General features: G+C 52.2%; 124 protein-coding genes, 1 tRNA gene, 3 rRNA genes and 5 pseudogenes (2 of these 133 only partly in view). 79 read left to right on the plus strand and 54 right to left on the minus strand.

Annotation, left to right across the window (positions count from 1 at the left end; translation table 11 throughout):
• The 6 genes and pseudogenes from bigA to tsgA form a co-directional block, all read right to left on the minus strand.
• A pseudogene (bigA, locus tag ACFK9X_RS01815) lies at positions 1-3,304 on the minus strand (autotransporter adhesin BigA); it reaches 2,598 nt to the left of the window's first position.
• 328 nt (positions 3,305-3,632) lie between these two features.
• A complete protein-coding gene (gene cysG / locus ACFK9X_RS01820) occupies positions 3,633-5,006 on the minus strand; it encodes a siroheme synthase CysG (RefSeq protein WP_000349897.1) in 1,374 nt (457 codons plus the stop codon).
• Between the two features lie 11 nt (positions 5,007-5,017).
• A complete protein-coding gene (gene nirC / locus ACFK9X_RS01825; RefSeq protein WP_151115380.1) occupies positions 5,018-5,827 on the minus strand; it encodes a nitrite transporter NirC in 810 nt (269 codons plus the stop codon).
• Between the two features lie 195 nt (positions 5,828-6,022).
• Entirely contained in the window at positions 6,023-6,349 is a 327-nt protein-coding gene (nirD, locus tag ACFK9X_RS01830) for a nitrite reductase small subunit NirD (protein WP_000084814.1), read from the minus strand.
• Positions 6,346-8,889 carry an NADPH-nitrite reductase large subunit gene (nirB, locus tag ACFK9X_RS01835; RefSeq protein ID WP_151115382.1) on the minus strand — a complete coding sequence of 848 codons (2,544 nt, stop codon included), beginning with the start codon at positions 8,887-8,889 and terminating at the stop codon, positions 6,346-6,348. The genes nirD and nirB overlap by 4 nt, the downstream gene beginning before the upstream one ends.
• Before the next feature lie 316 nt (positions 8,890-9,205).
• Positions 9,206-10,387, minus strand: a complete 1,182-nt coding sequence (tsgA, locus tag ACFK9X_RS01840; RefSeq protein WP_000185219.1) for an MFS transporter TsgA — start codon at positions 10,385-10,387, stop codon at positions 9,206-9,208.
• 276 nt (positions 10,388-10,663) lie between these two features.
• Between tsgA and ppiA the strand changes: the two genes are divergently transcribed.
• The 5 genes from ppiA to ACFK9X_RS01865 all read left to right on the plus strand — a co-directional run bounded on the left by ppiA (position 10,664) and on the right by ACFK9X_RS01865 (position 14,002).
• Positions 10,664-11,236: a peptidylprolyl isomerase A gene (gene ppiA, locus ACFK9X_RS01845; protein WP_000920481.1), complete on the plus strand. Its 573-nt coding sequence runs from the start codon at positions 10,664-10,666 to the stop codon at positions 11,234-11,236.
• A 108-nt stretch (positions 11,237-11,344) separates the two neighbouring features.
• Positions 11,345-11,512: a YhfG family protein gene (locus ACFK9X_RS01850; RefSeq protein ID WP_001519136.1), complete on the plus strand. Its 168-nt coding sequence runs from the start codon at positions 11,345-11,347 to the stop codon at positions 11,510-11,512.
• Positions 11,502-12,104 carry a putative adenosine monophosphate-protein transferase Fic gene (locus ACFK9X_RS01855; RefSeq protein ID WP_001280665.1) on the plus strand — a complete coding sequence of 201 codons (603 nt, stop codon included), beginning with the start codon at positions 11,502-11,504 and terminating at the stop codon, positions 12,102-12,104. Before ACFK9X_RS01850 ends, ACFK9X_RS01855 begins: the two co-directional genes overlap by 11 nt.
• Positions 12,105-12,135: 31 nt before the next feature.
• A complete protein-coding gene (pabA, locus tag ACFK9X_RS01860; RefSeq protein ID WP_000601882.1) occupies positions 12,136-12,699 on the plus strand; it encodes an aminodeoxychorismate synthase component 2 in 564 nt (187 codons plus the stop codon).
• 85 nt (positions 12,700-12,784) lie between these two features.
• The gene (locus tag ACFK9X_RS01865; protein ID WP_024159147.1) at positions 12,785-14,002 is read left to right on the plus strand and encodes an aspartate aminotransferase family protein; all 1,218 of its coding nucleotides are present in this window, start codon (positions 12,785-12,787) and stop codon (positions 14,000-14,002) included.
• Between the two features lie 42 nt (positions 14,003-14,044).
• Here the strand turns inward: ACFK9X_RS01865 and ACFK9X_RS01870 are convergent, their stop codons facing one another.
• Positions 14,045-16,132 (minus strand): YccS/YhfK family putative transporter, encoded by a 2,088-nt coding sequence (locus ACFK9X_RS01870; RefSeq protein ID WP_151117884.1) that lies wholly within the window; start codon positions 16,130-16,132, stop codon positions 14,045-14,047.
• A 48-nt stretch (positions 16,133-16,180) separates the two neighbouring features.
• Positions 16,181-16,813, minus strand: a complete 633-nt coding sequence (crp, locus tag ACFK9X_RS01875) for a cAMP-activated global transcriptional regulator CRP (RefSeq protein ID WP_000242758.1) — start codon at positions 16,811-16,813, stop codon at positions 16,181-16,183.
• A gap of 307 nt (positions 16,814-17,120) precedes the next feature.
• Between crp and ACFK9X_RS01880 the strand changes: the two genes are divergently transcribed.
• Positions 17,121-17,525 (plus strand): OsmC family protein, encoded by a 405-nt coding sequence (locus ACFK9X_RS01880; protein WP_001148919.1) that lies wholly within the window; start codon positions 17,121-17,123, stop codon positions 17,523-17,525.
• Between the two features lie 95 nt (positions 17,526-17,620).
• On the opposite strand, the gene ACFK9X_RS01885 is transcribed toward ACFK9X_RS01880, so the two are convergent.
• Genes ACFK9X_RS01885 through ACFK9X_RS01895 form a run of 3 tightly spaced genes read right to left on the minus strand, consistent with a single transcriptional unit; the run spans position 17,621 to position 19,824 of the window.
• Positions 17,621-18,490 (minus strand): phosphoribulokinase, encoded by an 870-nt coding sequence (locus ACFK9X_RS01885; protein WP_080184227.1) that lies wholly within the window; start codon positions 18,488-18,490, stop codon positions 17,621-17,623.
• Between the two features lie 51 nt (positions 18,491-18,541).
• Positions 18,542-18,760 (minus strand): YheU family protein, encoded by a 219-nt coding sequence (locus tag ACFK9X_RS01890; protein ID WP_000586568.1) that lies wholly within the window; start codon positions 18,758-18,760, stop codon positions 18,542-18,544.
• On the minus strand, positions 18,757-19,824 hold the full coding sequence (locus tag ACFK9X_RS01895; protein ID WP_001214109.1) for a hydrolase: 1,068 nt from the start codon (positions 19,822-19,824) through the stop codon (positions 18,757-18,759). The genes ACFK9X_RS01890 and ACFK9X_RS01895 overlap by 4 nt, the downstream gene beginning before the upstream one ends.
• 197 nt (positions 19,825-20,021) lie before the next feature.
• Here ACFK9X_RS01895 and ACFK9X_RS01900 point away from each other — a divergent pair, with 197 nt between their 5' ends.
• On the plus strand, positions 20,022-20,333 hold the full coding sequence (locus ACFK9X_RS01900; RefSeq protein WP_000047689.1) for a monooxygenase: 312 nt from the start codon (positions 20,022-20,024) through the stop codon (positions 20,331-20,333).
• Position 20,334: 1 nt separating this feature from the next.
• On the opposite strand, the gene ACFK9X_RS01905 is transcribed toward ACFK9X_RS01900, so the two are convergent.
• On the minus strand, positions 20,335-20,556 hold the full coding sequence (locus tag ACFK9X_RS01905) for a LysR family transcriptional regulator (protein ID WP_001054032.1): 222 nt from the start codon (positions 20,554-20,556) through the stop codon (positions 20,335-20,337).
• A 162-nt stretch (positions 20,557-20,718) separates the two neighbouring features.
• Complete coding sequence (locus tag ACFK9X_RS01910; protein ID WP_000634758.1) at positions 20,719-22,626, minus strand: ABC transporter ATP-binding protein; 1,908 nt, start codon at positions 22,624-22,626, stop codon at positions 20,719-20,721.
• Between the two features lie 265 nt (positions 22,627-22,891).
• Between ACFK9X_RS01910 and kefG the strand changes: the two genes are divergently transcribed.
• The 4 genes from kefG to slyD all read left to right on the plus strand — a co-directional run bounded on the left by kefG (position 22,892) and on the right by slyD (position 26,144).
• On the plus strand, positions 22,892-23,443 hold the full coding sequence (gene kefG / locus ACFK9X_RS01915) for a glutathione-regulated potassium-efflux system ancillary protein KefG (RefSeq protein WP_000081820.1): 552 nt from the start codon (positions 22,892-22,894) through the stop codon (positions 23,441-23,443).
• Positions 23,443-25,248 carry a glutathione-regulated potassium-efflux system protein KefB gene (gene kefB / locus ACFK9X_RS01920; protein ID WP_151115385.1) on the plus strand — a complete coding sequence of 602 codons (1,806 nt, stop codon included), beginning with the start codon at positions 23,443-23,445 and terminating at the stop codon, positions 25,246-25,248. Before kefG ends, kefB begins: the two co-directional genes overlap by 1 nt.
• 10 nt (positions 25,249-25,258) lie before the next feature.
• Positions 25,259-25,459, plus strand: a complete 201-nt coding sequence (locus tag ACFK9X_RS01925) for a YheV family putative zinc ribbon protein (RefSeq protein WP_001007735.1) — start codon at positions 25,259-25,261, stop codon at positions 25,457-25,459.
• A 94-nt stretch (positions 25,460-25,553) separates the two neighbouring features.
• The gene (slyD, locus tag ACFK9X_RS01930; protein WP_151115388.1) at positions 25,554-26,144 is read left to right on the plus strand and encodes a peptidylprolyl isomerase; all 591 of its coding nucleotides are present in this window, start codon (positions 25,554-25,556) and stop codon (positions 26,142-26,144) included.
• Between the two features lie 188 nt (positions 26,145-26,332).
• On the opposite strand, the gene ACFK9X_RS01935 is transcribed toward slyD, so the two are convergent.
• On the minus strand, positions 26,333-26,551 hold the full coding sequence (locus tag ACFK9X_RS01935; protein WP_001152701.1) for a protein SlyX: 219 nt from the start codon (positions 26,549-26,551) through the stop codon (positions 26,333-26,335).
• Positions 26,552-26,770: 219 nt separating this feature from the next.
• On the opposite strand from ACFK9X_RS01935, the gene fkpA reads away from it, so the two are divergent.
• The 11 genes from fkpA (at position 26,771) to bfr (ending at position 35,086) form a co-directional block, all read left to right on the plus strand.
• On the plus strand, positions 26,771-27,589 hold the full coding sequence (gene fkpA, locus ACFK9X_RS01940; protein WP_151115390.1) for an FKBP-type peptidyl-prolyl cis-trans isomerase: 819 nt from the start codon (positions 26,771-26,773) through the stop codon (positions 27,587-27,589).
• A 276-nt stretch (positions 27,590-27,865) separates the two neighbouring features.
• Complete coding sequence (locus ACFK9X_RS01945; protein WP_000091471.1) at positions 27,866-28,588, plus strand: transcriptional regulator; 723 nt, start codon at positions 27,866-27,868, stop codon at positions 28,586-28,588.
• Entirely contained in the window at positions 28,588-28,974 is a 387-nt protein-coding gene (tusD, locus tag ACFK9X_RS01950; protein WP_023227839.1) for a sulfurtransferase complex subunit TusD, read from the plus strand. Before ACFK9X_RS01945 ends, tusD begins: the two co-directional genes overlap by 1 nt.
• Positions 28,974-29,330 (plus strand): sulfurtransferase complex subunit TusC, encoded by a 357-nt coding sequence (gene tusC, locus ACFK9X_RS01955; protein ID WP_000820704.1) that lies wholly within the window; start codon positions 28,974-28,976, stop codon positions 29,328-29,330. The genes tusD and tusC overlap by 1 nt, the downstream gene beginning before the upstream one ends.
• A 7-nt stretch (positions 29,331-29,337) precedes the next feature.
• Positions 29,338-29,625, plus strand: coding sequence for a sulfurtransferase complex subunit TusB (gene tusB, locus ACFK9X_RS01960; RefSeq protein ID WP_000903400.1), 288 nt, complete (start codon positions 29,338-29,340; stop codon positions 29,623-29,625).
• A gap of 125 nt (positions 29,626-29,750) precedes the next feature.
• Complete coding sequence (gene rpsL / locus ACFK9X_RS01965) at positions 29,751-30,125, plus strand: 30S ribosomal protein S12 (RefSeq protein WP_000246815.1); 375 nt, start codon at positions 29,751-29,753, stop codon at positions 30,123-30,125.
• Between the two features lie 95 nt (positions 30,126-30,220).
• Positions 30,221-30,691: a 30S ribosomal protein S7 gene (gene rpsG, locus ACFK9X_RS01970; protein ID WP_001138042.1), complete on the plus strand. Its 471-nt coding sequence runs from the start codon at positions 30,221-30,223 to the stop codon at positions 30,689-30,691.
• Between the two features lie 96 nt (positions 30,692-30,787).
• A complete protein-coding gene (gene fusA, locus ACFK9X_RS01975; protein WP_000124693.1) occupies positions 30,788-32,902 on the plus strand; it encodes an elongation factor G in 2,115 nt (704 codons plus the stop codon).
• A 71-nt stretch (positions 32,903-32,973) separates the two neighbouring features.
• On the plus strand, positions 32,974-34,158 hold the full coding sequence (gene tuf, locus ACFK9X_RS01980) for an elongation factor Tu (protein WP_000031748.1): 1,185 nt from the start codon (positions 32,974-32,976) through the stop codon (positions 34,156-34,158).
• A gap of 184 nt (positions 34,159-34,342) precedes the next feature.
• The gene (gene bfd / locus ACFK9X_RS01985) at positions 34,343-34,537 is read left to right on the plus strand and encodes a bacterioferritin-associated ferredoxin (protein ID WP_000289082.1); all 195 of its coding nucleotides are present in this window, start codon (positions 34,343-34,345) and stop codon (positions 34,535-34,537) included.
• Between the two features lie 72 nt (positions 34,538-34,609).
• Entirely contained in the window at positions 34,610-35,086 is a 477-nt protein-coding gene (gene bfr, locus ACFK9X_RS01990) for a bacterioferritin (RefSeq protein WP_151115392.1), read from the plus strand.
• On the opposite strand, the gene hopD is transcribed toward bfr, so the two are convergent.
• On the minus strand, positions 35,083-35,550 hold the full coding sequence (gene hopD, locus ACFK9X_RS01995) for an A24 family peptidase (RefSeq protein WP_000495848.1): 468 nt from the start codon (positions 35,548-35,550) through the stop codon (positions 35,083-35,085). The two genes, bfr and hopD, sit on opposite strands and share 4 nt — an antisense overlap.
• A 379-nt stretch (positions 35,551-35,929) precedes the next feature.
• Here hopD and rpsJ point away from each other — a divergent pair, with 379 nt between their 5' ends.
• From rpsJ to ACFK9X_RS02150, 31 genes and pseudogenes are all read left to right on the plus strand, one after another.
• Positions 35,930-36,241, plus strand: coding sequence for a 30S ribosomal protein S10 (rpsJ, locus tag ACFK9X_RS02000; protein WP_001181005.1), 312 nt, complete (start codon positions 35,930-35,932; stop codon positions 36,239-36,241).
• Positions 36,242-36,273: 32 nt separating this feature from the next.
• Positions 36,274-36,903: a 50S ribosomal protein L3 gene (gene rplC / locus ACFK9X_RS02005; protein ID WP_000579838.1), complete on the plus strand. Its 630-nt coding sequence runs from the start codon at positions 36,274-36,276 to the stop codon at positions 36,901-36,903.
• 10 nt (positions 36,904-36,913) lie between these two features.
• Entirely contained in the window at positions 36,914-37,519 is a 606-nt protein-coding gene (rplD, locus tag ACFK9X_RS02010; protein ID WP_000424395.1) for a 50S ribosomal protein L4, read from the plus strand.
• Positions 37,516-37,818 (plus strand): 50S ribosomal protein L23, encoded by a 303-nt coding sequence (rplW, locus tag ACFK9X_RS02015; RefSeq protein ID WP_000617546.1) that lies wholly within the window; start codon positions 37,516-37,518, stop codon positions 37,816-37,818. The genes rplD and rplW overlap by 4 nt, the downstream gene beginning before the upstream one ends.
• 17 nt (positions 37,819-37,835) lie before the next feature.
• Positions 37,836-38,657 (plus strand): 50S ribosomal protein L2, encoded by an 822-nt coding sequence (gene rplB, locus ACFK9X_RS02020; RefSeq protein ID WP_000301869.1) that lies wholly within the window; start codon positions 37,836-37,838, stop codon positions 38,655-38,657.
• Positions 38,658-38,673: 16 nt separating this feature from the next.
• Complete coding sequence (gene rpsS / locus ACFK9X_RS02025) at positions 38,674-38,952, plus strand: 30S ribosomal protein S19 (RefSeq protein ID WP_001138115.1); 279 nt, start codon at positions 38,674-38,676, stop codon at positions 38,950-38,952.
• A 14-nt stretch (positions 38,953-38,966) separates the two neighbouring features.
• Positions 38,967-39,299 carry a 50S ribosomal protein L22 gene (gene rplV / locus ACFK9X_RS02030; protein ID WP_000447529.1) on the plus strand — a complete coding sequence of 111 codons (333 nt, stop codon included), beginning with the start codon at positions 38,967-38,969 and terminating at the stop codon, positions 39,297-39,299.
• 17 nt (positions 39,300-39,316) lie between these two features.
• Positions 39,317-40,018: a 30S ribosomal protein S3 gene (gene rpsC, locus ACFK9X_RS02035; protein WP_000529945.1), complete on the plus strand. Its 702-nt coding sequence runs from the start codon at positions 39,317-39,319 to the stop codon at positions 40,016-40,018.
• 12 nt (positions 40,019-40,030) lie between these two features.
• Complete coding sequence (gene rplP / locus ACFK9X_RS02040; protein WP_000941208.1) at positions 40,031-40,441, plus strand: 50S ribosomal protein L16; 411 nt, start codon at positions 40,031-40,033, stop codon at positions 40,439-40,441.
• On the plus strand, positions 40,441-40,632 hold the full coding sequence (gene rpmC, locus ACFK9X_RS02045) for a 50S ribosomal protein L29 (protein WP_000644742.1): 192 nt from the start codon (positions 40,441-40,443) through the stop codon (positions 40,630-40,632). Before rplP ends, rpmC begins: the two co-directional genes overlap by 1 nt.
• Positions 40,632-40,886, plus strand: coding sequence for a 30S ribosomal protein S17 (rpsQ, locus tag ACFK9X_RS02050; RefSeq protein WP_000130101.1), 255 nt, complete (start codon positions 40,632-40,634; stop codon positions 40,884-40,886). The genes rpmC and rpsQ overlap by 1 nt, the downstream gene beginning before the upstream one ends.
• Positions 40,887-41,049: 163 nt before the next feature.
• Positions 41,050-41,421, plus strand: a complete 372-nt coding sequence (gene rplN / locus ACFK9X_RS02055) for a 50S ribosomal protein L14 (protein ID WP_000613954.1) — start codon at positions 41,050-41,052, stop codon at positions 41,419-41,421.
• A 10-nt stretch (positions 41,422-41,431) separates the two neighbouring features.
• Complete coding sequence (rplX, locus tag ACFK9X_RS02060) at positions 41,432-41,746, plus strand: 50S ribosomal protein L24 (protein WP_000729185.1); 315 nt, start codon at positions 41,432-41,434, stop codon at positions 41,744-41,746.
• Between the two features lie 14 nt (positions 41,747-41,760).
• Complete coding sequence (gene rplE / locus ACFK9X_RS02065) at positions 41,761-42,300, plus strand: 50S ribosomal protein L5 (protein ID WP_023891695.1); 540 nt, start codon at positions 41,761-41,763, stop codon at positions 42,298-42,300.
• A gap of 14 nt (positions 42,301-42,314) precedes the next feature.
• Complete coding sequence (gene rpsN, locus ACFK9X_RS02070) at positions 42,315-42,620, plus strand: 30S ribosomal protein S14 (RefSeq protein ID WP_001118932.1); 306 nt, start codon at positions 42,315-42,317, stop codon at positions 42,618-42,620.
• A gap of 33 nt (positions 42,621-42,653) precedes the next feature.
• On the plus strand, positions 42,654-43,046 hold the full coding sequence (gene rpsH / locus ACFK9X_RS02075) for a 30S ribosomal protein S8 (RefSeq protein WP_000062611.1): 393 nt from the start codon (positions 42,654-42,656) through the stop codon (positions 43,044-43,046).
• Positions 43,047-43,058: 12 nt separating this feature from the next.
• A complete protein-coding gene (gene rplF, locus ACFK9X_RS02080; RefSeq protein ID WP_000091939.1) occupies positions 43,059-43,592 on the plus strand; it encodes a 50S ribosomal protein L6 in 534 nt (177 codons plus the stop codon).
• Positions 43,593-43,601: 9 nt separating this feature from the next.
• Complete coding sequence (rplR, locus tag ACFK9X_RS02085) at positions 43,602-43,955, plus strand: 50S ribosomal protein L18 (protein ID WP_000358956.1); 354 nt, start codon at positions 43,602-43,604, stop codon at positions 43,953-43,955.
• 14 nt (positions 43,956-43,969) lie between these two features.
• Positions 43,970-44,473, plus strand: a complete 504-nt coding sequence (gene rpsE / locus ACFK9X_RS02090; RefSeq protein WP_000940121.1) for a 30S ribosomal protein S5 — start codon at positions 43,970-43,972, stop codon at positions 44,471-44,473.
• Positions 44,474-44,476: 3 nt separating this feature from the next.
• On the plus strand, positions 44,477-44,656 hold the full coding sequence (gene rpmD / locus ACFK9X_RS02095; protein ID WP_001140434.1) for a 50S ribosomal protein L30: 180 nt from the start codon (positions 44,477-44,479) through the stop codon (positions 44,654-44,656).
• Positions 44,657-44,659: 3 nt separating this feature from the next.
• Positions 44,660-45,094 carry a 50S ribosomal protein L15 gene (rplO, locus tag ACFK9X_RS02100; protein ID WP_001238917.1) on the plus strand — a complete coding sequence of 145 codons (435 nt, stop codon included), beginning with the start codon at positions 44,660-44,662 and terminating at the stop codon, positions 45,092-45,094.
• A gap of 7 nt (positions 45,095-45,101) precedes the next feature.
• On the plus strand, positions 45,102-46,433 hold the full coding sequence (gene secY, locus ACFK9X_RS02105; protein WP_001118864.1) for a preprotein translocase subunit SecY: 1,332 nt from the start codon (positions 45,102-45,104) through the stop codon (positions 46,431-46,433).
• A 31-nt stretch (positions 46,434-46,464) separates the two neighbouring features.
• Entirely contained in the window at positions 46,465-46,581 is a 117-nt protein-coding gene (gene rpmJ, locus ACFK9X_RS02110) for a 50S ribosomal protein L36 (RefSeq protein WP_000868187.1), read from the plus strand.
• A gap of 146 nt (positions 46,582-46,727) precedes the next feature.
• Entirely contained in the window at positions 46,728-47,084 is a 357-nt protein-coding gene (rpsM, locus tag ACFK9X_RS02115; RefSeq protein WP_000090780.1) for a 30S ribosomal protein S13, read from the plus strand.
• A gap of 16 nt (positions 47,085-47,100) precedes the next feature.
• Positions 47,101-47,490 carry a 30S ribosomal protein S11 gene (rpsK, locus tag ACFK9X_RS02120; RefSeq protein WP_001029758.1) on the plus strand — a complete coding sequence of 130 codons (390 nt, stop codon included), beginning with the start codon at positions 47,101-47,103 and terminating at the stop codon, positions 47,488-47,490.
• 33 nt (positions 47,491-47,523) lie between these two features.
• The gene (rpsD, locus tag ACFK9X_RS02125; RefSeq protein WP_151115394.1) at positions 47,524-48,144 is read left to right on the plus strand and encodes a 30S ribosomal protein S4; all 621 of its coding nucleotides are present in this window, start codon (positions 47,524-47,526) and stop codon (positions 48,142-48,144) included.
• 25 nt (positions 48,145-48,169) lie between these two features.
• Positions 48,170-49,159, plus strand: a complete 990-nt coding sequence (locus tag ACFK9X_RS02130) for a DNA-directed RNA polymerase subunit alpha (RefSeq protein WP_001162094.1) — start codon at positions 48,170-48,172, stop codon at positions 49,157-49,159.
• 40 nt (positions 49,160-49,199) lie between these two features.
• The gene (rplQ, locus tag ACFK9X_RS02135) at positions 49,200-49,583 is read left to right on the plus strand and encodes a 50S ribosomal protein L17 (RefSeq protein ID WP_001216370.1); all 384 of its coding nucleotides are present in this window, start codon (positions 49,200-49,202) and stop codon (positions 49,581-49,583) included.
• Between the two features lie 107 nt (positions 49,584-49,690).
• A complete protein-coding gene (locus tag ACFK9X_RS02140) occupies positions 49,691-50,059 on the plus strand; it encodes a DUF1992 domain-containing protein (RefSeq protein WP_000266515.1) in 369 nt (122 codons plus the stop codon).
• Positions 50,060-50,069: 10 nt separating this feature from the next.
• Entirely contained in the window at positions 50,070-50,495 is a 426-nt protein-coding gene (zntR, locus tag ACFK9X_RS02145) for a Zn(2+)-responsive transcriptional regulator (RefSeq protein ID WP_000285585.1), read from the plus strand.
• Positions 50,496-50,552: 57 nt separating this feature from the next.
• Positions 50,553-50,756 (plus strand): annotated as a pseudogene (locus tag ACFK9X_RS02150) (alternative ribosome-rescue factor A); the annotation flags it as partial.
• Position 50,757: 1 nt separating this feature from the next.
• Here ACFK9X_RS02150 and mscL read toward each other — a convergent pair.
• From mscL to def, 5 genes are all read right to left on the minus strand, one after another.
• The gene (mscL, locus tag ACFK9X_RS02155) at positions 50,758-51,171 is read right to left on the minus strand and encodes a large-conductance mechanosensitive channel protein MscL (protein ID WP_000008119.1); all 414 of its coding nucleotides are present in this window, start codon (positions 51,169-51,171) and stop codon (positions 50,758-50,760) included.
• Positions 51,172-51,312: 141 nt separating this feature from the next.
• The gene (gene trkA / locus ACFK9X_RS02160; protein ID WP_000691374.1) at positions 51,313-52,689 is read right to left on the minus strand and encodes a Trk system potassium transporter TrkA; all 1,377 of its coding nucleotides are present in this window, start codon (positions 52,687-52,689) and stop codon (positions 51,313-51,315) included.
• A 21-nt stretch (positions 52,690-52,710) separates the two neighbouring features.
• Positions 52,711-54,000, minus strand: coding sequence for a 16S rRNA (cytosine(967)-C(5))-methyltransferase RsmB (gene rsmB, locus ACFK9X_RS02165; protein WP_000744594.1), 1,290 nt, complete (start codon positions 53,998-54,000; stop codon positions 52,711-52,713).
• Between the two features lie 51 nt (positions 54,001-54,051).
• On the minus strand, positions 54,052-54,999 hold the full coding sequence (gene fmt / locus ACFK9X_RS02170; protein ID WP_151115396.1) for a methionyl-tRNA formyltransferase: 948 nt from the start codon (positions 54,997-54,999) through the stop codon (positions 54,052-54,054).
• 15 nt (positions 55,000-55,014) lie between these two features.
• Complete coding sequence (gene def / locus ACFK9X_RS02175) at positions 55,015-55,524, minus strand: peptide deformylase (RefSeq protein ID WP_000114987.1); 510 nt, start codon at positions 55,522-55,524, stop codon at positions 55,015-55,017.
• Positions 55,525-55,655: 131 nt separating this feature from the next.
• On the opposite strand from def, the gene dprA reads away from it, so the two are divergent.
• The 6 genes from dprA to ACFK9X_RS02205 are packed head-to-tail and all read left to right on the plus strand — an operon-like array spanning position 55,656 to position 59,457.
• Complete coding sequence (dprA, locus tag ACFK9X_RS02180; RefSeq protein ID WP_000124529.1) at positions 55,656-56,780, plus strand: DNA-protecting protein DprA; 1,125 nt, start codon at positions 55,656-55,658, stop codon at positions 56,778-56,780.
• A complete protein-coding gene (smg, locus tag ACFK9X_RS02185) occupies positions 56,752-57,225 on the plus strand; it encodes a DUF494 family protein Smg (RefSeq protein WP_000460663.1) in 474 nt (157 codons plus the stop codon). The genes dprA and smg overlap by 29 nt, the downstream gene beginning before the upstream one ends.
• A gap of 26 nt (positions 57,226-57,251) precedes the next feature.
• Complete coding sequence (locus ACFK9X_RS02190; protein WP_151115399.1) at positions 57,252-57,794, plus strand: type I DNA topoisomerase; 543 nt, start codon at positions 57,252-57,254, stop codon at positions 57,792-57,794.
• 4 nt (positions 57,795-57,798) lie between these two features.
• On the plus strand, positions 57,799-58,371 hold the full coding sequence (gene tsaC, locus ACFK9X_RS02195) for an L-threonylcarbamoyladenylate synthase type 1 TsaC (RefSeq protein ID WP_151115400.1): 573 nt from the start codon (positions 57,799-57,801) through the stop codon (positions 58,369-58,371).
• A gap of 4 nt (positions 58,372-58,375) precedes the next feature.
• The gene (gene aroE / locus ACFK9X_RS02200) at positions 58,376-59,194 is read left to right on the plus strand and encodes a shikimate dehydrogenase (protein WP_151117886.1); all 819 of its coding nucleotides are present in this window, start codon (positions 58,376-58,378) and stop codon (positions 59,192-59,194) included.
• Positions 59,191-59,457 carry a DUF1488 domain-containing protein gene (locus ACFK9X_RS02205; RefSeq protein WP_151115402.1) on the plus strand — a complete coding sequence of 89 codons (267 nt, stop codon included), beginning with the start codon at positions 59,191-59,193 and terminating at the stop codon, positions 59,455-59,457. Before aroE ends, ACFK9X_RS02205 begins: the two co-directional genes overlap by 4 nt.
• Here ACFK9X_RS02205 and ACFK9X_RS02210 read toward each other — a convergent pair.
• Positions 59,424-59,978: a gamma carbonic anhydrase family protein gene (locus ACFK9X_RS02210; RefSeq protein ID WP_001285628.1), complete on the minus strand. Its 555-nt coding sequence runs from the start codon at positions 59,976-59,978 to the stop codon at positions 59,424-59,426. The two genes, ACFK9X_RS02205 and ACFK9X_RS02210, sit on opposite strands and share 34 nt — an antisense overlap.
• Positions 59,979-60,091: 113 nt before the next feature.
• Here ACFK9X_RS02210 and ACFK9X_RS02215 point away from each other — a divergent pair, with 113 nt between their 5' ends.
• The 5 genes from ACFK9X_RS02215 (at position 60,092) to rrf (ending at position 65,746) form a co-directional block, all read left to right on the plus strand.
• Positions 60,092-60,244 carry a hypothetical protein gene (locus ACFK9X_RS02215; RefSeq protein WP_000795911.1) on the plus strand — a complete coding sequence of 51 codons (153 nt, stop codon included), beginning with the start codon at positions 60,092-60,094 and terminating at the stop codon, positions 60,242-60,244.
• A gap of 206 nt (positions 60,245-60,450) precedes the next feature.
• Positions 60,451-61,992, plus strand: a 16S ribosomal RNA gene (locus ACFK9X_RS02220).
• A gap of 85 nt (positions 61,993-62,077) precedes the next feature.
• Positions 62,078-62,153 (plus strand) — tRNA-Glu (locus tag ACFK9X_RS02225).
• 193 nt (positions 62,154-62,346) lie between these two features.
• A 23S ribosomal RNA gene (locus ACFK9X_RS02230) occupies positions 62,347-65,434 on the plus strand.
• Positions 65,435-65,630: 196 nt separating this feature from the next.
• Positions 65,631-65,746: ribosomal RNA gene (gene rrf / locus ACFK9X_RS02235) — 5S ribosomal RNA — on the plus strand.
• The 16S, 23S and 5S rRNA genes sit together here with 1 tRNA gene alongside, the layout of an rRNA operon.
• A 332-nt stretch (positions 65,747-66,078) precedes the next feature.
• Here rrf and ACFK9X_RS02240 read toward each other — a convergent pair.
• Positions 66,079-66,516, minus strand: coding sequence for an acetyltransferase (locus ACFK9X_RS02240; protein WP_151115404.1), 438 nt, complete (start codon positions 66,514-66,516; stop codon positions 66,079-66,081).
• 156 nt (positions 66,517-66,672) lie between these two features.
• On the opposite strand from ACFK9X_RS02240, the gene metA reads away from it, so the two are divergent.
• From metA to aceK, 4 genes are all read left to right on the plus strand, one after another.
• Positions 66,673-67,602, plus strand: a complete 930-nt coding sequence (gene metA, locus ACFK9X_RS02245; protein WP_001122767.1) for a homoserine O-succinyltransferase — start codon at positions 66,673-66,675, stop codon at positions 67,600-67,602.
• A gap of 268 nt (positions 67,603-67,870) precedes the next feature.
• Complete coding sequence (gene aceB / locus ACFK9X_RS02250) at positions 67,871-69,472, plus strand: malate synthase A (RefSeq protein ID WP_001069371.1); 1,602 nt, start codon at positions 67,871-67,873, stop codon at positions 69,470-69,472.
• A 31-nt stretch (positions 69,473-69,503) separates the two neighbouring features.
• Positions 69,504-70,808, plus strand: coding sequence for an isocitrate lyase (gene aceA / locus ACFK9X_RS02255; protein ID WP_000857874.1), 1,305 nt, complete (start codon positions 69,504-69,506; stop codon positions 70,806-70,808).
• Between the two features lie 101 nt (positions 70,809-70,909).
• Positions 70,910-72,661 carry a bifunctional isocitrate dehydrogenase kinase/phosphatase gene (gene aceK / locus ACFK9X_RS02260; RefSeq protein WP_001137278.1) on the plus strand — a complete coding sequence of 584 codons (1,752 nt, stop codon included), beginning with the start codon at positions 70,910-70,912 and terminating at the stop codon, positions 72,659-72,661.
• Here aceK and ACFK9X_RS02265 read toward each other — a convergent pair.
• Positions 72,625-73,032 carry an ASCH domain-containing protein gene (locus tag ACFK9X_RS02265; RefSeq protein ID WP_151117889.1) on the minus strand — a complete coding sequence of 136 codons (408 nt, stop codon included), beginning with the start codon at positions 73,030-73,032 and terminating at the stop codon, positions 72,625-72,627. The two genes, aceK and ACFK9X_RS02265, sit on opposite strands and share 37 nt — an antisense overlap.
• 10 nt (positions 73,033-73,042) lie before the next feature.
• Positions 73,043-73,867 carry a glyoxylate bypass operon transcriptional repressor IclR gene (iclR, locus tag ACFK9X_RS02270; protein WP_000226434.1) on the minus strand — a complete coding sequence of 275 codons (825 nt, stop codon included), beginning with the start codon at positions 73,865-73,867 and terminating at the stop codon, positions 73,043-73,045.
• 304 nt (positions 73,868-74,171) lie between these two features.
• Here iclR and metH point away from each other — a divergent pair, with 304 nt between their 5' ends.
• Together metH and ACFK9X_RS02280 are read left to right on the plus strand one after the other, a co-directional pair.
• The gene (metH, locus tag ACFK9X_RS02275; RefSeq protein WP_151115406.1) at positions 74,172-77,855 is read left to right on the plus strand and encodes a methionine synthase; all 3,684 of its coding nucleotides are present in this window, start codon (positions 74,172-74,174) and stop codon (positions 77,853-77,855) included.
• Positions 77,856-78,121: 266 nt separating this feature from the next.
• Positions 78,122-79,753 carry a Na/Pi cotransporter family protein gene (locus tag ACFK9X_RS02280; RefSeq protein WP_023237622.1) on the plus strand — a complete coding sequence of 544 codons (1,632 nt, stop codon included), beginning with the start codon at positions 78,122-78,124 and terminating at the stop codon, positions 79,751-79,753.
• Positions 79,754-79,842: 89 nt separating this feature from the next.
• Here ACFK9X_RS02280 and pepE read toward each other — a convergent pair whose 3' ends face one another.
• Positions 79,843-80,532, minus strand: a complete 690-nt coding sequence (gene pepE / locus ACFK9X_RS02285; RefSeq protein WP_000421783.1) for a dipeptidase PepE — start codon at positions 80,530-80,532, stop codon at positions 79,843-79,845.
• Positions 80,533-80,603: 71 nt separating this feature from the next.
• Between pepE and ACFK9X_RS02290 the strand changes: the two genes are divergently transcribed.
• The 3 genes from ACFK9X_RS02290 to rluF are packed head-to-tail and all read left to right on the plus strand — an operon-like array spanning position 80,604 to position 82,195.
• Complete coding sequence (locus ACFK9X_RS02290) at positions 80,604-80,705, plus strand: hypothetical protein (protein WP_151115408.1); 102 nt, start codon at positions 80,604-80,606, stop codon at positions 80,703-80,705.
• Positions 80,706-80,739: 34 nt separating this feature from the next.
• On the plus strand, positions 80,740-81,279 hold the full coding sequence (locus ACFK9X_RS02295; protein ID WP_001096724.1) for a DUF2058 domain-containing protein: 540 nt from the start codon (positions 80,740-80,742) through the stop codon (positions 81,277-81,279).
• Between the two features lie 46 nt (positions 81,280-81,325).
• Positions 81,326-82,195, plus strand: a complete 870-nt coding sequence (rluF, locus tag ACFK9X_RS02300) for a 23S rRNA pseudouridine(2604) synthase RluF (RefSeq protein WP_000954619.1) — start codon at positions 81,326-81,328, stop codon at positions 82,193-82,195.
• Here the strand turns inward: rluF and ACFK9X_RS02305 are convergent.
• The 28 genes and pseudogenes from ACFK9X_RS02305 to ACFK9X_RS02440 all read right to left on the minus strand — a co-directional run bounded on the left by ACFK9X_RS02305 (position 82,192) and on the right by ACFK9X_RS02440 (position 103,714).
• Positions 82,192-82,464: a DUF3811 domain-containing protein gene (locus ACFK9X_RS02305; protein WP_001207628.1), complete on the minus strand. Its 273-nt coding sequence runs from the start codon at positions 82,462-82,464 to the stop codon at positions 82,192-82,194. The genes rluF and ACFK9X_RS02305 overlap by 4 nt on opposite strands.
• Before the next feature lie 97 nt (positions 82,465-82,561).
• The gene (panS, locus tag ACFK9X_RS02310; protein ID WP_151115410.1) at positions 82,562-83,503 is read right to left on the minus strand and encodes a ketopantoate/pantoate/pantothenate transporter PanS; all 942 of its coding nucleotides are present in this window, start codon (positions 83,501-83,503) and stop codon (positions 82,562-82,564) included.
• Positions 83,504-83,764: 261 nt separating this feature from the next.
• Positions 83,765-84,492 (minus strand): annotated as a pseudogene (locus ACFK9X_RS02315) (hypothetical protein).
• Positions 84,493-85,102: 610 nt separating this feature from the next.
• Positions 85,103-85,357, minus strand: coding sequence for a DapH/DapD/GlmU-related protein (locus ACFK9X_RS02320; protein ID WP_001687571.1), 255 nt, complete (start codon positions 85,355-85,357; stop codon positions 85,103-85,105).
• A gap of 30 nt (positions 85,358-85,387) precedes the next feature.
• Positions 85,388-85,614: pseudogene (locus ACFK9X_RS02325) on the minus strand (hypothetical protein); the annotation flags it as partial.
• Positions 85,615-85,866: 252 nt separating this feature from the next.
• Positions 85,867-86,322: a hypothetical protein gene (locus ACFK9X_RS02330; RefSeq protein WP_000084337.1), complete on the minus strand. Its 456-nt coding sequence runs from the start codon at positions 86,320-86,322 to the stop codon at positions 85,867-85,869.
• Positions 86,319-87,020, minus strand: coding sequence for a DUF4376 domain-containing protein (locus ACFK9X_RS02335; RefSeq protein ID WP_151115412.1), 702 nt, complete (start codon positions 87,018-87,020; stop codon positions 86,319-86,321). The genes ACFK9X_RS02330 and ACFK9X_RS02335 overlap by 4 nt, the downstream gene beginning before the upstream one ends.
• Positions 87,021-87,022: 2 nt before the next feature.
• Positions 87,023-88,489 carry a phage tail protein gene (locus tag ACFK9X_RS02340; RefSeq protein ID WP_151115414.1) on the minus strand — a complete coding sequence of 489 codons (1,467 nt, stop codon included), beginning with the start codon at positions 88,487-88,489 and terminating at the stop codon, positions 87,023-87,025.
• A 2-nt stretch (positions 88,490-88,491) separates the two neighbouring features.
• Positions 88,492-89,124 carry a phage tail protein I gene (locus ACFK9X_RS02345; protein ID WP_023993553.1) on the minus strand — a complete coding sequence of 211 codons (633 nt, stop codon included), beginning with the start codon at positions 89,122-89,124 and terminating at the stop codon, positions 88,492-88,494.
• The gene (locus tag ACFK9X_RS02350; RefSeq protein WP_151115416.1) at positions 89,117-90,232 is read right to left on the minus strand and encodes a baseplate J/gp47 family protein; all 1,116 of its coding nucleotides are present in this window, start codon (positions 90,230-90,232) and stop codon (positions 89,117-89,119) included. The genes ACFK9X_RS02345 and ACFK9X_RS02350 overlap by 8 nt, the downstream gene beginning before the upstream one ends.
• Positions 90,223-90,582: a GPW/gp25 family protein gene (locus ACFK9X_RS02355; RefSeq protein ID WP_001093501.1), complete on the minus strand. Its 360-nt coding sequence runs from the start codon at positions 90,580-90,582 to the stop codon at positions 90,223-90,225. Before ACFK9X_RS02355 ends, ACFK9X_RS02350 begins: the two co-directional genes overlap by 10 nt.
• A gap of 163 nt (positions 90,583-90,745) precedes the next feature.
• Positions 90,746-92,293 carry a DUF6056 family protein gene (locus tag ACFK9X_RS02360; RefSeq protein WP_151115418.1) on the minus strand — a complete coding sequence of 516 codons (1,548 nt, stop codon included), beginning with the start codon at positions 92,291-92,293 and terminating at the stop codon, positions 90,746-90,748.
• Positions 92,293-93,222: a glycosyltransferase family 2 protein gene (locus tag ACFK9X_RS02365; protein WP_000703634.1), complete on the minus strand. Its 930-nt coding sequence runs from the start codon at positions 93,220-93,222 to the stop codon at positions 92,293-92,295. Before ACFK9X_RS02365 ends, ACFK9X_RS02360 begins: the two co-directional genes overlap by 1 nt.
• Positions 93,219-93,581 carry a GtrA family protein gene (locus ACFK9X_RS02370; RefSeq protein ID WP_000593184.1) on the minus strand — a complete coding sequence of 121 codons (363 nt, stop codon included), beginning with the start codon at positions 93,579-93,581 and terminating at the stop codon, positions 93,219-93,221. The genes ACFK9X_RS02365 and ACFK9X_RS02370 overlap by 4 nt, the downstream gene beginning before the upstream one ends.
• Positions 93,582-93,908: 327 nt before the next feature.
• On the minus strand, positions 93,909-94,631 hold the full coding sequence (locus ACFK9X_RS02375) for a phage baseplate assembly protein V (protein WP_000679393.1): 723 nt from the start codon (positions 94,629-94,631) through the stop codon (positions 93,909-93,911).
• Positions 94,632-94,640: 9 nt separating this feature from the next.
• Positions 94,641-95,684 carry a phage late control D family protein gene (locus tag ACFK9X_RS02380; protein WP_151115420.1) on the minus strand — a complete coding sequence of 348 codons (1,044 nt, stop codon included), beginning with the start codon at positions 95,682-95,684 and terminating at the stop codon, positions 94,641-94,643.
• Complete coding sequence (locus ACFK9X_RS02385) at positions 95,672-95,881, minus strand: tail protein X (protein ID WP_001269716.1); 210 nt, start codon at positions 95,879-95,881, stop codon at positions 95,672-95,674. The genes ACFK9X_RS02380 and ACFK9X_RS02385 overlap by 13 nt, the downstream gene beginning before the upstream one ends.
• The gene (locus ACFK9X_RS02390; RefSeq protein ID WP_017465891.1) at positions 95,881-96,834 is read right to left on the minus strand and encodes a phage tail protein; all 954 of its coding nucleotides are present in this window, start codon (positions 96,832-96,834) and stop codon (positions 95,881-95,883) included. Before ACFK9X_RS02390 ends, ACFK9X_RS02385 begins: the two co-directional genes overlap by 1 nt.
• Complete coding sequence (locus ACFK9X_RS02395; RefSeq protein ID WP_151115422.1) at positions 96,834-99,188, minus strand: phage tail tape measure protein; 2,355 nt, start codon at positions 99,186-99,188, stop codon at positions 96,834-96,836. Before ACFK9X_RS02395 ends, ACFK9X_RS02390 begins: the two co-directional genes overlap by 1 nt.
• Before the next feature lie 96 nt (positions 99,189-99,284).
• Positions 99,285-99,413, minus strand: coding sequence for a GpE family phage tail protein (locus tag ACFK9X_RS02400; RefSeq protein WP_001185655.1), 129 nt, complete (start codon positions 99,411-99,413; stop codon positions 99,285-99,287).
• Positions 99,373-99,690, minus strand: coding sequence for a phage tail assembly protein (locus ACFK9X_RS02405; RefSeq protein WP_001003640.1), 318 nt, complete (start codon positions 99,688-99,690; stop codon positions 99,373-99,375). Before ACFK9X_RS02405 ends, ACFK9X_RS02400 begins: the two co-directional genes overlap by 41 nt.
• A 51-nt stretch (positions 99,691-99,741) precedes the next feature.
• Positions 99,742-100,266 (minus strand): phage major tail tube protein, encoded by a 525-nt coding sequence (locus tag ACFK9X_RS02410; RefSeq protein WP_000907494.1) that lies wholly within the window; start codon positions 100,264-100,266, stop codon positions 99,742-99,744.
• Positions 100,266-101,693, minus strand: coding sequence for a phage tail sheath family protein (locus ACFK9X_RS02415; protein WP_151115424.1), 1,428 nt, complete (start codon positions 101,691-101,693; stop codon positions 100,266-100,268). The genes ACFK9X_RS02410 and ACFK9X_RS02415 overlap by 1 nt, the downstream gene beginning before the upstream one ends.
• Positions 101,683-101,880, minus strand: coding sequence for a hypothetical protein (locus tag ACFK9X_RS02420; RefSeq protein ID WP_000875314.1), 198 nt, complete (start codon positions 101,878-101,880; stop codon positions 101,683-101,685). Before ACFK9X_RS02420 ends, ACFK9X_RS02415 begins: the two co-directional genes overlap by 11 nt.
• Positions 101,877-102,332, minus strand: coding sequence for a Gp37 family protein (locus tag ACFK9X_RS02425; RefSeq protein ID WP_000449433.1), 456 nt, complete (start codon positions 102,330-102,332; stop codon positions 101,877-101,879). Before ACFK9X_RS02425 ends, ACFK9X_RS02420 begins: the two co-directional genes overlap by 4 nt.
• Before the next feature lie 159 nt (positions 102,333-102,491).
• The gene (locus ACFK9X_RS02430; protein WP_000777267.1) at positions 102,492-102,806 is read right to left on the minus strand and encodes a hypothetical protein; all 315 of its coding nucleotides are present in this window, start codon (positions 102,804-102,806) and stop codon (positions 102,492-102,494) included.
• Between the two features lie 12 nt (positions 102,807-102,818).
• The gene (locus ACFK9X_RS02435) at positions 102,819-103,424 is read right to left on the minus strand and encodes a lytic transglycosylase domain-containing protein (protein WP_079898325.1); all 606 of its coding nucleotides are present in this window, start codon (positions 103,422-103,424) and stop codon (positions 102,819-102,821) included.
• Positions 103,425-103,426: 2 nt separating this feature from the next.
• On the minus strand, positions 103,427-103,714 hold the full coding sequence (locus ACFK9X_RS02440; protein ID WP_001226439.1) for a putative holin: 288 nt from the start codon (positions 103,712-103,714) through the stop codon (positions 103,427-103,429).
• Positions 103,715-104,290: 576 nt separating this feature from the next.
• Between ACFK9X_RS02440 and ACFK9X_RS02445 the strand changes: the two genes are divergently transcribed.
• Positions 104,291-104,638 (plus strand): Mor transcription activator family protein, encoded by a 348-nt coding sequence (locus tag ACFK9X_RS02445; protein ID WP_000615248.1) that lies wholly within the window; start codon positions 104,291-104,293, stop codon positions 104,636-104,638.
• Positions 104,639-104,768: 130 nt separating this feature from the next.
• Here ACFK9X_RS02445 and lysC read toward each other — a convergent pair.
• Positions 104,769-106,118: pseudogene (lysC, locus tag ACFK9X_RS02450) on the minus strand (lysine-sensitive aspartokinase 3).
• 387 nt (positions 106,119-106,505) lie between these two features.
• Between lysC and pgi the strand changes: the two are divergent.
• The 5 genes from pgi to ACFK9X_RS02475 all read left to right on the plus strand — a co-directional run.
• Complete coding sequence (pgi, locus tag ACFK9X_RS02455; protein ID WP_000790027.1) at positions 106,506-108,155, plus strand: glucose-6-phosphate isomerase; 1,650 nt, start codon at positions 106,506-106,508, stop codon at positions 108,153-108,155.
• 443 nt (positions 108,156-108,598) lie between these two features.
• The gene (gene yjbE / locus ACFK9X_RS02460; RefSeq protein WP_001541297.1) at positions 108,599-108,841 is read left to right on the plus strand and encodes an exopolysaccharide production protein YjbE; all 243 of its coding nucleotides are present in this window, start codon (positions 108,599-108,601) and stop codon (positions 108,839-108,841) included.
• A gap of 63 nt (positions 108,842-108,904) precedes the next feature.
• Positions 108,905-109,543, plus strand: a complete 639-nt coding sequence (locus tag ACFK9X_RS02465) for a YjbF family lipoprotein (protein ID WP_000824807.1) — start codon at positions 108,905-108,907, stop codon at positions 109,541-109,543.
• A complete protein-coding gene (locus ACFK9X_RS02470) occupies positions 109,540-110,277 on the plus strand; it encodes a capsule biosynthesis GfcC family protein (RefSeq protein WP_151115426.1) in 738 nt (245 codons plus the stop codon). The genes ACFK9X_RS02465 and ACFK9X_RS02470 overlap by 4 nt, the downstream gene beginning before the upstream one ends.
• Positions 110,277-110,536, plus strand: partial view of a YjbH domain-containing protein gene (locus tag ACFK9X_RS02475; RefSeq protein WP_000750804.1) — the start only. The gene runs 1,837 nt beyond the window's last position; only the first 260 of its 2,097 coding nucleotides appear in the window; its start codon is at positions 110,277-110,279; its stop codon lies beyond the right edge, outside the window. The genes ACFK9X_RS02470 and ACFK9X_RS02475 overlap by 1 nt, the downstream gene beginning before the upstream one ends.

Consider the following 110,536-nt stretch of genomic DNA (forward strand, 5'->3'; position numbering starts at 1 on the left):
CACGCCGCTGGTGTCGTTGATGACGACGCCGCCGTTGAGCGCCGCCATCCCGACCAGCTCGTCTGCCTGACCGGTCACGCCGTCATCGGCGGTCAGGGTGATCACGCCCTGGTTAATGGCGGTGCCGCCATTAAGCGCCATCATGCCGAACCCGGCGTTGTTGACGGTAATGTTGCCGGTGTTGATGGCGGTGGCGTCGCCATCGGCATCGGTGGAACCCGCCACCATTCCTGAGCTGGTGAGATAGAGCGATGATGGCTGCCAGTAGCTGGTGCTGGTGATGTTATTTTCATCGTCCAGCGTCGGGACAAGGCCATCCAGATAGATATCGCCTTCGTTTAGTGCTTTACCTCGGCTGGCGGTAACGCCATATACACCTGCCCCCTGCAAATGGATCGTGGCGCCCTCATCGTTAACGACATCGCCATAATCCGAAGCCATCATGGCGTAAAAGGTGTGGGTGTACCATTTCAATGGGTATACTTCAATACCTCCACTGCCCTGCGGCGTCTGATCAGAAATCAGGGTGATATCGCCGCCGGCTTTGTTATGAACAGCCGATCCCTCGCCACTAGCCCTTGTGATGGCTGCACGATCCTCACTACTGTTGCTACTGGTCGCATAGACAAAAATATCTCCGCTGTTGCTGACTTCCGCGCCGTTATCTGCGCGAATGACGGAATACACGCCATGGCTTGTAATATCGCCTTTATTTTCAATTGATGTGCCTTCGCCATCAGCCATCAGCAACGCGTTGTAGGTGTAATAGCCTGTGGGTATATAACTGACATTAACGTCAACAACTGAGTCATCACCCAGAATCAGGGAGCCGCCGTTGTTGACCCGCGCCAGTACAACGTGACCCCCCACTACCGTGTTGGTATCAATGGTAGAATGACCGTTTAGCGTAACGGTACTGTTACCGCTGACGCTGATGCCGGTAATGTCTGCAGAGGTTCCATCAAGTGGATCCTCGCTGTGGGTGATATTAATACCGCCGTCAATCTCAACGTCGTTATCATCACCTGTTACGCTCAGGCCAACAACGTCCAGGTATTGTCCGCTGGTGGCGGACAGATCGTTGTCATCAATATTCAGCGCGCCATTAAGGGTAACGGTATTGCCGTTACCGCCGACAACAACGCCGGTTAACGGGGGAGCCCCGGCAGCCAGATCATCCTGCCCGTAGTCGGCGCTGATATTTACGTTGCCGGTGATATCAACGGCGTTGTTGTCGCCGCTCACGTTCACGCCTGTCGCTGAGCTAAATACGCCTTCGCTGTCCTGGACTGAGACAACGTTAATATCGCCATCCAGCGTAACCTGCGACATATCGCCGCTCACCAGCGCGCCAGTGCCGTTAAGGCTGACGTCAATATCCCCTTTGTTTTTGAAGGTGTTTTTTTCGCCTGCAACCACAAAACCCACCGAGTCCGCATCACGTACGGTGGCGTTGCCGGTATTTTTTGCTTCATTTCCGGTACCGTAGGTGATGATGCCCATCGCGCCGTCGGTGACCAGCAGATCGCCCGCCTGGGTCAGGCTGCCGTTGTCGCCGTTGATAATCACGGCGGCAGAGACCGCGCCATCCACCGCGATATCACCGGTATTGGTGGTATGGGCGTCGTCGCCGTCAATGCGCGTACCGACGGCGCCGCCAGAGATAGTTTGATTACCTTCGTTGATAACGAGCGCGTTGTCGCCTTCGATATACAGCGCCGTGGCGTCTGCGCCGCTGACGGTAGTGCTCCCGGCGTTATCGATAACCACGTTGTCGCCGGTAATGTGGCCGCCGGTGCCGCCGTCGGTGATGGTCATATCACCGTCATTGTTGACGCGGGCGTTATTGCCGTCAATGACGGTGCCGGTGGAGCCTGCGCCGCTGATGTTAGAGGTACCGGTATTCTTAATCGTGGCGTTGTCGCCGTCGATGATGATGGCGGTGCCGCCGCCGCTCACGGCAATGTCACCGGCGAAATTGGTGGTGGTGCCGTTGCCGGAAATCAGCGCGCCGGTGGCGTTGTCCACCGTGGAGTGGCCCGAAATGGTGTTGGTGGTGCCGTCACCGGAGATAACCATGCCGGTGGCACCGTCGGTCACACTGGAGTCCCCGGTGAGCGTGTTGACGGTTCTATCGCCGGAAATAATCACGCCGGTGCGATCCTGGCCGCTGATATCCATGCCGCGATCGGAATTATGCGCCTGGTCATCGCCGCTGATAACGGTGGTGTTATCGTCGGCAATAATCAGATAGCCCCGGCTGTCGTACTTCCAGTAGAGACCGTTTTCCTGGGGGCCTTCAATCACGGCGGCATTGGCGTCGGTCACGTCCCAGCCGGTGACGTTCAGCGTTTTACCGTCCGCGGTGGTGAGCTGCCACTGGTTGTCCTGTTCTGAATAATTCCACACGGCACCCTCAAGAACGCTGCCGTTATCCAGTTTGAAGCTGTCGAAGGTCAGGGTGTCTTTGCCTTTATCGATGGTGACGCCGTTGCTGAAGGTAATAACAGAGTCATCTGGGGGCGTGTCGTCGTCATCGCCGCTATCATCGGGCGGGGTTACATCGTCATCGCCGCTATCATCGGGCGGGGTCACATCGTCATCGCCGCTATCGTCGGGCGGGGTTACATCGTCATCGCCGCTATCGTCAGGCGGGGTCACATCGTCATCGCCGCTATCGTCGGGCGGGGTCACATCGTCATCGCCGCTATCGTCGGGCGGGGTTACATCGTCATCGCCGCTATCATCAGGCGGGGTTACATCGTCATCGCCGCTATCGTCGGGCGGGGTTACATCGTCATCGCCGCTATCGTCGGGTGGGGTTACATCGTCATCGCCGCTATCGTCGGGTGGGGTTACATCGTCATCGCCGCTATCGTCGGGCGGGGTTACATCGTCATCGCCGCTATCGTCGGGCGGGATCACATTGTCATCGCCGCCATCGTCAGGCGGGGTGACGTTGCCGCCATCGTCGGGTGGGGTAACGTCGCCGCCATTATCGGGCGTAGGGGGGGGTATAAGAATGATTAGAATCTCCGCCACCGTTATTTTCAACGCCAATAGCCACACCTGCGACCAGTGCAGCAACGCCGCCAGCAACCCAGCCCCAGTGATTATCATTTTCAGGTGTAGCAAGGCAGGTCGGTGAAAGTTTTGCGCGTTTTTCTTTAGGCAGGGAGGAGATATTACTGGGACATTCTTTTTCATCATCGTTATTTTCTGCGGCGATGGCCGGAATGTAATAACTTTGTAGCGTTAAAGCGATAGCGATAGAAATAAGTTTTTTCTTTTGCATAGGGTTCATCCTTAATTAATATTTTCCTTGCGTACTAAACATATGCAGAGAGCGGTACAGGCAATGATGAAATGGCCAGAAGAAAAATTATGCTTTAGTGTTTATTTTATCACCCGATAACCAGGTCAGGTCAAATTGAGTGCTTAACGGTGTTATTTATTGTATGAATGAATAAGAGGTGAATTTGACGAGTAAAAGGGTTTTTAGGCAGAATTATTATTATTTAAATTTGTCCGGTGTATTTAAAATTAGTTTCTTAATTCACTTTTAAGTAAAAATAATTTGAGATTACGAGTGGTTGTAAAATAAAGCCCTGTTATTCAGGGCTTTATTTTAATTAATAATTAGAGAACCAATTTAATTTATCGCGTAAGCCAACGACCCGGCCAACGATAATCAGCGCCGGGCTTTCAACCTGTTGCGCTAATTCACCAAGCTGCGTCAGCACACCGTGGACGACGCGTTGCTTCACGGAGGTACCGTTTTCTACCAGCGCAACCGGCATATCGGCCTGCATACCGAATGCGATCAGTTTTTCCTGGATAGTCGCTGCCTGATTCAGCCCCATGTAGAACACCAGCGTCTGTTTTTCTGCCGCCAGGTTTTCCCAGTCCAGCTCGCCGCCGGTTTTCAGGTGACCGGTGACCAGACGTACGCTCTGGGCGTAATCGCGATGGGTTAGCGGAATACCGGAGTAGGCGGAGCAGCCGGAAGCCGCGGTAATCCCCGGCACTACCGAGAAAGGAATACCGGCATGACACAGCGTTTCCAGCTCTTCGCCGCCGCGACCAAAGATAAAGGGATCGCCGCCTTTCAGGCGTACCACGCGTTTACCTTTTTGCGCTTCACGCAGCAGGATCTGGTTGATTTCCTCCTGTGGGACGCAGTGGTAACCTGCGCGTTTCCCCACAAAGACCCGATCGGCATCGCGGCGTACCAGGTTCATAATGTCGTCGGAGACGAGGCGATCGTAAACCACGATATCCGCCTGTTGGATTTGTTGTAACCCTTTCAGCGTCAGCAGTCCGGCATCGCCCGGCCCGGCGCCGACCAGCACGACTTCGCCACGGTGATCCAGCGGTTCGCTAAACAGGCGTTCGGTTGTCGCGTTAACCGCTTTCTCGTCGGCATTCGCCAGCGACTGCGCCAGCCGGTCATTGACGAAAAATTTTTCCCAGAAGCGACGACGCTCGCCCATCGTGGCAAACTGCTTTTTCACCCGGGCGCGGAGTTGCCCGGCATAGCGCGCGACCTGCCCCAGATGCTGCGGCAGCAGCGATTCCAGTTTCTCGCGCAGCAGACGCGCCAGCACCGGGGAAGTGCCGCCCGAGGAGACGGCGACCATCAGCGGCGAGCGGTCAATAATTGAGGGCATGATAAAGCTGGCGGCTTTCGGCGCATCCACCACGTTGCAGAAGATACGGCGTGACTCCGCCGCGTCGCTGACGCGCTGGTTGACGGTATCGTCGTCAGTGGCCGCGATCGCCAGCCAACACGAGTCGAGAAGCGTTTCGTCGAACGGTCCCTCAACCAGAGTCAACATGCCTTCATTTGCCCATACGGTGAACTGTGGAATAAAGGTTAGCGCATTGACCGTTAAACGTGCGCCTGCTTCCAGCAATAACCGTGCTTTGCGTTCTGCGACATCGCCACCGCCGACGATCAGACAGTCGCGGTCGCGTAATTGACAAAATATAGGCAAATGGTCCACGACATTACCCCTTAATGGTTGGCTGTAACCTTAATTTGGTTGGTTTTTTGCGGAACAGGACGCTCCGATTTCGGCGTAGCATACCAATAACCCAATCCCATGAACACGACGCCGGACAAAGTATTACCCAGAGTGACCCATAACAGGTTGTGTCCGATTCCGGACAGGGTATAGGCGTCGCTGTGATGACCAAACCAGGAGAGGGCGAACAGCGTCATATTCGCGACGGAGTGCTCGTAGCCGGAAGCGATAAACGCCAGCAGACACCACCAGATAGCAAGAAATTTTGCCGTGCCTTCGGTGCGGATTGCCATCCAGATTGCCAGACAAACCAGCCAGTTACACAGCGCGCCTTTGAAGAACAGTACCGTGGCGGGCGCGGTGGTTTTCGCCAGCGCGACTGAGTGAACGATGCTGGTATCGACCGGCAATAAACTGCCGCCGCCCCAGCTGTAAAGCAGGGCGACAAACACGGAACCGACCAGGTTGCCGAGCCAGGTTTGCGGCAGGATAGCCCACATTTGACCGTGGCTGATGGTGCCTGCTTTGACGCCCAGCGTCAGGAACATGGTGTGGCCGGTAAACAGTTCGGAACCGGCGATGATGACCAGCGTTAAGGCGATACCGAAGGTCGCTCCCATCACCAAAGGACGCACGGACGGGTCGAGCAGATTGCCGAGGGTGAAAATAAGAATGATGCCGAGACCGACATAAGCCCCGGCCATTGCCGACCTGACCCAGAAGCCGAGCGGATTATTCGCCGACAGGCGTGCGATGCGCGCAGCGTTAGCCGCACACTTATTGATAGTGTCTGTAAACATTTGATTATCCTTTTCTCACTTCATCCTTTGCACTACCTCTTTGTTGGCTGCCCTCGCTCACCCCAGTCACATAGTGAACTATGTTCCTGGGGATTTGCTCAGTTGCCGCCGCGATGCAGTACAAATGATTTTGTGATAACAATTAAAATGAAAAAAAATACAAAAAAGGGGAGGCGTTGCGCCTCCCAAAAATAATTAACCGCGCAACTGCACCACGCCGTCTTTCACCCGCGCGTCGTAATGTTTCACAGAAAACTGCTCATCTTCCATGCATAAACCATCGCTCAGGCGGAAGCGCTGCTTTTTCAACGGGCTGGCGACCCACAGTTCGCCCTGGTGTTCCGCAATCAGCCCACGAGACAGCACGCTGGCCTCAAAGAACGGGTCGATGTTGCTGATCGCGAACACCTGATCGCTATGGTAAGGACGGAAAATTGCCACCTGCTCGCCGCCTGACAGCGCGCAGACGCCGGTTCCCGGCAGGATGTCATCGATTTTGCAGATGTTTTGCCACTGGCTCATGCGTTTTCCTCCACCAGAGTGACCGGGATGCGTTCATACGGCGTGGCCGGACGATGCTGTTCGCGTTCAGGCACAACCTGGACATTTGGGTCGCGTTTGTCGCTGTTGATGAAGTGTTTGAAACGAACCTGCGCCGCTGGCGTGTTGACGGTCTCCGTCCACTCGCAGACCACCGCTTCACGCAGACGGGCCATCTCTTCTTCCAGATGTTCGTTCAGGCCCAGCTTGTCGTCGATGATGACCGATTTCAGATACTCAATGCCGCCTTCCAGGTTATCCAGCCACGGCGCGGTACGGGTCAGTTTGTCGGCAGTACGGATGTAGAACATCATAAAGCGGTCGAGGTACTTGATCAGCGTGTCGCGATCGAGATCGGCTGCCAGCAGATCCGCATGACGCGGTTTCATGCCGCCGTTACCGCAGACGTACAGGTTCCAGCCTTTTTCTGTCGCGATAATGCCGACATCTTTGCCCTGCGCTTCCGCACATTCACGGGTACAGCCGGAGACGCCGAACTTCATTTTGTGCGGGGTACGAATGCCTTTGTAGCGGTTTTCCAGCTCCACGCCGAAACCGACGCTGTCGCCCACGCCGTAGCGGCACCAGGTGCTGCCGACGCAGGTTTTCGCCATCCGCAGCGCTTTGGCGTACGCGTGACCGGTTTCGAAACCGGCTTCAATCAGTTGACGCCAGATTTCCGGCAGATCGTCTTTTTGCGCGCCAAACAGACCGATACGCTGAGAACCGGTGATTTTGGTATAGAGGTTAAACTCGCGGGCGATACGCCCCACGGCCACCAGACCTTCCGGGGTGATTTCACCGCCCGCCGAGCGCGGGATCACCGAGTAAGTACCGTCTTTCTGGATATTCGCCAGGAAGTTGTCGTTAGTATCCTGTAGCGGCGTGTGCTGCGGCTTGAGGATGTATTCGTTCCAGCACGACGCCAGCAGCGAACCGACGGTCGGCTTACACACTTCGCAGCCGTAGCCTTTACCGTGTTTCGCCAGCAGTTCTTCAAAGGTTTTGATACCTTCCACGCGGATTAAGTGGAACAGTTCCTGACGAGAATAAGCAAAGTGCTCGCACAGGTTGTTGTTGACTTCAATACCCTGTTTCGCCAGTTCGGCGTTCAGTACCTGCGTCACCAGCGGGATGCAGCCGCCGCAGCCGGTTCCGGCTTTGGTTTCCGCTTTCAGCGCCGCCACGGTATGGCAGCCTTTATTGATAGCGGCGATCAGATCGCCTTTAGTCACATCGAAGCAGGAGCAGATCTGCGCGCTGTCCGGCAGTTTATCCACGCCGATAGCGGGTTTACCACTGCCCGCGTGCGACGGCAGGATCAGCGAATCCGGGTTTTCCGGCAGTTCGATGGCGTTCAGTACCAGTTGCAGCAAATTGCCGTAATCGCTGGTGTCGCCGACCAGTACTGCGCCGAGCAGCGTTTTGTTATCTTCGCTGACAATTAGACGTTTGTAGACTTCTTTGCTTTCATCGAGGTAAACGTAACTACGCGCGCCCGGCGTGCGGCCATGCGCGTCGCCGATGCCGCCGACGTCCACGCCCAGCAGCTTCAGCTTGGCGCTGAGATCCGCGCCTTCAAAGGCGTTTGCACTGCCGAGGATATGGTCAACGGCGACCTGGGCCATTTTATAGCCTGGTGCGACCAGACCGTAAACGCGGTTGTTCCAACTGGCGCACTCGCCGATAGCGTAGATATCCGGGTCGGACGTCTGGCAGGTGTCGTTAATCACGATACCGCCGCGCTGCGCGACGGCCAGACCGCACTGGGTAGCCAGCTTGTCGCGGGGGCGAATACCGGTAGAGAAGACGATAAAATCGACTTCCAGCTCGCTGCCGTCGGCAAAACGCATAGTCTTACGCGCTTCGTTACCCTGCTGAACAATCTCTTGCGTGTTTTTACTGGTGTGTACACGCACGCCCATGCTTTCGATCTTGCGACGTAGCTGCTCGCCGCCCATCTGATCGAGCTGTTCCGCCATCAGCATTGGCGCAAATTCAATGACGTGCGTTTCCACGCCGAGGTTTTTCAGCGCGCCAGCGGCTTCCAGCCCCAGCAGACCGCCGCCGACCACCGCCCCGCGCTTGCTGCGACGGGCGCAGGCTTCGATAGCGTTGAGGTCTTCAATGGTACGGTAAACGAAGCAATCCTGGGTTTCGGAGCCTTTAATCGGCGGAATCCACGGATATGAACCGGTCGCCATGATCAGCTTGTCATAATAAACGGTACGACCCGCGCTGGAGTGAATCACTTTCTCCTGACGGTTAATGGTAATTGCGCGTTCGCCAACCAGTACCTTTACGCCGTGCTTCTCGTAAAATCCTTCACGCACCAGAGAGAGCTCTTCCGCGGTGTGGTGAGAGAAGTAGGATGACAGGTGGACACGGTCATAGGCTTTACGGGGTTCTTCACAGAACACGGTAATGTCGAACAGGCTAGCGTCGGATTTATCAAGGAGATCCTCAATAAAGCGGTGGCCGACCATACCATTACCGATAATAGCGAGTCTGACTTTGCTCATTTTTGCCTCGATTTCTTTTCTATTACCGCCTACCTTAACGATTCAGCAACCCCGCTTATTGATGTAAATCAAATTCACCTTTATATACCTCTTAATGGGTATATGGCTGATTTGTCTGGATTTTTATAAGTGGCGGAATTGTCAGGCTTTTCAGGTTTGTACAAATAACATACAAAATGAGGGTTTTTAGACCAACAGGTCTACCTCGTCAGGAGGGGGATAGAGTGCCGGAGGGCGACGTCGCCTTATCCGGCCTACCAACAGCTTACGCTGTAGGCCGGATAAGACGCATCGCGTCGCCATCCGGCAATCATTATTAATGCGCCGCTGGCGAACTATGCTGGCGATGACGGGAGACAAAGCCGAGCGCAAAGCACATCACAAAGACCACCGCATACAGACCATTCGCGGTGAGTAACGCCGCCTGTGGGCCGCTGTGCGCTACAATCGGGCCGGTGACGACGAAGGTCAGCATTGTTCCGATGGTGCCGCAGGTCAGAATAAAGTTAACCAGCTTAGGCGAGGCCACTTTCGTTTGCTGCGATCCCAGCGTAATGATGGAGGTATAAATGGCGCTGGAGAAGAAGCCTAGCGTCAGAATAAACCACGGCATATGCGCCTGCGTGCCGGTAATAAACAGATACATCAGTACCGCCGCCATACCCGCCAGTACGGTCAGGATGCGTTGCAGATCGAAAAAGCGCAGGATAAAGCTGAACGCCCACATGCCGAACATATAGGACATCCAGAAATCACTCACCAGCGCCCCGGCGTCATTCAGGCTCATGCCGAGGCCTTTGGCGTATTCCGGCACCCAGGAGATAAAGCCTAATTGACCGAGGATATAGCACAGCGCGGCGACGGCCAGAAACAGTACGCCAATGCCCCATTTTTCTTTGACGACAGGCGCCTGAGAGTGCTGCGCATGTTTACCCAGCGCCGGAAATTCACAGCCGAAGGTCAGGATGAAAATCGCCAGGTAGACCAGGCCGATGCAGGCGTAGACCCAGTACCACTCAATACTACGCGCCAGCAGGAAGGCGGCGACCATAGGAAAAATCATCCCCGCCATGCTGAAGAAGGAGTCGGTAAACAGCAGTCGGGAACCGCGCTGACGCCCTTCATACAGTTGCGTAATCAGGAAGGTGCCAATCGACATGGTGATCCCGCTGACCAGCCCCAGCACAAACATCGCCGCTGAGAACAACGCCAGGCTATGGCTGAACATCAGCCCGGCCACCGCCAGCACCATCAGGATAAAACCAAAGCGTAGCTGTGTTTTCAGCGGGACGATTTCCATCAGCCACGCGTTGAGGAAGATCGAGATCAAAATCCCGGCGTTCAGAAAAGTAAAGGTGTTACTCATACTGGAAACGGGCAGATGAAAATAGTCTGCGATATTTCCCATCACCATCCCGGTGACAATCACCAGCGCCCCGGTCAGGGCGTAGGAAAGAAAGCTGATCCATGTGAGCTTGATGCGGTTGCTGTTAGTCATGTCTGGCCTTGAAGAGAAGTGAAGCGCGTGGAGGGCGCGTTAAGCGGGCAGATTTTAGGCGTTTTTGTGATGTATTTAAATAATTATTAGTGATGGTAATGTTCATTACATTTTTTAATGTGATGTTTGTCACATCATATTGCAAGGACAAGGCGTTGCGTCGTAACGTTACATTTGTTTCATGTACGTAAAATTAGGTAAAGGGCTGGCCTGGCCCAGGAAGGCTCTTTAGAATCATTCCACTTGCTTTATTTCTGCTCTCTTTAAGGAAATCTCATGCTCAAATCGACTCTGGCGGCTGTCGCAGCTGTTTTCGCTCTTTCTGCTCTTTCTCCCGTAGCGTTGGCAGCAAAAGGTGATCCTCATGTGCTGTTAACCACCTCCGCCGGGAATATTGAGCTGGAGCTGAACAGCCAGAAAGCGCCGATTTCTGTGAAAAACTTTGTCGATTACGTCAACAGTGGTTTCTATAACAACACTACGTTTCACCGAGTTATTCCTGGCTTTATGATTCAGGGCGGTGGTTTTAACGAGCAGATGCAGCAGAAGAAACCGAATCCGCCGATTAAGAATGAAGCCGACAACGGTCTGCGTAATACTCGCGGCACGATCGCGATGGCGCGCACCGCAGATAAAGACAGCGCCACCAGCCAGTTCTTTATTAACGTCGCGGATAACGCTTTTCTCGACCACGGCCAGCGCGACTTTGGCTATGCGGTATTTGGTAAAGTGGTAAAAGGTATGGATGTCGCCGATAAAATCTCACAGGTACCGACGCACGATGTCGGGCCTTATCAGAATGTGCCGACAAAACCAGTCGTTATCCTTTCCGCGAAAGTCCTGCCATAAAACATGCCTGCGCGGGCGCGAGCCGCCCGCGTTTTCTCCCTGTCTCAGCGTAACCTGAAATTGCTGCTTATACTTGTGGTCAAGCACAGACATATTCAGGGAGGCCCGGTGAAGAAACTTACCGATAAACAAAAGTCACGCTTTTGGGAACAGCGGCGCAACGTTAACTTCCAGCAAAGCCGCCGTCTCGAAGGTATTGAGATCCCCTTAGTAACCCTGACCGCCGATGAAGCGCTGGCACGTCTTGACGAGCTTCGGAGGCACTATGAGCGATAAATTTGGCGAAGGGCGCGATCCGTACCTCTATCCGGGGCTGAACGTGATGCGTAATCGGCTGGGGATTCATCAGGCCCAGCGACTGGCGCAAGCGGCATACGAAATGACCGCGCTCCGCGCCGCCACGATTGAACTGGGGCCGCTGATACGCGGCTTGCCTCATCTGTGCGCGATTCATCGCCAGCTCTATCAGGATATTTTCGACTGGGCAGGGCAACTGCGGGAGGTCGATATTTACCAGGGCGATACCCGTTTCTGCCACTTTGCCTATATCGAAAAAGAGGGCAATGCTCTGATGCAGGATCTGGAAGAAGAGGGCTATCTGGTCGGTCTGGCGCACGAGAAGTTTGTCGAGCGGCTGGCGCATTACTACTGTGAAATTAACGTGCTTCATCCGTTTCGTTTGGGGAGCGGGCTGGCGCAGCGCATCTTCTTTGAACAGCTGGCGTTACATGCAGGCTATGCGCTGAGTTGGCAAGGTATTGCGGTTGAAACATGGAAGCAGGCGAACCAGAGCGGCGCGATGGGCGATCTCTCCGCTTTGCAGGCGATTTTTCAGAAAGCGATAAGCGAAGCTCGCGAAACTGAGTAAAATAGTGCGGTTCTACTCACCCGGAGCCGCCATGATCCTGCTTATCGATAACTATGATTCCTTTACCTGGAACCTCTACCAGTATTTTTGTGAACTGGGCGCGGAAGTGCAGGTTCGGCGCAATGATGCGCTGACGCTGGCGCACATTGACGCTTTGAACCCGCAAAAAATCGTTATCTCTCCTGGCCCCTGTACGCCAAATGACGCTGGCATTTCACTGGCGGTCATCCGCCATTATGCCGGACGTATTCCGATGCTGGGCGTTTGCCTTGGGCACCAGGCGATGGCGCAGGCCTTTGGCGCGTCGGTGGTGCGGGCAGCGAAAGTGATGCACGGTAAAACGTCATCTGTTACGCATAATGGACAGGGCGTGTTTCGGGGATTGCCCAGCCCGTTAACCGTGACACGTTACCACTCGCTGATTGTCGACCCTGCCACGTTGCCAGAGTGTTTTGAGATCACCGCCTGGAGCGAAACGCAGGAGATTATGGGCATTCGCCACCGCGAGTGGGATCTGGAAGGCGTGCAGTTCCACCCGGAAAGTATTCTTAGTGAACAGGGACACGCGCTACTGGAAAATTTTCTTCAACGTTGATTAATGGTTGTCATTGAGTGATTTTTTATTCATATTTTGTGAGTATAATTTCACTGAATTTTCTGCTTAACCGGGTGGTAATGATATGGCAACTGAACAAACGGCTATTACGCGCGCAACTTTTGATGAGGTGATTCTGCCTGTTTATGCACCGGCGGACTTTATTCCGGTCAAAGGTAAAGGCAGTCGCGTATGGGATCAGCAAGGCAAAGAGTATATCGATTTCGCCGGCGGGATTGCAGTGACTGCGCTGGGCCATTGCCATCCGGCGCTGGTCGAGGTGCTGAAATCCCAGGGGGAAACCTTGTGGCATACCAGTAACGTTTTTACCAATGAACCGGCGTTGCGTCTGGGACGTAAACTGATCGACGCCACGTTTGCCGAGCGCGTGCTGTTTATGAATTCTGGCACCGAAGCGAACGAAACCGCTTTTAAACTGGCGCGTCATTATGCCTGCGTGCGCCATAGCCCGTTCAAAACGAAAATCATTGCCTTCCATAACGCTTTTCATGGCCGTTCCTTGTTTACCGTCTCTGTAGGCGGGCAGCCGAAATATTCCGACGGCTTTGGGCCGAAACCCGCCGATATTGTTCACGTTCCCTTCAACGATCTTCATGCGGTGAAAGCGGTAATGGATGACCACACCTGCGCGGTGGTGGTCGAGCCGATTCAGGGTGAAGGCGGCGTGCAGGCGGCTACACCGGAATTCCTCAAAGGGTTACGCGACCTGTGTGACGAGCATCAGGCGTTGCTGGTGTTTGATGAAGTGCAGTGCGGGATGGGGCGCACCGGAGACCTGTTTGCCTATATGCACTACGGCGTCACGCCGGATATCCTCACCAGCGCCAAAGCGTTAGGCGGCGGTTTTCCGGTGAGCGCCATGCTGACCACGCAGGAAATAGCCTCGGCCTTCCATGTTGGTTCGCATGGTTCAACCTATGGCGGCAATCCGCTGGCCTGTGCGGTGGCTGGCGCGGCATTCGATATTATTAATACGCCAGAGGTACTACAAGGCATTCACACTAAGCGGCAACAGTTTGTGCAACATTTGCAGGCGATTGACGAGCAATTTGACATTTTCAGCGATATTCGCGGCATGGGGCTGCTGATTGGCGCGGAACTGAAGCCGAAGTATAAAGGTCGGGCGCGCGATTTTCTGTACGCAGGCGCGGAGGCCGGTGTGATGGTGCTCAATGCCGGAGCAGACGTGATGCGTTTTGCCCCGTCGCTGGTGGTGGAAGAGGCGGATATCAATGAAGGAATGCAGCGCTTTGCGCAGGCGGTAGGAAAGGTGGTTGCCTGATGGCGGATTGCCGGATAAGCGTAGCGCATCCGGCAGTCGGTCTTAACCTTTTGTATCCCGTAGCCGCTTACTCAGCCAGATACCGTGATGCGGACGCTGACGCCAGGCCATCGACGAAATGGTGTGCATGGTGTTCAGATGGCCAATGATGCGCTGTAAATGTTGTTCCAGAGTGCTCAATAAGCCATGTGACGGCATGTCCGGCGACTCCAGAATATTGACATCGCCGGAGCCGCCTGGCCTGTCGTACTCCAGGCGCTGCTGGCAGCGCTGAATCGCAATCTCGCAAGATTCCAGATAGCGCTGCGCCAGATCCGGCGTCAGCATGGTGTGTTCCCGCGCCAGCGTCGTCATAGCGTTGATATGCTCGACAATAAACTGGCTGTGCGTGACCCATAGTTTCATATCCGACAGATAGTGGGTATTGAATCCGGGTTCCTGCATTGCCTGATTTAACGAGTTGAATAACGTGTTATGCGCCTGGTTGACCCGCATTCTTTGATAAGCGAGCGGGGTGGCCTGCGGATCGTTACTGAGGATCAGTCGGATAGCTTCTTGATCGGCTTCCAGCGCATCATGGGCGTTTTTACGTAATAGCCCGCTTTGCCATTGCGGCCACAGCCAGACCATGCCGCCAAAGGCAATTAAACAGCCAATCAGCGTATCGATCAGCCGCGGCACAATAAACTGCTCTCCGTTTAGCGTCAGTAACTGGATGGTGTATACCGCCGTCACCGTAAAGCCGACCGTCGCCCAGCCGTAGTTTTTACGAATAATCAGATAACTTGCCAGCGTGAGTACCAGCATGACCGCCAGCGTAATGCTTTCGGGAATATGTAAGTGCAGCGTGACGCCGGCAATCACCAGGCCGACCAGCGTTCCGACCGAACGGTGCAGAATACGCACGCGTGTCGCGCCATAGCCGTTTTGGGTGACAAACAGCACCGTCATGAGGATCCAGTACGGTTTGGGCAGGTGCAACGCGCTGCCCATCAGACTGGCGATGCTCATCATCACGCTGATGCGTCCGGCGTTGCGTAGCGCCGGCGATTTAAGAGACATATAATTTTTCAGCGCCGGAAGTAACGGCAGGCGACGCTGTTTATCGGCCATCAGGTCGCGGGCGTACAGCGGTCGCTGAGTACGCAGCACACGGGCGATTCGACTGAAGTGCCAATAGCAGAACTGGCCTACCGGATTTTCAGGATGCTGATTGGCGATCTTCTCCAGAGCGCCAATCTGTTTTTCCATGGAGAAGCGCGTCGGCAGACGATGATACAGAATGTCATCCGCCAGCACGCGCAGACGGGCGGCGACCGTTTGCGCATTCCAGCGAATCACCTCTTCCGCATGGCTGCGTTCTACCAGTTTCTGTACCTCTTCCGGCTGATGCAAGCTGACGGAGATGTGCTCCTGCAAATCCATCGCTTCCTGAAAAGCCCGCAACAGGCGCTTGTAATCATTATTGTTGTGCGCCGAAAGCATATGCATCTGTTGGTAACACTGGGTAATGAGATCGACCGCTTTTTGCTGGCGTATCAGCAGGGGAGGCAGCGCTTTTTCCGGATCGATATGTTGGGTGAGCAGGCTGTATTTCGCTTCACAATAATCGGCCAGTTCACGGTATAACAAACTCAATGACTCGCGCAGCGGCTGTTCGCGCCATAGCCAGAACCAAAACCAGTTAAACACGCCGTACCATAGCGTGCCCAGCGCATAAATGAGCAGCGGCTCCCAGACGGGCATGTATCCCGCAAGGCTCAGGGTAAAGATGGCGGCAATCAGCGACGCTGGCAGTAGCCGCGCGTGAAGCGGGTTAATTTCCGCCGTCACGCCAAGCACCAGCGTGAGCCCGGTCAGGATCAACGGCAGGGGGATGGATTCCGCCAGCAGAAGTTGCGTTACCAGACTGCATCCGGCGAACAGCGACGCGCCGATGATCAGGCGTTTAAAAAAACGTTTGTGCGGGGTATCCAGACCTGCAATGTTGCAGCAGGCGGGAACGAGAGAGAAAAGCAAGCCCAGGTGTAGCTGGCCTATCAATAAACCGACAGCCACAGGCAGGCACAGCACCAGCGTTTGCCGTAGTGCGTAATTAATCTCTGGGTGATAAATCAGTCTTCGCCACATCGATGCAAACAAAAATGGCGCATGATAAAACGCGCCATTCTGACGGAATTAACGGGTGCCGTAGACGACGATGGTCTTGCCATGCGCGGAGATCAGGTTTTGATCTTCCAGCATTTTCAAAATACGACCAACGGTTTCGCGGGAGCAGCCGACGATCTGGCCAATTTCCTGACGGGTGATTTTGATCTGCATCCCATCCGGGTGCGTCATGGCATCGGGCTGTTTCGCCAGATTCAGCAGCGTCTGAGCGATACGCCCGGTGACGTCAAGGAAGGCGAGGTTACCTACTTTTTCAGAGGTGACTTGTAAGCGACGAGCCATCTGGGAAGAGAGGCGCATCAGAATATCCGGGTTGACCTGGATTAATTGGCGAAATTTTTTGTAGGAAATTTCAGCGACCTCACATGCGGTTTTCGCACGTACCCAGGCGCTGCGTTCCTGGCCTTCTTCAAACAGGCCCAGTTCACCAATAAAATCACCCTGATTCAGATAAGAAAGGATCATTTCTTTCCCTTCTTCATCTTTGATCAGCACTGCCACGGAGCCTTTAACGATGTAGTACAGCGTTTCTGCTTTTTCACCCTGGTGAATCAGCGTGCTCTTTGACGGGTACTTATGAATGTGGCAATGAGACAAGAACCATTCAAGAGTCGGGTCTGTTTGCGGTTTGCCAAGCACCATGCGCGGTTATCCTCTGTTATAAGCTGTCTCCAGAGCCAGAAAACGGCACTGTCTCTGGGGTTGCAAAAATATACTTCCCGCTACCTAGGAAGGGGGCTACGAAAATAGATTGTAGCCTGTAATGTGATGTCCTCTGCATACATGCAGTACGTCAATGTATTACTGTAGCATCTTGTCTGTTTTAGCATAGCTTTCGCCGTGTGTCTCCTGGTGTCTCGCTTCAGCATGACCCAGGTCGCCTTCCATTGCGAGTTTTGTTGTATGCGCGTAATCTTTCAGGAAAATTGAAACATTGGAGTTACGAAATATGCAAGCGCGTGTAAAGTGGGTTGAAGGGCTCACGTTCCTCGGAGAGTCCTCCTCCGGCCACCAGATTTTAATGGATGGCAACTCCGGTGACAAAGCGCCGAGTCCGATGGAGATGGTATTAATGGCGGCTGGTGGATGTAGCGCTATTGATGTGGTATCAATCCTGCAAAAGGGCCGTCAGAATGTCACCAACTGCGAAGTGAAGCTGACATCCGAGCGCCGGGAAGACGCGCCGCGCCTGTTTACGCACATTAATCTGCATTTTATCGTTACCGGCAGCGATCTGAAAGAGGCTGCCGTCGCGCGCGCTGTCGATCTCTCCGCGGAAAAATATTGCTCGGTGGCGCTAATGCTGGAAAAAGCGGTCAATATTACCCATTCGTATGAAGTGATTGCGGCGTAACATGTGATGCCGGATGGCGGCGTGGCTTTATCCGGCCTACCCGTTTTTATCTCGTAGGCCCGATAAGCGTAGCGCCATCGGGCATTTCACCGCGGTTATTCGATTTTTTTGCCTTCCATTAATCGCTGCACCAGCGGCAACATAATCAGCTCCATCGCCAGCCCCATTTTGCCGCCCGGCACCACTAATGTATTAATGTGAGAAATGAACGAGCCCTGGAGCATCGCCAGAAGCCAGGGAAAATCGATCCCTTCCAGATTGCGGAAATGGATCACCACAAAACTCTCATCCAGCGAGGGAATACCTTTTGCGGCGAACGGATTGGACGTGTCGACGGTCGGTACGCGCTGGAAGTTAATATGGGTACGCGAGAACTGCGGCGTAATGTAATTGATGTAGTCGTCCATGGAACGCACCACGGAATCCATCACCGCTTCACGGGAGTGTCCGCGCTCGCTGGTGTCGCGAATCAGTTTCTGAATCCACTCGAGGTTGACGATAGGCACCACGCCAACCAACAGATCAACATGACGCGCGACATCATGTTGCGGGGTGACGACGCCGCCGTGCAGTCCTTCATAAAACAGCACATCGGTCGGTTCGGGTAGCGGCTGCCAGGGCGTAAACGTGCCGGGAACCTGATTCCACGGTACGGCTTCATCATAGGTATGCAGATATTTACGCGACTGGCCTTTACCCGTCTGCCCGTACTCAATAAAGGTATGTTCCAGTAGGCTGAAGTCATTGGCTTCAGGCCCGAAATAGCTGATATGCCGCCCGGAGTCACGCGCTTTGCGGATCGCCATGTCCATTTCCGGGCGGGTGTAACGATGAAAACTGTCGCCTTCCACCTCGGCGGCGTGCAGATTTAACTGCGCGAAAATTTTACGAAACGCGAGGCTGGTGGTGGTGGTCCCCGCGCCGCTTGACCCTGTTACTGCTATCACCGGATGTTTGGCTGACATGGCAACTCCATGATTGAGCTTTAATAATAATGTATTGTCGGCAAAGGCGTTTTATTCGCGAAACTGCTTTTTCGGCATAATATTGACCGTTTCATGTAATTCAGACCATACCAGCACGGCCTCGCCGGATTGCAGTTGGCGTTTTACGTCAGCGACTTTTTGTTCAAGCGAACGTTCATGTTCACCATAATCGGTGCCTTCGCGCAACACAAAGCTTTCGATCAGGTTGTCCAGCGTGTCGGGGGCGAGCCCCTGCCAGGGAATGATCATGATGACGCCTCCAGGTACGTTGTCAGCCAGTCAGGAATTCGGCGTTCCAGCCACATTTCAGGGCGCAGCGGCGTACCGCCGATAAATCCTACGTGTCCGCCATGCTCAGTCAGCTGATACTCCACCTGCGGGGGCAGATCTTCCGCTTTAGGGATCACGTGATGATCCATAAACGGATCGTCTTTAGCGTGAATAATCAGCGTCGGTTTAGCAATCTGGTTAAGCAACGGCATGGCGCTACACTGACGATAGTAGTCGATGGCGTCGGCAAAGCCGTGAATTTTCGCGGTGATCAGGTCGTCAAACTCGCGAATACGGCGCATTGATTTCAGTTGCGCCAGATTCACCGGCAGCGACCCGGGGTACGCCGCCAGCTTGCGTGACGCATTCGCTTTTAACAGATTAAGCAAATAACGCTGATAGACGCGGGAAAACCCTTTGTCCATGTGGTAGCTACAGGCTTCGAGAACGAAAGGTGCAGAAACAATTACCGCCGCCTCGATGGGAATATCGCGGCCTTCTTTCGCCAGCAGGCACGCCAGCATATTACCGCCGAGCGAATAGCCCACGGCGGCTGTCGGAACGGCGCCGAACTCCCGCTGTAGCCAGCGTAAAAACCAGGCTCCATCCTCCGTTTCACCGGAGTGGTAAATACGATTCAAACGGTTGGGCTCGCCGCTACAGCCGCGAAAGTGCATCACCACGCCCAGCCAGCCGCGCTTTTGCGCCGCCTCAATCAGCCCGTGGGCATAGGGGCTGTTCAGGCTGCCTTCCAGACCGTGAAAGACCACCAGCCGCGGTTTATGCTTTGCCTGTTGCGGATCTTCGCTCCATGCCAGATCGACAAAATCGCCGTCCGGTAGCTCCAGCCGCTGCCAGTGGGCGTTGAACTTCACTTTGCGGCGGATTAAACGCGGCAGCATAGTTTGTAAATGGCGATTACGAATGCCACGCATGGGAATAAATTCATGCGAGTCATTGACAGGCGGGGTCATTTCTGTGGACGTGATCTCAACCATAGCACCAGAACAATTGATAATTGGAAACAATACTATACCGCGCATAAGGTTCACAGATTAGTCAATATGTGATTTTACGTTCAATTGGTCGTCTGGCGAAATAAAATTGCGCCTCATTTCACCAGAGGGGGCGGTATGCAAGGCGCGCGCAATACCCCACAGAAATCGCGTGAACCCCTGCATCAGCCGAATTAATCGTGGTAGTGTGGCAACACGATAGTTATGTGACTCAAGGAGAAGGCATGTCGAAGACACTTTTACAGATCCATTTTAACTTTAGCGGCCCTTTTGGCGAGGAGATGACTCAGCAACTGGTCGGGCTGGCGGAGTCTATCAATGAGGAGCCGGGCTTCATCTGGAAAATCTGGACAGAAAGCGAGAAAAACCAGCAAGCTGGCGGCATTTACTTGTTTGAATCCGAAGAAACGGCGCAGGCTTATATTAAAAAACACACTGCGCGTCTGAAAAATCTTGGCGTTGATGAGGTGACGTTTAAATTATTTGGCGTGAACGACGCGCTGACGAAAATAAATCACGGCAACCTTTGCCGCTAAATCACATAACGCAGGCTTCTGTTCCGGTGCTGCCGACCGCAACGGTAACCTTTATATCGGGACGGGTACCGAAGAGGCCTTTATGGACGAACAGCGGACCACGAACGTTCTCTTCCAGCGTGTGCAGCGCCTCGGCGGTGCGGGCGATGTTACCCTTCTCCACAAGCATCATGAAGATGGTGAGCTTGCGGAAGGTAATGTCATCGGTGATAGACAGGTTCATCGTCCGCCCCGTGCGTTAGAGCCTATCCCAGTAGGCGTAATTGTTGAAGCCAGTTTGGGGCCGGACAGCGCGCAGAAACCGGAGCGTACACATAGTACGTGAGGATTTCGAGCACTGCCCGGCCCTAAAATGGCGAATAAAATAGCCTAATGGGATAGGTTCTTAGTCGTTCTGCATCATCTGCTCAAGCTGCTCCTGCGCCTCAAGCCATGCCATTTCACATTCTTCCAGCCCGGATTTGGCGCTGGCCTGCAGTTGCAGGCACTCGGTCATCTCCGCTTTACGGCTTGGGTCATACAGGCTGCTGTCGCCGAGCTTCTCTTCCGCCTGCGCTAACTGGGCGTTGAGCTTTTCCATCTCTTTTTCCAGACGGGTAATCTCTTTACGCAGCGGTTGCGTCAGAGTGCGTAGCTCGGCTTCGCGACGCTTCTGATCTTTGCGTGACTGAGCGCTGTTGGCGTTGTTTTCCTTCGGCGCGTTGTCGGCCTGGTTTTCCTGTTTCTGCACGTCGCTCAGCCATTGCTGATAATCCTCCAGGTCGCCGTCGAACGGTTCGACCTTTTTGTCGTGAACCAGATAGAGGTCGTCAGTGGTGGAGCGAATCAGGTGGCGGTCGTGCGACACGACGACCAATGCGCCTTCGAAATCAATCAGCGCTTCGGTGAGCGCCTGACGCATGTCGAGATCCAGGTGGTTGGTCGGTTCATCGAGCAGTAGCAGATTTGGACGCTGCCAGACGATCAGCGCCAGTACCAGGCGCGCTTTCTCGCCGCCGGAGAAACGTTGCGTCTCTTCCGTTACTTTGTCGCCCTGGAAACCGAAGCCGCCGAGATAGTCGCGCAGCTTCTGCTCCAGTTCCTGCGGCGCCAGACGCGCCATATGTTGCAGCGGGGATTCATCGGCGCGCAGGAACTCCAGTTGGTGCTGGGCGAAGTAGCCGAGCTTAATGCCTTTGGCGAGGCCGATTTCACCGTGCAACGGTTCCAGTTCGCCCGCCAGCAGCTTGATCAGCGTCGATTTCCCCGCGCCGTTGCGACCCAGCAGGCCGATACGCGAGCCGGGCACCAGGTTCAGCTTGATGGATTCCAGAATGATGCGATCGCCATAACCTGCGCTGACTTTTTCCATCTTCAGCAGCGGGTTCGGCAGGCTTTCCGGCGCGCGGAAGCTGAAATGGAACGGGTTGTCGACATGAGCCGGCGCAATCAGCTCCATACGCTCCAGCATCTTGATACGGCTTTGCGCCTGCTTGGCCTTGGTCGCTTTAGCGCGGAAACGGTCGATGTAGCTTTGCAGATGCGCCACACGCTCCTGCTGACTCTCATACATCGCCTGCTGTTGCGCCAGGCGCGTGGCGCGCTGAACTTCAAACGCGCTGTAGTTGCCGGTGTACTCGAACAGAGTCTGTTGTTCGATATGGATAATTTTATCCACTATCGGGTCAAGAAAGTCGCGATCGTGGGAGATCAGAATCAGGGTGCCCGGATAGCTCTTCAGCCATTTTTCCAGCCAGATAACGGCATCCAGATCGAGGTGGTTGGTCGGTTCGTCGAGCAGCAGTAAATCGGAGCGGCAAATCAGCGCCTGAGCCAGGTTAAGGCGCATCCGCCAGCCGCCGGAAAAGTCGCTGACCGGACGTTCCAGCTGATCGTTAGAGAAGCCGAGACCGTGTAGCAGGCTGGCGGCGCGCGAGCGAACGGTCCATGCGTCGATGGCGTCCAGCTTGCCATGTATGGAGGCGATAGCATGTCCGTCGTTACGTTCGTTGGCGTCGTTAAGCTGTGCCTCCAGATGCCGGTATTCACGGTCGCCGTCAATGACATACTCAATCGCTGGCTGAGGCAACGCAGGTGTTTCCTGATTCACCCACGCTAATTGCCAGGTTCCGGGCAGGGTAAAACTCCCGGCATCGGCGCTGATTTCATTTTTTAGCAATGCCAGCAGGGTAGATTTACCGCAGCCGTTTTTACCCACCAGGCCGACTTTCTGGCCTGGATTAATGGTAGCCGAGGCATTGTCCAGTAGGACGCGCACGCCGCGACGAATTTGTAACGAGGAGAAAACAATCATAAGGCGCCGTATGTTCAGACTATGTTAATTTATCATTATGATAATGTAATATTCGGGCGTACCGCCGCGCTGGAGCGCAATGGTAGCTCAAAACAACAACGATACACAAAATCATTCAGGCCGCCTTTGGTGAGGGACAAGAATATCTCTCATTAATCCCCTGCGGCGGACATGGAGTACGTTTCTGAGTTGAACAAACGCTGTCAACGTAGAAGCGGCCTGAAGAATGGCATGTATCGACCCAAAACAACCGGGAGGGGGATTGATGTCTCAGCCAGCGAAAGTCTTGCTGTTGTATGCCCATCCGGAATCTCAGGACTCGGTTGCTAACCGGGTACTGCTTAAACCGGCCATACAGCACAATAACGTAACCGTGCACGATCTTTATGCGCGCTATCCTGATTTTTTTATCGACACGCCCTATGAACAAGCCCTGTTACGTGAGCACGACGTCATTGTTTTTCAGCATCCCCTTTACACCTATAGCTGTCCGGCTTTACTGAAAGAATGGCTTGATCGCGTTTTGAGTCGGGGGTTCGCCAGCGGACCAGGGGGAAACCAACTGGTGGGAAAGTACTGGCGTAGCGTGATTACGACCGGCGAGCCGGAGAGCGCTTACCGGTATGACGCGCTAAACCGCTATCCAATGAGCGATGTACTCCGCCCTTTTGAACTGACCGCGGCCATGTGCCGGATGCACTGGATGCCGCCCATTATTGTGTACTGGGCGCGCCGCCAGTCGCCGCAGACGCTGGCCAGTCATGCGAAAGCCTATGGCGAGTGGCTGGCGAATCCTGTGAGCGCGGGAGGCTATTGATGGAAAGTGCTGATTTATTGACCGCGGGAGTGTTGTTCCTCTTCGCAGCGGTAGCGGCGGTGCCGTTAGCCGCCAGGCTGGGCATCGGCGCGGTGCTAGGGTATTTGCTGGCGGGAATCGCCATCGGTCCGTGGGGGCTGGGATTTATCAGCGACGTTGACGAGATCCTGCACTTTTCCGAACTGGGCGTCGTGTTTCTGATGTTTATCATTGGTCTCGAACTCAATCCGTCCCGGCTTTGGCAACTGCGGCGCTCTATCTTCGGCGTCGGCGCTGCTCAGGTGCTGTTAAGCGCGGCGGTGCTGGCGGGATTATTGATGCTTGCTGATTTCTTATGGCAGGCGGCGGTCGTCGGCGGGATTGGCCTGGCGATGTCTTCGACGGCGATGGCGCTACAACTGATGCGCGAGAAAGGCATGAATCGTAGCGAGTCCGGGCAGTTAGGGTTTTCCGTCTTACTGTTTCAGGATTTAGCGGTGATCCCCGCACTGGCGTTGGTGCCTTTATTGGCGGGATCGGCCGACGAGCATTTCGACTGGTTTAAAGTGGCAATGAAGGTACTGGCTTTCGCGGTAATGCTGATTGGCGGTCGTTACCTGCTGCGCCCGGTATTTCGTTTTATTGCTGCGTCTGGCGTGCGGGAGGTCTTCACTGCCGCGACGCTGTTGCTGGTGTTGAGCGCCGCCTTATTTATGGATGCGCTGGGACTGTCGATGGCCCTGGGAACCTTCATTGCCGGCGTTTTACTGGCAGAGAGCGAATACCGGCATGAGCTGGAAAATGCTATCGATCCCTTTAAAGGTTTACTGCTTGGGCTGTTCTTTATCTCCGTCGGTATGTCGCTAAATCTCGGCGTACTTTATACCCATTTACTGTGGGTGGCGGCGAGCGTTGTTATTCTGGTCGTCATAAAAATGTTGACGCTGTATCTGCTGGCGCGGCTATATGGAATAAGAAGTTCTGAACGGATGCAGTTTGCCAGCGTGCTGAGTCAGGGGGGCGAGTTCGCTTTTGTGCTCTTTTCTACCGCCTCTTCTCAGCGCCTGTTTCAGGGCGATCAGATGGCGTTATTATTGGTGACTGTCACATTATCAATGATGACCACGCCGCTACTGATGAAAGGGATTGATAAGTGGTTATCGCGCCGTCTTAATGGCCCGGAAGAGAATGATGAAAAGCCGTGGGTTGAGGATGATAAGCCCCAGGTGATTGTCGTCGGCTTTGGCCGTTTTGGTCAGGTGATCGCTCGCTTATTGATGGCGAATAAGATGCGTATCACCGTGCTGGAACGCGATATCGGCGCCGTTAATCTGATGCGCAAATATGGTTATAAAGTGTATTACGGCGACGCTACACAAGTCGAGCTGCTGCGTTCTGCGGGCGCGGAGGCGGCGGAGTCGATAGTCATCACGTGTAATGAACCGGAAGACACGATGAAGCTGGTGGCGCTGTGTCAGCAGCATTTTCCTCATCTGCATATTCTTGCGCGAGCGCGTGGACGTGTGGAGGCCCATGAGTTATTACAGGCTGGCGTCACGCAGTTTTCCCGTGAAACGTTTTCCAGCGCGCTGGAATTGGGACGTAAAACTCTGGTGTCGTTAGGTATGCATCCGCATCAGGCGCAACGCGCGCAGTTGCATTTTCGTCGGCTGGATATGCGAATGTTGCGGGAACTGATCCCGGAGCATAGCGACATGGTACAGATTTCGCGCGCCAGAGAGGCCCGACGCGAACTGGAGGAGATTTTTCAGCGCGAAATGCAACAGGAACGGCGCCAGTTGGATGGCTGGGATGAATTTGAGTAGGGGTAAAACAATGGCAATCCGTAAACGTTTTATTGCAGGCGCGAAATGTCCGGCCTGTCAGGCGCAGGACACAATGGCGATGTGGCGTGAAAATAATGTCGATATTGTTGAATGCGTTAAGTGCGGGCATCAAATGCGGGAGGCGGATAAAGACGTTCGCGAGCATGTTCGCAAAGAAGAGCAAGTGATTGGGATTTTTCATCCGGACTAGCGATATGCCGCAGGTTTTTTTAAGCTAAGGGGTACACGGCTGCAGAATTCCGCTACAATCTGCGCCACTATTCTTCCCATGCTCAGGAGATATCATGAAAGTAGCAAAAGACCTGGTGGTCAGCCTGGCCTATCAGGTACGTACAGAAGACGGTGTGTTGGTTGATGAGTCTCCGGTGAGTGCGCCGCTGGATTACCTGCACGGCCACGGCTCTCTGATCTCTGGCCTGGAAACGGCGCTGGAAGGCCATGAAGTTGGCGACAAATTTGATGTCGCTGTTGGCGCGAACGACGCTTACGGCCAGTATGACGAAAATCTGGTGCAGCGTGTGCCTAAAGACGTCTTTATGGGCGTTGATGAACTGCAGGTAGGGATGCGTCTCCTGGCGGAAACCGACCAGGGCCCGGTACCGGTAGAAATTACCGAAGTGGAAGACGATCACGTTGTGGTTGATGGTAACCACATGCTGGCTGGCCAGAATCTGAAATTTAACGTAGAAGTTGTTGCGATTCGTGAAGCGACTGAAGAAGAGCTGGCTCACGGTCATGTTCACGGCGCGCACGATCACCACCACGATCACGGTGAAGACGGCTGCTGTGGCGGTCATGGTCATGACCATGGTCACGAGCACGGCGGCGAAGGCTGCTGCGGCGGTGGTGGTAAAGGCGGCTGCGGTTGCCATTAATCCCCGTCGTCTTTCAAGCCACCGCGGTGTTGGCTACGCTTTCAAACCCCGGTCACATAGTTATCTATGTTCCCGGGGAATTTTCAAGCTTGCCGCCTTGCTGTGACTCGAAATCCTTAGGGTATTATCATTGGTTCGATAAATCATCGGGCACAAAAAAAGCGGGTGAACCCCGCTTTTTTTTCGTCTCAGTAATGCGGCGGCGGCGTTTCTTCTGCCTGAGAGGCGATATTTGACGGCTGACTGGCTTTTAACTTTTCCGTGAGCAAACGCAGATGATCGCGCAGCTTCGCCATCTCCATTTCATGTGCGGTTACCGTCAGGTTTAGTTCTTCTATGGTAATCTCCTGGAACGCCAGGCGGCTTTCCAGTTCAGCCAGACGAGCTTCCATCGTGATATCCTGCATGATGTACCTCTTTATGTTGTCTCCGTCGGCGGATTCTACTTAACTTTACCGGCTTTCACAGCAACCATTACACGCCCCACGAAACTAATTTAAACAAAAAGAGTCTGAAAAGAAGTGATAATAGGGCGTGTTCGTATGTTGATTTGTTCTGCAACGATTTATAGTACGCTTCTTACGTAAGTTAACATGGGGCGAGATGCCCCGGCCCTGGAGATATGGATGAAATCACTGTTTAAAGCCACGCTGCTGGCAACTACAATGGCCGTTGCTATGCACGCACCGATCACTTTTGCTGCTGATGCGGCGAAACCGGCAGCTACCGCTGATAGCAAAGCAGCATTTAAAAACGACGATCAAAAAGCGGCTTATGCGCTGGGCGCCTCGCTGGGTCGTTACATGGAAAATTCGCTTAAAGAGCAGGAAAAGTTGGGCATTAAACTGGATAAAGATCAGTTGATTGCCGGCGTTCAGGATGCCTTTGCCGATAAGAGCAAACTGTCCGATCAGGAAATTGAGCAAACGCTGCAGACGTTTGAAGCACGCGTGAAGAGCGCTGCTCAGGCGAAGATGGAAAAAGACGCTGCCGATAACGAAGCAAAAGGTAAAACGTTCCGCGACGCTTTTGCTAAAGAGAAAGGCGTGAAAACCTCCTCTACCGGCCTGCTTTACAAAGTAGAGAAAGAAGGCACAGGCGAGGCGCCGAAAGATAGCGATACCGTTGTGGTGAACTACAAAGGTACGCTGATCGACGGTAAAGAGTTTGATAACTCTTACACGCGCGGCGAACCGCTCTCCTTCCGTCTGGACGGCGTTATCCCTGGCTGGACTGAAGGCCTGAAAAATATTAAGAAAGGCGGCAAGATCAAGCTGGTTATCCCACCGGCGCTGGCCTATGGTAAAACGGGCGTCCCGGGTATCCCGGCGAACTCCACCCTGGTATTCGACGTAGAGCTGCTGGATATCAAACCAGCGCCGAAAGCGGATGCTAAACCTGCCGATGCGGCTGACGCTAAAGCCGCAGATGTTGCTAAAAAATAAAAACTGAGAGCCGCCGCTTGTAATAGCGGCGGTTTTTTTTATTCAGGCCGGATATATTACTCACCATAATTTGATTTGCGGATAACGGCGCTTGCGCTGGTCGTTAAGGGCGAGACCGTAGGCTGAATGACCGCCAACGCACACGTAGTCTGAAATAGACGAGCAAATTAGTACTGGAAAGATGAACCCTCACTGTATTAATTTAATCATCCGCGTAAATAATGAGCCTGCCCTGAAAACATAACGACAGGCTCCTGAAAAGGAGTGTTTTTTTTCATGTCCAGGTCGCTTTTAACCAACGAAACCAGTGAACTTGATTTGCTGGATCAGCGTCCCTTCGAGCAAACCGACTTCGATATTCTGAAATCCTACGAAGCGGTAGTGGACGGGTTAGCGATGCTTATAGGTTCCCATTGTGAAATCGTATTGCACTCTTTGCAGGATCTAAAATGTTCAGCCATTCGTATTGCCAATGGCGAACATACGGGCCGTAAAATTGGCTCGCCGATTACCGACCTGGCGTTGCGCATGTTGCACGACATGACAGGGGCGGACAGTAGCGTGTCGAAATGCTATTTCACGCGCGCGAAAAGCGGTGTCTTGATGAAGTCGTTGACGATTGCCATTCGCAACCGCGAGCAGCGCGTCATTGGTCTACTGTGCATCAACATGAATCTTGATGTGCCATTTTCACAGATTATGAATACCTTTATTCCGCCGGAAACGCCGGAAGTCGGCTCAGCGGTTAATTTTGCCTCCTCAGTCGAAGATTTAGTCACCCAGACGCTGGAGTTCACGATCGAAGAAGTGAATGCCGATCGTAATGTCTCTAACAATGCGAAAAATCGTCAGATCGTCCTTAACCTGTACGAAAAAGGCATTTTCGATATTAAAGACGCCATTAACCAGGTAGCCGATCGTCTGAATATATCAAAACACACGGTTTACCTCTATATTCGCCAGTTCAAAAGCGGCGATTTTCAGGGGCAGGATAAATAATGCGTTATGCCATTATGGTCACCGGGGCGGCATATGGCACCCAGCAGGCCAGCAGCGCATTGCAGTTCGCCCACGCGCTGCTCAATGAGGGGCATGAGTTAGCCAGCGTCTTTTTCTATCGGGAAGGTGTCTATAACGCCAATCTCCTGACCTCGCCGGCGAGCGATGAATATGATCTGGTACGCGCCTGGCAGAAATTGAATACGCAGCATGGCGTAGCGCTGAACATCTGTGTCGCGGCGGCGCTTCGTCGCGGTATTATTGATGAAACTGAAGCCGGCAGACTGGCGTTGCCGTCCGCCAATCTTCAGCCGGGCTTTACGCTAAGCGGCCTGGGCGCGCTGGCGGAGGCATCTCTCACCTGCGATCGGGTGGTGCAGTTTTAATGAAACGTATTGCATTTGTCTTTTCCACCGCGCCGCACGGCAGCGCCTCAGGCCGTGAAGGGCTGGATGCGCTGCTGGCGACGTCAGCGCTAACGGAAGCGCTGGGCGTCTTTTTTATCAGCGACGGCGTCTTTCAGTTATTACCCGGACAAAAACCAGACGCTGTACTGGCGCGTGACTATATTGCTACTTTCAAGCTCTTTGATTTGTACGATATTGATCAATGCTGGATCTGCGCGGCATCGCTGCGCGAGCGTGGTCTGGAGAACATTAATTTTGTGGTAGACGCCACGCCGCTGGAACCCGTGGCGTTACGCCGCGAGCTTGGCAACTATGATGTCATCCTGAGATTCTGAGGCGTTTATGCTGCATACCTTACCTCATTGCGCTTCGAGCGTTGATTTTCCCGCTTTGCTGCGCCTGCTAAAAGAGGGCGATGCGCTTTTGCTGCTCCAGGATGGCGTTACCGTCGCGATTGAAGGTAACCGCTTCCTTGAAAGTCTGCGCGATGCCCCCATAACGGTCTATGCCTTGAAAGAAGACATTGACGCCCGCGGCCTGGGTGGTCAAATTTCAGACAGTGTCGTCAGGGTTGACTATACTGAGTTTGTCAGACTCACGGTTAAGTATGCCAACCAGATGGCCTGGTGATGGCGGGATCGTTGTATATTTCTTGACACCTTTTCGACACCGCCCTAAAATTCGGCGTCCTCATATTGTGTGAGGGCGTTTTATTACGTGTTTACGAAGCAAAAGCTAAAACCAGGAGCTATTTAATGGCAACAGTTAACCAGCTGGTACGCAAACCACGTGCTCGCAAAGTTGCGAAAAGCAACGTGCCTGCGCTGGAAGCATGCCCGCAAAAACGTGGCGTATGTACTCGTGTATATACTACCACTCCTAAAAAACCGAACTCCGCACTGCGTAAAGTTTGCCGTGTTCGTCTGACTAACGGTTTTGAAGTGACTTCCTACATCGGTGGTGAAGGTCACAACCTGCAGGAGCACTCCGTGATCCTGATCCGTGGCGGTCGTGTTAAAGACCTCCCGGGTGTTCGTTACCACACCGTTCGTGGCGCGCTTGACTGCTCCGGCGTTAAAGACCGTAAGCAAGCTCGTTCTAAGTACGGCGTGAAGCGTCCTAAGGCTTAATGGTTCTCCGTTAAGTAAGGCCAAACGTTTTAAATTAATGTCAAACTAAACTCGTAGAGTTTTGGACAATCCTGAATTAACAACGGAGTATTTCCATGCCACGTCGTCGCGTCATTGGTCAGCGTAAAATTCTGCCGGATCCGAAGTTCGGATCAGAACTGCTGGCTAAATTTGTCAATATCCTGATGGTAGATGGTAAAAAATCTACTGCAGAATCAATCGTATACAGCGCGCTGGAGACCCTGGCTCAGCGTTCTGGTAAATCTGAACTGGAAGCTTTCGAAGTCGCTCTCGAAAACGTTCGCCCGACTGTAGAAGTTAAATCCCGCCGTGTAGGTGGTTCTACTTATCAGGTACCAGTTGAAGTCCGTCCGGTCCGTCGTAATGCTCTGGCAATGCGTTGGATCGTAGAAGCTGCTCGTAAACGCGGTGATAAATCCATGGCTCTGCGCCTGGCGAACGAACTTTCTGATGCTGCAGACAACAAAGGTACTGCAGTTAAGAAACGTGAAGACGTTCACCGTATGGCAGAAGCCAACAAGGCGTTCGCACACTACCGTTGGTAATCCCTTCGGAGTCATAGTCACCAGGCGGGCGCTTCAGGTAAGTCGCCCGTTTTGGATAACTTAACTGAACGCCTAAAGATATCAACGAGGAATCAAATGGCTCGTACAACACCCATCGCACGCTACCGTAATATCGGTATCAGTGCGCACATCGACGCCGGTAAAACCACTACTACCGAACGTATTCTGTTCTACACCGGTGTAAACCACAAAATCGGTGAAGTTCATGACGGCGCAGCTACCATGGACTGGATGGAGCAGGAGCAGGAGCGTGGTATTACTATCACCTCCGCAGCGACTACTGCATTCTGGTCTGGTATGGCTAAGCAGTATGAACCGCATCGCATCAACATCATCGACACCCCGGGGCACGTTGACTTCACTATCGAAGTAGAACGTTCCATGCGTGTTCTCGATGGTGCGGTAATGGTTTACTGCGCAGTTGGTGGTGTTCAGCCGCAGTCTGAAACCGTATGGCGTCAGGCAAACAAATACAAAGTTCCGCGTATTGCGTTCGTTAACAAAATGGACCGCATGGGCGCGAACTTCCTGAAAGTTGTTGGTCAGATCAAAACCCGTCTGGGCGCGAACCCGGTTCCGCTGCAGCTGGCAATTGGTGCTGAAGAAGGTTTCACCGGCGTTGTTGACCTGGTGAAAATGAAAGCCATCAACTGGAACGATGCCGACCAGGGCGTTACCTTCGAATACGAAGATATCCCGGCTGACATGCAGGACCTGGCTAACGAATGGCACCAGAACCTGATCGAGTCCGCCGCAGAAGCTTCTGAAGAGCTGATGGAAAAATACCTGGGTGGTGAAGAACTGACTGAAGAAGAGATCAAACAAGCTCTGCGTCAGCGCGTTCTGAACAACGAAATCATCCTGGTAACCTGTGGTTCTGCATTCAAGAACAAAGGTGTTCAGGCGATGCTGGATGCGGTAATTGATTACCTGCCATCCCCGGTAGACGTACCTGCGATCAACGGTATTCTGGACGACGGTAAAGATACTCCGGCTGAGCGTCACGCAAGCGACGACGAGCCGTTCTCTGCGCTGGCGTTCAAAATCGCTACCGACCCGTTTGTGGGTAACCTGACCTTCTTCCGTGTGTACTCCGGTGTGGTTAACTCTGGTGATACCGTACTGAACTCCGTGAAAACCGCACGTGAGCGTTTCGGTCGTATCGTTCAGATGCACGCCAACAAACGTGAAGAGATCAAAGAAGTTCGCGCGGGCGACATCGCGGCTGCTATCGGCCTGAAAGACGTGACTACCGGTGACACCCTGTGTGATCCGGAAAACCCGATCATTCTGGAACGTATGGAATTCCCTGAGCCGGTAATCTCCATCGCGGTAGAACCGAAAACCAAAGCTGACCAGGAAAAAATGGGTCTGGCTCTGGGCCGTCTGGCGAAAGAAGACCCGTCATTCCGCGTATGGACTGATGAAGAATCTAACCAGACCATCATCGCTGGTATGGGTGAACTTCACCTGGATATCATCGTTGACCGTATGAAGCGTGAATTCAACGTTGAAGCTAACGTGGGTAAACCTCAGGTTGCTTACCGCGAAGCGATTCGCGCGAAAGTTACCGACATCGAAGGTAAACACGCGAAACAGTCTGGTGGTCGCGGTCAGTATGGTCATGTTGTTATCGACATGTACCCGCTGGAGCCGGGCTCTAACCCGAAAGGTTACGAGTTCATCAACGACATCAAAGGTGGTGTAATTCCTGGCGAATACATCCCGGCCGTTGATAAAGGCATCCAGGAGCAGCTGAAATCTGGCCCGCTGGCTGGTTATCCGGTAGTTGATCTCGGTGTGCGTCTGCACTTCGGTTCTTACCATGACGTTGACTCCTCTGAGCTGGCGTTTAAACTGGCTGCGTCTATCGCCTTTAAAGAAGGCTTTAAGAAAGCAAAACCAGTTCTGCTTGAGCCGATCATGAAGGTTGAAGTAGAAACACCTGAAGAGAATACCGGTGACGTTATCGGCGACCTTAGCCGCCGTCGTGGTATGCTCAAAGGTCAGGAATCTGAAGTTACAGGCGTTAAGATCCACGCTGAAGTACCGCTGTCTGAAATGTTCGGATATGCAACTCAGCTGCGTTCTCTGACCAAAGGTCGCGCATCGTACACTATGGAATTCCTGAAGTATGATGATGCGCCGAACAACGTTGCTCAGGCCGTAATCGAAGCCCGTGGTAAATAAGCCGCAGGGTTAAAAACCAAAATCCCGTGCTCTCTCCTGAAGGGGAGAGCGCTATAGTAAGGAATATAGCCGTGTCTAAAGAAAAATTTGAACGTACAAAACCGCACGTTAACGTCGGCACCATCGGCCACGTTGACCACGGTAAAACTACCCTGACCGCTGCAATCACCACCGTACTGGCTAAAACCTACGGCGGTGCTGCTCGTGCATTCGACCAGATCGATAACGCGCCGGAAGAAAAAGCGCGTGGTATCACCATCAACACTTCTCACGTTGAATACGATACCCCGACCCGCCACTACGCACACGTAGACTGCCCGGGGCACGCCGACTATGTTAAAAACATGATCACCGGTGCTGCTCAGATGGACGGCGCGATCCTGGTTGTTGCTGCGACTGACGGCCCGATGCCGCAGACCCGTGAGCACATCCTGCTGGGTCGTCAGGTAGGCGTTCCGTACATCATCGTGTTCCTGAACAAATGCGACATGGTTGATGACGAAGAGCTGCTGGAACTGGTTGAGATGGAAGTTCGCGAACTGCTATCTCAGTACGACTTCCCGGGCGACGACACTCCGATCGTTCGTGGTTCTGCTCTGAAAGCGCTGGAAGGCGACGCAGAGTGGGAAGCGAAAATCATCGAACTGGCTGGCTTCCTGGATTCTTATATTCCGGAACCAGAGCGTGCGATTGACAAGCCGTTCCTGCTGCCGATCGAAGACGTATTCTCCATCTCCGGTCGTGGTACCGTTGTTACCGGTCGTGTAGAGCGCGGTATCATCAAAGTGGGCGAAGAAGTTGAAATCGTTGGTATCAAAGAGACTCAGAAGTCTACCTGTACTGGCGTTGAAATGTTCCGCAAACTGCTGGACGAAGGCCGTGCCGGTGAGAACGTAGGTGTTCTGCTGCGTGGTATCAAACGTGAAGAAATCGAACGTGGTCAGGTACTGGCTAAGCCGGGCACCATCAAGCCGCACACCAAGTTCGAATCTGAAGTGTACATTCTGTCCAAAGATGAAGGCGGCCGTCATACTCCGTTCTTCAAAGGCTACCGTCCGCAGTTCTACTTCCGTACTACTGACGTGACTGGCACCATCGAACTGCCGGAAGGCGTAGAGATGGTAATGCCGGGCGACAACATCAAAATGGTTGTTACCCTGATCCACCCGATCGCGATGGACGACGGTCTGCGTTTCGCAATCCGTGAAGGCGGCCGTACCGTTGGCGCGGGCGTTGTTGCTAAAGTTCTGGGCTAATTACTCGTTAATTAGTTTTGAATTGAAGAGGGCGCTTCGGCGCCCTTTTTGTTGCCTGCTATTTAGCCGCTGTTATATTTATTCACCCTTTTTAACGCTTCTCCCGTGGCGTAAATCGCTTTGTGCTATTGTAATCATAACCATTCTCATTTACACTTTGTGCGGAAATTGAACGGGAGCGATCATGTACGTTTGTTTGTGTAATGGTATAAGCGATAAAAAAATCCGCCAGGCTGTACGACAATTTCATCCACAGTCATTTCAACAGTTGCGTAAATTTATTCCTGTGGGAAATCAATGTGGTAAGTGTATTCGCGCCGCGCGAGAAGTGATGCAGGATGAGTTAACGCAAATGCCGGAATTTAAAGAGATCGCCTGAGTCACACTCTTTTTTTTGACATCCCTGTAGCCCCATCTACACTCTAGAGAGTGGAAGCGGAGGGACTATAAAATGAAAGGTGATGTTAAAATCATAAATTATCTCAATAAACTATTGGGAAATGAGCTTGTCGCAATTAATCAGTATTTTCTTCATGCCCGTATGTTCAAAAACTGGGGCCTGACCCGGCTTAATGATGTTGAGTACCATGAATCCATTGATGAGATGAAACACGCCGATAAGTATATTGAGCGTATTTTATTTCTGGAAGGCATACCGAACCTACAGGATCTGAGCAAGCTGGGCATCGGTGAAGATGTCGAAGAGATGCTACGATCGGATCTCCGACTCGAACTGGAAGGCGCAAAAGATCTACGTGAGGCAATAGCCTATGCCGATAGCGTTCATGATTATGTCAGCCGGGATATGATGATTGAAATTCTTGCCGACGAGGAAGGCCACATCGACTGGCTGGAAACTGAGCTGGATTTGATTGCCAAACTTGGTATGCAAAATTATCTGCAATCACAAATTAAGGTTACCGATTAACCGTCTGGAAAGAAAACTTTCCAACCTGTTATGAAACCCGCCACCGCCAGCCATGGCCCAAAAGGTAGCGGGTTTATTAATGCCGATTTACCTCTCACCAGTAGCGCGACGCCAAACCCGCCACAGGCCAACATAGCGGCAAGGAAAACCAGTAACGGCAGTGTTTCCCAACAATGCCACGCCCCTAAGGCAGCAAGGTACTTGACGTCGCCATATCCGAGCCCCTCTTTCTGATAACGCAGGCGATAGCCCCAGTAAATTAACGCGAATCCGCCATAGCCGGCGATAGCACCCCAAAGCGCATCCGGTAAACGCTCTGGCAGGCAAATCTGGTGATAAAGCAGACCCCCCCACAGTAATGGACAGGTAAACCGGTCAGGCAACAGACCGGTACGCGCGTCGTATATGCCAAGTAATAAAGAGAACGACGCATAAAAAATGAGAAAGGGGAGGGCAACAAACATAAGCAAATCCTCGTCAAGGCTTGTGCTCACCTTTATAGATTTATGCGACAGCGACAACGACGTATTGCCAGGTTTGCCTGATGCCTTCCAAAGAAAAGATGCGCGTTGCCATCCCATGCGTACCATCTGGAATCATGTTCGCATAAGAATAAAGCGCTTAATTTCTATCCGACACTTGCGTCAGGCTGAGATTTACGTATAATGCGCGGGCTTGTCGTAATTGACGGCAGGTTCGATTTGAACCTCGAATAGCCGATTTGGCTATTTAACAATGCTCCCAATCGGGGAGCTACGTAAGAACGGTTACACTCTCCCATCAATCGTAATGGGTGTGAGGAGTAATCATTTTCGTTTATAAAATAATTGGAGCTCTGGTCTCATGCAGAACCAAAGAATCCGTATCCGCCTGAAAGCGTTTGATCATCGTCTGATCGATCAATCAACCGCGGAAATCGTCGAGACTGCCAAGCGCACTGGTGCGCAGGTTCGCGGTCCGATCCCGCTGCCGACCCGCAAAGAGCGCTTTACCGTTCTCATCTCTCCGCACGTTAACAAAGATGCGCGCGATCAGTACGAAATTCGCACTCACAAGCGTCTGGTTGACATCGTTGAGCCAACCGAGAAAACCGTTGATGCTCTGATGCGTCTGGACCTGGCTGCCGGTGTAGACGTGCAGATCAGCCTGGGTTAATCAGGTCATCGAGCGATTGAGAGGTTGATACAATGATTGGTTTAGTCGGTAAAAAAGTGGGTATGACCCGCATCTTCACTGAAGATGGCGTCTCTATCCCAGTAACCGTAATCGAAGTTGAAGCAAACCGTGTTACTCAGGTTAAAGACCTGGCTAACGATGGCTACCGCGCTGTTCAGGTTACTACGGGTGCTAAAAAAGCTAACCGTGTCACCAAGCCGGAAGCGGGTCACTTTGCTAAAGCTGGCGTAGAAGCTGGCCGTGGTCTGTGGGAATTCCGTCTGGCTGAAGGCGAAGAATACACCGTAGGTCAGAGCATCAGCGTTGAACTGTTTGCTGACGTTAAAAAAGTTGACGTAACCGGTACCTCTAAAGGTAAAGGTTTCGCTGGTACCGTTAAGCGCTGGAACTTCCGTACCCAGGACGCTACTCACGGTAACTCCTTGTCTCACCGCGTTCCGGGTTCTATCGGTCAGAACCAGACTCCGGGCAAAGTGTTCAAAGGCAAGAAAATGGCAGGTCAGATGGGTAATGAGCGTGTAACCGTTCAGAGCCTTGACGTAGTACGCGTTGACGCTGAGCGCAACCTGCTGCTGGTTAAGGGTGGTGTTCCGGGTGCAACCGGTTGCGACCTGATCGTTAAACCAGCTGTGAAGGCGTAAGGGGATAGCAATGGAATTAGTATTGAAAGACGCGCAGAGCGCGCTGACTGTTTCCGAAACTACCTTCGGTCGTGATTTCAACGAAGCGCTGGTTCACCAGGTTGTTGTTGCTTATGCAGCTGGTGCTCGTCAGGGTACTCGTGCTCAGAAGACTCGTGCTGAAGTAACTGGTTCCGGTAAAAAACCGTGGCGCCAGAAAGGCACTGGCCGTGCGCGTTCAGGTTCTATCAAGAGCCCGATCTGGCGTTCCGGTGGCGTGACCTTCGCTGCTCGTCCGCAGGACCACAGTCAAAAAGTTAACAAGAAGATGTACCGCGGCGCGCTGAAAAGCATCCTGTCCGAACTGGTACGTCAGGATCGTCTGATCGTTGTCGAGAAGTTCTCTGTAGAAGCGCCGAAAACTAAGCTGCTGGCACAGAAACTGAAAGACATGGCTCTGGAAGATGTGCTGATCATCACCGGTGAGCTGGACGAGAACCTGTTCCTGGCCGCACGTAACCTGCACAAGGTTGACGTACGCGATGCGACTGGTATCGACCCGGTTAGCCTGATCGCCTTCGACAAAGTCGTAATGACTGCTGATGCTGTTAAGCAAGTTGAGGAGATGCTGGCATGATTCGTGAAGAACGTCTGCTGAAGGTGCTGCGCGCACCGCACGTTTCTGAAAAAGCGTCTACTGCGATGGAAAAAACCAACACCATCGTTCTCAAAGTTGCTAAAGACGCGACCAAAGCAGAAATCAAAGCTGCTGTGCAGAAACTGTTTGAAGTCGAAGTCGAAGTCGTTAACACCCTGGTCGTTAAAGGGAAAGTTAAACGTCACGGACAGCGTATCGGTCGTCGTAGCGACTGGAAAAAAGCTTACGTCACCCTGAAAGAAGGCCAGAATCTGGACTTCGTCGGCGGCGCTGAGTAAGTCGGAGGAGTAATACAATGGCAGTTGTTAAATGTAAACCGACATCTCCGGGTCGTCGCCACGTCGTTAAAGTGGTCAACCCAGAGCTGCACAAGGGCAAACCTTTTGCTCCGCTGGTTGAAAAAAACAGCAAATCCGGTGGTCGTAACAACAATGGCCGTATCACCACTCGTCATATCGGTGGTGGTCACAAACAGGCTTATCGTATTGTTGACTTCAAACGCAACAAAGACGGTATCCCGGCAGTTGTTGAACGTCTTGAGTACGATCCGAACCGTTCCGCGAACATCGCGCTGGTTCTGTACAAAGACGGCGAACGCCGTTACATCCTGGCCCCGAAAGGCCTGAAAGCTGGCGACCAGATTCAGTCTGGCGTTGATGCTGCAATCAAAGCAGGCAACACCCTGCCGATGCGCAATATCCCGGTTGGTTCTACCGTTCATAACGTAGAAATGAAACCAGGTAAAGGCGGTCAGCTGGCACGTTCCGCTGGTACTTACGTTCAGATCGTTGCTCGCGATGGCGCTTATGTCACCCTGCGTCTGCGTTCTGGTGAAATGCGTAAAGTCGAAGCAGACTGCCGTGCAACCCTGGGCGAAGTTGGCAATGCTGAGCATATGCTGCGCGTTCTGGGTAAAGCAGGTGCTGCACGCTGGCGTGGCGTTCGTCCTACCGTTCGCGGTACTGCGATGAACCCAGTAGACCACCCACATGGTGGTGGTGAAGGTCGTAACTTTGGTAAGCACCCGGTAACTCCGTGGGGCGTTCAGACCAAAGGTAAGAAGACCCGCAGCAACAAGCGTACTGATAAATTCATCGTACGTCGCCGTAGCAAATAATTTTAGAGGATAAGCCATGCCACGTTCTCTCAAGAAAGGTCCTTTTATTGACCTGCACTTGCTGAAGAAGGTAGAGAAAGCGGTGGAAAGCGGAGACAAGAAGCCCCTGCGCACTTGGTCCCGTCGTTCAACGATCTTTCCTAACATGATCGGTTTGACCATCGCTGTCCATAATGGTCGTCAGCACGTTCCGGTATTTGTTTCCGACGAAATGGTCGGTCACAAACTGGGTGAATTCGCACCGACTCGTACTTATCGCGGCCACGCTGCTGATAAAAAAGCGAAGAAGAAATAAGGTAGGAGGAAGAGATGGAAACTATCGCTAAACATCGCCATGCTCGTTCTTCTGCTCAGAAGGTTCGCCTTGTTGCTGACCTGATTCGCGGTAAGAAAGTGTCGCAGGCTCTGGATATTCTGACCTACACCAACAAGAAAGCGGCTGTACTGGTCAAGAAAGTTCTGGAATCTGCCATTGCTAACGCTGAACACAACGATGGCGCTGACATTGACGATCTGAAAGTTACGAAAATTTTCGTAGACGAAGGCCCGAGCATGAAGCGCATTATGCCGCGTGCAAAAGGTCGTGCAGATCGCATCCTGAAGCGCACCAGCCACATCACTGTGGTTGTGTCCGATCGCTGAGACTCTGGAGACTAGCAATGGGTCAGAAAGTACATCCTAATGGTATTCGCCTGGGTATTGTAAAACCATGGAACTCTACCTGGTTTGCGAACACCAAAGAATTCGCTGACAACCTGGACAGCGATTTTAAAGTACGTCAGTACCTGACGAAGGAACTGGCTAAAGCGTCTGTATCTCGTATCGTTATCGAGCGTCCGGCTAAGAGCATCCGTGTGACTATTCACACCGCTCGCCCGGGTATCGTTATCGGTAAAAAAGGTGAAGACGTAGAAAAACTGCGTAAGGTCGTAGCGGATATCGCTGGCGTTCCTGCACAGATCAACATCGCCGAAGTTCGTAAACCTGAACTGGACGCTAAACTGGTTGCTGACAGCATCACTTCTCAGCTGGAACGTCGCGTTATGTTCCGTCGTGCGATGAAGCGTGCTGTACAGAACGCCATGCGTCTGGGCGCTAAAGGTATCAAAGTTGAAGTTAGCGGCCGTCTGGGCGGCGCGGAAATCGCACGTACCGAATGGTACCGCGAAGGTCGCGTACCGCTGCACACTCTGCGTGCTGACATCGACTACAACACCTCTGAAGCGCACACCACTTATGGTGTAATCGGCGTTAAAGTGTGGATCTTCAAAGGCGAGATCCTGGGTGGTATGGCTGCTGTTGAACAACCGGAAAAACCGGCTGCTCAACCGAAAAAGCAGCAGCGTAAAGGCCGTAAATAAGGAGCGTCGCTGATGTTACAACCAAAGCGTACAAAATTCCGTAAAATGCACAAAGGCCGCAACCGTGGTCTGGCTGCAGGCGCGGATGTTAGCTTCGGCAGCTTCGGCCTGAAAGCTGTTGGCCGTGGTCGTCTGACTGCCCGTCAGATCGAAGCAGCACGTCGTGCTATGACCCGTGCAGTTAAGCGTCAAGGTAAGATCTGGATCCGTGTATTCCCGGACAAACCGATCACTGAAAAGCCGCTGGCAGTGCGTATGGGTAAAGGTAAAGGTAACGTGGAGTATTGGGTTGCCTTGATTCAGCCGGGTAAAGTCCTGTATGAAATGGACGGCGTACCGGAAGAGCTGGCCCGTGAAGCATTCAAGCTGGCAGCAGCGAAACTGCCGATTAAAACCACCTTTGTAACTAAGACGGTGATGTAATGAAAGCAAAAGAGCTGCGTGAGAAGAGCGTTGAAGAGCTGAACACCGAGCTACTGAACCTGCTGCGTGAGCAGTTCAACCTGCGTATGCAGGCTGCAAGTGGCCAGCTGCAACAGTCTCACCTGTTGAAGCAAGTGCGTCGTGATGTCGCACGCGTTAAGACTTTACTGACTGAGAAGGCGGGTGCGTAATGACCGATAAAATCCGTACTCTGCAAGGTCGCGTGGTTAGCGACAAAATGGAGAAATCCATTGTTGTTGCTATCGAACGTTTTGTGAAACACCCGATCTACGGTAAATTCATCAAGCGTACGACCAAAATGCACGTACATGACGAGAACAACGAATGCGGTATCGGCGACGTGGTTGAAATCCGCGAATGCCGTCCGCTGTCCAAGACCAAATCCTGGACTCTGGTTCGCGTTGTAGAGAAAGCGGTTCTGTAATACAGTACGCATTCTCAACGAATAAACGGCTCAGCGATGGGCCGTTTATTTTTTCTACCCATATCTGATTTGCGGTGTTATAATGCCGCGCCCTCGATATGGGGTTTTTTTAACGACCTGATTTTCGGGTCTCAGTAGTAGTTGACATTAGCGGAGCACTAAAATGATCCAAGAACAGACTATGCTGAACGTCGCCGACAACTCCGGTGCACGTCGCGTAATGTGTATCAAGGTTCTGGGTGGCTCGCACCGTCGCTACGCAGGCGTAGGCGACATCATTAAGATCACCATCAAAGAAGCGATTCCGCGTGGTAAGGTCAAAAAAGGTGATGTGCTGAAGGCGGTAGTGGTGCGCACCAAGAAGGGTGTTCGTCGCCCGGACGGTTCTGTCATTCGCTTCGATGGTAATGCATGCGTTATTTTAAACAATAACAGCGAGCAGCCTATCGGTACGCGTATTTTTGGGCCGGTAACTCGTGAACTTCGTAACGAGAAGTTCATGAAAATTATCTCTCTGGCACCAGAAGTACTCTAAGGAGCGAATCATGGCAGCGAAAATCCGTCGTGATGACGAAGTTATCGTGTTAACCGGTAAAGATAAAGGTAAACGCGGTAAAGTTAAGAATGTCCTGTCTTCCGGCAAGGTCATTGTTGAAGGTATCAACCTGGTTAAGAAACACCAGAAGCCGGTTCCGGCTCTGAACCAACCGGGCGGCATCGTTGAAAAAGAAGCTGCAATTCAGGTTTCTAACGTTGCAATCTTCAATGCGGCAACCGGCAAGGCTGACCGTGTAGGCTTTAGATTCGAAGACGGCAAAAAAGTCCGTTTCTTCAAGTCTAACAGCGAAACTATCAAGTAATTTGGAGTAGTACGATGGCGAAACTGCATGATTACTACAAAGACGAAGTAGTTAACAAACTCATGACTGAGTTTAACTACAATTCTGTCATGCAAGTCCCTCGGGTCGAGAAGATCACCCTGAACATGGGTGTTGGTGAAGCGATCGCTGACAAGAAACTGCTGGATAACGCAGCAGCAGACCTGACAGCAATCTCCGGTCAAAAACCGTTGATCACCAAAGCACGCAAATCTGTTGCAGGCTTCAAAATCCGTCAGGGCTATCCGATCGGCTGTAAAGTAACTCTGCGTGGCGAACGCATGTGGGAGTTCTTTGAGCGCCTGATCACTATTGCTGTTCCTCGTATCCGTGACTTCCGTGGCTTGTCCGCTAAGTCATTCGACGGTCGTGGTAACTACAGCATGGGTGTCCGTGAGCAGATCATCTTCCCAGAAATCGACTACGATAAAGTCGACCGCATTCGTGGTTTGGATATTACCATTACCACTACTGCGAAATCTGACGAAGAAGGCCGTGCTCTGCTGGCTGCCTTTGACTTCCCGTTCCGCAAGTAAGGTAGGGTTACTAAATGGCTAAGCAATCAATGAAAGCACGCGAAGTAAAACGCGTAGCTTTAGCTGATAAATACTTCGCGAAACGCGCTGAACTGAAAGCGATCATCTCTGATGTGAACGCAACCGACGAAGATCGTTGGAATGCGGTTCTTAAGCTGCAGACTCTGCCGCGTGATTCCAGCCCGTCACGTCAGCGTAACCGCTGCCGTCAAACTGGTCGTCCGCACGCTTTCCTGCGGAAGTTCGGGTTGAGCCGTATTAAGGTCCGTGAAGCCGCTATGCGCGGTGAAATTCCGGGTCTGAAAAAGGCTAGCTGGTAATTGTCACCAATTGAATCACGGGAGTAAAGACAGATGAGCATGCAAGATCCGATCGCGGATATGCTGACCCGTATCCGTAACGGTCAGGCCGCGAACAAAGCTGCGGTCACCATGCCTTCCTCCAAGCTGAAAGTGGCAATTGCCAACGTGCTGAAGGAAGAAGGTTTTATTGAAGATTTTAAAGTTGAAGGCGACACCAAGCCGGAACTGGAACTGACTCTTAAGTATTTCCAGGGTAAAGCTGTTGTAGAAAGCATTCAGCGTGTCAGCCGCCCAGGTCTGCGCATCTACAAACGTAAAGATGAGCTGCCGAAAGTTATGGCCGGTCTGGGTATCGCAGTTGTTTCTACCTCTAAAGGTGTTATGACTGATCGTGCAGCGCGCCAGGCTGGTCTTGGTGGCGAAATTATCTGCTACGTAGCCTAATCGGAGGAAAAAATGTCTCGTGTTGCTAAAGCACCGGTCGTTGTTCCTGCCGGCGTTGATGTCAAAATCAACGGTCAGGTTATTACGATCAAAGGTAAAAACGGCGAGCTGACTCGTACTCTCAACGATGCTGTTGAAGTTAAACATGCAGATAATGCACTGACCTTCGGTCCGCGTGATGGTTACGCAGACGGTTGGGCACAGGCTGGTACCGCGCGTGCCCTGCTGAACTCAATGGTTATCGGTGTTACCGAAGGCTTCACTAAGAAGCTGCAGCTGGTTGGTGTAGGTTATCGTGCAGCGGTTAAAGGGAATGTAGTAAACCTGTCTTTAGGTTTCTCTCACCCGGTTGACCATCAGCTGCCGGCAGGTATTACTGCTGAATGTCCGACTCAAACTGAAATCGTGCTGAAAGGCGCTGATAAGCAGGTGATCGGCCAGGTTGCAGCAGATCTGCGCGCCTACCGTCGTCCTGAGCCTTACAAAGGCAAGGGTGTTCGTTACGCCGACGAAGTCGTGCGTACCAAAGAGGCTAAGAAGAAGTAAGGTAACACTATGGATAAGAAATCTGCTCGTATCCGTCGTGCGACCCGCGCACGCCGCAAGCTCAAAGAGCTGGGCGCAACTCGCCTGGTGGTACATCGTACCCCGCGTCATATTTACGCACAGGTAATTGCACCGAACGGTTCTGAAGTTCTGGTAGCTGCTTCTACTGTAGAAAAAGCTATCGCTGAACAACTGAAGTACACCGGTAACAAAGACGCGGCTGCAGCTGTGGGTAAAGCTGTCGCTGAACGCGCTCTGGAAAAAGGCATCAAAGATGTGTCCTTTGACCGTTCCGGGTTCCAATATCATGGTCGTGTCCAGGCACTGGCAGATGCTGCCCGTGAAGCTGGCCTTCAGTTCTAAGGTAGAGGTGTAAGATGGCTCACATCGAAAAACAAGCTGGCGAACTGCAGGAAAAGCTGATCGCGGTAAACCGCGTATCTAAAACCGTTAAAGGTGGTCGTATTTTCTCCTTCACAGCTCTGACTGTAGTAGGCGATGGTAACGGTCGCGTAGGTTTTGGTTACGGTAAAGCGCGTGAAGTTCCAGCAGCGATCCAGAAAGCGATGGAAAAAGCCCGTCGCAATATGATTAACGTCGCGCTGAACAACGGCACCCTGCAGCACCCGGTTAAAGGTGTTCACACGGGGTCTCGTGTATTCATGCAGCCAGCTTCCGAAGGTACCGGTATCATCGCCGGTGGTGCAATGCGCGCCGTTCTGGAAGTTGCTGGGGTTCATAACGTTCTGGCTAAAGCATACGGTTCCACCAACCCGATCAACGTGGTTCGTGCAACTATTGATGGCCTGGAAAATATGAATTCTCCAGAAATGGTCGCTGCCAAGCGTGGTAAATCCGTTGAAGAAATTCTGGGGAAATAAACCATGGCAAAGACTATTAAAATTACTCAAACCCGCAGTGCAATCGGTCGTCTGCCGAAACACAAGGCAACGCTGCTTGGCCTGGGTCTGCGTCGTATTGGCCACACCGTAGAGCGCGAGGATACTCCTGCTGTTCGTGGTATGGTCAACGCGGTTTCCTTCATGGTTAAAGTTGAGGAGTAAGAGATGCGTTTAAATACTCTGTCTCCGGCCGAAGGCTCCAAAAAGGCGGGTAAACGCCTGGGTCGTGGTATCGGTTCTGGCCTCGGTAAAACCGGTGGTCGTGGTCACAAAGGTCAGAAGTCTCGTTCTGGCGGTGGCGTACGTCGCGGTTTCGAGGGTGGTCAGATGCCTCTGTACCGTCGTCTGCCGAAATTCGGCTTCACTTCTCGCAAAGCAGCGATTACAGCCGAAGTTCGTCTGTCTGACCTGGCGAAAGTAGAAGGCGGCGTTGTAGACCTGAACACGCTGAAAGCGGCAAACATTATCGGTATCCAGATCGAGTTCGCGAAAGTGATCCTGGCTGGCGAAGTCACTACTCCGGTAACTGTTCGTGGCCTGCGTGTTACTAAAGGCGCTCGTGCTGCTATCGAAGCTGCTGGCGGTAAAATCGAGGAATAAGTAGCAGATGGCTAAACAACCGGGATTAGATTTTCAAAGTGCCAAAGGTGGCTTAGGTGAGCTGAAACGCAGACTGCTGTTTGTTATCGGCGCGCTGATTGTGTTCCGTATTGGCTCTTTTATTCCGATCCCTGGTATTGATGCCGCTGTACTTGCCAAACTGCTTGAGCAACAGCGAGGCACCATCATTGAAATGTTTAACATGTTCTCTGGTGGTGCTCTCAGCCGTGCTTCTATCTTTGCCCTGGGGATCATGCCGTATATTTCGGCGTCGATCATTATCCAGCTGTTGACGGTGGTTCATCCAACGCTGGCAGAAATTAAGAAAGAAGGGGAGTCTGGTCGTCGTAAGATCAGCCAGTACACCCGTTACGGTACTCTGGTGCTGGCGATATTCCAGTCGATCGGTATTGCTACCGGTTTGCCGAATATGCCTGGTATGCAGGGCCTGGTGATGAATCCAGGCTTTGCATTCTATTTCACCGCTGTTGTAAGTCTGGTTACAGGAACCATGTTCCTGATGTGGCTCGGCGAACAGATTACTGAGCGCGGTATCGGTAACGGTATCTCAATCATCATCTTCGCTGGTATCGTTGCGGGACTCCCGCCAGCCATTGCCCATACTATCGAGCAAGCGCGTCAAGGCGACCTGCACTTCCTCGTGTTGCTGTTGGTTGCAGTATTAGTATTTGCAGTGACGTTCTTTGTAGTATTCGTTGAACGTGGTCAACGCCGTATTGTGGTAAACTACGCCAAACGTCAGCAAGGTCGTCGTGTCTATGCTGCACAGAGCACACATTTACCGCTGAAAGTGAATATGGCGGGGGTAATCCCGGCAATCTTCGCTTCCAGTATTATTCTGTTCCCGGCGACCATCGCGTCATGGTTCGGGGGCGGTACTGGTTGGAACTGGCTGACAACAATTTCGCTGTATTTGCAGCCTGGGCAACCGCTTTATGTGTTACTCTATGCGTCTGCAATCATCTTCTTCTGTTTCTTCTACACGGCGTTGGTTTTCAACCCGCGTGAAACAGCAGATAACCTGAAGAAGTCCGGTGCATTTGTACCAGGAATTCGTCCGGGAGAGCAAACGGCGAAGTATATCGATAAAGTAATGACCCGCCTGACCCTGGTTGGTGCGCTGTATATTACCTTTATCTGCCTGATCCCGGAGTTCATGCGTGATGCAATGAAAGTGCCGTTCTACTTCGGTGGGACCTCACTGCTTATCGTTGTTGTCGTGATTATGGACTTTATGGCTCAAGTGCAAACTCTGATGATGTCCAGTCAGTATGAGTCTGCATTGAAGAAGGCGAACCTGAAAGGCTACGGCCGTTAATTGGTCGCCTGAGAAGTTACGGAGAGTAAAAATGAAAGTTCGTGCTTCCGTCAAGAAATTATGCCGTAACTGCAAAATCGTTAAGCGTGATGGTGTCATCCGTGTGATTTGCAGTGCCGAGCCGAAGCATAAACAGCGCCAAGGCTGATTTTTTCGCATATTTTTCTTGCAAAGTTGGGTTGAGCTGGCTAGATTAGCCAGCCAATCTTTTGTATGTCTGTACGTTTCCATTTGAGTATCCTGAAAACGGGCTTTTCAGCATGGTACGTACATATTAAATAGTAGGAGTGCATAGTGGCCCGTATAGCAGGCATTAACATTCCTGATCAGAAACACGCCGTGATCGCGTTAACTTCGATCTACGGTGTCGGCAAGACCCGTTCTAAAGCCATCCTGGCTGCAGCGGGTATCGCTGAAAATGTTAAGATCAGTGAGCTGTCTGAAGAACAAATCGACACGCTGCGTGACGAAGTTGCCAAATTTGTCGTTGAAGGTGATCTGCGCCGTGAAATCAGCATGAGCATCAAGCGCCTGATGGATCTTGGTTGCTATCGCGGTTTGCGTCATCGTCGTGGTCTCCCGGTTCGCGGTCAGCGTACCAAGACCAACGCTCGTACCCGTAAGGGTCCGCGCAAACCGATCAAGAAATAATCGGGGTGATTGAATAATGGCAAAGGCACCAGTTCGCGCACGTAAACGTGTAAGAAAACAAGTCTCTGACGGCGTGGCTCATATCCATGCTTCTTTCAACAACACCATCGTGACTATTACCGATCGTCAGGGTAATGCGCTGGGTTGGGCAACAGCCGGTGGTTCCGGTTTCCGTGGTTCTCGCAAATCCACTCCGTTTGCAGCTCAGGTTGCAGCAGAGCGTTGCGCTGACGCCGTGAAAGAATACGGTATCAAGAATCTGGAAGTTATGGTTAAAGGTCCGGGTCCAGGCCGCGAATCTACTATTCGTGCTCTGAACGCCGCTGGTTTCCGCATCACTAATATTACTGATGTGACTCCGATCCCTCATAACGGTTGTCGTCCGCCGAAAAAACGTCGCGTATAACGCTTCGTTTTCCAGGTTAGTTGGAGAAAGAAAATGGCAAGATATTTGGGTCCTAAGCTCAAGCTGAGCCGTCGTGAGGGCACCGACTTATTCCTTAAGTCTGGCGTTCGCGCGATCGATACCAAGTGTAAAATTGAACAAGCTCCTGGCCAGCACGGTGCGCGTAAGCAGCGTCTGTCTGACTATGGTGTGCAGTTGCGTGAAAAGCAAAAAGTTCGCCGCATTTACGGTGTGCTGGAGCGTCAGTTCCGTAACTACTACAAAGAAGCAGCACGTCTGAAAGGCAACACCGGTGAAAACCTGTTGGCTCTGCTGGAAGGTCGTCTGGACAACGTTGTATACCGTATGGGCTTCGGCGCCACTCGTGCAGAAGCACGTCAGCTGGTTAGCCATAAAGCAATTATGGTAAACGGTCGTGTTGTTAACATCGCTTCTTATCAGGTTAGTCCGAATGACGTTGTTAGCATTCGTGAGAAAGCGAAGAAGCAGTCTCGCGTGAAAGCCGCTCTGGAGCTGGCTGAGCAGCGTGAAAAGCCAACCTGGCTGGAAGTTGATGCTGGCAAGATGGAAGGTACGTACAAGCGTAAGCCTGAGCGTTCTGATCTGTCTGCGGACATTAACGAACACCTGATCGTCGAGCTTTACTCCAAGTAAAGCTTAGTACCAAAGAGAGGACACAATGCAGGGTTCTGTGACAGAGTTTCTAAAACCGCGCCTGGTAGATATCGAGCAAGTGAGTTCGACGCACGCCAAGGTGACCCTTGAGCCTTTAGAGCGTGGCTTCGGCCATACTCTGGGTAACGCACTGCGCCGTATTCTGCTCTCATCGATGCCGGGTTGCGCGGTGACCGAGGTTGAGATTGATGGTGTACTACATGAGTACAGCACCAAAGAAGGCGTTCAGGAAGACATCCTGGAAATCCTGCTCAACCTGAAAGGGCTGGCGGTGAGAGTTCAGGGTAAAGATGAAGTTATTCTTACCTTGAATAAATCTGGCATTGGCCCTGTGACTGCAGCCGATATCACCCATGATGGGGATGTCGAAATCGTCAAGCCGCAGCACGTGATCTGCCACCTGACCGATGAAAACGCGTCTATTAGTATGCGTATCAAAGTTCAGCGCGGTCGTGGTTATGTGCCGGCTTCTACCCGAATTCATTCGGAAGAAGATGAGCGCCCAATCGGCCGTCTGCTGGTCGACGCCTGCTACAGCCCTGTAGAGCGTATTGCCTACAATGTTGAAGCAGCGCGTGTAGAACAGCGTACCGACCTGGACAAGCTGGTCATCGAAATGGAAACCAACGGCACAATCGATCCTGAAGAGGCGATTCGTCGTGCGGCAACCATCCTGGCTGAACAACTGGAAGCTTTCGTTGATTTACGTGATGTACGTCAACCGGAAGTGAAAGAAGAGAAACCAGAATTCGATCCGATCCTGCTGCGCCCTGTTGACGATCTGGAATTGACTGTCCGCTCTGCTAACTGCCTCAAGGCAGAAGCTATCCACTATATCGGTGATCTGGTACAGCGTACCGAGGTTGAGCTTCTTAAGACGCCTAACCTGGGTAAAAAATCTCTTACCGAGATTAAAGACGTGCTGGCTTCCCGTGGACTGTCTCTGGGTATGCGCCTGGAAAACTGGCCACCGGCAAGCATCGCTGACGAGTAACCGGATCACAGGTTAAGGTTTTACTGAGAAGGATAAGGTCATGCGCCATCGTAAGAGTGGTCGTCAACTGAACCGCAACAGCAGCCATCGCCAGGCTATGTTCCGCAACATGGCAGGTTCACTGGTTCGTCATGAAATCATCAAGACGACCCTGCCTAAAGCGAAAGAGCTGCGTCGCGTAGTTGAGCCGCTGATTACTCTTGCCAAGACTGATAGCGTTGCTAATCGTCGTCTGGCATTCGCCCGTACTCGTGATAACGAGATCGTGGCAAAACTGTTTAACGAGCTGGGCCCGCGTTTCGCGAGCCGCGCCGGTGGTTACACTCGCATTCTGAAGTGTGGCTTCCGTGCAGGCGACAACGCGCCGATGGCATACATCGAGCTGGTTGATCGTTCAGAGAAAACAGAAGCTGCTGCAGAGTAATCTGTAGTAACGTAAAAAAACCCGCTTCGGCGGGTTTTTTTATATCCTCCTGAACCCCACATATCTACAATAATTGTATTCTTTTCGTTCAATCCCTGGAGCGACGTATGTGGTTACTTGACCAGTGGGCAGAGCGTCATATTATCGAGGCACAGCGTAAAGGCGAGTTTGATAATTTGCCTGGCCGTGGCGAGCCGCTTATTCTGGATGATGATTCTCATGTGCCGGCGGAACTTCGTGCGGGTTATCGCTTACTCAAGAATGCGGGCTGTCTTCCCCCTGAACTGGAGCAGCGCAGAGACGCTATTCAGTTACTTGATATCCTCAACAGTATCCGGGAAGATGACCCTCGATACCATCAGGTTAGTCGCCAGCTCTCCCTGCTTGAACTAAAACTTCGGCAGGCTGGGTTGAGTACCGACTTTTTACACGGTGAGTATGCAGAAAAACTGCTGCATAAAATCAACGATAATTAACGGAGCTTGTATGTATCGCATTGGTGAGCTGGCAAAGCTGGCAGACGTAACGCCTGATACCATTCGCTACTATGAAAAACAGCAGATGATGGATCATGAGGTACGTACTGAAGGCGGGTTTCGTCTGTATACCGAAAACGATCTACAGCGTCTCAAGTTTATTCGTTATGCGCGACAGTTGGGTTTCACGCTCGACTCGATCCGCGAGCTTTTATCGATCCGAATTGATCCTGAGCACCATACCTGTCAGGAGTCAAAAAGTATTGTGCAAGAGCGATTGCAGGAGGTTGAAGCCAGGATTGCGGAACTGCAAACGATGCAGCGTTCGTTACAAAGGCTTAATGATGCTTGTTGCGGAACGGCCCACAGTAGCGTCTATTGTTCCATTCTGGAAGCCCTGGAACAGGGGGCCAGTGGAGCGAAATCAGGATGTTGATTTATTGAACCGGCGGGGCTACACTCGCGCCGTTAATTTATACAATCGGGAGACATTATGAGTCGTTATCAACATAAGAAAGGGCAGATAAAGGACAATGCCATTGAGGCATTACTGCACGATCCCCTTTTCAGGCAACGCGTTGAAAAAAATAAGAAAGGCAAAGGAAGCTATCTGCGCAAAGGTAAACACGGTAATCGAGGGAACTGGGAGGCCAGTGGCAAGAAAGTAAGTAACTTTTTTACCACTGGCCTTCTGCTTATTAAGAACGGTTATTTTGTTCTTTCAGCAGATCGCGGATTTCGCCCAATAACACTTCCTCTTTAGAAGGCGCTGGCGGAGCTGCCGGCTCTTCTGCTTTTTTACGGTTGAGTCTGTTGATAAGCTTAATGGCAACAAAGATAGCAAAGGCCACAATCACAAAATCAAATACGTTCTGGATAAACACGCCGTAATGCATGACGACCGCCGGAATATCTCCCTGCGCTTCGCGTAACGTAAAAGCAAATTGTTTAAAGTCGATCCCGCCGATTAACAATCCCAACGGCGGCATAATGATATCGGCAACCAGTGAAGAAACAATCTTACCGAATGCCGCGCCAATAATGACACCCACTGCCAAATCCACAACATTCCCGCGCATCGCGAATTCGCGAAATTCTTTAATAAAACTCATTTTTATTCTCCCTATGCAGCTGACGTTATAAGTTTAACAAATGCTAAGGCATTTTCCATTTACGGCTTCTGTTTAGCGAAATAAATTAAACCTTGATAAATAAAGGGAATTAAAAAGGGCACTGAATGAGCTCCCCTTAAATTAGAGGAAGAAAGGACTTGGCTGGAACAGACGTTCGACGTCGGTAATAAACTTTTTATCGGTCAAAAACATAATGACGTGATCGCCTTGTTCAATGCGCAAATTGTCATTAGCGATCATGACATCATTTCCACGCACCACCGCGCCAATAATGGTGCCTGGCGGCAGTTTAATTTCGTCAATGACGCGGCCAACCACGCGGGAAGTGCTTTCATCGCCGTGCGCGACGGCTTCGATGGCTTCGGCAACCCCGCGACGTAGTGAGGAAACGCCGACGATATCCGCTTTACGCACATGGCTCAGTAATGCAGAGATGGTGGCCTGCTGCGGAGAAATCGCAATATCTATAACGCTACCCTGCACAAGATCGACATAAGCGCGGCGCTGAATCAGCACCATCACTTTTTTGGCGCCCATCCGCTTGGCCAACATCGCGGACATGATATTGGCTTCATCATCGTTAGTGACCGCGATAAAGAGATCGACCTGATCAATATGCTCCTCCGCCAGCAATTCCTGATCGGAAGCGTCGCCAAAAAAGACGATCGTGTTTTGCAGTTTCTCAGCCAATTCTGCGGCGCGTTGTTGATCGCGTTCGATCAATTTAACGCTATAGTCTTTTTCCAGACGCCTTGCCAGCCCGGCGCCGATATTGCCGCCGCCCACCAGCATGATGCGCTTGTAGGGTTTTTCCAGACGCTGTAATTCGCTCATTACTGCACGGATATGCTGTGAAGCCGCAATAAAGAAGACTTCATCCCCTGCTTCCACGATAGTCGAGCCCTGAGGACGGATTGGTCTGTCATGGCGGAAAATTGCGGCAACGCGGGTATCGATATGCGGCATATGCTCTCGCATTGTCGAGAGCGCGTTACCTATTAGTGGACCGCCATAGTAGGCTTTTACTACTGCCAGACTGACTTTCCCTTCAGCAAAGTTTACAACCTGTAATGCTCCCGGATACTCGATCAGACGATAAATATTATCGATAACCAACTGCTCCGGCGCGATCAGATGATCAATCGGAACCGCTTCAGAATGAAAGAGTTTATCCGCATCGCGAACATAGTCCGGGGAGCGAATGCGGGCGATACGGTTTGGAGTGTTGAAGAGTGAATAGGCTACCTGACAGGCAACCATATTAGTTTCATCTGAACTGGTGACAGCGACCAGCATATCCGCATCGTCAGCGCCCGCTTCGCGCAACACGCGGGGATGCGAACCATGCCCCTGAACTACGCGTAGATCGAACTTATCTTGCAAACTGCGTAACCGTTCGCCGTTGGTATCAACCACCGTGATGTCGTTGTTTTCGCCGACCAGGTTTTCCGCCAGTGTTCCGCCAACTTGCCCTGCGCCCAGTATGATAATTTTCATCAGTCGTGGCCCGTTATCTCATCACTTCTTGATTAGCTTAGCGTAAAAGAACCCATCACCTTCTTCGCCGCCCGGCAGATTTTGCTGTCCTGGCTGATCAGGTGTTCCCGTTTCGCTGAGCGCGGCATCGGGAGTGCGTTGCAAAAAGGTTTTGATCTGATCGCGGTTTTCTTCCGGCAGTACGGAACAGGTGGCGTAAACCAGCGTCCCGCCAGGCTTCAGGCGCGGCCAGACGGCATCAAGAATTTCCGCCTGTAATTGCGCCAGTTCCGCGATATCGCGATCGCGACGCAGCCATTTGATATCTGGATGACGGCGAATGACGCCGGTTGCGGAGCAGGGCGCATCCAGCAGAATACGGTCAAACTGCTGCTCGCCGCACCATTGGGCGGGATAACGTCCATCCCCTTGTTTAACTGTCGCTTTCATCCCAAGACGCTTTAGGTTGTCGTAAACGCGGGAGAGTCGTTGTTCATCAATATCAACCGCCAACACGTCTGCTTCGGGGGCCACTTCGAGAATATGCGTGGTTTTACCGCCAGGCGCGGCGCACAAGTCTAAAATGTGCTCACCGTTCTGAGGAGCGAGAAAAACCGCACATCCCTGCGCAGAGGCATCCTGGACAGTTACCCAACCCTCAGCAAAACCGGGTAAAGCATGTACCGGAGCTGGCGTTTCCAGACGTACAGCGTCGGGATAATCGGGATGGGGATATCCCTTCATGCCTGCGTCTTCAAGTAAGCCAAGCCAACCGTCGCGGGTGTGGTGTGTACGATTTACACGTAGCCACATCGGTGGACGCTGGTTATTCGCTTCAATAATGTGTTGCCACTGTGTGGGGTAAGCATTTTGCAAACGCTTTACCAGCCAACCTGGATGTAAAAAGCGCGCATCGCTGGTCGCAAACTCATTAAGCAACGTTTCCTGCTGGCGCTGAAACTGGCGCAGGACGCCGTTAATTAACCCTTTCAACTGCGGACGTTTGATGGCGACCGCGCCTTCAACGGTTTCAGCCAGCGCCGCATGGGGAGGAACGCGGGTGTACAGCAACTGATAAAAGCCGACCATAATTAAGTAATGCACTGTACGCTGCTTGCCGGTCATTGGACGAGACATCAGCTTATTGATCAGCCATTCCAGCTGTGAAAGGGTGCGCAGGACGCCAAAGCACAGCTCCTGAAGTAGCGCTTTGTCTTTATCGGCGACTTTTTGTTGCAGCGGCGGGAGCACATTACTTAATGATTGTCCCTGTTCGACGACCAGTTCAACGGCCTGTGCTGCCAGACTACGTAAATTGTTTTGTTTTTTCATATGTATAAAATAAAAATGCCCGGTAACACCGGGCTTATAAAGACGTGACCGTCAGGCAAGACGGTTACCAGGAATAAACCATTCCCGGCGTGAATTTAACAGATCCTGGGCGCTCATTGCTTTTTTGCCGGCAGGCTGAAGCGAAAGCAAATTTAATATCCCCTTGCCTGTTGCAACCTGAATGCCCTGTTTCGTCGCGGCCAGAATGGTTCCCGGCAGCGACTGCGTGGCGTCCTCAATGACGGACGCCTGCCAGACTTTTACCGGCTGGCCGTCGATTTCCAGCCAGCTCATTGGCCACGGATTAAAGGCGCGAATGCAACGCTCCAGCTGTACTGCGGAGAGAGACCAGTCGATACGCGCTTCTTCTTTACTGAGCTTTTCCGCATGAGTGACCAGCGCTTCATTCTGCGCTTCAGGCGCCGCTGTGCCGTCCGCCAGTTGTTTTAGTGTGGTAATTAACCCCTGCGGGCCAAGCTCAGCCAACTTATTATACAGTGAGCCACTGGTATCTTCTGCGGTAATCGGGCACGCAAGTTTATACAGCATGTCGCCGGTATCCAGCCCTACATCCATCTGCATAATTGTGACGCCGCTTTCCGCATCGCCTGCCCAGAGTGAGCGCTGAATAGGCGCCGCGCCGCGCCAGCGTGGAAGCAGCGAACCGTGAACGTTGATACATCCGAGACGGGGCATATCCAGCACTGCCTTTGGGAGAATCAGACCATATGCTACGACAACCATGACGTCGGCATGTAAGTCAGCAACCAGTTGCTGGTTTTCCTGAGGACGAAGCGACACGGGCTGGAAAACGGGCAGGCCTTTTTCTTCCGCCAGCACTTTTACCGGGCTGGGCATCAACTTTTTGCCGCGACCTGCTGGACGATCGGGTTGGGTAAATACGCCGACAACGTTATGTCCAGAAGTTAACAGCGCGTCGAGATGACGCGCTGCAAAGTCAGGTGTACCCGCAAAAATAATACGTAGTGAATCTGACACGTTGGTTCTTGTCCTTTAAGCCCGGGCGTTCAGGCGGTCGAGTTTTTCTACTTTCTGACGAATACGTTGTTGCTTCAGCGGCGACAAATAATCGATAAACAGTTTACCGACCAGATGATCCATCTCATGCTGAATGCAAATTGCCAGCAAACCATCCGCTTCAAGCTCAAACGGGTTGCCGTCGCGATCCAGCGCGCGGATTTTCACTTTCTCGGCGCGCGGCACTAAAGCGCGCTGTTCCGGAATCGACAGACAGCCTTCTTCTATACCCGTTTCGCCACTTTTCTCCAGCAATTCCGGGTTAATGAGTACCAGGCGCTCGTCGCGGTTTTCCGAAACGTCAATCACGATGATCCGCTGGTGGATATCGACCTGCGTTGCGGCCAGACCGATACCTTCTTCCGCGTACATCGTTTCGAACATATCATCGACGATACGCTGAATTTCTGCATTCACTTCTTCAACCGGCTTTGCGACTTTGCGAAGGCGCTCGTCCGGAATATGTAACACTTGCAAAACTGACATAATTATCCAGAGTTGTGTTCAGGAGTTGAAAAGATTATTACCTCTATTCTAGACAAATCCCCACCTGATTGACAGCATCAGTGACCAATCGCAAAGATTGTTCAGACTGCTTGTGGCAGGGGAGGGAAAGGATGGCCCGTACCGAAATTTGGTTACGTTTAATGTACGTCGGCGACCTTTATGGCGAGGCGATGTTGAACATGGCGAATTCGCTTATTCGCCAGCCTCAGATAAATCGCACGCACCTTCAGGAGGCTGGTCTTACCGCGCGGCAAGCTGAACGTTTTTTACAGCTTCCAGCAGGTGTGCTTGATGAGACGTTACGCTGGCTTGAACTACCGCAGCACCATTTTCTGTGTGCGGATAGTGAAATTTATCCTCCCCAACTGCGTGCTATTGACGATTATCCCGGCGCTATTTTTATTGACGGCGATCCTGCCTGTCTGCATACCTGCCAACTTGCCGTCGTAGGGAGCCGGAGCCACTCCTGGTATGGAGAACGTTGGGGACGTCTGCTTTGCGAAAGCCTTGCGAAAAGCGGTTTGACGATCACCAGTGGCCTTGCCCGGGGAATTGATGGCGTAGCACACAACGCCGCGGTGAGTATGGGGGGAAAAAGTGTAGCGGTGTTAGGGAATGGCTTGGCAAAGATTTATCCTCGCCGACATGCCATGCTGGCTGAAAACTTGATTGCCACCGGCGGCGCAGTGGTCTCAGAATTTCCGCTTTCAACGCCTCCGCTACCGCAACATTTTCCTCGCAGAAACCGTATCATCAGCGGACTGAGCAAAGGCGTGCTGGTAATCGAGGCGGCGTTGCGCAGCGGTTCGTTGGTGACGGCGCGCTGCGCGCTTGAACAGGGACGGGACGTTTTTGCATTACCAGGTCCTATCGGTAGTCCGGGAAGCGAAGGCACGCACTGGTTAATTAAACAAGGGGCCACGCTTGTGACGACGCCGGAGGATATTCTGGAAAATTTGCAATACGGCTTACACTGGTTGCCAACTACGGCGGAAAATTCACTTTATTCACTAAATCAGGATGAGGCGGCATTGCCATTTCCTGAGCTCCTGGCTAACGTAGGAGATGAGGTAACACCTGTTGACGTCGTCGCTGAACGTGCCGGCCAACCTGTGCCAGCGGTAGTGGCTCAGCTACTCGAACTGGAGTTAGCAGGATGGATCGCAGCTGTACCCGGCGGCTATGTCCGATTAAGGAGGGCAAGCCATGTTCGACGTACTAATGTATTTGTTTGAAACATACATCCATAACGAAGCCGAGCTGCGCGTGGATCAGGACAGACTGGAGCGTGATCTCACCGACGCTGGGTTTGATCGCGAAGACATCTACAATGCGCTGCTGTGGCTGGAAAAACTCGCTGACTATCAGGATGGCCTCGCGGAACCCATGCAACTTGCTTCCGACCCTCTTTCAATGCGCATTTATACGGTTGAAGAGTGTGAAAGGCTTGATGCCAGTTGCCGGGGGTTCCTGTTATTCCTTGAGCAGATTCAGGTGCTAAACCTCGAAACACGAGAAATGGTGATTGAGCGTGTGCTGGCGCTGGATACCGCAGAGTTTGACCTGGAAGACTTGAAATGGGTTATTTTGATGGTGTTATTCAACATTCCGGGCTGTGAAAACGCCTATCAGCAAATGGAAGAATTACTCTTTGAGGTAAATGAAGGTATGCTGCATTGATAGGTGTTAATGCTGCATGAGTGAATATGGCTAAATCAGCACTGTTTTCGGTGCGTAAAAATGAGCCCTGCCCGCAGTGCGGGGCCGAACTGGTAATTCGTTCCGGGAAACATGGTCCGTTTCTCGGCTGTTCTCGCTATCCGGAATGCGATTATGTTCGTCCGCTGAAAAGTCAGGCGGACGGGCATATCGTTAAAATTCTGGAGGGGCAACTGTGTCCTGAGCGTGGCGCCGTACTGGTGCTGCGTCAGGGGCGCTTTGGCATGTTCATCGGATGCAGTCAGTATCCGCAATGTGAACATACAGTGGTTATTGATAAACCGGATGAAACGGCGATTGCCTGTCCAGCCTGCCAGCAAGGACATTTGGTCCAGCGCCGTTCTCGTTACGGAAAAATCTTTCATTCCTGCGATCGCTACCCGGAATGTCAGTTCGTCATTAACTTCACGCCGGTTGCGGGGGAATGCCCCGAGTGCCATTATCCGCTACTCATCGAAAAGAAAACCGCGCAGGGCGTGAAGCGCTTTTGCGCCAGTAAACAATGTGGAAAGCCGGTTCCGGTGGAATAAACAAGTGAATAATAACCTGCCAACAGGATCTATCGCCGTAGCGGTAGATCTCCTGAATAAAGAAAATGTCATCGCTTATCCAACAGAAGCCGTTTTCGGCGTCGGCTGCGATCCCGATAGTGAAACAGCCGTTACGCGCCTGTTGGCGTTAAAACAACGGCCCGTCGATAAGGGACTCATTTTGATTGCCGCCAGCTTTGAGCAGTTAAAACCTTATATTGATGACAGCATACTTACCGCCGCACAGCGTAAAGCAGTATTTGATTGCTGGCCCGGGCCGGTAACGTTTGTTTTTCCTGCGCCCGCGACAACGCCGCGGTGGCTCACGGGACGTTTTGATTCCCTGGCCGTTCGTGTTACCAACCACCCGCTGGTGGTCGCGCTATGCAATGCGTATGGCAAACCGCTGGTTTCCACCAGCGCCAATCTGAGCGGATTACCGCCATGTCGTACCGTTGAAGAGGTGCGTGCGCAATTTGGCGATGATTTTCCGGTGGTTGAAGGCGCAACGGGTGGGCGTTTAAATCCTTCAGAAATTCGCGATGCTCTGACGGGCGAACTGTTTCGACAGGGGTAATATGATGGAAACCTATGCTGTTTTTGGAAATCCGATTGCGCACAGCAAATCGCCATTTATTCATCAGCAATTTGCTCAGCAGCTAGATATTGTTCACCCCTATGGTCGCGTGCTGGCCCCTATTAATAATTTCATTAATACGCTTGATGCCTTTTTCGCGGCAGGGGGAAAAGGCGCAAACATCACAGTACCTTTTAAAGAGGAGGCGTTTGCGCGATCGGATGAGTTAACGGAACGAGCATCGCTGGCGGGAGCAGTCAATACATTAAAGCGGCTGGAAGATGGTCGTTTGCTTGGCGACAATACTGACGGTATCGGTTTATTAAGCGATCTCAAACGTTTAAATTTTATCCGCCCAGGATGGCGTATTTTGCTGATTGGCGCGGGCGGCGCATCCCGGGGCGTGCTGTTACCTCTGCTTTCTTTGGATTGCGCGGTCACTATCACCAACCGTACAGCTTCACGTGCCGAAGCGTTGGCGAAAATCTTTGCTCATACCGGCAGCGTTCATGCCACGGATATGGACAAGCTGGATGGTTGTGAGTTTGACCTAATTATTAATGCGACCTCCAGCGGCATACGGGGCGAAATCCCGGCGATACCAGCGTCACTTATTCACCCTTCCCTCTGTTGCTATGACATGTTCTATCAAAAAGGGAATACGCCATTTCTCTCCTGGTGTGTACAACAGAGCGCAAAACGCTACGCAGATGGGCTGGGAATGCTGGTGGGGCAGGCTGCACATGCCGTTTTGCTTTGGCACGGTGTATTACCGCAGGTCGAGCCAGTGATTGAGCAGCTACAGCAGGAATTATTAGCGTGAACCAGGCCATACAATTTCCTGACCGCGAAGAATGGGATACTGCCGCCAGCGCTGTCATCTTTCCCGCCCTGGTTAATGGGATACAACTCACGTGTGCAATAAAAAAAGATGTACTGGCGTATCGCTTTGGTGGAGAAACAGCGGAGCAATGGCTGGCCATTTTTCGTGAGTATCGCTGGGACCTGGAAGAAGAGGCTGAAGCATTAATCCTGGCCCAGCAGGAAGACGATCACGGTTGGATATGGTTATCCTGGGAAAGATAGTCGTCTTTCCATTTTACATAGTTATTGGCGGAGTACTGCAGGCCCGATCTCTCAGCATCGCTCAGGGGGCGGATCTGTTTTACCGGACTGCCAAGATATAAATAGCCGCTTTCCAGCCGTTTGTGCTGCGGCACCAGGCTTCCAGCGCCAATCATTACGTCATCTTCTATTATCGCGCCATCCAGCACAATGGAGCCCATACCGACCAGTACGCGGTTACCGATGGTACAGCCGTGCAGCATAACTTTATGGCCAACGGTAACATCTTCGCCAATGATTAATGGGTTGCCGTGTGGATTGGATGGAGACTTGTGGGTTACGTGAAGAACGCTGCCATCCTGAATGTTCGTACGAGCCCCTATCGCAACGTAATTCACATCGCCGCGAATCACCACAAGCGGCCAGATCCCGATATCATCCGCCAGACGGACATCACCAATAACCACGCTGCTGGTATCGATCATCACGCGCTGACCGATTTCAGGAAAAAGATCCTTATAAGGACGTAATGTGTCAGACATGTCTACCTCATCATAAATGAATAGTCATGAAGACTTTGGTTGCTTTAACGGCGTTGTGCAAGGGGAGATAGCATCAAAAAATCGCCACTTTGTGCAGGAATGGAGCGAAAGGGATGAAAAATCAACAAACAGAAAAAAAGATCCAAAAAACGCTTGTGCAAAAAAATGGGATCCCTATAATGCGCCTCCATCGACACGGCGGATGTGAATCACTTCACACAAACAGCCGGTCGGTTGAAGAGAAAAATCCTGAAATTCAGGGTTGACTCTGAAAGAGGAAAGCGTAATATACGCCACCTCTCAACGGTGAGCGAAAGCCGCGTTGCACTGCTCTTTAACAATTTATCAGACAATCTGTGTGGGCACTCGAAGATACGGATTCTTGACGTCGCAAGACGAAAAATGAATACCAAGTCTCAAGAGTGAACACGTAATTCATTACGAAGTTTAATTCATTGAGCATCAAACTTTTAAATTGAAGAGTTTGATCATGGCTCAGATTGAACGCTGGCGGCAGGCCTAACACATGCAAGTCGAACGGTAACAGGAAGCAGCTTGCTGCTTCGCTGACGAGTGGCGGACGGGTGAGTAATGTCTGGGAAACTGCCTGATGGAGGGGGGATAACTACTGGAAACGGTGGCTAATACCGCATAACGTCGCAAGACCAAAGAGGGGGACCTTCGGGCCTCTTGCCATCAGATGTGCCCAGATGGGATTAGCTAGTTGGTGAGGTAACGGCTCACCAAGGCGACGATCCCTAGCTGGTCTGAGAGGATGACCAGCCACACTGGAACTGAGACACGGTCCAGACTCCTACGGGAGGCAGCAGTGGGGAATATTGCACAATGGGCGCAAGCCTGATGCAGCCATGCCGCGTGTATGAAGAAGGCCTTCGGGTTGTAAAGTACTTTCAGCGGGGAGGAAGGTGTTGTGGTTAATAACCACAGCAATTGACGTTACCCGCAGAAGAAGCACCGGCTAACTCCGTGCCAGCAGCCGCGGTAATACGGAGGGTGCAAGCGTTAATCGGAATTACTGGGCGTAAAGCGCACGCAGGCGGTCTGTCAAGTCGGATGTGAAATCCCCGGGCTCAACCTGGGAACTGCATTCGAAACTGGCAGGCTTGAGTCTTGTAGAGGGGGGTAGAATTCCAGGTGTAGCGGTGAAATGCGTAGAGATCTGGAGGAATACCGGTGGCGAAGGCGGCCCCCTGGACAAAGACTGACGCTCAGGTGCGAAAGCGTGGGGAGCAAACAGGATTAGATACCCTGGTAGTCCACGCCGTAAACGATGTCTACTTGGAGGTTGTGCCCTTGAGGCGTGGCTTCCGGAGCTAACGCGTTAAGTAGACCGCCTGGGGAGTACGGCCGCAAGGTTAAAACTCAAATGAATTGACGGGGGCCCGCACAAGCGGTGGAGCATGTGGTTTAATTCGATGCAACGCGAAGAACCTTACCTGGTCTTGACATCCACAGAACTTTCCAGAGATGGATTGGTGCCTTCGGGAACTGTGAGACAGGTGCTGCATGGCTGTCGTCAGCTCGTGTTGTGAAATGTTGGGTTAAGTCCCGCAACGAGCGCAACCCTTATCCTTTGTTGCCAGCGGTTAGGCCGGGAACTCAAAGGAGACTGCCAGTGATAAACTGGAGGAAGGTGGGGATGACGTCAAGTCATCATGGCCCTTACGACCAGGGCTACACACGTGCTACAATGGCGCATACAAAGAGAAGCGACCTCGCGAGAGCAAGCGGACCTCATAAAGTGCGTCGTAGTCCGGATTGGAGTCTGCAACTCGACTCCATGAAGTCGGAATCGCTAGTAATCGTGGATCAGAATGCCACGGTGAATACGTTCCCGGGCCTTGTACACACCGCCCGTCACACCATGGGAGTGGGTTGCAAAAGAAGTAGGTAGCTTAACCTTCGGGAGGGCGCTTACCACTTTGTGATTCATGACTGGGGTGAAGTCGTAACAAGGTAACCGTAGGGGAACCTGCGGTTGGACACCTCCTTACCTGAAAGAAACGGTCTTTGCAGTGCTCACACAGATTGTCTGATGAAAAGTAAATAGCAAGGCGTCTTGCGAAGCAGACTGATACGTCCCCTTCGTCTAGAGGCCCAGGACACCGCCCTTTCACGGCGGTAACAGGGGTTCGAATCCCCTAGGGGACGCCACTTGCTGGTTTGTGAGTGAAAGTCACCTGCCTTAATATCTCAAAACTGACTTACGAGTCACGTTTGAGATATTTGCTCTTTAAAAATCTGGATCAAGCTGAAAATTGAAACACAGAACAACGAAAGTTGTTCGTGAGTCTCTCAAATTTTCGCAACACGATGATGAATCGCGAGAAACATCTTCGGGTTGTGAGGTTAAGCGACTAAGCGTACACGGTGGATGCCCTGGCAGTCAGAGGCGATGAAGGGCGTGCTAATCTGCGATAAGCGCCGGTAAGGTGATATGAACCGTTATAACCGGCGATACCCGAATGGGGAAACCCAGTGTGACTCGTCACACTATCATTAACTGAATCCATAGGTTAATGAGGCGAACCGGGGGAACTGAAACATCTAAGTACCCCGAGGAAAAGAAATCAACCGAGATTCCCCCAGTAGCGGCGAGCGAACGGGGAGGAGCCCAGAGCCTGAATCAGCATGTGTGTTAGTGGAAGCGTCTGGAAAGGCGCGCGATACAGGGTGACAGCCCCGTACACAAAAGCGCATGTGCTGTGAGCTCGATGAGTAGGGCGGGACACGTGGTATCCTGTCTGAATATGGGGGGACCATCCTCCAAGGCTAAATACTCCTGACTGACCGATAGTGAACCAGTACCGTGAGGGAAAGGCGAAAAGAACCCCGGCGAGGGGAGTGAAAAAGAACCTGAAACCGTGTACGTACAAGCAGTGGGAGCCCCACCACTAAGCCAGTGGTGAACTCCACATACGCATCCTTTGCTGAGGATACGGTTAACGGAGCGAAAGCGACGTTCAACCTCAAAAGAAGCAGAGGGGGCTTAGTGGTGGGGTGACTGCGTACCTTTTGTATAATGGGTCAGCGACTTATATTCTGTAGCAAGGTTAACCGAATAGGGGAGCCGCAGGGAAACCGAGTCTTAACCGGGCGTTAAGTTGCAGGGTATAGACCCGAAACCCGGTGATCTAGCCATGGGCAGGTTGAAGGTTGGGTAACACTAACTGGAGGACCGAACCGACTAATGTTGAAAAATTAGCGGATGACCTGTGGCTGGGGGTGAAAGGCCAATCAAACCGGGAGATAGCTGGTTCTCCCCGAAAGCTATTTAGGTAGCGCCTCGTGAATTCATCTCCGGGGGTAGAGCACTGTTTCGGCTAGGGGGCCATCCCGGCTTACCAACCCGATGCAAACTGCGAATACCGGAGAATGTTATCACGGGAGACACACGGCGGGTGCTAACGTCCGTCGTGAAGAGGGAAACAACCCAGACCGCCAGCTAAGGTCCCAAAGTCATGGTTAAGTGGGAAACGATGTGGGAAGGCCCAGACAGCCAGGATGTTGGCTTAGAAGCAGCCATCATTTAAAGAAAGCGTAATAGCTCACTGGTCGAGTCGGCCTGCGCGGAAGATGTAACGGGGCTAAACCATGCACCGAAGCTGCGGCAGCGAACGTATCACTTAAAGCGATTCAGCGGGTTACGATTGACGGAGCGAAGCGACGTCAAAGCGTATACAAAGTCGAGTCGGTTTAAGGATACGTTCGTTGGGTAGGGGAGCGTTCTGTAAGCCTGTGAAGGTGTGTCGTGAGGCATGCTGGAGGTATCAGAAGTGCGAATGCTGACATAAGTAACGATAAAGCGGGTGAAAAGCCCGCTCGCCGGAAGACCAAGGGTTCCTGTCCAACGTTAATCGGGGCAGGGTGAGTCGACCCCTAAGGCGAGGCCGAAAGGCGTAGTCGATGGGAAACGGGTTAATATTCCCGTACTTGGTGTTACTGCGAAGGGGGGACGGAGAAGGCTATGTTGGCCGGGCGACGGTTGTCCCGGTTTAAGCGTGTAGGTGTGTGTTCCAGGTAAATCCGGTTCACTTTAACACTGAGGCGTGACGACGAGGCACTACGGTGCTGAAGCAACAAATGCCCTGCTTCCAGGAAAAGCCTCTAAGCATCAGGTAACATCAAATCGTACCCCAAACCGACACAGGTGGTCAGGTAGAGAATACCAAGGCGCTTGAGAGAACTCGGGTGAAGGAACTAGGCAAAATGGTGCCGTAACTTCGGGAGAAGGCACGCTGACACGTAGGTGAAGTGATTTACTCACGGAGCTGAAGTCAGTCGAAGATACCAGCTGGCTGCAACTGTTTATTAAAAACACAGCACTGTGCAAACACGAAAGTGGACGTATACGGTGTGACGCCTGCCCGGTGCCGGAAGGTTAATTGATGGGGTCAGCGCAAGCGAAGCTCCTGATCGAAGCCCCGGTAAACGGCGGCCGTAACTATAACGGTCCTAAGGTAGCGAAATTCCTTGTCGGGTAAGTTCCGACCTGCACGAATGGCGTAATGATGGCCAGGCTGTCTCCACCCGAGACTCAGTGAAATTGAACTCGCTGTGAAGATGCAGTGTACCCGCGGCAAGACGGAAAGACCCCGTGAACCTTTACTATAGCTTGACACTGAACATTGAGCCTTGATGTGTAGGATAGGTGGGAGGCTTTGAAGTGTGGACGCCAGTCTGCGTGGAGCCGACCTTGAAATACCACCCTTTAATGTTTGATGTTCTAACGTGGACCCGTTACCCGGGTTGCGGACAGTGTCTGGTGGGTAGTTTGACTGGGGCGGTCTCCTCCTAAAGAGTAACGGAGGAGCACGAAGGTTGGCTAATCCTGGTCGGACATCAGGAGGTTAGTGCAATGGCATAAGCCAGCTTGACTGTGAGCGTGACGGCGCGAGCAGGTGCGAAAGCAGGTCATAGTGATCCGGTGGTTCTGAATGGAAGGGCCATCGCTCAACGGATAAAAGGTACTCCGGGGATAACAGGCTGATACCGCCCAAGAGTTCATATCGACGGCGGTGTTTGGCACCTCGATGTCGGCTCATCACATCCTGGGGCTGAAGTAGGTCCCAAGGGTATGGCTGTTCGCCATTTAAAGTGGTACGCGAGCTGGGTTTAGAACGTCGTGAGACAGTTCGGTCCCTATCTGCCGTGGGCGCTGGAGAACTGAGGGGGGCTGCTCCTAGTACGAGAGGACCGGAGTGGACGCATCACTGGTGTTCGGGTTGTCATGCCAATGGCACTGCCCGGTAGCTAAATGCGGAAGAGATAAGTGCTGAAAGCATCTAAGCACGAAGCTTGCCCCGAGATGAGTTCTCCCTGAGACTTTAAGTCTCCTGAAGGAACGTTGAAGACGACGACGTTGATAGGCCGGGTGTGTAAGCGCAGCGATGCGTTGAGCTAACCGGTACTAATGAACCGTGAGGCTTAACCTTACAACGCCGAAGATGTTTTGGCGGATGAGAGACGATTTTCAGCACTGATTCAGAGTTGAGTACGCAATAATTTGCGCAGCAGCAAGGCGGCAAGCGAAGGAAAGGAAGGAGCATACAGAAGTATGTGACTGAGTTTACGAGCGCAGGCAACGCCGCTGATGCGATAAAGAATTGCGTACAGAGCACAAAGAATTTGCCTGGCGGCACTAGCGCGGTGGTCCCACCTGACCCCATGCCGAACTCAGAAGTGAAACGCCGTAGCGCCGATGGTAGTGTGGGGTCTCCCCATGCGAGAGTAGGGAACTGCCAGGCATCAAATAAAACGAAGGGCCCTGTCGGAAGACAGGGCCTTTTGTTTTATTTGTGGTCTGCCGGTGAGCACTCTCCTGAGGAGGACAAATCCGCCGGGAGCGGATTTGAACGTTGCGCAGCAACGGCCCGTAGGGTGGCGGGCAGGACGCCCGCCATAAACTGCCAGGCATCAGACAAGTGAAGAAGCCCGTCCGTCTGGACGGGCTTCTTTGCGTGTGTGGTAACTGTAAAAATGTAGGCCTGATAAGCGCAGCGCCATCAGGCAACCGGCACCGCCGGATGGCAGTTTCGCCTTATCCGGCCTGTATGCACTTATCAGGCAGCACCACTACTCACGGATAAATTAAATTCAACAATGGATACGGTTTCCCAAGATCGTCAACCTCCGAACGTCCCGTCACCTTAAATCCCATTTTCTTATAAAATCCAACAGCTTGTGTATTTTGCTCGTTAACATTGGTTGTCAACCCCGGCGCCAGTGTTAACGCATGTTCAACTAATCTCTTACCGATACCCTGACCACGCACGTCCGGATCGACAAACAGCGCATCCATATGTTCGCCGGTAAGCAGCATAAATCCTACCGGCTCATCCTGATCGGTCACGGCAACCCATAGTGGCGCTTCTGGCAGAAAATCGCTCACCAGCTCTTCCAGTTCGGCCCGATAAGCGTTTGACAGAAAATCGTGCGTGGCATCGACTGAGCGACGCCAGATCGCAATCAGTTTTTCCCCTTCCTCATGCCTTGAACGGCGAATGTTAATTATCATCTTCACTCCTTTTTTGCTTACTTCTATTCTAATGCAAATGCTGTCGTGAAACTTTCTCACCTTGAACTTGCAGACTCGACATTCGCCTGATTTCTGAGTATCTTCAGCTATCTGGATGTCTAAACGTTTAAACGTATGTCGTGAGGTTATCAGGTTATGCCGATTCGCGTGCTGGACGAGCTACCCGCCGTCAATTTTTTACGTGAGGAGAATGTCTTCGTCATGACGACTTCTCGCGCATCAGGTCAGGAAATTCGCCCGCTAAAGGTACTTATCCTTAACCTGATGCCGAAGAAGATTGAAACGGAAAATCAGTTTCTGCGCTTGCTATCGAACTCGCCATTGCAGGTCGATATTCAACTGCTGCGGATAGATGCCCGCGAGTCGAGGAACACGCCAGCCGAGCATCTGAACAACTTTTACTGTAACTTCGACGATATCTGCGATCAGAACTTTGATGGGCTTATCGTGACCGGAGCGCCGCTGGGTCTGGTGGAGTTTAATGACGTGGCTTACTGGCCGCAGATTAGGCAGGTGCTGGAATGGGCGAAAGATCACGTTACTTCGACGCTATTTGTCTGTTGGGCCGTCCAGGCTGCACTCAATATTCTTTATGGTATCCCTAAGCAGACCCGTACAGATAAACTTTCCGGCGTCTATGAACATCACATCCTTCATCCTCATGCTCTGTTAACGCGTGGTTTTGATGATTCGTTTCTTGCGCCACACTCACGCTATGCCGATTTCCCGGCGGCGCTAATACGGGATTATACGGATCTTGAAATTCTGGCCGAAACAGAAGAAGGGGATGCGTACCTGTTTGCCAGCAAAGATAAACGTATTGCGTTTGTCACCGGTCATCCTGAATATGACGCTCATACGTTAGCGGGTGAATATTTTCGTGACGTTGAGGCCGGGTTAAATCCGGAGGTTCCGTACAACTATTTCCCAAAAAACGATCCGCAAAACATACCGCGCGCAACCTGGCGCAGCCACGGTAATTTACTGTTTACTAACTGGCTCAACTATTATGTCTACCAGATTACGCCATATGATCTGCGTCACATGAATCCAACCCTGGATTAATCTTCTGCTTCTGACGATCCTAAAGCGTTTCAGCATGTTGAATCAGGCACCTTCGGGTGCCTTTTTTATTTCCGAAACGCACCTCATCATGTAATTAAATTTAATTTATATTGTTATCAATAGGTTAATGCATAATTAAATTAAAAATGGAAATTGTTTTTGATTTTGAAATTTAATTGAGTAGTCTTAGTTGTGTTGAACGAAAAGCGCACAGTGATCCTTCGTTCGCATTGGGGATGTATCTGGATCAACAACGAGGAGCTGCATGATGAATCCACAGGCAACCACAACTGATGAATTAACCTTTACCAGGCCGCAAGGCGAGCTGGAAAAGCAAGTCCTGACCGCTGAAGCAGTCGAGTTTTTGACGGAGTTAGTCACCCGTTTTACGCCAAAACGCAATAAACTCCTGGCTGCACGTATCCAGCAACAGCAGGATATTGATAACGGTAAGTTGCCTGATTTTATTTCGGAAACCACTTCCATTAGAGAAAGTAATTGGCAGATTCGTGGTATTCCGGCGGATTTACAGGATCGCCGAGTAGAAATTACCGGGCCGGTTGAACGTAAAATGGTGATTAATGCCCTGAACGCAAATGTGAAAGTGTTTATGGCGGATTTTGAAGACTCGCTGGCGCCGGACTGGAATAAAGTTATTGATGGTCAAATCAACCTGCGTGATGCGGTGAACGGCACCATTAGCTATACCAACGAAGCCGGAAAAATCTATCAGCTCAAGCCCGATCCGGCCGTATTGATTTGTCGTGTACGTGGTCTACATCTGCCAGAAAAACATGTTACCTGGCGGGGGGAAGCCATTCCCGGCAGCCTGTTTGATTTTGCTCTGTACTTTTTCCACAACTATAAAGCGCTGCTCGCTAAAGGTAGCGGCCCGTATTTTTACCTGCCGAAAACGCAAGCCTGGCAGGAGGCAGCCTGGTGGAGTGAAGTTTTCAGCTACGCCGAAGACCGCTTTAACCTGCCGCGCGGTACGATCAAAGCGACCCTGTTGATTGAAACGCTGCCGGCTGTTTTCCAGATGGATGAGATTCTTCATGCGCTGCGTGATCATATCGTCGGTCTCAACTGTGGTCGCTGGGATTATATTTTCAGCTATATCAAAACGTTGAAAAATCACCCGGATCGCGTCTTGCCGGACAGGCAGGTGGTAACGATGGACAAACCGTTTCTGAGCGCCTACTCGCGCCTGCTGATCAAAACCTGCCACAAGCGCGGCGCGTTCGCGATGGGCGGTATGGCGGCGTTTATCCCGAGCAAAGACGTTGAACGCAACAATCAGGTCCTTGCCAAAGTGAAAGCGGATAAAGCGCTGGAAGCGAACAACGGCCACGACGGCACGTGGATTGCGCATCCCGGGTTGGCGGATACCGCAATGGCCGTCTTTAACGAGGTACTGGGCGAGCACAAAAATCAGCTGTTCATTACCCGTGATGAAGATGCGCCGATTACCGCTGAACAGTTACTGGAGCCATGTGAAGGCGAACGCACAGAAGCGGGAATGCGCGCCAATATTCGCGTGGCAGTGCAGTACATTGAAGCGTGGATCTCCGGCAATGGCTGTGTACCGATTTACGGTCTGATGGAGGATGCCGCGACGGCGGAAATCTCACGAACCTCTATCTGGCAGTGGATTCACCATGAGAAAACACTGAGCAATGGAAAACCCGTAACGAAAGCGCTTTTCCGCGAAATGTTGGCGGAAGAGATGCGGGTAATCCAGGACGAACTGGGCGAGCACCGCTACAGCAGCGGGCGCTTCGACGATGCCGCACGTCTGATGGAGCAAATCACCACCTCAGATGACTTAATCGACTTCCTCACCCTGCCGGGCTATCGCTTACTGGCTTAATTCACCACATAACAATATGGAGCATCTGCACATGAAAACCCGTACTCAACAAATCGAAGAATTACAGAAAGAGTGGACACAACCGCGCTGGGAAGGCATCACCCGCCCGTACAGCGCGGAGGAGGTGGTGAAATTACGCGGCTCGGTTAACCCGGAATGCACGCTGGCGCAGCTCGGCGCAGCGAAAATTTGGCGGCTGTTGCACGGTGAAGCGAAAAAAGGCTATATCAACAGCCTTGGCGCGCTGACTGGCGGTCAGGCGTTGCAGCAGGCGAAAGCCGGTATTGAGGCGATTTATCTTTCAGGCTGGCAGGTAGCGGCAGATGCCAACCTGGCATCCAGCATGTATCCGGATCAATCGTTGTACCCGGCAAACTCTGTTCCGGCGGTAGTGGATCGGATCAACAACACTTTTCGTCGTGCAGATCAGATCCAGTGGGCATCCGGTATTGAACCCAATGATCCGCGCTATGTGGATTACTTCCTGCCGATCGTTGCTGATGCGGAAGCCGGTTTTGGCGGCGTTCTGAATGCCTTCGAACTGATGAAATCGATGATTGAAGCCGGTGCAGCGGCCGTTCACTTCGAAGATCAGCTGGCGTCGGTGAAGAAATGCGGCCATATGGGCGGCAAGGTGCTGGTCCCCACGCAGGAAGCGATTCAGAAACTGGTTGCTGCGCGTCTGGCCGCTGATGTGATGGGTGTCCCGACGCTGGTGATTGCGCGTACCGATGCGGATGCGGCAGATCTGATTACTTCCGACTGCGATCCCTATGACAGCGGTTTTATTACCGGCGAACGCACCAGCGAAGGTTTCTACCGCACCCATGCGGGCATTGAGCAGGCGATCAGCCGCGGTCTGGCGTATGCCCCGTATGCCGATCTGGTATGGTGCGAAACTTCTACGCCGGATCTCGAACTGGCGCGTCGTTTTGCCGATGCTATCCACGCGAAGTATCCGGGCAAACTGCTGGCCTATAACTGTTCGCCATCCTTCAACTGGCAGAAGAATCTGGACGACAAGACCATTGCCAGCTTCCAGCAGCAGTTGTCGGACATGGGTTACAAATACCAGTTTATTACCCTGGCGGGCATCCACAGCATGTGGTTCAACATGTTCGACCTGGCGCATGCATACGCGCAGGGCGAGGGCATGAAACACTATGTTGAGAAGGTTCAACAACCCGAGTTCGCCGCGGCGAAAGACGGCTACACCTTTGTTTCCCACCAGCAGGAAGTGGGTACTGGTTACTTCGACAAAGTTACCACCATTATTCAGGGCGGCGCGTCATCCGTTACCGCGTTAACGGGTTCCACCGAAGAATCGCAGTTTTGATTGATGCCCGGTGGCGCTGCGCTTACCGGGCCTACAGATAGCGTAGGCCGGATAAGCGAACGCGCCATCCGGCATGACGTGGTGCCGGATGAGGGAAAAAAATGCCGCGTGGCCTGGAATTACTGATTGCTCAAACCATCCTGCAAGGCTTTGATGCGCAGTATGGTCGATTTCTGGAAGTGACTTCCGGCGCGCAGCAGCGTTTTGAACAGGCCGACTGGCACGCCGTCCAACAGGCGATGAAAAGCCGTATCCACCTCTATGATCATCATGTGGGTCTGGTGGTGGAGCAACTGCGCTGTATTACCGATGGCAAAAGTACCGACGCGGATTTCCTTTTACGCGTTAAAGAGCATTACACCCGGCTGTTGCCGGATTACCCGCGCTTCGAGATTGCGGAGAGCTTTTTCAACTCCGTTTATTGCCGGTTATTTGACCACCGCTCGTTAACACCCGAGCGGTTGTTTATTTTCAGTTCGCAACCGGAGCGTCGCTTCCGTACTATCCCGCGCCCGCTGGCCAAAGACTTCTTTCCCGATCACGGTTGGGAGACTCTGTTGATGCGCATGCTCAGTGACTTACCGCTGCGTCTGCCCTGGCAGAATAAAAGCCGGGATATCCGCTATATTATCGCGCACCTGACTGAAACACTGGGCGAGGACGCGCTACCTCGCTGTCATGTCCAGGTGGCGAATGAGTTGTTTTACCGTAATAAAGCGGCCTGGCTGGTAGGTAAATTAACCACACCTGACGGTACGCTGCCGTTTTTATTGCCGATTCATCGCACTGATGAGGGGGAACTGTTTGTCGATACCTGCCTGACCACCACGGCAGAAGCGAGCATTGTGTTTGGTTTTGCCCGCTCTTATTTTATGGTGTATGCGCCGCTGCCTGCCGCGCTGGTTGAGTGGTTGCGTGAAATCCTGCCGGGTAAAACCACTGCCGAACTGTATATGGCGATTGGCTGCCAGAAACATGCGAAAACCGAAAGCTACCGCGAATATTTATGTTATCTGACTGAAAGCGATGAGAAATTCATTGAGGCGCCTGGCATCCGCGGCATGGTGATGCTGGTGTTTACCCTGCCAGGTTTCGACCGGGTATTTAAAATCATTAAAGACAAATTCGCCCCGCAGAAAGAGATGTCTGCCGCCCATGTGCGTGCCTGTTATCAACTGGTAAAAGAGCATGATCGCGTCGGTCGTATGGCGGATACCCAGGAGTTTGAGAATTTCGTACTGGATAAACGGCAAATCGATCCGGCGCTGATGGCGCTGTTACGGCAAGAAGTGCCAGAGAAGATTACCGATCTTGGGGAACATATCGTCATTCGCCATCTCTATATTGAACGTCGCATGGTGCCACTCAATATCTGGCTAGAACAGGTAGAAGGCCAGCAGTTGCGCGATGCGATAGAAGAATATGGTAATGCGATTCGCCAGCTTGCCGCCGCTAATATTTTCCCCGGCGATATGTTGTTTAAAAACTTTGGCGTTACCCGTCATGGCCGCGTGGTGTTCTACGACTACGATGAAATTTGCTACATGACGGAAGTGAATTTCCGCGATATTCCGCCAGCGCGTTATCCGGAAGACGAACTGGCCAGCGAACCCTGGTATAGCGTCTCGCCGGGTGATGTTTTCCCGGAGGAGTTTCGCCACTGGCTGTGTGCCGATCCGCGTATCGGGCCATTGTTTGAAGAGATGCATGCCGACCTGTTTCGCGCCGATTACTGGCGCGCGCTACAGACGCGTATTAAAGAAGGGCATGTAGAAGATGTGTATGCCTATCGTCGCCGCCAGCGCTTTAGCGTGCGTTACGGCGCGATCTCAAGTACGGCGAACTCTTCGTAAACCAGTTCCATCTCCGGCGACCAATTACCCTCGCGCTCAAAAAAGGCCCGGTGTGCCGCTTGCCAGTACGCCAGGCTAAGATCGCCTTCGCCTTCCAGTGCGGCGAGAACGGCGCTCATCTCGTTAAAACGGATCAGCCTGAGCGCCAGCGTGCGTATGACGCACACGGCGTCGCCTGTGCCGTTGAGCACAATGTGATATGACCCAGGCGTGACAGGGGGCTGCTCTTTCTGATAGCTAACCAGCGAGCTACAGGTGCCACGCTTTTTACCGGCGACCACTAGCGCCGCCAGCTCGTCGGCCAGCGCCGGCGAATCACTGAAAGACCAACAGAAGGCCTGTGGGTACTTCTCCTGCCAGTATAATTTCAGGCTGCTCATTTCAGCGAGTTCCACCATAGGCCAGCGTCACCTCTTTCGCCGCTTTAATCACCATGGCGCCAAGTTCGGTGACGCGATCGTCGGTAATGCGTGAGCAGGGGCCGGAAATAGAGAGGGCCGCAAACGGTTCGCGGTGTTCGTCATAAATACACGAGGCCACGCAGCGCAGACCGAGCGCATGTTCTTCGTCGTCAAAGGAATAGCCGCGCTTGCGTGTTTGGGCGAGGTCATCTTTCAGATGCAGCGGCGACACCAGCGTCGCATGGGTATAAGCGTGCAACCCCTTGCGGTGCAGCAGACTGGTAACCTGTTCCTCACTGAGCTGTGATAAAAACGCCTTGCCCGCGCCAGAGGCGTGCATGGGCAGCTTGCCGCCAATAGGGGCGGACATGCGCATCAATTGTGTGCACTGCACCTGGTCGATAATAATAGCCTGATGGTCGCTCTGGTCGAGTACGGCAAGGTTTACCGTTTCGCCGGAGTCCTCCATCAGCTTGCGCAAAATCGGATGGACAATCGCCAGCAGATTACGGCTCTGTAAGAAGCTGCTACCGACGATAAACGCGTGTGCGCCTACGGCCCAGTGGCCCAGCTCACCAACCTGGCGGACAAAACCCTGTTGCTGCATGGTGGTGAGTAGACGGTGAGTCGTGGAATTAGGCAAACCCGCCTGTTGCGCCAGTTCGGTCAGCGCGACGCTGCCGTTGGACTCGGCAATCCACTCCAGCAGCTTCAGACCGCGAGTTAATGACTGAACCTGCCCGGTTACGGGTGCAGTGGTAGCGGCAGGTTTTCTCCCGCGTTTCGCGGGAACAGGGGCAACCATGGCAGACTCCTTTTTCTGTATCGTGGAAATCATTTTCGTTTTATTCAATTATAATGCAAGAGTTCCTGAACTGATCGGATGAGTGACATCACAGGATGCCCGATGGCGCTTCGCTTATCAGGCCTACGCTTTGGGAGCCGCCAAAGTAATTTGTAGGCTGGATAAGGCGCTTGCGCCGCCATCCGGCAAAGCGACAGAAGTGGGTGGCAAGCTGAACATGTCTCATGTTGCCCGTTGTTCTCTTTTCCGCCAGCACGCTTTGTGCCAGTATGGCTCGTTACGTGGAGCGTTGTCGGGAGCGAGTGTGAGCAGCAAAGTTGAACAACTGCGTGCGCAGTTAAATGAACGTATTCTGGTGCTGGACGGCGGTATGGGCACCATGATCCAGAGCTATCGTCTACATGAAGAAGATTTCCGCGGGGAGCGCTTTGCCGACTGGCCCTGCGACCTGAAAGGCAACAATGACCTGCTGGTACTCAGCAAGCCGGAGGTGATCGCCGCTATCCACAACGCCTACTTTGAGGCTGGCGCGGATATCATCGAAACCAACACCTTTAACTCGACAACCATTGCGATGGCGGATTACCGGATGGAATCCCTGTCGGCGGAAATTAACTATGCGGCGGCCAAACTGGCGCGTGCCTGCGCTGATGAATGGACGGCGCGAACACCAGAAAAACCACGCTTTGTTGCGGGCGTGCTTGGTCCAACTAACCGCACGGCCTCCATTTCGCCGGACGTCAACGACCCGGCGTTTCGTAATATCACCTTCGATCAGCTGGTGGCGGCCTACCGTGAATCCACCAAAGCGCTGGTGGAAGGTGGCGCAGATCTGATTCTGATTGAGACCGTTTTTGACACCCTGAATGCGAAAGCGGCGGTGTTTGCGGTGAAAGAAGAGTTTGAAGCGCTGGGCGTTGACCTGCCGATCATGATTTCCGGCACCATCACCGACGCCTCTGGCCGTACGCTTTCCGGCCAGACTACCGAAGCCTTTTATAACTCGCTGCGCCACGCCGAGGCGCTCACTTTTGGCCTTAACTGCGCACTGGGGCCAGATGAACTGCGCCAGTACGTCCAGGAACTGTCGCGGATTGCCGAATGCTACGTCACCGCGCACCCGAACGCCGGCCTGCCGAACGCTTTCGGCGAGTATGACCTCGACGCCGACACCATGGCGAAACAGATTCGCGAATGGGCGGAAGCGGGCTTCCTGAATATCGTTGGCGGCTGCTGCGGCACCACGCCGGAGCATATTGCGGCGATGAGCCGCGCCGTTGCCGGTTTGTCGCCGCGCCAGCTGCCGGATATCCCGGTGGCCTGCCGCCTTTCCGGCCTGGAGCCGCTGAACATTGGTGACGATAGCCTGTTTGTCAACGTCGGCGAACGTACTAACGTCACCGGCTCGGCCAAATTTAAACGGCTGATCAAAGAAGAGAAATACAGCGAAGCGCTGGATGTCGCCCGTCAGCAGGTAGAAAGCGGCGCGCAGATTATTGATATCAATATGGATGAGGGGATGCTCGACGCCGAAGCGGCGATGGTGCGTTTCCTCAGCCTGATTGCCGGTGAGCCGGACATTGCCCGTGTACCAATCATGATCGACTCCTCCAAATGGGAGGTTATCGAAAAAGGGCTGAAGTGCATTCAGGGTAAAGGCATCGTCAACTCTATTTCGATGAAAGAGGGCGTGGAAGCCTTTATTCATCATGCGAAGTTGCTACGTCGCTATGGCGCCGCAGTGGTGGTGATGGCTTTTGATGAGCAGGGGCAGGCCGATACCCGCGAGCGTAAAATCGAAATTTGCCGCCGAGCCTACAAAATTTTGACCGAAGAGGTAGGCTTTCCGCCGGAAGACATCATCTTCGACCCGAATATCTTCGCCGTCGCCACCGGTATTGAAGAGCACAACAACTACGCGCAGGACTTTATCGGCGCTTGTGAAGACATCAAACGCGAGCTGCCGCACGCGCTGATCTCCGGCGGCGTGTCTAACGTGTCCTTCTCGTTCCGCGGCAACGACCCGGTACGTGAGGCTATCCACGCGGTATTCCTCTACTACGCCATCCGCAACGGCATGGACATGGGCATCGTCAACGCCGGGCAACTGGCGATTTATGACGATCTGCCCGCCGAGCTGCGCGATGCGGTTGAAGATGTCATTCTTAACCGTCGCGATGACGGCACCGAGCGTTTGCTGGAACTGGCGGAGAAATATCGCGGCAGTAAAACCGACGAGGCCGCCAGTGCCCAGCTGGCGGAATGGCGTAGCTGGGACGTGAAAAAGCGTCTCGAATACTCGCTGGTGAAAGGCATTACCGAGTTTATCGAACAGGATACCGAAGAAGCCCGTCAGCAGGCCGCCCGCCCGATTGAGGTGATTGAAGGGCCGCTGATGGACGGCATGAACGTGGTCGGCGACCTGTTCGGCGAAGGGAAAATGTTCCTGCCGCAGGTGGTGAAATCCGCTCGCGTGATGAAACAAGCGGTGGCCTACCTGGAGCCGTTTATTGAAGCCAGCAAAGAAAAAGGCTCCAGCAACGGCAAGATGGTCATCGCCACCGTGAAGGGCGATGTGCACGACATTGGCAAGAACATTGTCGGCGTGGTGCTGCAATGCAACAACTACGAAATCGTCGATCTCGGCGTGATGGTGCCAGCGGAGAAAATCCTCAGAACGGCGCGTGAAGTGAATGCCGATCTGATTGGTCTTTCCGGGCTTATCACCCCGTCGCTGGACGAAATGGTCAACGTGGCGAAAGAGATGGAGCGTCAGGGCTTTACTATCCCGCTACTGATCGGCGGCGCAACCACTTCGAAAGCGCATACGGCGGTGAAAATCGAGCAGAACTACAGCGGTCCGACGGTCTACGTGCAGAATGCTTCGCGTACCGTGGGCGTGGTGGCGGCGCTACTCTCCGACACCCAGCGTGATGACTTTGTCGCCCGTACCCGCAAAGAGTACGAAACCGTGCGTATTCAGCACGCCCGCAAAAAACCGCGCACGCCGCCGGTCACGCTGGAAGCGGCGCGCGATAACGATCTGGCATTCGATTGGGAACGCTACACCCCGCCGGTAGCCCACCGTCTGGGCGTGCAGGAGGTGGAAGCCAGCATCGAAACTCTGCGCAACTACATCGACTGGACGCCGTTCTTTATGACCTGGTCGCTGGCCGGCAAATACCCGCGCATTCTGGAAGATGAGGTGGTGGGCGTTGAGGCGCAGCGTTTGTTTAAAGACGCCAATGATATGCTGGATAAACTGAGCGCCGAGAAACTGTTGAATCCGCGTGGCGTGGTGGGCCTGTTCCCGGCGAACCGCATCGGCGATGACATCGAAATCTATCGCGACGAAACCCGTACTCATGTTCTGACGGTCAGCCACCACCTGCGCCAGCAGACCGAGAAAGTCGGTTTTGCCAACTACTGTCTGGCGGATTTTGTTGCGCCGAAACTGAGCGGCAAAGCGGATTACATCGGTGCTTTCGCGGTGACCGGCGGTCTGGAGGAGGATGCGCTGGCGGACGCCTTCGAAGCGCAGCATGACGACTACAACAAGATCATGGTGAAAGCGATTGCCGACCGTCTGGCGGAAGCGTTTGCCGAGTACCTGCATGAGCGTGTACGTAAGGTTTACTGGGGATATGCGCCGAACGAGAGCCTGAGTAACGACGAATTAATCCGCGAAAACTACCAGGGGATTCGCCCGGCGCCGGGTTATCCTGCCTGTCCGGAACATACCGAAAAAGGCACTATCTGGCAGCTACTGGATGTCGAAAAACACACCGGGATGAAGCTCACCGAATCTTTCGCCATGTGGCCTGGCGCGTCGGTCTCCGGCTGGTACTTCAGCCATCCTGAGAGCAAATACTTCGCGGTAGCGCAGATCCAACGCGATCAGGTGACAGATTATGCTTTCCGTAAAGGAATGAGCGTTGAGGATGTTGAGCGGTGGCTGGCGCCGAACCTGGGTTACGATGCGGACTGATTCATAAAATCGTCACTTTTCCTTACAACATACAAGGCACTCATTGGGTGCCTTGTCTCTTTCTTACAATTAAACCCTTATACTGAAGGAAGGCTCTACGCTGAATTTGCCGGATGGCGGCGTAAACGCCTTATCCAGCATACCGTATTACGTATGATAAGCCCGGTGGCGTGCAACGCCACCAGGCCTTAACGCTGTGCGCCATCAGGCAATTTATCGCAAGTGAGCTTCAGGAAAACGTATAACGATAAGGAGAACCTGACGCCGTGTTAACTTTGCTCCATCTACTTTCTGCCGTTGCGCTGTTGGTATGGGGAACACATATCGTTCGTACTGGCGTAATGCGCGTGTTTGGCGCGCGTCTACGCACTGTCCTCAGCCGCAGCGTGGAAAAGAAACCGCTCGCCTTTTGTGCGGGTATCGGTGTTACCGCGCTGGTACAAAGCAGTAACGCCACCACTTTATTGGTAACGTCGTTTGTCGCCCAGGATCTTGTCGCCCTGACGCCAGCTCTGGTGATTGTGCTGGGCGCTGATGTGGGTACTGCGCTAATGGCGCGTATTCTCACCTTTGATTTGTCGTGGCTATCGCCGCTGCTGATTTTTATTGGCGTGATTTTCTTTTTGGGACGTAAGCAGTCCCGCGCCGGGCAGCTTGGTCGCGTCGGTATCGGGCTTGGCCTGATTCTACTGGCGCTGGAGCTGATTGTGCAGGCAGTGACGCCGATCACTCAAGCTAATGGCGTGCAGGTCATTTTCGCGTCGCTGACGGGCGACATTATGCTGGATGCGCTGATTGGCGCGATGTTCGCTATTATCAGTTATTCCAGCCTGGCGGCGGTGTTGCTGACAGCAACCCTGACGGCGGCGGGGATTATATCGTTCCCGGTGGCGTTGTGCCTGGTCATCGGCGCCAATCTGGGATCGGGCCTGTTGGCGATGCTCAACAACAGCGCCGCCAATGCTGCCGCGCGTCGCGTAGCGCTCGGCAGCCTATTGTTCAAATTGATCGGCAGCCTGGTCATCCTGCCGTTTGTCCATCCGCTGGCGAATCTGATGGATGAGCTACCGCTACCGAAATCAGAGCTGGTGATCTATTTCCACGTTTTCTATAACCTGGTGCGCTGCCTGGCGATGGTGCCATTTGCCGAGCTGATGGCGCGTTTTTGTAAACGAATTATTCGTGATGAGCCTGAACTGGATACCCATCTGAAGCCGAAACATCTGGATGTCAGCGCGCTGGATACGCCAACGCTGGCTCTGGCTAATGCTGCCCGTGAGGTGTTGCGCATTGGCGATGCGATGGAACAGATGATGGAAGGGCTAAAAAAGGTCATGCACGGCGAACCGCGTGAAGAGAAAGCGCTGCGCAAGCTGGCGGATGACGTTAACGTGCTCTACACCGCGATTAAGCTTTATCTGGCGCGAATGCCGAAAGACGAGCTGGCGGCGGAGGAGTCCCGCCGGTGGGCGGAGATTATTGAGATGGCCCTGAACCTCGAACAGGCGTCGGATATTATCGAGCGAATGGGCAGTGAGATTGCCGACAAGTCGCTGGCGGCGCGTCGGGCATTTTCAGAAGAAGGATTGAAAGAGCTGGATGCGCTTTACGATCAACTGCTCAGTAATCTGCAACTGGCGATGTCGGTCTTTTTCTCCGGCGATGTCACCAGCGCCCGTCGGTTGCGCCGCAGTAAACATCGCTTCCGTATACTTAATCGCCGATACTCACATGCGCATGTCGACCGCCTGCACCAGCAGAACGTGCAAAGCATTGAAACCAGCTCGCTTCATTTAGGGCTGCTGGGCGATATGAAGCGTCTTAACTCACTGTTCTGTTCGGTCGCCTATAGCGTACTGGAACAACCGGATCAGGACGAGGAACGGGGCGAGTATTAAGTGAAATGCCGGGTGGCGGCGTAAACGTCTTCCGGCCTACGGAGAACATGCGCGTAGGCCCGCCATTCGGCATTCAATGTGGCCTGGGATTAAAAGCGATGACCCGCTTCCAGCGCCACGGCCTCTTCGCCCGCTTTAAACACCCAGGTGGTATTCGGGCCGCCGAGAACCGCCTGTCCGTTGCTCACCTGAATCCAGTTACCTTCCGGCAAACCAATCACTGTCAGTTCCGGCGCGACCACCAGCAGTTCGCGAATACGCTGCTCGCGGGTCTCGCCCTTATGACCTTCCGGCAAGGCGTTAGTGAAGTGAGGATTAATTTGCAGCGGGAACAGATCCAGCGCGTCGAAACCGTTTGGATCGACGATCGGCATATCGTTGGTCGTGCGGATAGTCGGGCAGGCAAGGTTGGCGCCCGCGCTCCAGCCGATATACAGCGCGCCGCGTTTTACCCTGTCCGCCACCGGCGCCAGCAGCCCGCGTTCACGCGATTCTTTCAGTAGCTGGAAGGTATTTCCGCCGCCGACAATAATGATTTCCGCTTTCTCAATCGCCGCAAGCGGATCGGCGACACGATGAATCCCTGTGACGTTTATCCCTAATGGCGCAAGTACCTCTGCGGTTTTATCCGTGTACTCGTCCCATGTTTGCGTGACGCCGGCAAACGGAATAAACACGGCTGAACGTCGACCGTTCAATTGATTCGCTATCAGCGGCAGAGCGTGTTCCAGCCAGGCTTTACCCGGCAGCGTCGAGTTACTTAATAAAAGCAGTTCCATTACTTCTCCACCTCATCAGGAAATGTCGAAACGTAATAATGCTACCATTATCCATTTAATGTCTTACTGATATGGCTCATGATGTTACGCGTGTTACAGGCAAAGCGCGGTCGCTAAAAGTGACGCAAGGCCAGATCTGCCATCTGGTATCGCCTGAAAAATTACAGGTATAATCCGCAAAATTATTTAACACGTTTAGAGACGAAAATGGCAAAACTGACCTTACAAGAGCAACTGCTACAAGCGGGATTAGTGACCAGCAAAAAAATGGCCAAAGTCCAACGCACGGCTAAAAAATCACGCGTTCAGGCTCGTGAGGCCAGAGAGGCGGTGGAAGAAAATAAAAAGGCGCAACTTGAGCGTGATAAACAACTCAGTGAACAGCAAAAACAAGCGGTTTTAGCGAAAGAGTTTAAAGCTCAGGTTAAGCAACTTATTGAAATGAATAGAATCAATGTATCTAAAGGCGATATTGGTTTTAACTTCACCGATAATAACGTCATCAAAAAAATAGACGTGGATAAGCTCACCCAGACGCAACTGATTAATGGGCGTCTCGCGATTGCGCGTTTGGTTATCAATAACAGCGGTGAATGTGAATATGCGATTATTCCCGCGAGCGTCGCCGATAAAATCGCACAACGAGATGCGGACAGTATTGTCGTAAACAGTGCGCTGAGTCAGGAAGAGCAGGACGAAGATGATCCGTATGCCGATTTTAAAGTTCCTGACGATTTGATGTGGTAAGTCACATTCCCGACGTTTATGTAGAAAAATTTCTCAGAGAGTAAATATGCTGACCGACACATCTACCCGGCTTAATAAATATATCAGTGAAAGCGGCATCTGTTCGCGTCGCGAGGCGGACCGTTTTATCGAACAGGGCAATGTTTTTATCAACGGCAAACGCGCCGCCATTGGCGATCAGGTGGTCGCCGGGGATGTTGTTAAAGTAAATGGTCGGTTGATTGAGCCGCGAGAAGCGGATGATTTAGTGCTGATTGCGCTGAATAAACCGGTTGGCATTGTCAGTACCACTGAAGACGGCGAACGCGACAATATTGTCGATTTTGTGAACCACAGCAAACGTATCTTCCCGATTGGTCGTCTGGATAAAGACTCGCAGGGGCTGATATTTCTGACTAACCACGGCGATCTGGTCAATAAGATTCTGCGTGCCGGTAACGATCACGAAAAAGAGTATCTGGTGACGGTGGATAAACCGATTACCGACGAGTTTATTCGCGGTATGGGCGCTGGCGTGCCGATTCTGGGTACCGTCACCAAAAAATGTAAGGTGAAAAAAGAGGCGCCGTTTGTCTTTCGCATTACCCTGGTGCAGGGATTAAACCGTCAGATCCGCCGTATGTGTGAATACTTTGGTTATGAAGTGACGAAACTGGAGCGTACGCGCATTATGAACGTCAGCCTGAGCGGGATTCCGCTGGGCGAGTGGCGCGACCTGACGGACGATGAGCTGATCGATCTGTTTAAGTTGATTGAGCGTTCCTCTTCCGAAGCCAAACCAAAGGCCAAAGCGAAGCCGAAGACCACGGGTATTAAGCGACCGGTCGTGGCGATCGAAAAAAGCAATGAGAAAGCACGCCCGACATCAAGCGGTAAGCGCTTTACCTCGCCGGGACGAAAGAAGAAAGGGCGTTAACGTCTGCCGCGCGTCGGCGTATTCGCCGACCAGGAGAATGACGCTTCCGTATCGGGTTTATACGCCTGCTTTTTCTTCAACTGGCGGGCTTTTTTCGCTTCAGCCTCACGCAGCGCCATCAGCTTATCGATGTACTCCTTTTTTACGCTGTTGGTCTCAGAATTGGTCAGCGGACGACCGTGTGCAATACGGGCGCGGTCCAGCAACGTTTTCAGTTCGCGCTGTTCGCGCTCGGTCATCTCTTTTTGGGTAATGCGGGGGAGTGCCATACGGGTGCCCTCAGTTAGCCGATGCATTTAGTCTACGGCAATACGCAACGGGCGGATAGCGTGTAAGCCGGGTAAGCTTGCGCCACCCGGCAATATTTTAATTTACCTTTGCCGTTTCGCCCGATTTTTCAACAATCGGTTTCCCGGACCAGTAACCAGCCAGTAGTGACCCTGAAAGGTTGTGCCACACTGAGAACAGCGCGCCAGGCAGCGCTGCGAGCGGGCCAAAGTAGATTTTACCCAATGCAGCAGCAAGACCAGAGTTCTGCATCCCGACTTCGATCGCCAGCGTTCGACAGGTTGACTCATCAAAACCGAACAGACGTCCACCCCAGTAGCCGCCAAGCAGGCCAAGGGTGTTATGCAGGATCACCGCGATGATCACCATAAAGCCGACGGAGGCGATATGTGAAGCTGAACCCGCGACCACCGCGCTGATGATTGCCAAAATGCACACCATCGAGAATGCTGGCAGATAAGGTTTTACCGCTTTCACTACGCGCGGAAACAGATGGTGAATCACCAGCCCCAGCGTGATTGGAATGACCACAATCTGTAGAATGCTCAGCAGCATACCCATCACGTCGACTTGAATATGGGCATCGACGTACAGGCGCGTGAGTAGTGGTGTGGCGACCACGCCGACCAGCGTGGAGACCGATGAAATGGTGACTGAGAGCGCGACGTCTCCCTTCGCCAGATAGATCATTACGTTAGAGGCGGTGCCGCTGGCTACGCTGCCGACCAGTACCATCCCGGCGGACAGATCTGGCGGCATCTTAAACAGCAACGCCAGCAGCCATGCCGCAAGCGGCATTACCAGATAGTGCAGGAATATCCCTGCGGCGACAGGGGCTGGTCGGGAGAGCACGCGTTTAAAGTCGTCAACGTTAAGATGGACCCCCATACCGAACATAATCAACATCAGTAGTGTCGCGACCCACGGCCCAACAGGAGTAAAGGTGGATGGTGTGTAATACGCAATGAGAGAGAGCAGCAGCGCCCATAACGGGAACAGCCGGGTAATGACGGCGAGCATGTTGTTTTCCTTGCAAGTATGTTGTGTTTGTTATCAACGGGTCAGGATCGAGCCAGACCATAGTTATTGTTTATCGCGTGAAGGAAGATTATTCAAACAAATTACGCTCATGATCCAGTGTGGGCACGTGGCAGGCTGGATGACGCGCCTGCGTCGCCATCCGGCAACGTATCGCCCGATGGCGCTTACGCTACCGTATTAGAAATATATAGAGGTTCTGGTGGCGTAAAGAAAAGCGCCGGCATTGAAGAGAAGGAAGCTTTAACGCAGTGATAACTTATATTGTTTCACTTTGCTTTGGATTGTGTTTTTTAAACTAAAGTAAGGCACCCAGGGCAATGCTGTGTTCCAGGGGCGAGGGGAACCATGAAAACAGACTATGCTTGCTCCGTCAGGTAATTTTCCATTACCTGTCCCATCGTATAGTTCAGGGTTAAAACCAATCATTTTTGGTGTTGCTATATTAGCTTTGTAACTAATAATTCTTCCGGGTAAGATGTTTTGCCATCTTTCAGCATCTTGACATATTCTGCCGATAAATCCTTGATCGCCATGATAGGGTGGGGTTCTTATGGCATTGATTTCCTTTTCAGGATTTTTCATAAATTCATCCCACACATTTTTTTTGCGGGTGCAGGAATAAACATAATACCTGTTGCTGGCGCAACTGAAGCACCATGCTGAGAAAAGTCATTAAGTAATGTTATTTTTTTCATAGTTGTCAGAGGAGTAATATCTCCCACAATAACGCTATCTATATCAATATAGAGAATATCCTTATTACCAAGAACAGGATGCAGTGGATTGAAAAGTTCTAGTTTTGCCCACCATCCTGGCCAATCATACAAAAGAGGCGCTGTATTTACTCCTTTTATCTTTAGCGCATCTGTTAAACAAACAGAATCATAACCTTTGAGCTGCTTATGTAACCATTGAGCATGTTTTGTGGTGAAGTCTTTGCTTTGTCTGAGCACAGAAACAATAATCATTATATTCCCCTGTGAATATTAGGTGTTTTTAGCCGTGTTCCACTATATTTAATGTGCTTTATATTGCAACAAAATTAGTGTTCATATGGTTATTGAAGTTTAATTACATTCAAGATGTGAATGTAATTAATTTGTTTATAATGTTATTAATATATGTAATGTAAGTTGATAAATGGTTTAGTGATTGTTTTGTCTTTTATATTTCCATGGGGAGATATAAAATAAGAGTTGGGATGGGAGTGATCTTATTTCCCCTTTTTGTTTCTGGTGGTTTTTACGTTGCTGAATTGGATTAAACACTTCAGTGTTTAAAGCGTGAGGTCTGCAGTATTTTTATCCATCTTCTCAGGCAACCGAGAGGCGGGTGTCCCGGAGTTGGACAGACTGCAGTGATGTTACGAGAACGATGCCCGATAGCGTTTACGCTACCGGGTCTTACTAAACGCTCTATCAGAATAGTGATGTAGACATCAGGTCAGAGAATGAACTTAACAATCATTCACAAAAGAAATGTTTTATTTTTAGTCTATTAACCAGACGAGAAAAGCCTATAAAATATTTCAATATTAAGATTTAGATTAATCCCATTTTTTGTGATTTATTAATGGGATTACTTCTGATGTTTTTTTGTAATATATATGCTATTTGCTGGAATGCTTTTATTTACAAATGACATTGCTCCAATAGTAACATTATCACCGATAGTAATAGAGCCTATAATGCAGGTGTTTGCTCCTATATCTACATTATTGCCAATAATAATGAAATCATCTTCTTTTAAACCTTGCTTGTTTCCTACTGTTGTATTTTGCTTAAGCGATAAATTACAACCGATACGAGCCTTTTTCGTGATGACGATCCCCATGTGATGCGGAATATCCAAACCATAGCCGATTACTGCTCCCAGCTCTATATCAATTCCAAATTTGGAATTTAGCTTGCGATTAATCCATAATCCAGTTTTTTTCTGTTTTTTTGAGCCATAGATATACATCTCATTTGCCAGACGCCACCAAAATAAAAAGTTACGACGGCGATTGTTATTGGCCTGCATAAGTAATCGACATAATGAAAATTCATTCCTGCGAATAATCTCATGCCGCCAGTATTCCCGTAATCCACTTCCTTTTTTAGATATGGAAAATAATAAGCAATGTAAGAGTTTGATTTTTTCTTCCTCCAATGAAGAAAGCTAGCTTGTTAAATAAATGTTATTATCGTAGGGGGTTCACATATCAATTGGTAAAAATACTATAAGATGGTTTTTTATAATACTTCATTTGCTATGCAAACTGAACATTTGATGCTAAAAAATAAATAATAAAGGGTATTACTTTAATTCAACATCGCCGGGCTTTATACCCGGCGAGAGATTCAACAATCGTATTGCCAGCTACTGACTAAGGCATAAAGGTGGCTGGGGGAGTAGCGCCAGCTATCGTTTAGTCCGAGAAACTCAGCGCAAAACTCGCTGCAAAACAGTTTATCTTTGCGCTCCCGGTTATACAGCGCGATACCAAGCGCGCCCTGCCAGTCATAGCGTTTGCCGTTGTGTTTGCGGAAAAAGACTTCCACTTCCGGCAACGTGGCCTTTAACGGTAGCTTATCCCACTTATCGTCCGGTAACGGTATTATCTTTCCCCGCACGCCGCGATCGCGAAACGACGCGGAGTAACAGAGGTATTCATTACCGCCGTGTTCTACCGCCAGTTCACAGTGAGAGTAGATACCGCGCGTGACTTTGCGCGTGAGCCAGTCGACAAACCTGGCGATGCCGCGATACTCCGATCGCCCCTTATAGCAAGCGAGCCAGACGGTGGTTTGACTCATGGCTGCCAGCCTGATGAATAGTCGTAGTCGAGCACTTCCTGGATATCCCCCAGCGCTTCTACCGCCGCAATATGCCGCTGCGCGTTGGCAAACAGGTGCATATCGTGATCCATAGTGACGGTTTCAAACTGCGCGGCGATGTCGTTGGTCAGTTCAGTCAAACCGTTATTTTTGGTCTGCCACATTAACCCTGCCGGAATCTGCTTTGTCTGACCCATTCTGGTGAGTGACATTTGCTGAATACGGCTGTTAGCATCGCTGTGGAAATGGTTGCCGTCGATAACGATATAATCGGCGGTAACATCATCACGGTGAGCTTTGATTTGCTGAATTTTGGCTGCTTTAGCATCAGTAATTGAAGGTTGCCATGTTTCACCGTTCCAGCGATCAAATTTGCTCATCGGGGAAATTATAGTGACATTTTCAAAGAGTCCCCCCAGTTCGGTAATATTCACTTGGTGACCGGACTCTTTATCATAAACGATCTGTCCACGATGATCTTCGACTAATTGCCATTCTTCACCAAGCCAAACGGGTGTGAATCCTAGTTTTATTTCTGGAGGCTGTACTTGCGTACAATTACCCGGTAATCCGGTGTTTGGCGCAATATATGCATCGGATTCACCAATGTATTCATTGGTATCCGATGAAAAATTAAAAACGGATAAAACCTGTGGTTCATTTGAAAAAGTAAACATAATTATGCGAGCCTCACGATATAGTTAAACGCGATATTTTTAACGGTGTTTTCTGCATCGCCTGTAGAGTTAATGGTTAGAGTATGGTTATGCGTTCCCAAAGTAATAGAGTGTGTATGTGTACCCATCGTTATCGTATGTGTATGTGAGCCCATCACTACCGCATGTGTATGCGCTCCCATTGTTACAGAGTGATAATGATTACCGGATGAACTTGTTGGAGATGAGGTTGCCGCAGGGCCACCATCTGCAAGGGCAAACTGTGTTCCAATTTTGGAACCTGCCGAATCTTGATGTCCAGCTGCTGTATGTGTATGTGCTCCAGTAGAACTAGTAGACTTTGTTCCATAGTTGAATGATGAAGTTGTTTTCGAACCTAAATCAGCGCCGTTCGTTGTTTTGGTTCCGTGATCGAATAGCGATGATGTTTGAGTTCCAAGATCGGTGAATCCTGTTGTTGCTGTATGTGTATGTGTATGTGATTTAATACTATCCTGCTCTTGAGATAAGATAACACGTCCATTCGCCGATTTACCTTTAATTATCCACCCTCGCATATCAGGAAGTATACCCGAAGGATATACCGTAGCCAGTTTAGGATATATAGTTTTATTAAATGCTTGCCCAGCCATTACTGCATAGCCGGAAGGCACAGAATCTGAAGGCCATGGGATCGGTGCACCAACAGGATATGCCTCAGCACCAAGTGCTTTATCTATTGCTGCCTTTACCGCTTTTGGCGTTGCAGCCAGTACTTCACTGGTACTATCAGTAGCACTACTAAGCTGAACAATTCCTTTTTGCGTCAGCGTGCCGTCCGGAACGCCAGTGATCTGGTTCCAGGTATGCGTTTGATTACGCGCTTCCGCCATTGCCGCTTTCACCGCCTTTGGCGTGGCCGCTTTGGTTTCGTCATCGCTGTCGGTGGCGTTACTGAGCTGCGTAAACCCTTTCTGCGTTAATGTCGCATCCGGGTGATTTGTCGAATGTTCATGCTCGTCCAGCCGGACATCCACATAGTCGCGCGTCGCCAGCACAATGCTCGGATCGACCGTCAGCGTCACCGCCGTGGTGTTGGAGACCTCCATAATCAGGCGGATACAGACCTGCTTGCCGCAGCCGCCGGGCAACAGCGGTTTGTAAGATTCCGGGAATTTGCCGATGGCGATTAGCTCGCCCTCGTCGTCGAACACGCCCACTTCACGCACATACCAGCCGCCAACGTCCTCCGGCAGCACCAGTTCGGCAATCAGCCAGTTGGGATTATTCGGTGCAACGGTCAGCGTATTCATCTCGCCGCGCCAGACTTCGTGGCGTAAATTGGTCTGGCTGGCGGTCGGTTCATAATACTGTCCGCCGCCGTCGCCAACCGCCATCTTTTGCAGATGTAGCTGTTTTTTGTCCGCAAGGGCGCTGGCGATTTTCGCCATTCCCCTGTCGGTCAGGAGGGTATAAAACTCATTATCCATAATTACTCCGGGTAAATAGATGTAATTTCAAGGCTCCATTGCCCTGTACCGAAATAGAACGGTTTAGTTTGTTGAACTTCCAGAACCTGGAAGGGTAAGACGGTCGTTATTTCTCCACCGTAAAGCGCGCTGCCGATAACAGGAATAGCGCTTTGGTTAATTATCCAGACAATTAACGCTTCCAGCTTTGAGCGCACGTTCTTATACTCATGAATAAGATCGACCAGATTATTAAACAGATTTTCATCCATGCCCTGATTGATTAGCTTAATTTCAACCTTGAAGAAATAAGCTTTACCGCCATACTCAAACCATTCGGAAATCGTGCCGGGTAAGGATAATATTTCCAGTACACGGCGAACGGCCCAGGGAGTTCCTTTATATTTATGCAGTTCAATCGCCTGTTTGATTAACTCTCGTTTCTCCTGTTCATTGGCGGCAAATAGCCAGCCCTCCAGCCCCTGAACATGAAACTGTCCGGCCAACGAGGGCAGTGCCGAGGCATCAACGATATCCACCAGATAGACCAGCAACGCCGTCAGGTCGATTTGCGCAAAGCGTTCGGCGGCAATATTTGCCAGAACCGAGAAACGTTCGTCGCTGGCCAGCGGCGGCGGCAGAAGCAGTTTATCCATCGCTGACTCCGGCAATCGTCACGTCAATAGCCGTACATTCCGCCCATTCGTGCGCCTGCAATACCTTTTTCGCGGGCATATCCAGCGCGACGTCGTAAACGCCATCCACTTGTAGCACTTTAATTATCTGGTTTGGCACAATGTCCTGGCCCAGCCGGGTCTGGCGCGAGCGCGTCCATGTATTAATCGCTTCACGCGCGGCGGCAAGCGTCGTCTCCTGATCGGCGGTGGTAAACAGCGTCAACCGGGCGCGGATCTGATAAGCCACGCGCGGAGAACATTTAGCGCTCACCTTATCGGTTAGCGGGCGCTTTTTCTCTTTGCTCACCTCCCGTTCGATCTGGGCAAGAAGCTCCGGCCCCGGCAGACCATTTAGGGTCAGCGGATAGAGTTCCACGCAGCCTTCCGCCAGCCCTTCATCCGGCCCCAGCACCGCCACGTCGATAATCGACTGGCTGACCGAGAGCGTATGGAAGCGATAGGCGCCATAGCTGCCCGCGTTGCTGAAACTTTCCGGCGCTAGCTGGACGCGTTTACGTAGCGCGTCGTCGTTCTCTTCGCCGCAGCCGCCACTTGAGGCCGTCAGATTGGTGACGCTGAGATCGTAATTGCCCACCCGATCCACCAGCGCGCTGATTTGCGCAGGTTGCCAGTTATTGCCGGATTCACCGGTTGCTACACAGGTTGCAGTTACCGCAACGCTCAGGCTGCCCGCAGACAACAGAACATCTTCGTCGGTGGCGAACATCACGCTATCCGACGCGCTGGCGCGGGTACCCTGTGGAATCACCAGGTTACTTTTAGCCGCTGTCGTGACGGAAAACTGTAGCGTGGTTTTCGCCGCCTGAGTGGGCAGACGGTGAACGCCAACCAGCTCGCCTAAATAATCCAGCATCGGCGCGCGGGAATACGCGACCAGGTTTTGCTTCGCTGCCTCCTGGATGGCGATGCGGACAAGGTTTTCACGATAAGCAAACAGGTCAATGAGCAGCCGCTCAGCCTGCGCCGGATAGAGTTTTTTACCGCTGGCTTCTTCATATTGCGCAATCATCTCGCTGGTGATTTGCGCGGGATCGCGGTCAATAAAGTCGGGTTCGGCTATCGCCATAACACCTCCGTTGAGTTGATTACGCCGTCTGCGGCGCGCCATTGCACGCGTAACGTCAGGTGTTCGCCGTCAATCGTCGGCGTCACCTTCAGCAACCGGCAGCGGGGTTCCCACATGCGAATCGCTTCCACCGACTCCCGAACAACGTGCGGAATAGCCCGCTCGATCGGGTAATCGATATAGCGCCACAGATTGCTGCCAAAAAGCGGCCTGTGGGGATCGCTGCCGCGCGGCGTGCGCAGAATGATGTGTATTGCCTGATGAATATCATCCAGCCCGCAGACGTATTCTTCAGGACGTTGCAAGGCAGGTTGCCAGTGCAGGGTCGAGGGTCGTGTTTTCGTGTTCATGAGGCTATTTTCGCCTTCCGGCGGGGGGAGAGATATTAAAGCGCTTTAAGGAAATAATTGATGGCGGGGTCAGAATGTGTTTTGCCCGGCGGCGCTTCTGCGCTTACCGGGCCTGTGTTGATGCACATTTTGTTAAATGGCGAAGATCGCGTTTTACGTAAAGTTAAAATGAAATTGCTGTAATTTCACCTTTGCCTACAGAAGCGTAGTACCAGAATTCATCATTGATTTCTGCGTGCTTCATTTTTTCAACTGGAATCGTTTTCTGCCGTCCATTAACCGAGAGTGTGATCGAACCCGTTAGCTGCTCCCGGCTGATAATAGCGAAATCCCCGCGGGTGTTGCTATAAGCCGTCGTTTCATTGGAAAGGCTGTGCTTCGCTCCATTAGCGATTACAGAATAATCAAAATTGACTTTCTTTTTGAAAATAGCTTGTACATGATAATACTCGCCGTAAACAGCAGGATCATGGAATAAACCAAAATGACCACCGCTATTTTGCAATTTGACGAAATAATAGTCAGGGATGATAAACTCCTGCTTACCTGCCGCTATTTCTTTAGTAATGATTTTTTGTCTTACGATTTCCTGTCCGGCCGTTTTTTTATAACCGTTAAGCATCAATGAATAGGACCAAAGGAATACGATACCACAGAGGACAGTCACGGCAGTTACGCCGACGACTCCAGCCTTAACGCCACTTTTCAACAGGGCGTAAGCGATGAAGGAGATAGCTAAAAGGAAAAACATAAACGTACCGTTCATAACCCGATCGGGGTAGGACGGCGACGCGAACATGATTAAGGAAGTGCCAATACCTATACATACGACTAACGCAGCGCAGATAAGGGACGTTTTATCAATTTTGGCGCGAATCTGCTTATTGAATATGACCAGTAAGACCAGCAATAACAAAACAACATAAGCTATCCAGATCAGCGCCAGATGGTTATGAACGCGTTCTGTTAAGTGAATGAAAATACGTTCAAAAATCGGCCTTCCATACCAGAATTCTTTTCCGCTGGCGCGGATGAAATTGCCCGGAGAAAGTATCAATACGCATGAACCTGCGATTGCACAGAGACTATAAACTATCTTATTGCGCGAAACAGATTTGTTTTGCCATAACTCGTATGCAATGGCCAGAACAGAAATAAGCGAGACGAAAGGTGAGACGCTTTCATTGGAACAGCCTGCCATAAAGCTTAGTAATGCAACCCACGGGCTGATCGCTTTACTGTTTTTTATTGTTATGGTGTAAAAGAAGAACAGCCATGCAACAACGAACAGATTCGTCCACAAATAATTCGCAGCACCAACGATCCAGAAAGTGGTTTGACCCAAATTCGGGTTCGAAATCCAGTAAGTGAAGAATATTAGTGGGAATAATAAGTAGTCGGATTTATTCCAGCGTAATGTGCCTGAGGGTGTCTTCACAATGAAATAACAAAATACCAGTGTCGAAACGGCAGCGCTGATGGAATACACGAGTTGAGAACGTGTATACAGGATGAGTGCGCTGGTGTAATCAGCTATAATCCTGCCACTCCAGGTCATATAATGATGAAAATGTGATTCCGGCGAAATTCCTAAAAGGTAATAGCGGTAATCATCAGAGTGAATGGGGGTATACCATTCAATAAGAAAAATGGCCAAAAAAGCCAGTAGTATCATCGCCGTTTTCGGTAATATCTTGAGCATAGTAATCATTATTCCATCATTGTTTTTTTGTTTTTCACGATATAGCGGGGTCTTTGCTTCACCTCCGTGTAAACGCGTCCGATATATTCACCCATGATGCCTATGCCGATAAGCTGGATGCCGCCTAAGAAGAGAATCGCGGTCATAAGCGAAGGATAACCAGGAACAGGGTTTCCCCACATCAATTTATCAATGATCATCCACATGGCATATATCAGGGAGAGGGCAGAAACGCTCACTCCTATATACGTCCAGATACGCAAAGGGAAAGTAGAAAAACTTGTAATCCCCTCCAGCGCCAGGTTCCAGAGTTTCCAGCCATTAAATTTTGAGCTACCTGCGACACGTTCAGCACGGGCATATTCGACAACATCTGTTTGACCTCCAACCCATGAAAGTATACCTTTCATGAAAAGGTTACGTTCTGGTAATAGCTTGATATTTTCTACAATCTCGCGCGACATCAATCGAAAATCACCGACATTCTCTTCAATCTTTGGCGTACTGATTTTGTTATGCAGCCTGTAGAACCACTCAGCGCTTTTACGCTTCAGGTGGCCATCCGTTGAACGATCGATACGCTTAGCCAGCACCATTTCTGCACCAGCCTGCCATTTATTGATCAAATGTGGGATTACTTCGATGGGATCTTGTAAATCAACATCGATAGGGATCACCACATCTCCGGTCGCGTAATCCAATCCGGCAAAAAGTGCAGGTTCTTTACCAAAATTGCGGGTAAATGAGATCGGAACAACAAGAGGATCGGCAACAGCTAATGCGCTGATGATTGATTCAGTCGCATCGTGACTCCCATCATTAACGAAGATAATCTCAACGTTATAAGGTTTAAGTGAACTGTATTCTCTGACCGTTTTATAGAAAATAGGGATCGCGTCCTCTTCATTAAAGACGGGAACCACTAATGAAATTTTCATTTCTCATTCCTGAAAACAATGAATCTGGAATATAAAAATCCGCAAATAAGGCTAATTGCGGAAAATACAATGAGCGTAAAAATGGGAGGCATAGCACACTTGTCGCCTGTCCATCCCACGACGGCGCTCAGCACGCCCATAAAACCGACGTACAGCAAATAACGTCCGGTTGATACGCTGGCTCCAAAGGTAAACCGGGCGTTAGCGAAAAAACTAAAACTGACAGCGACAGCAAAGCCCGTTACGTTTGCCAAAGCCTGACTTGTTTGAAATCCATAGACGCAAAGGGCAAAGATAGCCCAGTGCAAAGCAGTATTAAGTACGCCTATCGAAACGTACTTTATAAATAATTTTATCATTATAGCAATCAAGAAGTTGTAATTCAGCGAAGTCTACCAGACAAAACTGAGAGGATCATTCCTGAACAGCAGATTTTATGTAAACAGGGCGAAGTTAAAGTAAAAAATAGCGTTAGTTTTCCAATATACATATATGCAATATTTGCAGCGCAAAGTGATTACATTTTCATCGGAAATAGCGCGCGAAAAGGGACTAATCACGTTGCGCTGAAAATAAATATCCTCCAGCAATTTGCCCGGTGGCGCTTTTGCGCTTACCGGGCCGGTGTTTATGCACCTTTTGCAGGCTGGATAAGGCGAAGCCACCATCCAGCAGCAATTTGCAGGTTAGTGGGAGTGGTGGTTAGAGTTGCCGCCGTTGTCCATCAGCGTGCCGCTGGCGTTAACGTTGCCGAGGACATTCACGTTGCCCGTGATAACCGCGCTGTTTCCGACGCCGCCGCTACCGGCCATACCGCCAAGCCAGGTAAGTTTTTTCATCACGGTAACGTCGCCGGTAAAGGTGCTGAGCGGCGCATCGACGGTGACATTCAGCGCTTTAATGCCCGTATGGGGCGCTTCCACGTTGACATCTACCGCCTTGACGCCCACGGAGGTGGCCGCCACGTCTACGGTTTCTGATATCACCGTGACGTGCTGCGCCCTGACCTCTACTTGCGGTGAAGTAAGCTGCGTACGTTCCTTCACTTCAATGACGATTTTTTCTATGCCGCCGTTGACGGTGAGCTGGTGTAACGCACGGTCATATTCAAAGGCCGCGCCGTCGGAAAACTGCACGTAGCGCTTGTCGCGCGAGGCCAGCGGCGCGGTATCCACGCTGGAGTAGACCGCGCCCAGCACCACCCCATCCTCGCCGTTGTCGTCGAGCAAAACCTCCACCTGTTCGCCAATATCCGGCAACCAGTAATCTTTGTTGTCCTGCGTGTTGCGTTGCAGCACCGCAAGCCAGTTACTGCGCAGGTTATCGCACTCCGGTAGAGTGACTCTGACGCGCACGACCGCCTCATCAATATCGCTGATAATGCCCGTCTGGCGGGTAACGCCTTTCATATTGTCTCCTTACTGGCTGGTTGCCGGTCCGCGTGAAATGTCGATTTCGGTAGTGTAGCCGCCGCTACGCGTGAGTTTGTGCATGGATTTATCAATCAGCCACTGCCCGGAAAGTACGCCAAAATCGCTCAGTTCTATCTTATTGCCCGCCGTCAACTGCGGGCAGCCCATCATGCTGAGCGTGCCGGTTTGCTGGTATTCGTTGTGGCTGTCCAGCGCGGCATTGGCTTTAGCCTGCGCCGCGCCGGTATCCGGAGCGCGACTGTTAATCTTCAGGGTATCGGCGCTGGTCGCCGCACCGCGCGCCGGGGCTTTTTCCTGGCTGTCATGGGTGTAGATAACCAGTTCTTTTTGCTTGCTATTTTGATGTTGCACGGTGGCGTTTTTGTAGATCCGGTTGATGGTATCTTTGAACGTGTAGTGCGAAATATCCGTCCACCTGAGCGTCTTCACCGGCGCCAGACAGCGCAGCGTCGGCAGATGCGAAAAGATCAGCTCCGTCGCCGTCACTTTCACGGTATAGCCATATTCACTCGCCAGCCGTTTGAGAAACGCCACATCGGTTTCGGCATATTGCGTGACCCGATCAATCGTCAGCGGCGCAATCTTGCCCGCCAGTGTTAAACCGTGTTTTTGCGCGATGCGACTGGCGATGGCGGAAAGCGTCGTCTCCTCAAAGCCCTGGCTGTTTTTGGTGCGTAGCGCTTTGCTGACCGAGGTGGCGATACCGTCGATATTGACCGTCGAAGGTGGCGCGCTGATATCAATTTTATCAATGATATAGGTTCCGCAATCGAGCAGATCTTCACCCTGGTAGCCCAGGCGCAGCGCCAGCGTGTCGCCTTTTCCCGGATACCATTCGTTTACCCAGCGCCCGGCGCTATCTTCCAGCGCAATGGCAATGACATCCGACTCGTTTTTAATACTGTCGCTGTAACTGATGCTGGTGACATAAGGCGCGATGTCGTAAGTGATCTCTTTATGTCCGTACCAAAGGGTAAAAATGGGCGTCAGGGTGGCGAACACCCCTCCGGATACCGTTATCTCAGCCATGGCGGTAGCTCCGGGGTAGTTTGCGTGACGCTGATAACCGGGATGATCAGCCGCACGCCTGACGGCAAAACCGGCATAATAGCGACGTGCGGATTGGCCGCGATGATGCGTTCGTAGGCCAGCGCATCGCCGTAATAGCGCCAGGCGAGATTATCCCAGCGTTCGCCGTCGGTGGTGACATGTTCAAGGTAGCGCATTACAGACTCCTCGTAATATCAGCGGCGGCAAGCTGGCTCACGTCAGGGGCGCTTGTTTGCAGCGTGCCGCGCGCCTGATTGACCAGCGTCGCGGCGCTGTCGTAAGTCGCTTCCGCGACGCTGCTGGTGATAGCGTCAAACAGCGATTCAGCGTGTTCGATAAGCGTGCCGGCATCGCCCGCGCATTCGCGGATCCCCGGCAGGCTGTCGATCAGTTCCTGCATTTTTGCCGCCAGCGCTTTCGGCAGCCCGGCCAGCGTTTGCAAATCCAGCGGCTGCTGGAACAGCGCGTCTATCGCGCTAATGGTTTTTTTCAGCGAATCGACGATATCGCCGCATTTTTCTTTCAGCGCTTTGGCTTCCTTCACCAGCTCTTTCGCCTGGGCGATCGTTTTTTTGATGTCATCAATGGCGTCGGCCACCTCATCCATCATCTCTTTGGCTTCACGCATACCCTCTTCAACGGCGCTCATCAGTTCATCAAACCAGGAATCGCTAACGTCAGGAAGCTCATCCAACATCTCGTCAATGTTCGGTTCCTGGGTGGTGATGGCCGGAGGCAGCAGCGGGCTCTTCGGATCGCCGGTGTACTCCTGTAGCGACAAACTGCCGCCCTGGGCAATGACGTTACCGTAAGGATCGGTGTGCTGGTGGGTAGCGGTCAGATCGGTAATCACGAACCAGCCGCGATAATCGCCGTTGCCGAACACCAGCGCCATCGCCTGGTGCGCGGTCATGGCTTCCCGCAGACGGTTCAGCTCGGTGGTCGGCTGGCAATACTGACTATGAAAGTTGAATTTCAGGGTGATTTTGTCCAGCTTATCGCCGATAAACTGCACGCCCGGTTTCCCTTCAATACGGGCATGGCTGGTATAATCCACGCCCATCGTGCTTTCAAATTCGTCCCAGTAAGCGACGACGTCAAATTCTATTTCGCCTAATACGGCATACATTATGCGTACTCCCGGCGCCGTTGTTGCGCCATGACATCGTTAATCATTCTCTCCAGCTCGCGTTTACTCAGCGACAGCACGTTGTTGATATCTTTGGCGGCATTCGCGCCGCTTCCCTGCACGGTAACCTGCGGGGAAAAGTGTACCTGCACGTTGCTTTGCGCGCGGGAGGGCAGCGTATAAGGTTTCCCGCCGGATTTGCCGGGAAGCGCGGCTGGCGTCGGCGGCGTGGCGGCGCTTTTCGTCTTCACAGGCTGCGGCGAGGCCATCGTTTTGGCCGAGGTTGTCACCGCTTTCGCTTCCGATGCCAGCGGCGCGCTGGCCTGTTGCGCGACCATTGTTCCGGCAATACCGGGGACGGCGGCGGCGACAGACGGCATTTCAGCGCTGATGCCCAGCGCGCTTTTCGCCCAGTCGGGGATCAGCGCTTTTATCTTCTCAATCGCCCCATTCAGGAAAGGAAGCGCATTCAGAATGCCGTTGATCAGGCTATCGAGAATATTGCCGCCAAATTCGCTGAAGCTGGCGGGGAGTTCAATGCCAAACCAGTCCAGTACGCTGGCGAAGGCGCGGTAAAACAGCCCCAGCGGCGACCAGTCGAGAATTAAACGCGTGACGCCGGCAATGCCTCCGTCAAAGGCGGTTTTGATGCGCTCCCAGACTCCGGCAAAGAAACCGGAAATCGGTTCCCAGTAGCGATAAAGTAAGTATGCGGCGCCTGCGATAGCGGTGATGGTCAGGCCAACAGGGTTCATCAGCAGCGCCCGACCCAGCCAGATAAACGTCTGGCCGACCAGCCGTAGCCCTTTTATCAGGCCGTTTCCCAGCAGCATCGTCAGGCTTTTCGCACCGTTGCCAAACGATTTCAGAACCGACAGCGCGCGACTGCCGCCGCCCAGCGCCAGACCGGCTTTGACCTTCAGGAAGATATCGATCAGGCGAATAAACGGTGACGCAATGAGGTTTGCTCCCAGCCTGAGAATATTCAGCGCCCCGTTGAACAGCCAGATAACGCCAACGACTTTGGCGACCCCTTGCACCAGCGCCGGATTTTCCCGCAGCCAGGCGCTGAACTGCCGCACCAGCGGCGTGATGCTTTGCGCCAGTTCGCCAATGGCGGGCATCAGTTCCAGGCCGACGGTCAGCCACAGATCGTTAAGCGCCAGTTGTAACGCTTTGGTCTGTTCTTTGGGCGATGTCATTTTCGCGGCGAAGTCATCATCAATAAAATTTTGCCCCGCCGCCTGCATTGCGGAGGCTTTTAGCTGGCGATATTCGTCCATATTCGCCAGCATCGGGGCAAGAAAATCCCGCGTTTGCGCATCGCCGAACATCGCGCCGAGGTTAAATTTCTCCGTCATGGCCTGTAGCGCGTCGCCGCGCGCGGAAAGATCCTCAATCTTCATGGTTTGCCTGAAGGTGTCGAGGATCTGCGGGTTCATTTTCTCCAGTTGCATCTGCACGATGTGGGCCATCGCTTCCGTCACGCCGATCCCGTTTTGCTGATGTTCCAGCAGCGATCCCTGAAGATCCACGCCCTGGCGGGCAAACCAACTGTCCGTCTCTTTTGAGAAGGTAGATTTCAGGAAATGGTCGAAATTCGCTGCCGCCGCGCCTGCGTCAGGGGCGTTTTTCATGGCGATTTGCATCGTTGCGGTCAGTTCCGCAATGCCTTCCCTCCCCTGAGTGCCGGTTTTTCCGGCAAAGGCGTTAATCCACTGGGTTTGTTCTGCAACGGAGCCGCCGCCGCTTTTTGCCACGCTGTACAGCATATTTTGCGCAAAACGGAAGTCGTCAGGGGCGATGTTCAGTTTGTCGCGAGTGGCCAGAGCCGCCTGTGCCCAGTTTTGCGCGCTGTCGCGGGAGGCGGTCGCGGCTTTGGCGATATCGGGCATGTAGCGGCTAAGATCCTGCAATGCGCTAACGCCGCCTTCGATCATCGTGGCGGCGGTGCTTTGCTGATCTTTTTGATCCTGGTTGAAATCAAGGCTCCAGTCGCGGATATTCAGGCTCAGGGCGTCCCGCGCGGTGTTATCCATGCCGCCTTTCGCCGCCATATCGACCATGTTGCCCTGAAATTCGTAAGGCAGCTTCCAGTCGGGAGTCTCAATGTTCAGGAGCTTGCCGAGCTGTCCGGCGAACGTTTGTGTTTTTTCCAGCAACCCGACGCGCTGTTTATCGTTCTCTTCCCGGCGAAGGGCAGAGTTAGCGAGCTGTTGCGTAAGCCGGGTGATTTTTGTTTGCTCAAAGCTGAGCGTGTGCAGCGTGCTGGCGTTGAGTGAGCCGTAACGGGCTATTGCCTGCGTCAACGTCTCATTACGCGCCTGAAGCTGAGTAATAATGTCGTTGGCCAAAATAGTGTCTCGTATAAGTTGCCCGGTAACAGGCTGCTTGCCGGAAAAAGGACAGGGAAGGAGTGAACCGGGCTTGGGTCAGGAAACCCGCAGGCATTAAGCCTGCGAGTCGTATTCGTGTTTAATTTGCGCGCTGGCTTCGTCCAGCCAGCGGGTAAAATCGTCAACCGACAGCGCGTCAATTTCACTGGGCGGAAAGCGAAACCACCTCGCCAGCAGCGCCATTGCCTGCCACAGTTGCTGTGGGTTCTGTAGCCATGCTAAGCATGGCCTGAAATCGTTTCTGCAATGCCTGATAGTCCAGCAGATCCATTTCCGCCAGATCTTCGGTTACCAGCCCGGTCATAGCCGCCATCAGCGGCTCATCCCACTCTTCCGGTTTATCGCTGGCGCGTCGCGCGGCGCGCATATCTTTTACCTTCAGGCGACGTAATTGCAGAACGTCGATACGTTCCCCGGCGGCGGAGGTAAACGGGAATTGCAGGGTATATTTTTCGTTCATGGTGTAGTCCTTATTCGTCGTGTTAAATTCGGGGCCGTAGCCCCGAAGTAATTAACCGCCAATATTATTGCGGTAGGCATTTAATTGATCCGCGCCATTTACGCGGAAAATATTCGCCAGATAATCCAGTTCAAGAAGCGTTTCACCGTCAACCACCTGTTTAATATAAGTGCAGCCGAAGGCGCTGCTGAATTCCGGGTTTTCATTCTGTTTAAACGTTCCCAGCGGGTTCTTTTTAAACATTACGGTCATATGCGTCACCAGCGCTAACTGATCCGCTTTACCCTGCGAGTTATAACAATCGATACTGGAGCGGCACTGCAATGCCACCGCCTGCCACGGGTTTGCCGTTTTACGCATGACGTCGTGGTAAAACGAGTTCCATTTAATTTCACCTTCCAGTTTGTCAAAACCGGCAGGCAGTTCAATTTTACCGACCATCCCCAGCGCTTTATGCTCCTGCATAATCATGCTGATATCAGGCAGTTTAATTTCACTCGCGCGACCTAAAAGATTATTACCATCAAGATAAATATTGGCGTTGGTAATACGGTTAATTTGAATTTTTCCAGCCATTAGCGATTGCTCTCCAGAGAAACTAAATATTCAGAGGTAATTTCGGTTTCAAACGTCAGACATTCCAGCGGCGGCGGCGGAGTGAATTTGTAGCTCAGCAACAGATGCCCGGCTGCCAGTTCAGTCTGTTCGTTACGCGCCGGGTCGTACCAGCATTCAAAACCCAACAGCGCGCCGTCGGCAATCAGCTTGCGGCCCCAGGTGTTCACCGATTCGGTTAGCGCGTCGATCAGCGCCTGATTAATCGGCATATCCATATACTGCTGGCTGAAATAGCGAATGGATTCGTTAATCACATCACCAGTACGGCGCACGTTCTCAAAGTTACGCATATGAGTAACCGTCGGCCAGGCGGCGGTACGGTTACCCCACAGGCGCAAACCGGAGCCATAGCTGTTGAAGACGGTGGTGATGCCGTTTTCATTCAGTTGATTCACTTCGCTTTGCGGATCGTCGATCATCGCTGACAGCGAGCGCTCTACGCCGGTAATGCTCTGAATCTCCTGGTTTGAGTTGCTCCACCAGAAGCCTTTTTCCAGATCCACTTTGGCACGCAGGCCAGCGGCGCGGGAGGAGAGCGGCTCCAGGACTTCGCTGTTCGTCGCGCTGTCGTACACTTTAACGTGCGGATAGCACAGACGCGCGCGATCGGAACTGGTATTGAAGTTAATCGCCCCCTGCGGGCCGCGCCCTGCCAGAACCTGCTGGAAAGTCGTGCCGATGGGCGCATCAAGGTAGGTAATGGCTCCCAGCGCTTCTGCCTGAGCGATAAGCTTAACGGCGACCGAGTTTTGCGTACAAAAGACCGGCGCAATCAGGATCTTTGCGTAAAAACCAAACTGGTTCCAGGTGTCCTGTAACAGCTTCATGCCGGTACGGTCACCCGCGGTGTTTACCGCGCCAATAATATCGGCGGCAGTCACTTTGGTGGGGTCCGCGTAAGTATAATTTACATAGGCCTGAACGCCGGGTTTCAGGTTGGTCCCCATGCAGGTGATTTTACCGGTCAGCATATCAATGGTGTAATCGGTGCCTTTGATATAAGCGTTTCCGGCGTTCGTGCTGCGGCCAATGTTCATCGTTTGCACGGCCCCGTGCTTGAGTTGAATCTGACCGTTGTCATCAACCTTCACGGTTTCACTGGGAATGGTACTTTTGTGTACCGCCGGATTCAGCACGTTAATCACCACGACCGTCCCCGCGCCGTGATCGTAGATCGCCTTCAGCGCCTGCGGGATGGTGAAATTTGCCAGGCCTGGGCCAAACTGCGCCGCGTCGCTTTCAGAAAGGCACAGCGTCGGCTGGTTAACCGGGCCGCATGGCGCGGTGCCGATCAGACCAATAACCGCAGATTTAACCGCCTTAACCGGACGTGGGCCGGTTTCGATCTCAATGGTCTCTACACCGTGCAGGTAATTAGCTGCCATGGACAATTTCCTCTTCGTTAGTTTCTACTTCTTGCGTAACCACTGGCACCAGGTGACGGCGGGCAATCATGGTGATTACCCACTCGTTATCTTCCGGCAGCGAGATTTCGCTATTGGGCCACAGTAAGACTTCCTGACCGTCGGCGAGCGTGACGCCGCTTGCCGGGCCACTGTAGATATATTTCATTGAATTTCCTCATAATTAACGATTGTCAGCAGGGGGGAGTCCTTGCTTTCCTGTTCCGCGATAAACAGGGTGCTGGCGGTCATATCCAGGGCGTAACGGCAGAAGTTTGCGGCGTCGCCGATATATTTTTCGCTTTCCAGCCAGAGCGGACGATCACAGTCGGGAAGTTCAATGCCCCCCAACGAGCGACGTAGACGATCCAGCGCGTTTATCGCGTCACTTATTTGCGGAACAATAACGGTGGCGGAAATCCGGATTAGTTGTTTTTGTACCGTGGCATCCGTATTTTCTGGTTCGGCAAAAACCGAACCGCAGTAGTGAATTAATACCGTTACCTGCTGTCCTGTTGGGATATATACTTTCGCATCGGTTGATGAAATATGTATATCCATATCAGGGTTTAATTCACGTAGTCTATTCGCCACGGTATGTATAACAGATAATGTTTCCATATACGGTTTTCCTTGATTTACCGGGAGAGATAATATTCTCTCTTCGTTATCGTTCAGACGTATTTTGATGTATCAGGCATCAGGCGTCTTTTAATCTCCTTTAGAGAAAAAAGTTAAAACAAATAAAAAATCCCCGGCGTATAAACGACGGGGATTTGTTTAATGGTTACCTCGTTGAATCAGTTCTATTTTGCTATATAGCGCATCCAGTTTTGCTTCCAGAACGGCCTGGCCGCGAAGATAGTCGTCTCTGCGGACATAATGCAGCGGTAAATCGGCGCGGAACTCCAGAAATTCTCTTTCGAGCCTGGACCAGCCTATTTCTGATTCGCGTCGGGCAGCTTCCAGTGCTTCAAAACGTTCATTCAGCCGTTTTTCAATTTGCGCCAGCAGCAATTTACCGGCAGCAAACATTAATCCAACAAACGAAAGTAAGAGGGAGATGACTTCCCAAAAATCGATACTGAGTTTCATTACTCCCTCTGATTAATGAATGCAGCTAGCCTGCCCCCATTGCAAATAACGGGGAGCATGTTGGTATAAAATCGCTTTGGGGTAGTGACGATTCTCTCGCCAGTTTGCGGCGCTGCGCCCGGCGTTAACGCGTTCTACATGTTCAAACCAGATGGATGCATCCAACCCCTTTGCGGCGGCCAGCTTTTTATCTCTGTTCACCCAGCCTTGCCCGCCGTTATAGGCGCTCAGAGTGAAAGCCATTCGCTGGCAGCTATTTTTTGCTAACACGCTTTTCCACAACTGGCGGTCATACTGTACCAGCGCGCGTATCGCCCAGGCGGGATTAAACGGCTTGTTCTCGCGAAGCGCTGGGTACAACTGGCTTACCCATTTTGCCGTTGCAGGCATAAATTGCGCCATACCCTGCGCGCCAGCCGGAGAAAGCGCGTCAGGCGCCCAGCCGGATTCCTGATGTAGTTGCCCGGCAAAATCAGCAACGGGGGCGTTAAGCCCCCAGATTTCGCGCGCGGTACGAATCACTTCGTTGCGCCATTGCAGAGAAGCGCGCGGCGGTTCGGCAGCGTCGGCAGACAAGAAAGACATAGCGCAGACCAGGCATACGTATTGATAACGCATCGTTACAGCCCCAGCGCGACGGCAAGGCAAATTGCCGCAACGATGATCGCGCGACGAATCATCGCCGCGGCGCAGCACAGCGATTCTTCCCAAGGGCAAAAGGAGTCGGGACGCGCCCAGGGGAAAAGACTACGGTCGAGCCAGTAACCCAGCACCGCTGATAACGAAACCAGACTGAGTTTATAGATGACGACCGGAATTTGCGCTGATGATGTCCAGCCGATAAGCGCAAACAGTACGACAGAGGCAATCAGCCAGCCGGAAAGTCGGGGAACAATAATTTTTCGCATACTCTATCTCCTGATAATTGAGAGAGAAGTATCGCTTTTCCCCATAGTGGAAGAACGAAAAGGGCTTTAATAAATAACTTTAAAAAATGTTTAGCGCATGGTGTCAAATGCCAACAAATAAACGAATAAATAAAGCCTTCGAGGCAGTGGGTAGAGGTTGCCTGCGGAGAGTCAGTATGTGTCTGTGACAGGCTACGATGGCGGTATTGCTGCGTCATAATAATCTTTGATTAAAATTATCTTATTGATTTTTAAAGTCAGTTTAAAAATTCACGCGATCGTGAGGAAAGCGATCTTTTTGATCGAACGCAGAAAAAAATGCAAAAAATTAACTGTATATACATACAGTATTGTGTGAAATGATGACATCAGTGAAGGCTTACTTCACCTATAAAATAAATACATATTATAAATTGAAAGCGATATATACATTCTTTTAATTTATAATTAAATGCCGTTGATAGTAAATATTTATATATATTTTGAATATATTGATAGGTAGTTATTGCACCGTTTTTTACGCTTCCCTTTTTGGTGCCGTCACGGGAAGCATGGTGCTGGATATGGAGATAAAATATGATTCAGAAATCAAAAGAAATGGTTCGGCTTCCGGAGATTATTAACGATCTGGCGTTTCATGCGTCGCAGGTACTTATTGAAAGCATGAATATTGATAGCGCGTCAGCCGAAAATGCCGGTCAGGCAATTGCTGACAGAATGATGCGCAACTGGGGCGGGCAAAGCATTTATTTCCCCAAAGGTATCTCTGGCCGGGCCTCGGAACGGGATTATCAGATTTACAGCGAGTGCGATGGGCGTAATTATGCGGAGCTGGCCAAAAAGTACAATTTAACACTGCAGTGGATCTATAAAATCGTTAAGCGGGTCCACACGGAAAAACAGCACCAGCGGCGTATGCTGTAAGCGATATCGGGTATGGCGTATAGCGACAAGCGCTATACGCCGGGAGCAGCGACAGGCCGGATAAGGCGTTTGCGTCGCCATCCGGCAGCGTATTGCCTGATAGCGCTCACCCGCTGTCGTGTCAGGGCGATTATTCAAATAAGTTCTGATGTAGCTTTTGCACCACTTTCTCGGCATCGTCTCCCGGCACGAGGAAGCACAGATTGTGGCTGGAGGCGCCGTAACAAATCATGCGAATGTTGAACGGTTCCAGGACGCCAAACACTTCTTTACCAACACCGCAGGCTTTTGACAGGTTGTTGCCAATCAGCGCGACCAGCGCCAGTCCTTCTTCGACTTCGACCCGACACAGCGCGGAAAGCTCCATCAATAAGGATTGGGTCAGTAACGTATCGCCCGTGGAGGTGGAGCCGGTAGTATCCAGCGTCAGCGCAACGCTCACCTCCGAAGTGGTAATCAGATCTACCGAAATATTATGCCGCGCCAGAATGCCGAACACCTCTGCTAGGAAACCTCGTGAGTGCAGCATATTCAGGCTGTGCAGCGTCAATAGCGTTTGATTGCGGCGCAGCGCCAGCGCGCGGAACAGCGGCGGGTTTTGGGTTTTATTGCACACCAGCGTACCGCCCGCTTGCGGATCTTTACTGGAGCCAACGAAGACCGGGATATCGCTGCGCACGGCCGGGAGTAAGGTGGCTGGATGCAGTACTTTTGCGCCGAAGGTTGCCATCTCCGCCGCTTCTTCAAAGTCGATTTCATCAATTCGCTGCGCGACGGGCACCACGCGCGGGTCGGTGGTGTAAATACCGGGCACATCTGTCCAGATATCAACCCGCGCGGCGTGGAGCGCTTCAGCCAGCAACGCTGCCGTATAGTCGCTGCCGCCGCGGCCTAATGTCGTGGTGCGGCCTTTGCTTTCACTGCCGATAAAGCCCTGAGTAATGACCAACGTTTCGCTCAGGCGCGGGAGCAACTGCTGCGCGGCCAGTTCCGCAAGCGCTGCGACGTCCGGTTCCGCACGACCAAAGCGATCGCTGGTACGCATCACTTTGCGCACGTCGAACCAGTGGGCCTGTACGTCGCGTTCACGCAGGATCTCAACAAATAGCAGGGTAGACATCAGCTCGCCGTGGCTGACCAGTTCATCGGTCAGGGCTGCCGATGTCGCCAGCGATGCCGCCTCCGCCAGAATAGTGATGTTTTCCAGCAGGCGTTCAATCTATTCGCGAATGACATTTGGATGACGCAGACGATCAAGGATATCGAACTGGATTTTACGGATGGCGTCGAGCGTAGCGAAACGTTCGCCGGGCTCCATCCCTTCGGCCAGCGCCACCAGCAGATTAGTGATGCCGGCAGACGCGGAAAGCACGACTAAACGAACATTGGCGTCGGAAAGTACGATATCCGCGCTACGGTTCATGGCGTCAAAATCGGCGACGCTGGTACCGCCAAATTTGGAAACAACGATCTCTGTCATATCAACCTCGTGTCAGGAAATGAAAAACGCGACCATGGCACAAGGGCAGAACAGAAACCGGTGCAGGCGCAAATGCAAGTAACGTATTTATAAATAAAAGCTGTGGCCTGGACTGTCAACGTTGGGATTATGCGGATTTTTTATGCTGAGTTTAGGCTCAGTAACAGCGCTTATAACCCCGATACCCGTTTGTAGTATGTTGGCTTATCTATGCGCCCGGCGACTCACCCATTTGCCGCCTTTCTGCACCTCGAATTATTTAGGGTATATACTTTTTATCCTCATTCGACAGTGCCTGGGGCAACGGCACTAAAACAATCACACTTTTCTGTGACTGGCGTTACAATCGATCCCAGTCACAATTCTCAAATCAGAAGAGTATTGCTAATGAAAAACATCAATCCAACGCAGACTTCTGCCTGGCAGGCGCTCCAGAAACACTACGATGAAATGAAAGACGTTACGATCGCTGAGCTTTTCGCGAACGATAGCGACCGTTTCGCTAAATTTTCCGCGACGTTTGACGATCTGATGCTGGTGGATTTCTCCAAAAACCGCATCACCGAAGAGACGCTGGCAAAATTACAGGATCTGGCGAAAGAGACCGATCTGGCCGGCGCGATTAAATCCATGTTCTCCGGCGAGAAGATCAACCGCACCGAAGACCGCGCCGTGCTGCACGTGGCGCTGCGTAACCGTAGCAATACGCCGATCATCGTGGACGGCAAAGATGTGATGCCGGAAGTGAACGCCGTACTTGAGAAGATGAAAACTTTCTCGCAAGCGATTATCTCCGGTCAGTGGAAAGGCTACACCGGTAAGGCCATCACCGACGTGGTGAACATCGGTATCGGCGGTTCCGACCTCGGCCCGTTCATGGTGACCGAAGCGCTGCGTCCGTATAAAAACCATCTGAACATGCACTTCGTCTCTAACGTCGATGGCACGCACATCGCTGAAGTGCTGAAGAAAGTGAACCCTGAAACCACGCTGTTCCTGGTCGCGTCGAAAACTTTCACCACCCAGGAAACCATGACCAACGCCCACAGCGCGCGCGACTGGTTCCTGAAAACTGCAGGCGATGAAAAACACGTGGCGAAACACTTTGCTGCGCTCTCCACCAACGCCAAAGCGGTCGGCGAATTTGGTATCGACACGGCCAATATGTTCGAGTTCTGGGACTGGGTCGGCGGTCGTTACTCGCTGTGGTCTGCCATCGGGCTGTCCATTATTCTGTCCGTCGGTTTCGACAACTTTGTCGAGCTGCTTTCCGGCGCGCACGCGATGGACAAGCATTTCTCCACCACTCCGGCGGAGAAAAACCTACCCATTCTGCTGGCGTTGATTGGCATCTGGTACAACAATTTCTTCGGCGCGGAAACCGAAGCCATTCTGCCGTACGACCAGTATATGCACCGTTTCGCCGCCTACTTCCAGCAGGGCAACATGGAATCCAACGGTAAATACGTTGACCGTAACGGCAACGCCGTGGATTACCAGACAGGCCCAATTATCTGGGGCGAACCAGGCACCAACGGTCAGCACGCGTTTTATCAATTGATTCATCAGGGTACTAAAATGGTGCCGTGTGACTTTATCGCCCCGGCTATCACCCATAACCCGCTATCCGATCATCATCAGAAGCTGCTGTCTAACTTCTTTGCGCAGACCGAAGCGCTGGCGTTTGGTAAATCCCGCGAGGTGGTTGAGCAGGAATATCGCGATCAGGGTAAAGATCCGGCGCAGCTTGAACACGTTGTGCCATTCAAAGTGTTTGAAGGCAACCGCCCGACCAACTCTATCCTGCTGCGCGAAATTACGCCGTTCAGCCTGGGCGCGCTGATTGCGCTGTATGAGCATAAAATCTTTACGCAGGGCGCCATCCTGAACATCTTTACTTTCGACCAGTGGGGCGTTGAGTTGGGTAAACAGTTGGCTAACCGTATTCTGCCGGAGCTGGGCGATGATAAAGCTATTTCGTCCCATGATAGCTCTACCAACGGTCTGATTAACCGTTATAAAGCCTGGCGCGCCTGATGGCGCTGCGCTTATCCGGTCTACGTAATGCATAGCGTCTGTGGGCCGGATAAGGCGTTTCGCCGCCATCCGGCAAAAAGAGAATAAGATAATAAAAAGGCCGATATTCACATCGGCTTTTTTTATAAGATAATTCCGCTTGTCCGTCTTTATCCCCACAATTTTATATTGAGCTTAATCCTAAAATAAGCAATAACCAGAAAATCACTCTGCATTATTTTCAGATTATACGGATGCTGATGTCTTTTAGTTTAATTTTAACTTATTGATTTTATTTGTTTGTTAATTAAATAATGTAGGCGTTACTTCTTTAAAGTTTAATTATCCTAAAACTTCGCTGTTATTTCTCCCGGACATAATCCGCCTGCTTTGGTTGTGTATACTCGGTAGCGCCCGAAATTCTTTTGGGTAAATCTCCATTCATTCAATGAAGGGAAATTATGATGAAAAAAGTACTGTATGGCATTTTTGCCATAACCGCGCTTGCGGCGACATCTGTCTCGGCAGCCCCTGTTCAGGTGGGTGAAGCGGCAGGGTCGGCAGCGACGTCGGTATCGGCGGGAAGCTCCTCCGCCACCAGCGTTAGCACCGTAAGTTCGGCGGTGGGCGTCGCGTTAGCGGCAACCGGCGGCGGCGATGGTTCCAATACCGGAACCACGACCACCACGACCACCAGTACCCAGTAGTATCGGTACGTTTAACCATAACCACACTCCGGTGTGGTTATTTTGCCCCTCTGGAGAAGCGTCGTGAAGCGACTCGCACTTATCCTGATTTGCCTGCTATTACAGGCGTGTTCGGCCACCACTAAAGGCCTGGGCGATTCACTGTGGGACAGTTTGTTCGGTACGCCAGGCGTACAGCTAACGGATGACGATATTCAAAACATGCCGTATGCCAGCCAGTACATGCAGCTTAACGGCGGTCCTCAACTGTTTGTGGTGCTCGCTTTCTCGGAAAACGGGCAGCAGAAATGGGTGACGCAGGATGGCGCGACGATCGTGACGCAGCATGGCCGTCTGGTCAAAACTCTGCTCAGCGGCGACAACCTGATCGATGTGAATAATCTGGCGGCCGACCCGCTGGCGAAACCAGGACAGATTATCGATGGCGCGACCTGGACTCGCACCCTGGGCTGGACCGAACATCGCCAGGTGCGTTACGCCACCGCCCGTTCCGTTTTTACATGGCGAGGGACCGATAGCGTTAGCGTCGGCAGTGAAGAGACCGCCGTGCGGGTGCTGGATGAAGAAGTGACGACCGATCAAACGCGCTGGCGTAATCGCTACTGGATTGATAGCGAAGGCCAAATTCGCCAGACGGAACAGTATCTGGGCGCGAATTACTTTCCGGTGAAAACCACGCTGATTAAGGCGGCAAAATCATGATGAAAAGGATGATAAGCGCGCTGGCGCTGGCCTTTATCGCGTCATCCGCCTTTGCCAGCGGCACTGTTACCGTTTTTACCCAGGGTAATAGCGAGCCTAAAACGCTGACAGACGCTGAGCGTCTGCTCGATTTAGTCGGACAGCCGCGCCTGGCAACGAGTTGGTGGCCTGCGGCGGTGATAGGCGAAGAACAGGCGACCGTGACGGCGCGTCAACAGCAGCAGGAACTTCTCGGGCGACTGGCGGCGCTCAGCGCTGAGGAAGATGGCGATGCGGCGGCGGCGATAAACACACTACGCCGACAGATTCAGGCGGTGAAGGTGACGGGCAGACAATTCATGAATCTTGATCCTGACGTGGTTCGGGTGAGCGAACGAGGTAACCCGCCGCTGCAAGGTCACTACACGCTCTGGGTCGGGCCGCAACCCACGCAGGTGACGCTCTTTGGCTTGATTAGCCAGCCGGGCAGCCAGCCGTTCGTCCCTGGGCGGGACGTCGCCAGTTATCTTGAGGGGCAGCGCTTACTCAGCGGCGCGGATCGTAGCTATGCCTGGGTGGTTTACCCTGATGGACGCAGCCAAAAAGCGCCGGTGGCTTACTGGAATAAACGTCATATCGAGCCGATGCCCGGCAGCATCATTTTTGTCGGTTTTGCCGATTCCCTTTGGCGCGGCACGCCGGAGGCGATAAATGCCGACATTCTTCATACCCTGACGCAGCGGATACCGGAATAATGAAAAAAACACATCTGCTCAGCGTGCTGGCGCTGGGTATTAGCGCGGCCTGCCATGCCGAAACATATCCAGCCCCTGTTGGGCCTTCACAATCTGACTTTGGCGGCGTGGGCCTGCTGCAAACGCCGACAGCGCGTATGGCGCGTGAAGGGGAGATGAGCCTGAACTATCGCGATAACGATCAGTACCGCTACTACTCGGCTTCGGTTCAGCTTTTCCCGTGGCTGGAAACCACGTTGCGCTATACCGATGTCCGTAC

Origin of the sequence: Salmonella sp. WC3 (genome assembly GCF_042932255.1) — a bacterium.
GTDB classification, from domain to species: domain Bacteria; phylum Pseudomonadota; class Gammaproteobacteria; order Enterobacterales; family Enterobacteriaceae; genus Salmonella; species Salmonella enterica.

What these genes read in the sequence shown, in the direction of transcription:
- ACFK9X_RS02130 (WP_001162094.1), top strand. Translation starts at nt 48,170, where the DNA reads ATGCAGGGTTCTGTGACAGAGTTTCTAAAACCGCGCCTGGTAGATATC.
- rpsN (WP_001118932.1), top strand. Translation starts at nt 42,315, where the DNA reads ATGGCTAAGCAATCAATGAAAGCACGCGAAGTAAAACGCGTAGCTTTA.
- trkA (WP_000691374.1), bottom strand. Translation starts at nt 52,689, where the DNA reads ATGAAAATTATCATACTGGGCGCAGGGCAAGTTGGCGGAACACTGGCG.
- rplW (WP_000617546.1), top strand. Translation starts at nt 37,516, where the DNA reads ATGATTCGTGAAGAACGTCTGCTGAAGGTGCTGCGCGCACCGCACGTT.
- pabA (WP_000601882.1), top strand. Translation starts at nt 12,136, where the DNA reads ATGATCCTGCTTATCGATAACTATGATTCCTTTACCTGGAACCTCTAC.
- ACFK9X_RS02330 (WP_000084337.1), bottom strand. Translation starts at nt 86,322, where the DNA reads ATGAGTCAAACCACCGTCTGGCTCGCTTGCTATAAGGGGCGATCGGAG.
- ACFK9X_RS01935 (WP_001152701.1), bottom strand. Translation starts at nt 26,551, where the DNA reads ATGCAGGATATCACGATGGAAGCTCGTCTGGCTGAACTGGAAAGCCGC.
- rplV (WP_000447529.1), top strand. Translation starts at nt 38,967, where the DNA reads ATGGAAACTATCGCTAAACATCGCCATGCTCGTTCTTCTGCTCAGAAG.
- ACFK9X_RS02380 (WP_151115420.1), bottom strand. Translation starts at nt 95,684, where the DNA reads ATGGCTGAGATAACGGTATCCGGAGGGGTGTTCGCCACCCTGACGCCC.
- aceA (WP_000857874.1), top strand. Translation starts at nt 69,504, where the DNA reads ATGAAAACCCGTACTCAACAAATCGAAGAATTACAGAAAGAGTGGACA.
- rpmD (WP_001140434.1), top strand. Translation starts at nt 44,477, where the DNA reads ATGGCAAAGACTATTAAAATTACTCAAACCCGCAGTGCAATCGGTCGT.
- rpsD (WP_151115394.1), top strand. Translation starts at nt 47,524, where the DNA reads ATGGCAAGATATTTGGGTCCTAAGCTCAAGCTGAGCCGTCGTGAGGGC.
- ACFK9X_RS02370 (WP_000593184.1), bottom strand. Translation starts at nt 93,581, where the DNA reads ATGATAAAATTATTTATAAAGTACGTTTCGATAGGCGTACTTAATACT.
- rpmC (WP_000644742.1), top strand. Translation starts at nt 40,441, where the DNA reads ATGAAAGCAAAAGAGCTGCGTGAGAAGAGCGTTGAAGAGCTGAACACC.
- rplE (WP_023891695.1), top strand. Translation starts at nt 41,761, where the DNA reads ATGGCGAAACTGCATGATTACTACAAAGACGAAGTAGTTAACAAACTC.
- ACFK9X_RS02350 (WP_151115416.1), bottom strand. Translation starts at nt 90,232, where the DNA reads ATGGCGATAGCCGAACCCGACTTTATTGACCGCGATCCCGCGCAAATC.
- rluF (WP_000954619.1), top strand. Translation starts at nt 81,326, where the DNA reads ATGCTGACCGACACATCTACCCGGCTTAATAAATATATCAGTGAAAGC.
- yjbE (WP_001541297.1), top strand. Translation starts at nt 108,599, where the DNA reads ATGAAAAAAGTACTGTATGGCATTTTTGCCATAACCGCGCTTGCGGCG.
- ACFK9X_RS02390 (WP_017465891.1), bottom strand. Translation starts at nt 96,834, where the DNA reads ATGTATGCCGTATTAGGCGAAATAGAATTTGACGTCGTCGCTTACTGG.
- nirC (WP_151115380.1), bottom strand. Translation starts at nt 5,827, where the DNA reads ATGTTTACAGACACTATCAATAAGTGTGCGGCTAACGCTGCGCGCATC.
- tsgA (WP_000185219.1), bottom strand. Translation starts at nt 10,387, where the DNA reads ATGACTAACAGCAACCGCATCAAGCTCACATGGATCAGCTTTCTTTCC.
- metA (WP_001122767.1), top strand. Translation starts at nt 66,673, where the DNA reads ATGCCGATTCGCGTGCTGGACGAGCTACCCGCCGTCAATTTTTTACGT.
- ACFK9X_RS02430 (WP_000777267.1), bottom strand. Translation starts at nt 102,806, where the DNA reads ATGAAACTCAGTATCGATTTTTGGGAAGTCATCTCCCTCTTACTTTCG.
- tusB (WP_000903400.1), top strand. Translation starts at nt 29,338, where the DNA reads ATGCTGCATACCTTACCTCATTGCGCTTCGAGCGTTGATTTTCCCGCT.
- ACFK9X_RS01925 (WP_001007735.1), top strand. Translation starts at nt 25,259, where the DNA reads ATGGCAATCCGTAAACGTTTTATTGCAGGCGCGAAATGTCCGGCCTGT.
- hopD (WP_000495848.1), bottom strand. Translation starts at nt 35,550, where the DNA reads ATGTTTGTTGCCCTCCCCTTTCTCATTTTTTATGCGTCGTTCTCTTTA.
- ACFK9X_RS01945 (WP_000091471.1), top strand. Translation starts at nt 27,866, where the DNA reads ATGTCCAGGTCGCTTTTAACCAACGAAACCAGTGAACTTGATTTGCTG.
- ACFK9X_RS02290 (WP_151115408.1), top strand. Translation starts at nt 80,604, where the DNA reads ATGGCTCATGATGTTACGCGTGTTACAGGCAAAGCGCGGTCGCTAAAA.
- nirD (WP_000084814.1), bottom strand. Translation starts at nt 6,349, where the DNA reads ATGAGCCAGTGGCAAAACATCTGCAAAATCGATGACATCCTGCCGGGA.
- rpsQ (WP_000130101.1), top strand. Translation starts at nt 40,632, where the DNA reads ATGACCGATAAAATCCGTACTCTGCAAGGTCGCGTGGTTAGCGACAAA.
- ACFK9X_RS02470 (WP_151115426.1), top strand. Translation starts at nt 109,540, where the DNA reads ATGATGAAAAGGATGATAAGCGCGCTGGCGCTGGCCTTTATCGCGTCA.
- ACFK9X_RS02305 (WP_001207628.1), bottom strand. Translation starts at nt 82,464, where the DNA reads ATGGCACTCCCCCGCATTACCCAAAAAGAGATGACCGAGCGCGAACAG.
- ACFK9X_RS01855 (WP_001280665.1), top strand. Translation starts at nt 11,502, where the DNA reads ATGAGCGATAAATTTGGCGAAGGGCGCGATCCGTACCTCTATCCGGGG.
- ACFK9X_RS02190 (WP_151115399.1), top strand. Translation starts at nt 57,252, where the DNA reads ATGGCTAAATCAGCACTGTTTTCGGTGCGTAAAAATGAGCCCTGCCCG.
- rplC (WP_000579838.1), top strand. Translation starts at nt 36,274, where the DNA reads ATGATTGGTTTAGTCGGTAAAAAAGTGGGTATGACCCGCATCTTCACT.
- bfd (WP_000289082.1), top strand. Translation starts at nt 34,343, where the DNA reads ATGTACGTTTGTTTGTGTAATGGTATAAGCGATAAAAAAATCCGCCAG.
- rpsJ (WP_001181005.1), top strand. Translation starts at nt 35,930, where the DNA reads ATGCAGAACCAAAGAATCCGTATCCGCCTGAAAGCGTTTGATCATCGT.
- rplB (WP_000301869.1), top strand. Translation starts at nt 37,836, where the DNA reads ATGGCAGTTGTTAAATGTAAACCGACATCTCCGGGTCGTCGCCACGTC.
- rpsH (WP_000062611.1), top strand. Translation starts at nt 42,654, where the DNA reads ATGAGCATGCAAGATCCGATCGCGGATATGCTGACCCGTATCCGTAAC.
- ACFK9X_RS02440 (WP_001226439.1), bottom strand. Translation starts at nt 103,714, where the DNA reads ATGCGAAAAATTATTGTTCCCCGACTTTCCGGCTGGCTGATTGCCTCT.
- ACFK9X_RS01885 (WP_080184227.1), bottom strand. Translation starts at nt 18,490, where the DNA reads ATGTCAGCCAAACATCCGGTGATAGCAGTAACAGGGTCAAGCGGCGCG.
- panS (WP_151115410.1), bottom strand. Translation starts at nt 83,503, where the DNA reads ATGCTCGCCGTCATTACCCGGCTGTTCCCGTTATGGGCGCTGCTGCTC.
- tusD (WP_023227839.1), top strand. Translation starts at nt 28,588, where the DNA reads ATGCGTTATGCCATTATGGTCACCGGGGCGGCATATGGCACCCAGCAG.
- ACFK9X_RS02295 (WP_001096724.1), top strand. Translation starts at nt 80,740, where the DNA reads ATGGCAAAACTGACCTTACAAGAGCAACTGCTACAAGCGGGATTAGTG.
- rpsS (WP_001138115.1), top strand. Translation starts at nt 38,674, where the DNA reads ATGCCACGTTCTCTCAAGAAAGGTCCTTTTATTGACCTGCACTTGCTG.
- ACFK9X_RS02345 (WP_023993553.1), bottom strand. Translation starts at nt 89,124, where the DNA reads ATGGATAAACTGCTTCTGCCGCCGCCGCTGGCCAGCGACGAACGTTTC.
- mscL (WP_000008119.1), bottom strand. Translation starts at nt 51,171, where the DNA reads ATGAGTTTTATTAAAGAATTTCGCGAATTCGCGATGCGCGGGAATGTT.
- rsmB (WP_000744594.1), bottom strand. Translation starts at nt 54,000, where the DNA reads ATGAAAAAACAAAACAATTTACGTAGTCTGGCAGCACAGGCCGTTGAA.
- rpsE (WP_000940121.1), top strand. Translation starts at nt 43,970, where the DNA reads ATGGCTCACATCGAAAAACAAGCTGGCGAACTGCAGGAAAAGCTGATC.
- bfr (WP_151115392.1), top strand. Translation starts at nt 34,610, where the DNA reads ATGAAAGGTGATGTTAAAATCATAAATTATCTCAATAAACTATTGGGA.
- ACFK9X_RS02400 (WP_001185655.1), bottom strand. Translation starts at nt 99,413, where the DNA reads ATGGCGCTGCTGGCGAGGTGGTTTCGCTTTCCGCCCAGTGAAATTGAC.
- ACFK9X_RS02240 (WP_151115404.1), bottom strand. Translation starts at nt 66,516, where the DNA reads ATGATAATTAACATTCGCCGTTCAAGGCATGAGGAAGGGGAAAAACTG.
- rplR (WP_000358956.1), top strand. Translation starts at nt 43,602, where the DNA reads ATGGATAAGAAATCTGCTCGTATCCGTCGTGCGACCCGCGCACGCCGC.
- ACFK9X_RS01895 (WP_001214109.1), bottom strand. Translation starts at nt 19,824, where the DNA reads ATGCGCGGTATAGTATTGTTTCCAATTATCAATTGTTCTGGTGCTATG.
- fkpA (WP_151115390.1), top strand. Translation starts at nt 26,771, where the DNA reads ATGAAATCACTGTTTAAAGCCACGCTGCTGGCAACTACAATGGCCGTT.
- iclR (WP_000226434.1), bottom strand. Translation starts at nt 73,867, where the DNA reads ATGGTTGCCCCTGTTCCCGCGAAACGCGGGAGAAAACCTGCCGCTACC.
- crp (WP_000242758.1), bottom strand. Translation starts at nt 16,813, where the DNA reads ATGGTGCTTGGCAAACCGCAAACAGACCCGACTCTTGAATGGTTCTTG.
- ppiA (WP_000920481.1), top strand. Translation starts at nt 10,664, where the DNA reads ATGCTCAAATCGACTCTGGCGGCTGTCGCAGCTGTTTTCGCTCTTTCT.
- ACFK9X_RS02445 (WP_000615248.1), top strand. Translation starts at nt 104,291, where the DNA reads ATGATTCAGAAATCAAAAGAAATGGTTCGGCTTCCGGAGATTATTAAC.
- ACFK9X_RS02435 (WP_079898325.1), bottom strand. Translation starts at nt 103,424, where the DNA reads ATGCGTTATCAATACGTATGCCTGGTCTGCGCTATGTCTTTCTTGTCT.
- ACFK9X_RS02365 (WP_000703634.1), bottom strand. Translation starts at nt 93,222, where the DNA reads ATGAAAATTTCATTAGTGGTTCCCGTCTTTAATGAAGAGGACGCGATC.
- ACFK9X_RS02385 (WP_001269716.1), bottom strand. Translation starts at nt 95,881, where the DNA reads ATGCGCTACCTTGAACATGTCACCACCGACGGCGAACGCTGGGATAAT.
- ACFK9X_RS01880 (WP_001148919.1), top strand. Translation starts at nt 17,121, where the DNA reads ATGCAAGCGCGTGTAAAGTGGGTTGAAGGGCTCACGTTCCTCGGAGAG.
- ACFK9X_RS02410 (WP_000907494.1), bottom strand. Translation starts at nt 100,266, where the DNA reads ATGGCTGGAAAAATTCAAATTAACCGTATTACCAACGCCAATATTTAT.
- rpsK (WP_001029758.1), top strand. Translation starts at nt 47,101, where the DNA reads ATGGCAAAGGCACCAGTTCGCGCACGTAAACGTGTAAGAAAACAAGTC.
- aceK (WP_001137278.1), top strand. Translation starts at nt 70,910, where the DNA reads ATGCCGCGTGGCCTGGAATTACTGATTGCTCAAACCATCCTGCAAGGC.
- ACFK9X_RS02335 (WP_151115412.1), bottom strand. Translation starts at nt 87,020, where the DNA reads ATGTTTACTTTTTCAAATGAACCACAGGTTTTATCCGTTTTTAATTTT.
- nirB (WP_151115382.1), bottom strand. Translation starts at nt 8,889, where the DNA reads ATGAGCAAAGTCAGACTCGCTATTATCGGTAATGGTATGGTCGGCCAC.
- ACFK9X_RS01905 (WP_001054032.1), bottom strand. Translation starts at nt 20,556, where the DNA reads ATGAACCTGTCTATCACCGATGACATTACCTTCCGCAAGCTCACCATC.
- ACFK9X_RS02360 (WP_151115418.1), bottom strand. Translation starts at nt 92,293, where the DNA reads ATGATTACTATGCTCAAGATATTACCGAAAACGGCGATGATACTACTG.
- kefG (WP_000081820.1), top strand. Translation starts at nt 22,892, where the DNA reads ATGTCTCAGCCAGCGAAAGTCTTGCTGTTGTATGCCCATCCGGAATCT.
- rplP (WP_000941208.1), top strand. Translation starts at nt 40,031, where the DNA reads ATGTTACAACCAAAGCGTACAAAATTCCGTAAAATGCACAAAGGCCGC.
- ACFK9X_RS02340 (WP_151115414.1), bottom strand. Translation starts at nt 88,489, where the DNA reads ATGGATAATGAGTTTTATACCCTCCTGACCGACAGGGGAATGGCGAAA.
- slyD (WP_151115388.1), top strand. Translation starts at nt 25,554, where the DNA reads ATGAAAGTAGCAAAAGACCTGGTGGTCAGCCTGGCCTATCAGGTACGT.
- tusC (WP_000820704.1), top strand. Translation starts at nt 28,974, where the DNA reads ATGAAACGTATTGCATTTGTCTTTTCCACCGCGCCGCACGGCAGCGCC.
- ACFK9X_RS02420 (WP_000875314.1), bottom strand. Translation starts at nt 101,880, where the DNA reads ATGAAATATATCTACAGTGGCCCGGCAAGCGGCGTCACGCTCGCCGAC.
- ACFK9X_RS02405 (WP_001003640.1), bottom strand. Translation starts at nt 99,690, where the DNA reads ATGAACGAAAAATATACCCTGCAATTCCCGTTTACCTCCGCCGCCGGG.
- smg (WP_000460663.1), top strand. Translation starts at nt 56,752, where the DNA reads ATGTTCGACGTACTAATGTATTTGTTTGAAACATACATCCATAACGAA.
- rpmJ (WP_000868187.1), top strand. Translation starts at nt 46,465, where the DNA reads ATGAAAGTTCGTGCTTCCGTCAAGAAATTATGCCGTAACTGCAAAATC.
- ACFK9X_RS01865 (WP_024159147.1), top strand. Translation starts at nt 12,785, where the DNA reads ATGGCAACTGAACAAACGGCTATTACGCGCGCAACTTTTGATGAGGTG.
- ACFK9X_RS02415 (WP_151115424.1), bottom strand. Translation starts at nt 101,693, where the DNA reads ATGGCAGCTAATTACCTGCACGGTGTAGAGACCATTGAGATCGAAACC.
- fusA (WP_000124693.1), top strand. Translation starts at nt 30,788, where the DNA reads ATGGCTCGTACAACACCCATCGCACGCTACCGTAATATCGGTATCAGT.
- ACFK9X_RS01890 (WP_000586568.1), bottom strand. Translation starts at nt 18,760, where the DNA reads ATGATCATTCCCTGGCAGGGGCTCGCCCCCGACACGCTGGACAACCTG.
- kefB (WP_151115385.1), top strand. Translation starts at nt 23,443, where the DNA reads ATGGAAAGTGCTGATTTATTGACCGCGGGAGTGTTGTTCCTCTTCGCA.
- ACFK9X_RS02320 (WP_001687571.1), bottom strand. Translation starts at nt 85,357, where the DNA reads ATGGGGATCGTCATCACGAAAAAGGCTCGTATCGGTTGTAATTTATCG.
- ACFK9X_RS02140 (WP_000266515.1), top strand. Translation starts at nt 49,691, where the DNA reads ATGTGGTTACTTGACCAGTGGGCAGAGCGTCATATTATCGAGGCACAG.
- ACFK9X_RS01910 (WP_000634758.1), bottom strand. Translation starts at nt 22,626, where the DNA reads ATGATTGTTTTCTCCTCGTTACAAATTCGTCGCGGCGTGCGCGTCCTA.
- rplD (WP_000424395.1), top strand. Translation starts at nt 36,914, where the DNA reads ATGGAATTAGTATTGAAAGACGCGCAGAGCGCGCTGACTGTTTCCGAA.
- rplF (WP_000091939.1), top strand. Translation starts at nt 43,059, where the DNA reads ATGTCTCGTGTTGCTAAAGCACCGGTCGTTGTTCCTGCCGGCGTTGAT.
- ACFK9X_RS02355 (WP_001093501.1), bottom strand. Translation starts at nt 90,582, where the DNA reads ATGAACACGAAAACACGACCCTCGACCCTGCACTGGCAACCTGCCTTG.
- ACFK9X_RS02210 (WP_001285628.1), bottom strand. Translation starts at nt 59,978, where the DNA reads ATGTCTGACACATTACGTCCTTATAAGGATCTTTTTCCTGAAATCGGT.
- ACFK9X_RS01900 (WP_000047689.1), top strand. Translation starts at nt 20,022, where the DNA reads ATGTCGAAGACACTTTTACAGATCCATTTTAACTTTAGCGGCCCTTTT.
- dprA (WP_000124529.1), top strand. Translation starts at nt 55,656, where the DNA reads ATGGCCCGTACCGAAATTTGGTTACGTTTAATGTACGTCGGCGACCTT.
- aceB (WP_001069371.1), top strand. Translation starts at nt 67,871, where the DNA reads ATGAATCCACAGGCAACCACAACTGATGAATTAACCTTTACCAGGCCG.
- secY (WP_001118864.1), top strand. Translation starts at nt 45,102, where the DNA reads ATGGCTAAACAACCGGGATTAGATTTTCAAAGTGCCAAAGGTGGCTTA.
- rpsG (WP_001138042.1), top strand. Translation starts at nt 30,221, where the DNA reads ATGCCACGTCGTCGCGTCATTGGTCAGCGTAAAATTCTGCCGGATCCG.
- rpsL (WP_000246815.1), top strand. Translation starts at nt 29,751, where the DNA reads ATGGCAACAGTTAACCAGCTGGTACGCAAACCACGTGCTCGCAAAGTT.
- def (WP_000114987.1), bottom strand. Translation starts at nt 55,524, where the DNA reads ATGTCAGTTTTGCAAGTGTTACATATTCCGGACGAGCGCCTTCGCAAA.
- rplO (WP_001238917.1), top strand. Translation starts at nt 44,660, where the DNA reads ATGCGTTTAAATACTCTGTCTCCGGCCGAAGGCTCCAAAAAGGCGGGT.
- rplX (WP_000729185.1), top strand. Translation starts at nt 41,432, where the DNA reads ATGGCAGCGAAAATCCGTCGTGATGACGAAGTTATCGTGTTAACCGGT.
- zntR (WP_000285585.1), top strand. Translation starts at nt 50,070, where the DNA reads ATGTATCGCATTGGTGAGCTGGCAAAGCTGGCAGACGTAACGCCTGAT.
- pgi (WP_000790027.1), top strand. Translation starts at nt 106,506, where the DNA reads ATGAAAAACATCAATCCAACGCAGACTTCTGCCTGGCAGGCGCTCCAG.
- pepE (WP_000421783.1), bottom strand. Translation starts at nt 80,532, where the DNA reads ATGGAACTGCTTTTATTAAGTAACTCGACGCTGCCGGGTAAAGCCTGG.
- ACFK9X_RS01870 (WP_151117884.1), bottom strand. Translation starts at nt 16,132, where the DNA reads ATGTGGCGAAGACTGATTTATCACCCAGAGATTAATTACGCACTACGG.
- ACFK9X_RS02425 (WP_000449433.1), bottom strand. Translation starts at nt 102,332, where the DNA reads ATGGAAACATTATCTGTTATACATACCGTGGCGAATAGACTACGTGAA.
- ACFK9X_RS02215 (WP_000795911.1), top strand. Translation starts at nt 60,092, where the DNA reads ATGAAAAATCAACAAACAGAAAAAAAGATCCAAAAAACGCTTGTGCAA.
- rplN (WP_000613954.1), top strand. Translation starts at nt 41,050, where the DNA reads ATGATCCAAGAACAGACTATGCTGAACGTCGCCGACAACTCCGGTGCA.
- rpsC (WP_000529945.1), top strand. Translation starts at nt 39,317, where the DNA reads ATGGGTCAGAAAGTACATCCTAATGGTATTCGCCTGGGTATTGTAAAA.
- ACFK9X_RS02375 (WP_000679393.1), bottom strand. Translation starts at nt 94,631, where the DNA reads ATGAAAGGCGTTACCCGCCAGACGGGCATTATCAGCGATATTGATGAG.
- rplQ (WP_001216370.1), top strand. Translation starts at nt 49,200, where the DNA reads ATGCGCCATCGTAAGAGTGGTCGTCAACTGAACCGCAACAGCAGCCAT.
- aroE (WP_151117886.1), top strand. Translation starts at nt 58,376, where the DNA reads ATGGAAACCTATGCTGTTTTTGGAAATCCGATTGCGCACAGCAAATCG.